This window comes from Collinsella sp. AF08-23 (assembly GCF_003479805.1).
Lineage (GTDB): Bacteria > Actinomycetota > Coriobacteriia > Coriobacteriales > Coriobacteriaceae > Collinsella.
The window spans coordinates 57672-173014 of sequence record NZ_QUHV01000001.1; the positions used below are offsets into that span (position 1 = coordinate 57672).

Below are 115343 nucleotides of genomic sequence, written 5' to 3' on the forward strand. Positions count from 1 at the left end.
GCGCTGTGTGATACGGTGGTCAACCGTGTGGCGGAGTGGTATCCCAAGCAGCCGCAGTATCACCAGGGCTGGCAGAACCGCTATAAGAAGGAGAAGGCCGCGTGCCTGGCGTACCTGGACCAGCATGATGCGGAGCAGAACGCGGGTAGCCAAGAGCAGGGCGGCGATGCGTCGAATGGTGACGGCGCCGCCCAACAGAGCCCCGGCGCCGGTGCGCCGAGCGAACCCAGCGTGGGCACTCCGGACAACCCCAGCGCGGGCGATCAGGGAACCTCCGACCCCTCCGGTGGGACGAGTGACAGTGGCTCCGATAACGGCGGTAGCACCGGCGGCGGTGCCAGCGACGGCAACAACGGTGGCTCCAGCACGGGCGGTGACGCCGGTGTTGGCGAAAGCGGTGACGCGTCGACTGGTGACACCTCGACCGGCGACGGTGTGGGCAACTCCGGTTCTGGCGACCAGGGCGACAACACCTCCAACGGCGGTACGACTTCCGAGGACGACAAGCCCCTCGACGACAACTCGCTCGACTCTACCGACGATGCCGGGGACGATTCGGATGAGACCACGCACACGCACACATTCGTTGAGGCTTGGAGCCATGACGGGAAGACCCATTGGCATGCGTGCGAGGACGAGACCTGCACCGAGCACGGTTCCGAGGAAGCGCACACGAGCGACACTTGGGTGACGAACAGCACCGACCACTGGAAGGTCTGCGAGGTCTGCGGTACGGCGTTCGACATCGCTCCCCACGATTTTGGGGAGTGGCGCATTACCAAGCAGGCTACCGAGGCCGAAAAGGGCGTTCGCGAGCGCACCTGCAATACCTGCGGCAAGATCGTTTCTGAGGAATACGAGGCCGCGTCTGCAAAGACAACGGGCGCGCAATCGACCTCGGGTGGCTCCTCCAAGGAGGGCTTGCCCGGCACGGGCGACATCATCTCGATGGTCGCCGTGGGCGCGACGGGTCTCGCCGTGGCCGGCGGCTCCTTCCTCTCGCTCGCAAAAAAAGAGCGCGACGAGGAGTAGCCTCAAGCGTCGCACAGTCTAGCTACTCAACCTTGCGATTCCATCCGTTCCGCGGTAGCCCTCCGGCCAAAGCGCGGGGCGGGTTCTTTCTGGTACCCTTAAGGCGGTAAAACACGTGCTTGGCACGCGTGCGCCCGCATTGGATCGGGTGTTGCATGCTATGGGAAGGGAGGCCTCATGGAGGCTTACAAGCAGGAGTTCATCGAGTTCATGGTTGAGTCCGATGTACTCAAGTTCGGCGACTTCACCCTCAAGAGCGGCCGCAAGTCTCCGTTCTTCATGAACGCTGGAGCTTACGTGACGGGCGAGCAGCTCATGCGCTTGGGCGAGTATTATGCGCGCGCCATCCATGACAACTTCGGCCTGGACTTCGACGTCGTATTCGGTCCTGCCTACAAGGGCATTCCGCTGTCCGTCGTCACCGCCATCGCCATGCACAAGCTGTATGGCAAGGAGGTCAAGTACTGCTCCGACCGTAAGGAGGTCAAGGACCACGGCGCCGACAAGGGCGGCATGCTGGGCTATGAACTCAAGGACGGCGACCGCGTGGTGATGGTCGAGGACGTGACCACCTCGGGCAAGTCCATCGACGAGACCTATCCTAAGCTCATGGACGCCGCGAACGTCGAGGTCAAGGGCCTCATTGTGAGCCTCAACCGCATGGAGGTCGGCAAGGGTGGCGTGACTACCGCGCAGAAGGAGATCGAGGCCAAGTACGGCTTCCCCGTGGCGAGCATCGTGTCCATGGCCGAGGTGACCGATCACTTGTATAACCGCGAAGTTGCCGGCCGCGTGGTGATTGACGACGAGCTCAAGGCCGCCATCGACGCCTACTACGAGCAGTACGGCGCCCGCGAATAGGATTTCCGTTTGCCGATTGGCGCTTGCCGCCCGGGCGGCGATTTGAGGGGCATCCCCTCAGGTGTTCGGAGGTCGGATACCATCAGGGTAATTTGATGGGTTGGCGTTCGAGTGCGTAAGAGAATGACTCGTCACCGGCATCGGGAGGAAGCGATGAAGAAGAAGTTCTGGGTCATGCCCTTGGCGGCAATCGCGGTTGTATGCACCGTGCTGCTGAGCGCGTGCGGCGGCCCCTCGGTCGAGGAGCTCATCCGTGAGGATGTCGAGAAGGCGTTTTCGGAGGTCTCCGCCGACAACGAGGACCTGATGGATGCCATGGTCGCGAGCTCCGACGGTGCGTTCGAGCAGCTCGGCCTCGACACCAAAGAATTCGCCGAGGCGTATCTGGACGGCTTTGGTCACGAGATCAAGGAGGTCGTGGTTGACGAGGAGGCCGGCACCGCCGACGCCAAGGTGATCGTCAAGATCAAGTCCCTTACCGCGATCATGGCCGATTTTGCCTCGCAGTTCCAGGAGTATGTGAACGGTCTTGACCCATCGACCGTGAGCAGCGAGGAGGAGCTGTACGCCCAAGCAGGCCAGATTCTGATGGATGCGGTCAAGAACGCCGAGCCCGCCGAGACCGAGTGCACGTTCTCGTATGAGAAGGACGACGAGGGCAGCTGGTCCGCAACGGAGGATACCGAGACCGAGATCCTCAACGCGATGCAGTAAATGCGGCGAGTAAGAACATGTGGCACAAAGAAAGGGGAGGAGCGAACCTCCCCTTTCTCATATGGCGTTTCGCTGCACCTGACCGGTCGCTACTCTTCGCGGTCGAACTCTTCGGTGGCGTCGAGCGTGCGTCCCGAGTAGTTGACGTGCCCCGTCACCGCCGCCATATCGCCCGTCCCGATGAACCGCGCGGCAGCTTGTTGGTAATCGTCGAGAGCGCGCTCGAACAGTGCCGGGAAGCTTTCCGTACGAACGGCTTGAGTGAAGGGGTCGGTCCATTCGTTGCGCGCCAAGTTTCCTGCACCCGCCGGCGGCTCGGCGGTCACGCGATGCGCCAGCGCCTGCAGCAGGGAGTAATCTTTGACGAGGCCTTCGAGGCGAGCTAGGGCGCACGTTCGTACAGAGCCAGCCGGCTCGATCACGCGGTAGGCGAGCTGCATGTCCGCCACGGCACCACCGTATTCATTCGCGCCTACGCTTATGCCGTACACGCTGTTCGCGACAAAGCTCGTGAGCGCGCCCGCCACCTTGTCGAGGCGGGCGCTTGTGACGAGCTCGCCGGCGGGCGGATAGTCCGCCACGGTCGCCCCATCGCGCTTGATTTGGAGCATGAGCACGTCGAGGTCGCTTTCGATCACTGCATGAACTTGGCTTCCCGCGCCCGTGAGGTCATCGTCCGCCTCTTGAATGCCCCATTGCTGCGCATACACAAAGGGATGGGCGTTGCGGTCCAGAATGTAGTGGGAGAGTAGGCCGAGCGTCCATGCGCGGCCAACGCCCGCATCGGCGGGCTGCAGGTGTGTCACGCCGTCGCGCAAGGCGGCAAGCTGCTTTGACATGCGGCTGCGGTGCATGACGCGCGCGAGTTCCATGCAAGTGCCCATGTGGGGCGTGCGGACCCGGAAGAAGAACGGGTCGGGGCCCTGGTTGGCGAGCAGGAAGGCGGCGCGCTCGTCATCTGAGGTTATGAGCCCTTCGGGAAGACGCTCGATGCTTTCCTCGCCGAACAGTCGATGGGTGATCAGTGCGGGCATGGGGACTCCTTTTTCAAAAAAGAAACGTCTGTCGCTCATTATTCCCAGCTGGGAGCAGTTATCTCATGCGATTTTGCGATGTGAGGGGGCGCTCTCGCAAGCGGGCTGCGAGGGATGTGCAAAATAGGGACGTATCCCCATTTTACACATCCCTCCGGCGCGGGTGGGCGTTCCGGCGTTGCCCCATCCGACTGCGCCAGAAACGGTATCGAAATGGTTTTGAAATCCATAATGTTGCGCGTAGCTGGGGAAATAAGGTATAACAGGCTCTTGTTTGCACGGAAATAAGGGGGGATCGCATGGCCAACATGATTGAGATACACGGCCTGAACAAGTACTTCGGCGACCTGCATGTCCTCAAGGACATCGACCTCACGGTCGCGGAGGGCGAGAAGGTCGTCATCATCGGACCGTCTGGGTCGGGCAAGTCGACGCTCATCCGCTGCGTCGATTACCTGGAGGAGCCCACCAGCGGTGAGGTCATCATCGATGGCACGCCGCTCACCAAGAAGAACCACCTGGAGATGGCCCGTACGTACAGCTCCATGGTGTTCCAACAGTTCAACCTGTATCCGAACATGACCGTGCTGGGCAACCTCACGCTCGCGCCCATCAAGCTGCAAAAGAAGTCCAAGGAGGAGGCGAACGCCGCCGCCATGGCGGCCCTCAAGCGCGTGGGCCTCGCCCACAAGGCAGGGGAGTACCCCCAGAACCTCTCCGGCGGCCAGCAGCAGCGCGTCGCCATCGCCCGCGCCCTGTGTACCAAGCAGCCCATCATCCTGTTCGATGAGCCCACCTCGGCACTTGACCCTGAGATGGTCCAGGAGGTGCTCGACGTCATGATCGAGCTCGCGCAGGAGAACATCACCATGATCTGCGTGACGCACGAGATGGGCTTCGCCCGCCAGGTCGCCGATCGCGTCATCTTCATGGATGACGGCCGCATCCTCGAGGAGGGCACGCCCGAGCACTTCTTCGACAATCCGACGAACCCGCGTTGCCGCGACTTCCTCGCGAAGATCCTGCACTAAAGGCGAGGGGATGTGTATGAAGGACATGATGACGTACGGGTGGCGCGACCGCCTGCCATTCGCCCCCGGCGCCGGCGATGGGCTCGTCGCCAATGGCCGCGGCGTCTCCTGCACGGGTACTCGATGCGGAACCGAGCCCAGCTTGAGCCGTCGTTCGCTTCTGCGCGGCGTCGCTGCCGCGGCAATGCTCGCCGGAGCCGGCGCGCTGACGGGCTGCGGTGCGGACGGAGCCAGCGCCGGCTCCTCGTCCGTCGCCACGCCCGGATCCAGGCTCTCCGCCATTAAGGCGCGCGGGCAGCTGAACGCCGGCGTTAAGAAGGACGTGCCAGGCTACGGTTACTACGACCCCGCCGCCCAGGCCTACGAGGGCATGGAGATCGACCTGTGCTACCAGGTCGCCGCCGCCATCTTTGGCGTGAGCTACGAGGAGGCGCGCGAGCGCGGGCTCGTGGCGTTCACCGACGTCACGCCCAAGACCCGTGGTCCGCTCATCGACAACGACCAGCTCGACGTGGTGTGCGCCACCTACACCATCACGCCCGAGCGTCGCGAGAGCTGGGACTTCTCCACCGCGTACCGCACCGACTACGTGGGCCTTATGGTCAAGAAGCGCAGCGGCTTCGCCCGCATCGCCGGCCTCGATGGAAAGATCATCGGCGTGAGCCAGGGCGCCACCACGCAGAGCCTCATCGAGCAGATGCTCGTGGACGAGGATATCGACGCGACTCCGGAGTTCCTGGCGTTTTCCGGTTACCCCATCATCAAGAGCTCGCTCGACGCGGGCAACATCGACTGCTTCGCCATGGACCGCTCCACGCTTGCCGGCTACATGAACGAGACGGTCGAGCTGCTCGAGCCCGAGGTGAAGTTTGGCGAGCAGCAGTACGGCATTGCCACGAAGAAGGGCAGCGACCTGTCCGCCGTGGTCGACCAGTGCGTGCAGGACTGCGCGGCGAGCGGCTGGCTCGACGAGGAGATCGAGAAGTGGGGGTTGGTGTAAATGCTCGAAGGACTACTTGATCCCCAGCGCTGGACGCTGACGTTCGCCAACATGGGACCGTTTTGGGAGGGCTTTGGCGTGACCTTGCGCGTCGTCGCCGCGGGCCTCGCCCTCGCCCTGCTGCTGGGCACACTGCTCGGCGTCCTGTCCACCACGCGCTCGCGCATCCTGCGCGGCATCTCCCGCGTATACGTTGAGTTCTACCAGAACACGCCCCTGCCCGTGCAGGTGCTGTTCATGTACATGGCCGGCCCGCAGTTCCTGCAGGCCATCACCGGCGCGGCGCAGCCCGTGCGCATCGCCCCGTTCGCGCTCGGTGCCCTCGGTGTGGGCCTGTACCACGCTGCCTACGTGGCTGAGGTCATCCGCACCGGCATCGAGGCCGTCCCGCGCGGCCAGATGGAGGCGGCGCAGAGTCAGGGCTTCTCCCGCGTCCAGACGTACGCGTACATCGTGCTGCCGCAGACGTTCAAGATCATCCTGCCGCCCCTGTGCAACCAAGCACTCAACCTGGTCAAGAACACCTCGGTGCTTGCGCTGGTCGCTGGCGGCGACCTCATGTACCGCTCTGACAACTTCGTGAGTCTCTACGGGTACCTGCAGGGATACATCGTCTGCTGCTTCATGTACTTCATCATCTGCTTTCCTTTGGCCATGCTCGGCCAGTGGCTCGAGCGCCGCAGCAAGCAGCGCCCGCGCGCCAAGGTCATCCCCGGCGTGACGGACGTCGCCGGCGCTACGGATGCCGCTGCCGTGCCCGCCCCGGCTACCGGAAAGGAGGCGTAGGCGATGGAGATCTTCAACGCGACCAATCTCATCTACATCTTGGGTGGCTTCGTCAAGACCGTCGAGATCTCGGTGCTGTCCATCATTTGCTCGGTCATCCTGGGCACGGTGCTCGCGCTCATCAAGAGCTACGCGCCCCGTCCGTTCCGTTGGCTGGTGAGCGCCTACATCGAGCTGTTCCGCTGTACGCCCAACCTGCTGTGGATCCTGTTCATCTACTTCACGGTGCAGGGCATTGACATCTTCATCTCGACGCTCGCGTTCACCCTGTTTACGAGCGCCGTCATGGCCGAGATCGTGCGCGCGGGCCTGAACGCCATCCCCGCCGGACAGTTCGAGGCGGCGCGCAGCCAGGGCTTTGGCTTCTTTGCCACCATGCGCTATATCATCCTGCCGCAAACGTTCCGGACCATCACGCCGGCGCTGTTCGGTCAGTGCACCACGGTGATTAAGGACAGTTCGTACCTCTCGGGCATCAACGTGGCGGAGTTCATGTACACCACCAATGTGGTCATGGCGCACGCGATCGCACTCGATCAGGTGCTCATGCTATACGGTTTCGTGTTCGCGCTGTATTTTGCGCTTAACTTTGGCATCTCGCTGCTGGTCCGCCGGTACCAGCGTAAGGCCATCGCGGCATAGTCGGCGCGCCCGGGCACCCCACCTTGGCGTTCAGTTGACCGTTTTCGCACGGGCCTGGCGCCTCGCAGCGGGCGAGCGTCTTTCCCTGCACGCCAATCTGGGGCGCCCGGATGCGCCTTGAGCTTTAATCGGTTCTCTCGTAAGGAGAAGGAATGGGTTACCTAAAGAATCGTTTCGAGCGTAGGCTCGCTGCCGAGCAGGAGGCGCGCGCCGATCAGCCCGTGGTCATCACCATTGCGCGCGACTACGGCGCGGAGGGCCACGAGATCGGCAAGATGCTTTCCGTCGAGTTGGGCATCCCGCTCTATGACAACGAGCTGCTCGTGCGCTCCGCCACGCGCGCGGGTGAGGCGCTCGACAAGGTTGCCGAGTACGACGAGCGCATGGCCGCGGAGTTCATGGCGTTTCTGCCCGACCGCGCAGATTCGCGCACGCTCTCGGACAAGCTCTTCAAGTCGATGAGCCAGGTGATCGTGGACTTGGCGGCTACGCGTAGCTGCATCATCGAGGGCCGCCTATCCGATTACCTGCTGCGCAACAACCCCAACCACATCGCGGTGCTGGTGACGGCGCCGTTCGATGCACGCGTTGAGATCGTGCGCGGCAAGCGCGGGCTGGACAAGCGCGCCGGCGCCAAGCTCGTGCGCGAGCGCCAGCATGCGCGCGAGGCGTTCTACAAGCGCTACTCTGCGGGCAAATGGAAGATGACCGATGGCAAGGATATCGTGGTTAACCGCGCCAAGCTTGGGCGCCAGGGATGCGTGGACGTGATCGCGGCTGCGTACCGCTCCAAGCTACGCGAGGCCGAACAGGCGAGCACGTCTACCGATTTGCGGCATTGAATTGAGAGGGGGCAGCGGACGGAGCGCCCGCGAACCCCACCGAAGCATCGAGAAAAGATATCTAAGTCAAGTACACTTAGATATGATGACAATATGACGCTTAAAAAACTTGTGCGTCTGTGAATAATAGGCGGCGATGCGGGCATAACCGGATTGTCAAACAAAGACGCGCGCCCCAAAGGGCACGCGCAAAGGCGCGAGACACCCCGCCCCGCGCGCATCACGAAGGAGTGATCGATTATGGCAATGGTTCCGTATCGTCAGGGTTATGGCGTCCTCCCCGTTTCCACCAACTCGCTGTTCGACATCTTCGACGACATGATGGACATCCCGCGCACGGCGCTTGCCGCGAAAGCGTTCCCCATCGACGTTGAGGACAAGGGCGACGCCTACGAGGTCAAGGCGTATCTCACCGGTGTCACCAAGGACGATCTGGACGTTGAGCTCAACGAGGGCCGTCTGTCCATCTCCGTCAACGTTGAGGAGAAGGAGGAGGACAAGGGCAAGAACTACCTCCAGCGCGAGTTCACTTCCTATAGCGCCACGCGCGGCGTTTATCTCAAGGACGCGGCGAGCGAGGGCCTGTCCGCCACGTTTGCCGACGGCGTCCTCACGGTTAACGTGCCCAAGTTCGTCGAGAAGAAGAACGTCACGAAGATCTCCATCGACTAACGTGGCAGCGCGTTAGAAGATTGATATCGGACGGTTTTGGCCGGCGCTTCGGATGCGGAGCGCCGGCTTTTCGCTGCCTCGGTCGAGTGTGGCGCTCGAGCCCAGCTCGTCGTCCAGCTGTGCCCCTACGGCTTCGGCCAGTGCGCGCACGGCGAGGCTCGGGCGGTTATTCTCCTGCGAGATGTGCATGGCGACCACGTGCTCGGTTCGGCTGGTGATCAGCTGCGGTAGCGCCTCGGCGGCTTGCGCGTTGGATAGGTGCCCGCGCTCGGAGATGATGCGGTCCTGCAGGTAGCGCGGGTAGGAGCCGGTGCGGAGCATCGGCACGTCGTGGTTGCTCTCAAGCGCGAGGATGCGCACATCGGCAAGCAGGCGCATGGCGCCAGGCGGCAGGGTGCCGGTATCGGTGGCATAGCCGATCGAGTCTCCATTGCAGGAGAATCTAAAACCCACCGGATTGACGACGTCGTGCGAGGTGGGGAAGGTCTCAACGCGCACTCCGGCGACTTCGAGGACCTCGCCCGGCATGAACGTCTCAAAAGGCAGGCAGGCGAGGTATTTGCGCGCTTCCGCCGTGCCCGAGCTCGCGAACAGAGGCCCGTCGAAGCGCTTGACCCACACGGACACGCCGCTCACATGGTCGCTGTGCTCGTGCGTGAGGATAAGCGCACGCACGTCGTCCTCGTTCAGGTCGAGGTCGTGCATGCGGGTGAGCACCTCCCGGCGGGAAAAGCCGTCATCGATCATGATGAGCCCTTGAGGCCCTTCGATGAGGGCGCAGTTGCCCTGCGACCCGCTTCCGAGGATGTGAAGGTGAAGGGGACGCGGGAACGGCGTTGCGACTGGTTGCTTCATGGCGTTACAGGCTCCTCGCAGATACAATGTGTACAGGTGGATATGGCAGAAGGGGTGGGACATGCCCACAGTTTCCCAACGGTATGGCACGCGACGCGCCACGGCGCCCGCCGCTCGGGCGCTCGAGCTGCGCGCCCCCGTTGTCCTCATGGTATCAGGCGGTGCGGACTCAACGGCGCTGTTGCTCCTAGCATGCACGGGAACGCTCGATATGGACGACGGTAGGGGCCGCACGCGCATCGCTCGCGAGCGCCTCCATGTGCTTCACGTGAATCATCATCTGCGGGGAGAGGCGTCCGATGGCGACGAGCAGTTCGTGCGCGCCCTCTGCGAACAGCTGGGGGTGCCGCTTTGCGTCGAGCACGCGAGCTTTGCCGATCTGGGCGGGCAAAACCTCGAGGGTGCCGCACGCGAGGTTCGCTATGCCGCAGCGCGCCGGTATGTAGGGGAGCTCTCGCGAAAAGCGGGAACCCCTCGCTCCGCCGCGCGGATTCTCACGGCTCACACCTCGAGCGATCGAGCCGAGACGTTTTTCATGAATGCCATCAAAGGCTCCGGCGCGGCTGGGCTCTCGAGCATCCCGCGCCGGCGAAACATCATCGTGCGCCCCCTGCTCGACCGAACGCATGAGGAGCTGGTGCGCTATTTGGAGGTCGCCGGCCAGCCGTGGCGCGAGGACGCGAGCAACCAAGACACGAGGTATCTACGCAGCTACGTGCGTCACCGCCTCATGCCCGTTGCGCAGGAACGCAATCCGAACGTGGAGCGCAGCGTGAGCGCGGCGTGCGACATCTTGGGCGACGAGGACGCGTTCATGTCTCAGCTCGCCGCGACTGCCCTGCGCGGTTGCGAGCGCCGTCGGGCTGCGGGGCTCATCGTGCTCGACGCCGCGCGTCTCGCGGCGGCGGAGGTTGCCATCGCGCGACGCATCGTGCGCCTGGCCGTACGCGAGCTCGATACCGAGGCGCGTTTGGAGATGCGCCATGTGGAGGCGGTCCTTGCCTGCGTGGCTCGCGCGGAGGGCTCCGTGACCCTTCCGGCGGGAATCGATGCGCGCATCGAGTTCGGCACGCTCGCCCTGCGAACGCCCGAGGAGCGCGAACGCGCCACTGCAGGCTGGCTTGCGATTCCCGGGCAGTTGCGCACGGCGGCAGGTGGCGTGGTCGAGGCGGAGTTGGTGGAGCTTCCCGCCGGCACCGACGGCGTCGCCTTGGCGCGGGAGGTGTCGTCCGCACGTGGGGACGCGCTCTCGGCGACAAGCGACGCGCCCGCATCGGTGCTGATCGACGCGGCGGCGCTCGGCTATGCGGCGCACGATCTCCCGCGCTTGGCGGAGGACCAGCGTTGGGGCGTTGCGGGCTCGTCCGTGCCGAGTCGAGACGGGCTGCGCCTGTGGGTGGATGTCCCGGCGCCGGGCGACATGCTCTGCCCCTTTGGCATGTGCGGGCGCAGCAAGAAGCTTTCGGATCTCCTTAATGAGGCGCAAATTCCACGTTCCGAGCGCGCGTACACGCCCGTGGTGCGGACTTCCCCCGGCGGTGCGATCGTGTGGGTGGCACCAGTTCGTTTGGACGATCGCTTTAAATGCACCGCCACCAGCAAAGTCTTGGTAAAATTGACATTTCGTCCCGTTGCGGACGTGCAGTAACTCCCAAACGGGTATGCTGCAATTATCTGCATACGCGCCATGAAAGGGTATCCATGGAAACGATTCATCCCGATGTTGAGAAGGTCCTGTTCTCGGAGGAGGACATCGCCGCCATGGTCAAGCGCCTGGGTGCGCAGATCTCCGAGGATTACCAGGGCAAGGACCTTGTGCTGATCGCCGTCCTGCGCGGCGCGGTCGTCTTCATGGGCGACCTCATGCGCGCCATCGACGCTCCGCTCTCCATCGACTTCATGGCCGTGTCGAGCTACGGCGACGGCGCCAAGTCCTCGGGCATCGTGCGCATCATCAAGGACCTCGACATCGACATCAAGGGTCGCGACGTTCTCATCGTCGAGGACATTCTCGATTCCGGCCTAACGCTCAAGTATCTCATGGCGAACCTCGCCAGCCGTGGTCCCGCTTCGCTCGAGGTCTGCACCTTCCTGTGGAAGGACGTCGAGGGCAAGCAGGCGGCCATCGATCCCAAGTACGTGGGCACGCACTGCCCCGATGCCTTTGTGGTGGGCTATGGCTTGGATTATGCCGAGCATTACCGCAATCTGCCTTATGTGGGCGTTCTCAAACCGGAGGTTTACGCATAGCATGACCGATCGCACAGACGATTACGCACGGGGACCCGTCGCCCTCCTTGCTGAGGGAGGCGGGTCCGGCAATGGAAATGGCGGGCCAACGCCCCCGCAGGGAGTGGGTCCTACGGACGATGGTGGTAACCGGGGCGGCAATGGCTTCGGGCCCTTTGGTGGACCCGAAGGGGCGGGAGGTCCCTCGCGCACGGGATGGATCTACTTTGCCTTCGCCTGCATTCTGCTTGGTTACACGTTTTGGAATCTCGGTGGCGGTCTTCGTCAGGGTGATAAGCCCACGGAGCTCGCTACCAGTGATTTTGTTGCCGCCGTGGAGGCAGGTCGCGTTGACGAGGCAACTTATACGGTGATCGACGGTACGGTGAGCGGCACGTATTGGCCCGAGGGCGAGAGCCGGTCCAAGAAGAACTTGGAAACGTTCACCTCCACCTATGTGGGCTCCGATTCGCTGGCCGAGCTCATGGCCGAGCATCCCAAGACCACGTACAAGGTGGATACCGAGGATCCCGATGCATTGATGAACCTGCTGCTGGCAATTCTGCCCACCGCCGTGATCATCATCGCGATGATGTACTTCATGCGCCAGATGATGGGCGCCAACAACAAGGCCATGCAGTTTGGCAAGACGAACGCCAAGACGACTCCGGCAACGCGTCCCAAGGTCAAGTTCAAGGACGTTGCGGGCATCGATGAGGCAGTAGAGGAGCTCGAGGAGGTCCGTGACTTCCTCGCCGACCCCGAGCGCTTCCGTAAATTGGGCGCCAAGATTCCGCGCGGCGTGCTATTGGTTGGTCCTCCCGGCACGGGTAAGACCCTGCTTGCCAAGGCAGTCGCAGGCGAGGCGGGCGTGCCGTTCTTCACCATCTCCGGCTCCGAGTTCGTCGAGATGTTCGTGGGTGTGGGTGCCTCGCGCGTGCGCGACCTCTTTAAGAACGCCAAAGAGCAGGCTCCGGCGATCATCTTCATCGATGAGATCGACGCCGTGGGTCGTCAGCGCGGCGCGGGCCTGGGCGGAGGTCACGACGAGCGCGAACAGACGCTCAACCAGTTGCTCGTCGAGATGGACGGTTTCGAGGAGAGCGAGAGCGTGATCCTCATCGCCGCTACCAACCGCCCCGATGTGCTCGATCCGGCGCTGCTGCGTCCGGGCCGCTTTGACCGCCAGATCACGGTCGACCGCCCCGACGTACGCGGCCGCGAGCAGATCCTGCGCGTGCACGCGGCGAACAAGCCGCTCGACACGGACGTGAGTTTTGAGAAGCTCGCGCAGCTCACGGTTGGATTTGCCGGTGCCGACTTGGCGAACCTGCTCAACGAGGCGGCTCTGCTCACCGCCCGCCGCAACCGCTCGCTCATCTCGATGGACGAGATCGAGGAGTCCATGGAACGCGTCATGGCGGGTCCGCAGCGTAAGAGCCGCGTGATGAGCGAGGCCGAACGTACGACCATCGCCTACCACGAGAGCGGTCACGCACTGGTGGGCCACGTTTTGGACAACGCCGACCCGGTGCACAAGATCTCGATCATCAGCCGCGGCCAAGCGCTCGGCTACACCATGCAGCTGCCGGCCGAGGACCATTTCCTTAAGACGCGTCGCGAGATGCTCGACGAGCTCGCCGTGTTCCTGGGCGGTCGCGTGGCAGAGGAGCTCATGTGCACGGACATCACGTCTGGCGCGAGCAACGACCTTGAGCGCGCCACCAAGCTGGCTCGCGAGATGGTCACGCGCTTGGGCATGAGCGAGGAGCTGGGCACGCAGGTGTTCGGCGAGGCCCAGCATCAGGTGTTCCTCGGCCGCGACTACGCCGACCATCAGGATTACTCCGAGGAGACGGCTCGTCGCATCGATACCGAGGTCCAGCGCATCATGCGTGAGGCGCATGAACGCGCAGCCGAGATCCTCTCTGCCCGCCGCGATCAACTTGACCTTATGGCCAAGGTTCTGCTTGAGCGCGAGACCGTTGAGGGCGAGGCCGTCGATGCCCTGCTCAACAACGAGTGGGATGCGTATCTGGAGCGCGAGGGCGATATCGCTGCCGCCAAGGAGGCGCGCAACGAGGCAGCCGCCAACGGTGCCGACCCCGCTGTTGTCGAGGCCGAGCGCGCCCGTCGCGCCAAGCCGCGCCAGAGCGACGAGGAGATCGCCGCCGAGGCGGCTGCGTTCGCGCAGGCAGCCGTTGCAGACGAGGGCGTCAGCAAGCCGTGTGCCCCCGACGGGGATGCTTCCGTTGGGGCCGACCCTTCAGCCAAGTAGCCCATGCCGCTCGCCGGGAAAATCAGACCGTTCACAAGAAAAAGAAGGCTCCATCAACTTGACGATGGGGCCTTCTGGTTTTTATACTCTCGCCTGCAAACAAGAAATGCGGAAGGTTACCTCGAACCACTCTTGGGCCTCACCAAACTCTTGGACTGCTCGCGGCCATGCCGGCAGTCTGTTTGGTGGGGTTATTTTTATGCCGCGACGCGGCGAAGGAGTGAGAACCATGGGTTTCCTTTCCAATCTCTTTGGCGGCAGGCAGGCCGCGGAAAAAACCGCTTCCCATAACGAGAACGCTGTCGCGGAGCAACCCTCCACCGAGGACGCGCCGGCAGCTGCAACTGGAATCTCGGCGCTGTGCCCGGTTCCCGGCACCGCCATGGATATCGCCGAGGTCGCCGACCCGGTATTCTCCAGCAAGGCCATGGGCGACGGCATTGGCATCAAGCCCGTCTCCGGCGAGCTCGTCGCGCCCTTCTCGGGCACGGTCGAGGCGCTGTTCCCCACGGGCCATGCGCTCGCCATCAAGAACGAGAGCGGCGTTGGTGTCATGCTGCATATCGGTATCGACACGGTCGACATGAAGGGCGAGGGCTTCACCGCCCACGTCGCCCAGGGCGACTACGTCGAGCAGGGCCAGCTGCTCGTGACGTTCGACCGCGACAAGATTGCCGCCGCGGGCTACGATGACACCACGATGGTGATCGCCGCCGAGGTTCCCGCCGGGCTTACCGTTGCTACGTGCGAGCCGGGCTCCGTCGCCTTCGGTGAGCGCGTGCTGAACTTCGCCTAGGCGTATCGCCAAGACGGGCACGGGATACACGCGGGAGCGGTTATGGTCATCAAGCGCATTTACAACAACAATGTAGCCATGGTCGAGGACGAGGGCGTCGAGCGCATCGCCATCGGCCGCGGCATCACGTTCGGCCGCTCGCGCGGCGACGAGCTTGACACATCCGCCGTTGAGAAGGTATTCACCCTCGACGATCCCGATTCGCTCAACCGCCTCGAGCGTCTCATCAAGGGCATTCCCAGCGAGTATCTCTCCGTTGCCGAGGATATTGTCGCCATGCTCCGCGCGGAGCTGGGAAGCGATGTCGACGACAATGTCCTCATCGCGCTGACCGACCATATCTCCATGGCCATCGAGCGTGAGCGCGCCGAGGTTCCCTGCGACAATCCCCTTCTTATGGAGACTCGCCGGTTCTATAAGAAGGAGTTCGCCCTAGCCCTCCGCGCGCAGGACATCATCGAGGACCGCCTGGGCATTCGCGTATCCGAGGGCGAGGTGGGCTTCATAACGCTTCACATCGTGAACGCCACCATGCAGCAGCGCGCCGACCACCTCATGCTTTCCATCAGCATGATCAATGAGATTTTGGGTATCGTGGCCGAGGCATTCGACCTCGTGTACGACGAGGAGTCCATCCAATACGAGCGCTTCCTGCGCCACTTGCAGTTCTTCGCCCAGCGCGTGCTCGACAAGAGCGTCGTGCAGTCGGAGGACACCTTCCTGTTCCATTTGGGTAAAGACCAGTATCCCGCCGCGTTCGAGTGCACCGAGCGCATTGGCGAGCACGTGGCGAGCACCTACGGGTGCGCGGTCGCGGATGCCGAGAAGGGTTACCTGGTGTACCACATCATGAATCTCGTCAATGCCGCACGCGCCGATGCGCCAGCGGCCCCATCCGCCGCCGAGTAGAGCGCGGGCAAGAAGAAAGGAGTTTTGGGTAATGGCAAATCTGAAGAGCGCGTTGGAGGTGTTTTCCAAGTCCATCGTGCAGCCGTTGATGTATCTTTCCGTGGCGGGTACCGTGCTGATCTTGGGCATCCTCCTCACCAACCAGACCATCGTGGCTGCCGTTCCGTTCCTGCAGCTTCCCGTGTTCGCCGTCAGCGGCAAGGTGATCTACAACAGTCTTATGTTCATCGTGAACAATCTGGCCGTGCTGTTCTGCGCGGGCATTGCGGGCGCCATGGCCAAGAAGGACAAGGGCCATGCCACTCTCATCGGCCTCATGTCGTTCTTCCTGTTCCTGAACGCCAACAACATCGTGCTCGAGGCGATGGGCATGCTCGCCGAGCCCACGCAACTCGGTCTCGTGGGCACCGGCCAGTCCTCCGTCCTCGGCATCCAGGTCCTCGACATGGGCGTGTTCGGCGGCATCGTGCTCGGTTGCCTTGCCGGCTGGGTGTTCAACAAGTTCGGTGGCAAGCAGTTCCCCGTGGCCCTGTCCATGTTCTCGGGCGTGCGTTTCCCCTTCCTCATCATGATCGTGATCTCCCTTGTTCTGGGTGCCGGTGCTTGCGTGGTGTGGCCGCCCGTTCAGGGCGCCATCGCGTCGCTCGCTGGCATGATCCAGGAGAGCGGCAGCATCGGCCTGTTCGTGTACGGCATGCTCAACAAGCTGCTTGTTCCTCTCGGCCTGCATCACCTCATCTACACCCCGTTCCAGTTCTCCGATGTGGGCGGCACCCTCGCCTTGGGTGAGACCGTCATCGCCGGTGCCTACCCCATACGCGTTGCCGAGATGGCCATGGAGGGCGTGCCCTTCTCTCCCAGCACCTACTTCAACAGCTACACCTTCAACAACCTGTGGCCGTACCTGGGCATCGGCGCCGCGTTCATCGTGACCGCCTATAAGCAGAACAAGGACAAGACCCGCGCCGTCATCATCCCGCTCATGATCACCGCGGTCCTCACCTGCATCACCGAGCCCATCGACTTCCTGTTCGTGTTCTCGGCTCCCGTCCTGTTCGTGGTCCACTCCATCCTGTCCGGCATCAGCCTCGTGCTTCTGCAGGTCCTCAACATCCCGGCTTCCACCGCGGGTGGCATCATCAACATCGTGGTGTCCAACCTGGTGCTGGGTGTCGAGAAGACCAACTGGCCCATGATGCTTGTGCTCGGCGTGGTCAATGCCGCCCTGTACTTCGTCATCTTCACCGTTCTCATCAAGAAGCTCAAGCTGCACACCCCGGGCCGCGAGGGCAATGAGGACGACGCCTCCGCCGTGGCCGCCCCCGACGCCGCAGCTCCGGCGGCCGCTGTCGACACCGCCGGCGACGATGCCATCCTCGACCTCATCAAGGGCCTGGGCGGCAAGGAAAACATCCAGTCCGTCGAGAACTGTTTCACCCGTCTGCGCGTGAGCGTCGCCGACGAGAGCCTCGTGAACGAGGACTTCATCAACCGCATGGAGAACAGCGGCATCGTGCGCAAGGGCAACGACGTTCAGATTATCTTCGGTATGAAGGTCGCCAGCGTGCGCGGCGCCGTCGAGGACGCGCTCGAGAAGATGTAATCGGCTCCCATACCGTCATGTTTCCCTAACGGCGGTGGGAAACCGGGGCCGGGCGCGCAAGCCCGCTCGGCCCCGCATGGGGGGTGCCATCCGGGCACCCATTTAGGCAAGCGAAGTTCGCACTCGTAATTCGTGTCACGAAAGGAAGCGTTACTTCAATGATCATTACTCTGGCTGGTGGCGGCTCCACCTTCACTCCCGGCATCGTCAAGTCTATCGCCCTGCGCAAGGACGAGCTCGAGGTCGACGAGATCCGTCTGTACGACATCAACGAGGAACGCCAGCGCAAAGTGGGCGTGCTCGTCGACTGGATTTTGCATGAGGACCTCAAACTCGACATCAAGCTCACGGTGACCACCGACAAGGCCGAGGCCTTCACCGACGCCGATTTCGTGTTCGCTCAGATGCGCGTGGGCGGTTACGCCATGCGCGAGCAGGACGAGAAGATCCCGCTGCGTCACGGCTGCGTGGGTCAGGAGACCTGCGGTTGCGGCGGCCTCGCTTACGGCATGCGCACCATCTTCCCCATGGTCGAGCTCATCGATGATGTGGAGAAGTACGCCAAGCCCACGTATTGGATCCTCAACTACTCCAACCCTGCTGCAATCGTGTCCGAAGCCTGCCGCAAGATGCGCCCCAATGCCCGCATCATCAACATCTGCGACATGCCCATCGCCATCATCGACCTCGTGTGCGCCGCGCTCGAAATCAACAAGAAGGACGTTGAGTACGACTACTTCGGCCTCAACCACTTCGGCTGGTTCACCAGCATCCGCCACAAGGGCGAGGAGGTGCTCCCGCAGCTGCGCGCCTACATCAAGGAGCATGAGATCCTGCTGCCGAGCAGCTACCTCAAGGGCATGAGCTCGCTTATGAAGTCCAACACCGACAACGAGGACGAGAGTAAGCAGAATCGTCATACGAAGGGTTCCTGGTACTACGTGTGGAAGGGCGTCTACGAGATCATGGAGCTCTTCCCGGAGTACCTGCCCAACACCTATCTCAACTACTACCTGCAGCAGAAGGAGTTTGTGGAGCACTCCAACCCCGAGCGCACCCGCGCCAACGAGGTGGAGGAGACCCGCGAGGCCAATCTGTTCGCCGGTATCGACCGGTACGAGAAGACGGGTGAGATCGACGAGAGCACCTTCTACGCCGGCAGCCACGGTGACTGGATTGCCGATCTGGCCGTCGCGTTGAAGAACGACACCAAGGCCCGCTTCCTGGTGATCTGCCAGAACAAGGGCGCCATTCCCAACATGCCCTATGACGCTATGGTCGAGCTGCCCGCCTATATCGGCAAGAACGGCCCCGAGGTCATTTCCCGCGACAACATTCCGCTGTTCCAGCAGGGTCTCATGATGCAGCAGCTCAACTCCGAGAAGCTCGTGGTCGAGGCCTGCATCGAGGGCTCCTACGAGAAGGCGCTCCAGGCCTTCACGCTCAACAAGACGGTGCCGTCCATGACGGTGGCCAAGGAGGTCCTCGACGACATGATCGAGGCCAACAAGGACTTCTGGCCCGATCTGAAGTAAAGCGGATTCGAACCATCGCATATCTGGGTAGTTTTCCATAATGCGCTGCCCATCCCAGAGCGGGTCTTCCTTGGCGAAGGCCCGCTTTTTCAATTCGGTTGCTATTTCGATATTCGTCTGCTTCATAGCGGACGAGAATGCGTAAAATGCGTCCAATTGTTACCACCTTGGTGTAAGCAACGTTTTGGCACTTAACACCTAGGCCGCCATGCTGTGCATCTCTCTCGCAAATTTCAGTTAATTCGAAGCAACGTGTCAGATTGCTTCGCCGTCGTGGGTATCATGGGGCAAAACCAACCGCACGGAAACGGGGCTGCTATGTTGAACGAGACCATGTACGCATACGGCGCGGCAAGTTCGAAGATTCGCGAGATCTTCGCGTACGGATGCGAGCGCAAGGCCCAGATTGGTCCCGAGAACGTGTTCGACTTCAGCCTTGGCAACCCGAGCATCCCCGCGCCCGATGCCGTGCGCGCTTCCATTGAACGCTCGCTTGCCGAGCTGAGCCCCGAGGAGCTGCACGGCTACACGCCCGCGCCCGGCCTGCCCGCTGCGCGTGCCGCGGTGGCGGCGTCGCTCAATCGTCGGTTCGATACGGCGTATGAGGCCTCCGATGTGTTCATGACCGTGGGCGCCGCCGCCTCCATCTCCTGCACGCTGCATGCCCTCACCAACCCCGGTGACGAGGTCGTCGTGGTGTCCCCGTATTTCCCCGAGTACAAGGTGTGGATCGAGTCGTGCGGTTGCACGTGTGTGGAGGCACCGGCGAAGCCCTACACGTTCCAGCTCTCGGTGGGTAGCATCATGCGTGCCATCACCCCGCGCACGGCGGCCATCATCGTGAACTCGCCCAACAATCCCACGGGCGCGGTCTACTCCCGCGATGTGCTGGAGCGCCTTGCAAACTGCCTGCTCGAGGTGAATCGCGACCGAGAGGCCCCCATCTTCATCATCTCGGATGAGCCCTATCGCGAGATCACGTACGGTGCGGAGGTCCCGTGGGTTCCGTCCATCTACGAGCATACGGTGGTGTGCTATTCCTACTCCAAGTCGCTGTCGCTGCCGGGCGAGCGCGTGGGCTGGGTGCTCGTGCCCCCCAGCTGTCATGAGAGCGCCCGCGTCATGGCGGCGGTGGCGGGCTCCGCTCGCGCTCTGGGGTTCGTGTGTGCGCCGTCGCTGTTCCAGCGCGTGGTGATCGACTGCGTTGACGAGCCCTGTGATGTCGAGGCCTACGACCGTAACCGCCGCGCGCTCATGCATTCCCTGGGGGAGATGGGGTACTCAATGGTCGAGCCGCAGGGTGCCTTCTACCTGTGGGTTCGTGCGCTTGAGCCGGATGCCGAGGCGTTTTGCGAGCGCGCCCGCCAGTTCGAGCTGCTGCCCGTGCCGTCCGATAGCTTTGGCACCCCGGGTTGGGTGCGCGTGGGCTACTGCGTGAGCTACGAGACCATCGAGCGCTCGCTGCCCGCTTGGCAAGCGCTCATGGATTCGTATCGCTAGAACCGGGCTCCTCCGGGCATTGCGTCGCGCTGCTCGTTCGTCGCCATCTGCCATGCGTCCGTGCCCCAGATGCACGGGTGCTTTCCGTGCGGGTATCATGTACGGAGTCCGCAATCGAGGAAGGCAGGCACCATGGCATACCGTATCTTGGGAGACGTCCACACGCACACGCTCTACTCGCGCCACGCGTATTCGACCATCCAGGAGAACGTGCGGGCGGCCTCTGCCGCCGGCCTCGAGATCTTGGGATCGACCGACCACTTGAGCAGCATGCTCTACCCCGAGCAGCATATTCGCAACTTCCAGTTCTTCCTCAACACGGTGATTTGGCCGCGAACCTGGGAGGGCGTCACCGTCTTGCACGGCTGCGAGGCGGACATCGAAGGGCTCGACGGGTCGCTGTTCGGCCAGGATATCCCCTGCCGCGAGAGCATCACCGGCGGCACGTATGCAAGCGAGCGCTCGCTGTTCGAGCGCGTGACCGAATCGGCGGATTACGTCATCGCGAGCGTCCACAACACGGATTTTGCCAAGGGCTGCTCGATCTCCGACATCACCGACATGTACGTCGCCGTGCTTGAACAACCGCGTGTCTTCATCCTCGGCCACACGGGCCGTTCGGGCCTGCCGTACGACCTCGACACGGTGCTCGCCTGCGCCAAGGAGCACCATAAGCTCATCGAGGTCAACGAGCACTCGCTGGAGGGCGGTAGCAAGCACGAGGGCGTGTGCCGCAAGATCGCCGAGCGTTGCGCCGAGATGGGCGTGGGTATCGCCGTGTCGAGCGACGCGCACATCGCCCCGCAGATTGGGCGGTTCTCCGCGGTCGAGCGCATGCTCGAGGAGATCCATTTCCCCGAGGAGCTCATCATGAACCGCGGTCGCGAGCCGTTCCTGCGCGAACTTGCCGCCTCGGGTGTATGCGATCTGTCTCAGGTGCTGGGAGAGCAATCATAGCTTCTTAAGAAACCCCCACCAAAATGTAAGGTTTTCGTCACACGCCGAGCGAGCGCGCCTGATATTCTGAAGCCCGATGCGAGGGAGGCGGCTCATGGCAAGACGATCGGGCAGAGTGCGCGCGGTGCTGCGCCGCGTTCCGCTGGCGTGCCTCTTGCTGCTGATCGCAGGGACGCTCACCGCTTCCGCTCGTCTGTATACGCGCCGCGTCCAGGAGTCTACGCGTGCGAACGTGACGGCTTCTTCCGCTCTGCCCGCGGCGTATGGCGAAGAGGCTCCGCTGCCCGCGCGTTTTAGCGCCGAGCTCACCTACACGAGCCTCGATGCTCCCGGCAGCGGGGAGGCGTCCACAAGCGTGACGTGGGATGATTCGTGGTTCACCGGAGACGAACATGTGTACAACCATGAGCTCGCGCGGGCGAGTTCCGTTTTGGCGGCCCTGGCGTATTCCGAGTCTGGTTATTACCAGTCGGGGAGCAACCAGCCCGCGTATATGGAAGAGGCTCTGGCGCAACTCGGCTTTGACGAGGTGTGCACCGATTCGTATCGGTTTCGCAGCGAGGTGCTGGACGAGGTCCTCAATCTGGTGACGGACGATGCCGACGGCGTGGCGTACACGATCGCCCGCAAACGTCTGGCATTATCGGGCGGTGACGGCCAAGAGGGCTCGCCCCGCGATGTGATCCTGGTGAGCATACGGGGAAGCTACGGGTCCGAATGGCTGAGCAACCTCGATCTCGCAACGGACGAGACGAGCGACCACGGCGGATATTGCCGTGCCGCGCGGGAGATCTGCGGTGAGGTGGCTGCATGGGCGGATGAGTCCGCTGGCGATGGCGCGGAGGTTTCGGTGCTGTTGGTGGGCCACAGCAGGGGCGGTGCAATCGCGAACCTCGCCGCCGCGGAAATCGACGACTGCCGGGCCGGGACCGTCACCTCATCTGTTGCGGGCGCCGATTCCCTCGCCGGCATTGACCGGGTGTACGCCTACACGTTCGCTTCTCCCGCCACCACGCTCAACGCCCAGGCGCACGATGCGCGATACGCCAATATCTTCAACATCGCGAATCCTTCCGACATCATGCCCTACCTGCCGTTGCGTACATGGGGATACGAGCGCTACGGCATCGACAAGGCACTCCCCGCGGTTGATGCAGAGGGATTCGATGAGCTCCGCACCGCGATGGAGCGCTTGTATGAGCAATCGGTTGGAGTGGCGTGCGGCGCCGACCCGTCCGACAAACACGTGGTCGATGCGGTGCTGACCGACGTCGCGCAGGGTATCGGGTCGGTTGAGGAGCTGGTGACCCCACGCGGTGCATGTGCGGTCTTTGCGTCCGTCGCCGCGCGCGTCGATCCGGTCCGCATGCTCTACAGCCATTATCCGAGTACGTACATCGCTTGGATGAACGCGATTGACGAGGATGACCTGACGGAGAGCGGTGCCGTTTAGATGTGCGCTCGCGTGAGGGTCGCAACCATCTCCGTATGGCTTGTGTGGGGGAAGAGGTCCACGGGCGTGAGGCGTTCAACGCGGTAACCGTTCTCGCCGAGAACCGCGAGGTCGCGCACATGCGTTACCGGGTTACAGCTGATGTAGACGATGCGCCGCGGGGCGAGCGCCGCTGCGGCTTCGATGAATTCCGGCGTCGACCCCGCCCGCGGAGGATCCATAACGACCACATCCACGTGCATGTGCGCGTCGGCGGCCTCTCTCATGTACTCGGTCGCGTCGCGGGCGATGAATTCCGCCGTGTCCGCCAGGCCGTTGATCTGTGCGTTCCGCACGGCGTCGCGCACCCCCTCCACATTGCGCTCCACGCCCACGAGGCGTATGCGAACGCCCTGTTTGCGGGCGTGAGCGGCCGCGGCGATGCCGATGGTGCCGCTGCCGCAGTACGCGTCGAGGACCACGGTGCCGTCTTGCAGGTCCATGCCCTCGATTGCCTGTAGGTAGAGCACTTCTGTCTGCTGCGGATTGACTTGGTAAAAGGAGACGGGGGAGATCTCGAATGTGCAGTCGAGCAGCTCGTCGCGCATGCGGGGCTCGCCGTGTAGGATGCGCGTTTCGCCACCCAGGATCGCGTTGGTAACGCGTGGATTGACGTTTTGGGCGATCGTCACCAGTTTGGGATGGGCTTGGGAGACGAGTTCGACAAGCTCCTCGAGGTGCGGCACCTCGCGCGTGCGAGTGACAAGGGTGAGCATCGCCTCCTTCGTGCGCCATCCGCAACGGAGCACGGCGTAACGAAGCTGGCCGCGGCGGAGGTCCTCGTCGTAAGCGGGGATGTTGAGTTCGGTTGCGAAACGCGCGACGTCGCCCAGGAGTTCACGCGCCCCGGGCGCTTCAACGGCGCAGGCGGGGCAGGGGACGATATCGTGCGTTCCCCGGGCGAAGAAACCGCTGCGTACTTCGCCACATGCGCCGGGGGCGAAGGGCGTGGCCGCTTTGTGGCGAAACGACCGCGGTGCCGGGAGTGGTGCATCCGCCACGGTGACGGGCCCCGTCTCGCGCGAGGGTCCTATGCCGAGTACGGGGTCGACATCGACACGCCATCCAAAGCGCTCGATGAGAGGCCGATACAGGTCGGACATGGCGAGCTGCTTGCGGGCGAGCTGCTTGCGGTAGGGGAGCCCCAGCCATTCGCATCCGCCGCATTGGCGCATGATCGGGCAGGGTGCCTTGCGATCCGCGGATGCCGGTTTGTTCTGCTTCGCCATGGGCAATCCATTCGCCAAAGAAGTTGGTACATTGAGGCCAGGCCCCATTGTACACATCTCATGAGGTGGCCCCGTAACAGAGCGGCAATCTCGATGGTGTTCCTTGCGCTTCGTCAAACTAAAGTGTTATTCTTCCAACCGTTGACCATCACACTTTAGTTAAGTAAAGTGCATACAGGGGAAAGGACACAGTATGAATAAGGACCAGAAGACCCTCGCCGTGACCGCCACCCGCTCCATGACGCGTCGCTCTCTTGTGGCGGGCGTCGCCTCCGCTGCCCTCTCGCTCACGCTGCTTGCCGGCTGCGGTGGCACGCCGGCCGCCACCAACGAGGGCTCTAGCGCCGGCTCTGCCACCAAGGCAGCGGCGGATACCTCCGCTGCGGCCACGGGCAAGCTGATTGTGGGCTTCGACCAGTCCTACCCGCCCTATGGCTATGTGGGTGATGATGGCGAGTACACCGGCTTCGACCTCGATCTTGCCCAGGCGGTCGCCGAGAAGGAGGGCTGGGAGATCAAGCTCGAGCCCATCGACTGGGACGCCAAGGACACGTTGCTCGACTCCGGTGCCATCAACTGCATCTGGAACGGGTTCACCATGGAGGGCCGTGAGAAGGACTACACCTTCTCCGATCCCTACATGCTCAACGCACAGGTCATCGTGGTTCGCGCCGACAGCGGCATCGCTTCGCAGGAAGACCTCGCCGGTAAGACCGTCGTGACCCAGGTTGACTCCGCCGCCGAGGATGTGCTCGAGGGCGATGCCGCCGACCTCGCCGCCACCTTCGCCTCGCTCGATACCATCGGCGAGTACAACACGGCGTTCATGCAGCTCGAGTCCGGCGCCGTCGACGCCGTCGCCTGCGACCTCTCCATCGCGCGGTATCAGATGGCCGCCAAGCCCGATGCCTATGTCATGCTCGACGAGTGCCTCTCCGAGGAGAACTACGCCGTCGGCTTCAAGAAGGGCGACACCAAGACCGCGAAGGCCGTGACTGAGGCGCTAAAGGCGCTGTACGAGGACGGTACAGTCGAGACGATCGCGGCCAAGTACGCTGATCAGGGGCTGAGCATGGACAACTGGCAGCTCAAGTAGCGGACTCCCCAGGCACCCCACCTCGGCGCGAACCCAAAGGCTTATGTGCGTTAGCACACCGCGCCTTTGCGTTCGCGCCGATCTGGGGCACCTGGGAAGCCCGCTGGTGATGGGCGCTCTTGCGTTCGGGCGAACCTGGGGCACCTGGAAAAGCCTTGCGCGTTGCTTGGGCCGTATCCGCACACCGCGCCTTTGCGTTCGCGCCGATCTGGGGCACCTGGAAAAGCCGTTCGCGTGGTTGGAGGCGCGATTGCCTGCTGCGGAGGGCGTTTGCATGGTAGAGTCGTTCAGGCGGTAGAAACAGACCGGGAGATATCTTGGAAATCACGACTATGGTTCAAATGCTGGGAGAGGGTTTCCTCACCAGCTTACAGATCTTCGCGTTTACGCTCATCGGTGCGCTTCCGCTTGGCGTTCCGGTGGCGTTGTTGCGCGTGAGCCGCTTCAAGGTCGTGCGCGGGATCACGCGCGCCTATATTTCGGTTATGCGTGGCACGCCGCTCATGCTGCAGATGTTCGCCATTTACTTCATGCCGTATTACGTGTTCGGCATTCAGCTCACCACAGACTCCAAGTGGCAGGCGGCCATCGTCGCGTTCATCATCAACTATGCCGCGTATTTCGCCGAGATTTATCGCAGCGGCCTGCAATCCATCCCCCGCGGCCAATATGAGGCCGCCGAGGTCTTGGGGTATTCCAAGGCGCAGACCTTCCTCTACATCGTGCTGCCGCAGGTGGTCAAGCGCATCATGCCGGCGATTGGCAACGAGGTCATCACGCTGGTGAAGGATACGTCCCTGGCATTTGCCATTGGCGTGGGCGAGATGTTCTCCACCGCCAAGGCCCTTGTTGCCTCGCAGGTGAGTATGGTGCCCTTCGCAATCGCCGCCGCGATCTACTGGGTCTTCAATTTCGCTGTCGAATTGGTGTTGGGCCGCATCGAGAAGATGCTCTCCTACTACCACGACTAGCTTTGACGCGCGCATCGTCTAAGGTCCGTGCGCCGCATCCGCCCTCGGCAATTTCAAAGGGGTTCATATGCCTGTCGTATCTATGAAAGACGCTCGCAAGGCATTCGGGGGTACCGAGGTGCTGCGCGGCATCTCGCTCGAGGTTGAGCGCGGCGAGGCCGTTGCCATTATCGGCCCATCCGGCGGCGGCAAGTCCACGTTGCTGCGCTGCATGACGCTGCTCGAGACGCTCGATGGCGGCGCCCTGTCCTATGGGGATCTTGCCGTTGCGACGGAAGGCGCCTCCGGTAGGTCGGTCTACGCCAAGGGGGAGGAGCTCAAGCAGGCGCGCGGCAGATTCGGCCTGGTGTTTCAAAACTACAACCTTTTCCCGCACTTCACGGTGATGCGCAACATCACCGATGCCCCGTTGCGCGTGCAGAAGCGCCCGGCGGGGGAGGTAGAGCAGCGCGCCCGGGAGCTCATTGCCAAGATGGGGCTCGAAGGGTGTGAGGACAAGGTCCCCTGCCAGCTCTCCGGTGGCCAGCAGCAACGCGTGAGCATCGCCCGCGCACTGGCCATGAACCCCGAGATCCTCTACTTCGATGAGCCCACAAGCGCGCTCGACCCCGAACTCACCGCTGAGGTCCTGCGCGTGATCAAGGGCCTTGCCGCCGAGCAGATGACCATGGTTGTGGTGACACACGAGATGAACTTTGCGCGTGAGGTCGCCGACCGCGTGGTGTTCATGGACGGCGGCGTGATTGTGGAAGAGGGCCCCGCCGAGCAGGTGATCGACGCCCCCCGCGAGGAGCGTACCCGTGCTTTCCTGACTCGCGTGGGCGAATAGACGACGCCTAGGATCTCCCGGACGGCGCGCGCTTCCGCTCGCGGGAGTGGCGGGCGGGCACCGCATGCTTTGATAGGATGGAGTGAGCAGTTACACCCGCCCGATCGTGCGGGAGAATGGGAGCGGTCGCCATGTCGGATAAGCTGTTCAAACTTCCCCTGTTTGCCAAGACCACGCAGCTCAGGGAGCTCCCCGGGCAGGAGCGGGGCCGCGTGTTCATGATCGTCGAATCGATCAGGCCCCAGCCCGAGAAGAGCATGGGCTACCTAGTCGAGCTGGTGGCATCACGTAAAGTCAAAATCCACGCCTGGCTTGCCCTCGGGGGCGCTGTCTACGAATGCGACGAGCCTCTATCCGAGCGCCCCTCGCGCGACGCCGATGCGGGGATGTCCAAGGACGACGAGGGCGACGTGTTCTTCTACGTTCGCCCCGAGGGTAGGCCGGTCAAGGTCGTACGATTCACCCAGCGCCCTCAGGACTATAAGCTCACGGTTGCCACATCGATGAACGATATGGGCGCATATGGCAAGGGGGCATACGACATCGATGAGATGGGCGCCGCGTGCTTTGTGCTGTACCACGTGTTGTCAAAGGAGCGGGGCGACGCCAGCTCGTTCTTGACCGTTGGCGACATCCTCGACGGCATGATCGGCTCCGCGTATCCCGATGCGCTCGATGAGATCGTGTATCGCGGCAGGCGCGAGGGCGCGAGTGATTTCGAGCGCTTCGCTTTCCGCACGTTGATGGATGCCGGTGCCGAGGGCGTGCGCCCAATCGCCGCCGCGCACGACATCGACCTGCGCCGGCTCGGCTCGACGGGCCTGTTTTGGACGGGCTGCGACAAGCGCGAGCTGACCCCACAGCAGGTGGACACCCTCCAGGCGGTGGAGGGCGCGCTCAATCGCCTTGTGTTCATGGAGCATTATCTGGGTGAGGAATCCTCGCCCATGGTGGGGGCCATCAGCGAGCATGAGTGCGAGCGGGCGGCCCTCCAGTCCCTGAGCTCCTTTGCCGAGGTGGCCCGCACCGCGATCCGCGCGAGCGACCGCAAGAGTGACTACAGCAGCCTGCTTGGTACAGATGCCGCGCGCGGCGGAGAGTGGGACGTGCGCACTCGTTTCGCCGCGGCGGCGGAGGGGCTGCGCGCGCCGTTTGGCTTCGACTACCTGTTCGGCTGCGATGCGTCGGCGGGCGTGTTCTCCATCGATGTCACGGTTCCCGTAGCGAGTGCCTTTCCGGCGTCTGGCACTGCGCTGACGTGCGATGACATGCAGGTGGCCTACCTGCTCCGCCTGAGCATGGCGCTCGCCGCCATCGCCTTCGGATCCAGCGTCGGCGTCATTCGCGCGGTGGTGACGACGCACGAGCGCGACATCGACGGAGCGGTGGTGTGCTCGGCCGAATTCAGCCGCCAGTTGTTCACCATGGAGACGGTGCCGGCAATCCAGACGGGTGCGATCCTCGAGGCGTCGCTGTCCGTCGAGGAGCTCATCAAGATGCTCTCGCTTCGCGCCATCAACATGGAGCGGGACGTGGACGGCTCGCTTGTGCCGGTCGAGCGCATCGATGCCGGCCTGCCCAACCGCGATATCAAGATGGCGAACGACAGGCGTTCGCTCCCTGCGCACCTGGTCGGCCCGCTGCGCGCCAAGACCGTCGCCGAGCTCGATATCTTCGACGTGGGCGACGATCCCCTGCGCGACAGGTACCGCGAGCTTTGCGACAGGGTGCACGAGCAGGCTGCGCAAGGCGATGCCGCCGCGGCATCGGCGACCGCGGAGGTCTCCGACATCATCGCCGCTTACGATGCCGCGGACGTACTGCAAGAGAGCGATGCGCGCCCGTTGTACTGCTCGAACATGATTGCACGCATCGCAGTTGGGCTGTTCGACGAGGATCCTTCGACGACGTATCGCAAGATTCCCGATACCGCGTTCGACGCGCGCTCCCTGCTATGCCGCCTATACCGTGACCAGGGAAACAACGAGGACGCGATTCGTTTGGGCGAGGAACTTGTCCGGTTGGCGCCCACGTCGTTCGCCTCATACCACACGCTTGCGCTGTCGTATCGCGAGGCCGGCCGTGACTCCGATGCGGCCCGCGTCATCCTCGACGGCATGCGCGTCGCGGTGGATCCCAACGATATCGCCTGCGGTTACTACCGCTTGGGCTTCCTCTTCTGGCAGGGTGGCGATCCGTCGCTCGGCCTTGCCTGCTATGCCATGGTGGCGCGCGACTCGTTCTTCTATGGCGAGACGCAGGCGGAGATGCGCGAGCTCATGCAAGAGGCGCACCTGGGCCGTCCTCCGGCGCGCGACGAGGCGGTGGCCCTGCTCCGCGCCGAGGGCGTACCGGTGGCGCCGGTCAGCCAGCTGCGGGATCAGGCGGCGATGGCGGCGATAGGCCTGGTTGACGCCGGTATCTTCAACGCGGCCACTGCGCTCGTGCACTTCCTGTCCACGTTTGATGTGGCTCCCAACAGTTTCGATGTCCTCGCATCGGTGCGCCGTTCGCTGATGCAGGGGTAGCTGCAGGCTCTCTCAGAATGCGATCTGTTTTACCCGGCGCTTGGCCTGTTTGCACCCGTACCGCTTCTCGATAGCTTGTATCGCGCGTCAAGCCCTTTACCGTGCCTGAGTGCACGCTGGTCGAAAGGCCAATATATCCGCGTGTAAAACTGGGTAGGCTCATGCCATACGGCTGTCGTGCGGGGATGCACAGGGCACCTCGCACGCATTTTCGGCGCGCTCGCAGCGCGCTGGGAAAGGGAGGTGTCCCATGGGTGCGCCCAAGACTGGCAATGTGAGGAACGTGGTGCTCGTAGGCCAAGGCGGGGTGGGCAAGACCTCGCTCGCGGAGGCCATGCTCCACCTTTCCGGCAAGACCGCTCGCCTGGGCGGTCACGGCGGCACCAAGCCCACGCTCGATTACGATGCCGAGGAGGTCAAGCGTGAGTTCTCAATCTCGACCTCCATTGCGCCGATCGACTGGAAGAACGCCCGCATCAACGTGCTCGACGCCCCGTGCTACCCCGACTTCATCGGCGACGCCTATGCGGCGATGAGCGTGTGCGAGACGGCCCTGTTCGTGGTCGACGCCGCCGAGGGCCCGCAGCCCACTACCGTCAAGCTCTGGTACGCGGCCGAGGACCTGCGCCTGGCCCGCGCCGTGTTCGTGAACCGCGTGGACAAGGAGAACGCCGATTTCGACATGTGCCTCGAGATGCTCCGCGAGCGCTTTGGCACACGCCTTGGTGCCGTCACGCTCCCCTGGGGCACCGGTGAGAACTTCAACGGCATCATCGACCTTGTGCGCATGAAGGCCCGCCATTGCGATGGCACCAAGCAGACCGAATCGGAGATTCCCGAGGAGCTCCGCGACAGCGCCGAGGCCGCCCACGAGACCCTGTGCGAGCTCGTGGCGGAGGCCGACGACGACCTCATGGAGAAGTACCTCGAGGGCGAGTCCCTCACTCAGGACGAGGTCGAGGGCCTGCTCGCCAAGGCGATCGCCAAGCGCCTGTTCGTCCCCGTGTTCGCCGGCTCCTGCATCAAGGAGCAGGGCGTCAACTCCCTCATGGACGATATCGCGACCTACTTCCCCGCGCCCACCGATTACGGCGAGATGCCGCTCATCGACGGCGACACCCTCAAGATTTCCAGCGAGGATGAGCGCCCCGTCGTCTTCGACTTCAAGACCCTGAACGATCCCCAGCAGGGCCGCCTGTCCTTCCTCAAGGTGCTCACCGGCACCATCGAGCCCGGCATGGAGCTCGTCAATGCCCGCACCCGCAAGGGCGAGCGCCTCACGCACCTCTACGTGATGTGCGGCCGCGAGATGACCGAGGTCGGCCACGCCTACGCGGGCGACATCATCGTGGTGCCCAAGCTGAGCGCTGAGACGGGCGACACCCTGTCCGTGACCGGTAAGGTCGAGGCGGCGGCGTTCGCGTTCCCCAACTCCCAGTACCGCATCGCCATCGAGGCGGAGAACCGCTCCGACGAGGACAAGCTCTTCACATTCATCGAGAAGGCGTGCGAGGCCGACCCGACCATGAGCATCGACCGCGATGAGGAGACCGCCCAGACGATTATCTCCGCGGTGGGCGAGGCTCAGGTGAGCGTCCTGCTCAACCGCTTGGAGGACCGCACCAAGGTCGCCGCGCACATCGTTCCGCTGCGTATCCCGTACCGCGAGACCATCCGCCGTGTGGCGAGCGCCCAGGGCCGCCACAAGAAGCAGACCGGCGGCGCCGGGCAGTTCGGCGACTGCTACCTGCGCGTGGAGCCGCTGCTCGACGGCACCGAGTACGAGTTCGTGGACGAGGTCGTGGGCGGTCGCATCCCGCGCGCGCTCATCCCCGCGGTGGACAAGGGCGTCCAGGAGACCATGAAGGACGGTGTGATCGCGGGCTATCCGCTCACCGGCATCCGCGTCGCCTGCTACGACGGTTCCTACCACCCGGTCGACTCCAACGAGATGGCGTTCCGCACCGCCGCGCGCATCGGCCTCAAGAAGGCGTGCGAGGATGCCGATCCCGTGGTGCTCGAGCCCATGGAGAACATCAAGGTGACGATCCCCGAGAGCTACGCCGGTGCGGTCATGGGCGATGTTTCCGCCAGCCGCGGTCGCGTGACCGGCATGGATTCCAGCGACCGTGGCGAGACTGTGGTCACCGCGACCGTGCCGTATGCGGAGCTCGTCGATTACGCCACGCGTCTGCGCTCGCTCACGCGCGGCACCGGTGACTTCACCATGGAGCCCGCCGGATACGAGCAGGTGCCCTACGACGTGCAGCAAAAGCTCGTGGAGATCTACGAGCACAACCGCGCCCAGGGCAGGTAGCTCGGGCGACACGCGTGGCAATGCATCCACGGTGTGATTGGTGAGAGGCGGGCGCATCCAGCGGTGCGCCCGCCTTGCCTCAATATGGGGACAGGCACTCATTTGAGGTCTCGCCCGAGGTCACCCGCCGTGAATAAAATCCTTACGTTCCTGAATTAGTCCTGACATTCTTTACCGTAACCTTTCCTTGAGCTGACGGCACGGCATGCAGCTAGCTAACAGATGTCTCCCATACTGAACGCGGCGGTCGCTACGGGGCCCTTTTGTTGCCGTTTTCGTCGATGGGAGTCGATGCATGCTGGAAAAGGAAATCAGTCGCAGGAATTTCGTTCGGTTCTCGGTGGTCGGGGCGGGTGCCACGGCTGTCGCGATGTCCGCCGATCCGTATGAGGCAGCGGCCGAGACGATCGAGGCTGGCACGGATTACCCCAACCAGATCAAGATCGTGCACCTTTCCGACGTGCACTACTTCTCCCAGAAGCTGTACGCGGATTGCGGTGACTTCACTATCGCCGAGAACTCCGACCGCAAGATGTTTCGCGAGTCAGGCGCCATCGTTGATAAGGCCCTCGCCGAGATCGTGGCGTATCAGCCCGATCTGGTGATCCTTTCCGGCGACCTCACGAAGGACGGCGAGCTCGTCTGCCATCAGGGCATGCACGAGAAGCTCGCGGCGGCCAAGAAGCAGCTGGCGAATGCCGGCAAGCAGGCCATGTTCTGCGTGATCAACGGCAACCATGACATCAATAACGACGACAACGGCCGTGATTTCTCGAGCGGCAAGGCGGAGCACACCGACCTCGTCGACCCGCTCGCGTTCAAGGGGCTGTACGCCGATTGCGGCTACGACGACGCGATCGCGAAGTTCGATGAGGGCGGCAGTCAGGGCGGCAGCCTCTCCTACGTGGTGCGCCCCGCCAAGGGCGTCACGCTCATCGTGGTCGACTCCGGCAAGTATTCCGCCGACCAGAATGGGCTCGGCCGCGATGAGCACGTCACGTCCGGTGTGGTGGGGGAGAAGCTGCTCGCGTGGGTGGAGAGCCAGGCCAAGCAGGCCCGCGCGGCCGGGGATATCGTGTTCGTGACCCAGCACCACGGTGTGATCCCGCACTTCTCCATGGAGCCCGAGCTCATGGGCGAGTACCTGGTCGATAACTACGAGGATTGCCAGCGCCGTTACGCCGATGCGGGAGTCTCGGCGGTCTTTACCGGCCACATGCACGCCAACGACATCGCGAGTATCACCACCGAGGCGGGCAACACCCTCTACGATATCGAGACCTGCGCGACCGTTACCTATCCGAGTGACATCCGCTTCGCCACGCTCTCTTGGAAGCGCGAGGAGGGGACGGCGAATGTCGAGGCGACCCTTGCCGTCGAGAACCACCCGCTCGGTTCGGTGGATTACGTCGATTTCGACACCAAGGCTACTACGAAGATCGCCGATATCACGGCGTATGGCGAGGAACGTCTCCTTACCGTCGACGTGATCAAGACCATGATCGCCGATGCCCTGGTGTCGCCGGCGATCGACGATATGGTTGCGAACGGGGGCGTCAAGCCCGCGCTGGCCGGGCTGCTGGGCGGCCTGAATGTGGGCGATGGCACCGCCGACGGCCTTGACCCGGCGCTGTTCAACATGCTGCTCACCATGCTGCCGCAGTCCCAGGACGAGGCGCTTGCCGTCGTGCTCGGAGACTTGAGCTTCCTTCTCAAGAGCTACGGAACGCTCGGCATCTGGTCGGACGCGGCCCAACAGCGAATCATTCTCGAGCAGCTGGATGGGGTTACGAGTTCCGCGCAGGTGCTCGCGCTGTCTCCCGACCCGTCGTTGGCCGCCGAAATCGAAGCCGTTGCTGCTTCGGTTCCCATGGCCGCTGCGGTATACTGGTCGTACTACATCGACGCTACCTCGTTTGCGAAGTTCATGGCAACGCTGTATGCCAATATCGATGCGCAGCTCTTGCAAGAGGGCAGGGGCGATACCTTGAACCTCCTGCGTTCTTTGATTGAGGTGCTGGTCAACGAGCAGGTTTCGGATGACGGCAAGACCCTGTTCGACCTCATCAAGTTCGCCTATGGCGATCATCTCTACGGTGACGAGACGTGTCCCAGCTGGGTCGAGGCAGCGACTGCGAACATGCGGCTGGCGGGTTCCGATTCCGAGGGGAATCCGACAGCGGACGGATCGCTCATCAGCTATTTGCGCGGTGCCATCAACAATGAGGAGAACTTGAAGGCACTCACCACCTTGCTCAAGAAGGTGAAGTTCCAGCTTGGCGACCTGTGCGTGAAAGACCAGGGCAACGGCCCCATTACCCTGATCGGTATCGTTGCTTCGAATGTGGGATCGGTCCTGGGCTTCCTGGGCGATAATCCCGCCGACATGATCCCGAACATCCCGCAGCTCGCCGAACTCGCCCATGGCGCGCTGTATTCGCTCACGCACGACGAGAGCGTGCTGACCGACCGTAAGCTCGAGCTCGCCTCCACTCTGACCGATCCCGACTGGAAGCCTGCAGGATCTGGTAGCACCGATGGCGGTAACGACGGTAGCGGCATCGCCGGCACGGGCACGGGCAACGGGACCTCAAACGGCAAGGGCACGGTCTCGAAGAAGAACCCCGGCGGTACGCTGCCCCAGATGGGCGACTCGATGTCGTTTGCGTCCTTTGCGCTGATGGGCCTGGGTGCCCTCGCGGCGGCCTTCAAGGTCGGCCGTGGCAAAGATGCCGACGAATGGGAGTCGTTCGACGAGTAGTTAATCTCGGCAGACACACGGCACTGAGTGCTGCGAGCGCAAAGAGGGCGGCGGGACATCTCCCATCGCCCTCTTTGCACGATACGCAAATGGGGATAGCCCCTTTTTGCACATCTCTCTACAGGTCGTCCACCAGCGCGGTGCTCTTGGCATATGCGGTGGACTTCGCCTCGAAGAAGTCGGTCTTTACCATGTTCGCGTTGGAGTACTGGCTCACCCACGCCATGTCCTCGGGCTCGGAGCGATAGCCCTCATACAGCTGGCCAAATCCCAGCGAGCTCCAGCGAAGGTTGCCGAGGTACTTGATGTAGCCCTCGACCATATCGCCCGTGAGCCCGGGAATCGCATCGCCCAGTACGTAACGGCCCCAGGCGATTTCCTGGCGCACGCCCTCCTCGAGCATTTCCCTCAGCATCGCCACGTTCTCATCGGAAAACAGCTGCGGCTCCTCCTTTTGCAACTCGAGGATGATGCTGCGGAACAGCCACAGGTGCGTGTTCTCGTCGCGGTTGATGTAGCGGATCTCCTGCGCGCTGCCGGGCATTTTGCCCAAGCGTGCGAGGTTGTAGAAGAACATGAATCCGGAATAGAAATACACGCCCTCCAAGATGAAGTTCGCCATGAGGACGCGCAGGAACGTGCGCGCGTCGCGGCGCTCTTGGAACTCGTTGTACAGGTCGCCGATGAACGTGTTGCGCGCGAGCAGGTGCTCGTCGGTCTTCCATTGGTACAGAATCTCATTGCGCTTGGCGGGGTCGCAGATGGTGTCGAGCATGTACGAATAGCTCTGCGAATGCACGCTCTCCTGGAACGCCTGGATCGAGAGGCAGAGATTCACCTCGTTGGCCGTGATGTACTCGGCGATGTTGGGAAGGTTCGCCGACTGCAGGGAGTCGAGGAACACGAGGAACGACAGGATTTTGTCATAGGCGGCGCGCTCGGCGGGGGAGAGGCGCGGGTAATCTTTAACGTCCTGGGTGAGGTTGATTTCCTCGGGGATCCAAAAGTTGTTCATCGCCTGGCGGTACCAGCTTGAGACCCAGGGGTACTTCATGTTGTTGAAGTCGTTGAGGTTGGTGGTGTTGCCGCCGATCATACGGCGGTCGCGCACATCGATGTCGCCATTGGGGTTGAACAACGGTTTCTTAACGAGTGCCTGGCGATCTTCGATGGTCATGGCGAATTCCTTCCTTCCCGTTGGGCGCACGTATGATCCTTAGTGGTTTTAGTATACGATACAAAAATAGAAACAGTTAGGCTATGCTTATATACCCGACATATTGATAGAACGTATCACTCAGATGTCTATATATAGTGTTTTCACCGAGAACGCAAGGAGATGCCATGGTGCACGCAGCGGACGTCATCAAAAAACGCGATGGGCGTATGGAGGCCTACGAGGGCCGCAAGATCGTCGAGGCGATGCGTCGTGCTTTCGAGGAGGTCGCGCTGGGGAAGGTAGCCGCGCCCGAGACGAGCGCCCCTGCGGGCGCCGCCTCTTCCCCTGCGGTTTCGGCCGACGAGCTGGCGGCGCTGCTGTCGCATGTGGAGTCGGCAATGGCGCGTGAACAGGTCACGACCGTCGAGGGGATTCAGGACCTTGTCGAACGCGCCCTCATGGAGCGGGGCCACTTCGACGTGGCGAAGAGCTACATCCTGTACCGTCACGAGCGTGCCGAGAGGCGTTCCGTCCGCTCCGATTTGGCAATCGCGGTCGCTGCGGGAGACGCCGACCTTGCCTCCGGATTGGACGAAGTCCTCTCCCGTATCCAGCGGGACTTCGATGACCCCGTCTACGACCTTGCCATGCTTGCCGCGCGCTACCGCGCCCTCATCGGTGCGGACGCCACGGCTTCGGACCGCATGGGCGCCCTGGTTCGTGGCGCGGTTGAGCTCACGAGCCAAGAGGCGCCTCGCTGGGAGTTCATCGCGGCACGCCTGCACGGGTTCGCGTTCAGCCGTGAGCTCATATCGACGCGCCGCGCGCTCGGCATCGACACGTTCGGCCAGCTTGTTCGTCATCTCACCGACCAGGGCCTGTATGGGGCGTATATCCTCACGGCCTATTCGGTCGCTGAGCTCGATCGGGCCGCGTCGTTTCTCGAGCCCGCGCGCGACGAGCTGTTCACCTACTCCGGCCTCGATTTGCTCATTCAGCGCTACGTGATCCACGCCCACGACCACACGCCGCTCGAGAGCCCGCAGGAGATGTTCCTTGGCATCGCCCTGCACCTTGCCATGAACGAGGATTCCCAGACGCGCCTCGAATGGGTTCGCCGTTTTTACGACATGCTCAGCAAGCTCGAGGTCACCATGGCCACGCCTACCATGAGCAACGCCCGCAAGCCCGATCACCAGCTCTCCAGCTGCTTTATCGACACCGTGCCCGACAGCCTGGTGGGCATCTACCGCAGCATCGACAACTTTGCCCAGGTGAGCAAGTACGGTGGCGGCATGGGCATGTATCTTGGCAAGGTCCGCGCCACGGGTGGATCCATCCGCGGCTTCGAGGGTGTTGCCGGCGGCGTCATCCGCTGGATTCGCGTGATCAACGACACCGCCGTTGCCGTCGACCAGCTCGGCATGCGTCAGGGCGCCGTGGCCGTCTACCTCGACGCCTGGCACCGCGACCTGCCCGAGTTCTTGAACCTGCGCACGAACAACGGCGACGACCGCATGAAAGCGCATGACGTTTTCCCCGCCGTATGCTATCCGGACCTGTTCTGGCGTATGGCGGAGGAGAGCCTCGATCAGGACTGGCATCTCATGTGCCCGCATGACATCTTGACGGTGAAGGGCTACGCGCTGGAGGACAGCTACGGCGAGGAGTGGGAGCGCCGGTACCGCGACTGCGTCGCCGACCCCCGCATCCCCAAACGAACCATTCTCATCAAGGATATGGTGCGCCTCATCCTCAAGAGTGCCGTCGAGACGGGTACCCCGTTCGCGTTTATGCGCGATGCGGTCAACCGGGCCAACCCCAATCCGCATGAGGGCATCATCTACTGCTCCAATCTCTGCACCGAGATCGCGCAGAACACAAGTGCAATCCAGGAGGTTTCCCGCGAGGTTGTCACGGAGGATGGCGACACGGTGGTGGTGACCACCACGCGTCCGGGCGACTTTGTGGTCTGCAACCTCGCGAGCCTTTCGCTCGGACGCCTGCCCGTGGAGGACGACGCCGTCATGGAGCGGGTGATCGAGACGGCCGTGCGCGCGCTCGACAACGTCATCGACCTCAACTTCTACGCGCTTCCCTACGCCCGGCTCACCAACCATCGCTACCGTTCGATCGGCTTGGGCGTATCGGGGTACCACCATATGCTCGCCAAACGCGGTGTGAGCTGGGAGAGCGATGAGCATCTGCGTTTTGTGGACGAGGTGTTCGAGCGCATCAACTACCACGCGATCAGCGCGAGCGAGCGTTTGGCGGAGGAGCGCGGCGCGAACGGGGTCTTTGAGGGTAGCGACTGGCAGAGCGGTGCATACTTCGAGAAGCGCGAGTACCTGGATGGAGAGCCGAGTCTGGGCGTTGGGCGCTGGCGCGAGCTCGCTGCGCGCGTACGCGAGCACGGCGTGCGCAACGCCTATCTGCTTGCCGTGGCCCCCACCAGCTCGACGTCGATCCTTTCGGGCACCACCCCGGGCATCGATCCCATCATGCGGAAGTTCTTCCTGGAAGAAAAGAAGGGCGCGATGTTGCCTCGTGTTGCCCCGGACCTTTCGCCTCGCACGTATTGGTACTACAAGCCGGCGCACTATATCGATCAGCAGTGGAGTGTGCGGGCGGCGGGTGTGCGCCAGCGTCATATCGACCAGGCCCAATCGATGAACCTGTACATCACGAACGATTACACGCTGCGCCAGGTGCTCAATTTGTACCTCGAGGCCTGGCGACGGGGCGTCAAGACCATCTATTACGTGCGGAGCAAGTCACTCGAGGTCGAGGAATGCGAATCCTGTTCCGCATAGAAGGTGGGGAGGGGCGTCCGCGAAGGTCTGCGGACTGTTCGTTTGGAAGTAACATATGTCTATAAACTCACAGATGTGCTCTCTCTGTGCGCTTCGACATATACCTGTTTTTTAAGTGGGCTTACGTATGAGGGCAATCTATACTGGCACGAATCCGATATACCCGATATGCCGATCAACGTAACAGAAACGAGCGACTCGAGAGGTGAACCCCGTGGTGGATCAAAAAACAGGACGAGTGTACAGTGCTAAGGTGCGCCGTCAGGCGGTCGCCGCGCTTTCGGAGGGTGCAGGTCATCGCGCCCTTGCCTCGAAGTTGGGGATACCCGATGCGACCGCACGTCAGTGGGCGCGCGCCTACGCGGTTGGCGGTAGGGCCGCAGTGCTCAACGCCGGTTCGCGCCATCGGGTGTATCCCTATGAGCTCAAGCTTTCTGCCGTGAAGGATCGCTTGGAGAACGGCATGACCGTGCGCGAGGTTATGATCAAGCATGGCATCCCGAGCGAGTCCTCCGTCAAGACGTGGTGCCGCCAGTATCGGGAGCATGGTGCCGAGGCTTTGGTGAATAAGCCCCGCGGCGTCAAGCCAAAGAACCGCTCCCTTGACTAATCGCTCCGCTGTTAGAGCGCGGCATGGGGTTATGTTCCCATGCCGCGCCCTCTTTTTGCGCACATGCTAGAATGCTGTCTCGAATCAGCGGCTGCAAACATGGCAGAAAGGGTTCAACATGCTGAATGCAATCGAGATCTCCCCTAAGGTCTGGTGGGTTGGCGGCATCGACTGGAACGAGCGACTGTTCCACGGCTATACCACCGAACGCGGTATCACGTATAACGCTTATCTCATCATGGATGAGAAGATCACCCTCATCGACACGTGCAAGGCAACGTTCGCGGACGAGCTCGTCCAGCGCATTTCCCAGGTGGTCGATCCCGCCAAGATCGACGTGGTCATCACCAACCATGTTGAGATGGATCACTCCGGCTCCCTGCCGGTGATTCACAAGATCGCCCCGAATGCGCAGATCTATGCCAGCGCTGGGGCGGGCGTCAACGAGGTCCGCGCGCATTTTGGCATCGAGGCGACTCCGGTCAAGAGCGGCGACACCCTGTGCATTGGCGAGCGCACGCTCACCTTTGTGACCACTCCCATGGTTCATTGGCCCGACAACATGGTTACGTATTCCGACGTCGACCAGATCCTGTTCTCCAACGATGCGTTTGGCCAGCACTACGCCACTACCAAGCGCTTCGACGACGAGAACGACCTCTGCGAGATCTTCAAGCAGGCCAAGAAGTACTACGCGAACATCGTGTGGCCCTACGGTATGCAGGCACACAAGGCCCTCGAGGCGGTCAAGGCCCTCGAGCTCAAGATGGTCGCCCCCAGCCACGGCTGCATCTGGCGTTCGCATATCCCCGAGATCCTCGAGCGCTACGAGGCTTGGACCACGTATCAGACCGAGGAGAAGGCCGTGGTGGTCTTCGATTCGATGTGGCATTCGACCGAGTCCATGGCGCGCGAGATCTGCGACGCGTTTATCGCAGAGGGTGTTTCCGCCCAGCTCATCGACCTCAAGAACACGCACATCTCCGACATCATGCTCTACATGTGCGATGCCAGGTACGTTGCGGTCGGTTCGCCCACCCTCAATTCCAACATGCTGCCCACCGTGGCGAGCTTCCTCACCTACATGCGCGGTCTTTCGCCCAAGAACGACCAGCGTATCGGCCTTGCCTTTGGCTCCTACGGTTGGGCTCCGCTCGGCCCCAAGCAGGTGTACGCCGAGCTCGAGAACGCGAAGTTCCAGCTGCCGGTGCCCGTGGTTGCCCAGCAGTGGATTCCGAGCGAGGAGAACCTCTCCGAGCTGCAGGACACGGTCCGCAAGATGATCGAGGCCGCCCGCGCGTAGCGCGCACGATTGGTCATGCGCGCACGATTATGCAATCGGGCGACATGTTCACCGTGATGGGGCGTCATAAAACAATATGTGTGGGGTTTATTCGGAACGACCGAGTAGACCCCCATTTTTTATCGCGCCTTGCGGGAGTCCCACGAATGACGGCGCCATGGGGCAATGACGGCACAATTGGCGATCTCACGCCGCTTGCCGATTGAAAGGACTAAACTTATACGTCTGACATAGTCTGCCGCAGTACACCTGCCGCTTTGCGTGTGAGCGACAGCCCAATGGAGGAGAGGGACCTATGGGACTGATTTGGTGTTTGATCGCGGTGCCGTTGATCACGGCCGCACTGTTGCTCGTCTTTAAGGGCGAGCGGGCGCGTCGACCCATCACGATTGGTGGAGCGGCGGTGACGGCGGCGATGTCGGTGCTCGTTGCCGCGCAGACGTTCACCGTTGAGGCGGGTGCCCTGCATGCCATTGCAAGCTTTGAGTTTTCGCAGTCGACGAGCTATGTGATCTCCTGGGTCATGACGGCAGTCGACATCGTGCTGTGCGCGGTGATCTTGTGGAGTGCCATTCGCTACAAGAATCGCATCGCGCTCGCGCTTGGCCTGATTCAGACGGTGGGCATCGTGCTCTTTGCCCAAATGACCTTGGGAGCCGGCCCGAGCCACATGCTTGCCGTGCCCGTATATGTGGATACGCTTTCACTTATCATGATCTTGATCGTGGGCCTGGTCGGTAGCGCCATCTGCGTGTACGCGCTGGGTTACATGCATGACTTCCAGCACCATCAGCCCGCCGATGCCCCCGATCGCCGCCATGTCTTCGCGGCGCTCATGTTCACCTTCTTGTCGGCCATGTTCGTGATCGTGGTTTCGGATAACCTGGAGTGGCTGTTCACCGGATGGGAAATTACCACGGTCTGCTCCTTCCTCATGATCGGCTACACCCGCACGCCCGAGGCGATTAAGAACTCGTTCACGCAGATCAACCTCAACATGGTGGGCGGTCTGGCGTTCCTCGCCGCGCTCATCCTCGTGCACGCGGCGGGGCTGCCCATGTCGCTCACGAGTCTGATTGCGGCGGGGAAGGGCACCCAGGCGGATCTGCTCATCGTGCCCCTCATGCTGCTCTCGGTTGCCGGCCTCACCAAGGCTGCGCAGATGCCGTTCCATCGCTGGCTGCTGGGAGCCATGGTCGCCCCCACTCCCACGAGCGCGCTGCTCCACTCCTCCACCATGGTCAAGGCGGGCGTGTTCCTGCTGGTCAAGCTTGCCCCCCTGTATCTGGTGTTCCCGGCGGCATCGACGATGGTGGTGCTCGTGGGTGGCATCACCTTCGTGCTGTGCAGCTTCATGGCCATCACGCAGAGCAACGCCAAGCGCGTACTCGCGTACTCGACCATCGCCAACCTGGGCCTCATGTCCGCATGCGCGGGTGTGGGCACCGCCGAGGCCGTTTGGGCCGCCATCTTCCTCATGATCTTCCATACGGTGTCCAAGTCCACCTTGTTCTTGTGCGTGGGCACGGTGGAGCACCGCATTGGCAGCCGCAACATCGAGGACATGGATGGCCTTTTCAGCCGCCTGCCCCATCTCACGCGCTTCATGATGCTCGGCATCATGGGCATGTTCGTGGCGCCCTTTGGCATGCTTGTCTCCAAGTGGGCGACGCTGGTGTCCTTCGCCGAGACGGGCAACGTGCTCTTTCTCATCATGTTGGCGTTCGGTTCCGCTGCTACCTTCTTCTATTGGGCCAAGTGGCTGGGCAAGCTCTCGGGTGTTTCCCAGAAGGCCGAGAACCAGGAGGCGGGTGTCCACAAGAGCGAGTGGGCGGCCATCGGTTTTATCTCCGCGCTGCTGCTCGTCTGCTGCGTGTGCCTGCCCTTGATCTCCCAGGGCGTGGTTGCCCCGTACCTCACCTTTGCGTTCGGCGACGCGCCGCAGCTCATCGACATGGACAATATGCTCATCATGGCCGTGATCGTGGTGTTCATCGCCATTGTGCTGCTCACGCCGTGGGGCCGCGCCACCAATAAGCGCCGTATGGCCGTTTATCTGGGCGGCACCTGCACCGATCCCGATAGCCGTCGCTACCACGGCTCGATGGGCCGCACCATGACGTCGTCCAAGCGCAACTGGTACATGGCCGACATCTTCCCCGAGGGTGCGCTGAGCACGATCGGCCTCATCCTGTGCACCGCCGTGATCCTTATGGGGTTCGCCGCTTGCTTCATCTTCGACCCCGCCGTACTCGCCGGCGGCAGCTTCCTGGTCGAGCGCACCGTGCGTCTGGTGGGTCCGGGGCTGGGCGGCATCGCCGTGGGTGTTGTGGTCTTTGGCGTGTGCGCACCTATTGCCGGTTGCCTGCTTGACGGCCTTGACCGCAAGGTGAGTGCCGGCATGCAGGGCCGTGTGGGTCCCCGCCTGCTGCAGCCCTACTACGATCTGCGCAAGCTCCTCGTCAAGGAGCAGGCGACGGTCAATGCGGTGGACGAGGCGTACGTCACGTGCGGACTGATTTTCGTGGTCCTCGCCGGTGGCCTGTTCATCTCCGGCTCCAACCTGCTCATGTGCGTGTTCCTGGTCACGCTCGGCACGCTCTTCGTGATCGTGGCGGCGTACTCGTCACGCTCCCCCTATTCCGATACGGGCGCCGACCGCGAGTGCCTGCAGGTCATGAGCTACGAGCCCATGCTGCTCATCATGACGGTGGGCTTCTTCACCGCCACGCAGTCCTTCGACATCGCATCGCTCACCACGCTCGAGAGCCCCATCATCTGCGTACTTGTGCCGATCTTCATCGGCCTGCTGTTCATCCTCACTATCAAGCTGCGTAAGTCCCCGTTCGACCTCTCCTACAGCCATCACGCGCACCAGGAGATCGTCAAGGGCATCACCACCGAGATGAGCGGCCGTACGCTCGCCATCGTGGACGTGATGCACTGGTGCGAGAGCGTGCTGTTCCTCATGTGGGTCGGCATGTTCTTCATTTGGGATAACCCCATCTCGTTCGCAGTCGCCGCCATCGTGATGGCGCTCGTGTGGTTCTTCGAGGTATGGATTGATAACAACTTCGCCCGCGTCAAGTGGCAGCTCTGCCTCAAGCTCGCGTGGCTCGTGGCGCTCGTGATGGGCGTCGTCAACCTGTTCTACGTGCTCATCACGCCGTTTATCTAAGGGAGCTATGAGATGGGATACTCTTCGAAATCGCCGTGGCTCATCCATTACGATGGGTCGAGCTGCAACGGCTGCGACATCGAGGTGCTCGACTCCATGATGCCGCTCTACGACATCGAGCGCTTTGGCATTATCAACACGGGCAACCCCAAGCACGCCGACATCTTCTTGGTGACCGGCTCTGTGAACGCGCAGAACATCGAGGTCGTGCGCCATATCTACGATCAGATGCTCGAACCCAAGGTCGTGGTGGCCTGCGGAATCTGCGCCTGCACCGGCGGCGTGTTCCGCGATTGCTACAACGTGATCGGCGGCGTGGACAAGGCCATTCCGGTCGACGTGTATGCGCCTGGTTGCGCCGTGCGTCCTGAAACGATCATCGACGCGGTGCTGCAGGCCGTGAAGATCTTGGACGAGAAGGCCAAACTGATGGCGGAGGGCAAGGATCCCGCCACCGCGCCGCGCGCGGGCATCCTGCCTCCCAAGGGTTGCGCCTGCGCTCAGGATGCCGATGGCTCCACCGCAAATTCCACCGCCGCGAAGACCGACGAAAAGAAGGAGGCGTAGATGTACACGACGTCCTTTGTGGACCTGCCGCTCGAGGAGCTGCTCACGCGTGTGCAAACGCTCAAGCACGAGGGCATACGCTTTGTGCAGATGTGCGCCGAGACCACTGAGCGGGGTATCGACCTGCTGTACACGTTCTATGACGAGACCACGCAAAACGCGCTCAACCTGTGCGTCTACGGTATTGACGAGTCGAGCCGCGTCCCCTCGATCCAAGGTCTCTACTTCGCCGCATTCTCGTATGAAAACGAGGCCCACGACCTGTATGGCGTGCGGTTCGTGAACATGAAGCTCGATTTTGGCGGCCATTTCTTCAATTTGGCCACCTCCGAGCCCATGACGATCATCACGCCCGAGATGAAGGCCGAGCGCGAGAAGCTCGCCAAGAAGAAGGCTGCCGCCGCGGCAAAGGCCGAGGCTGCGGCAAAGAAGGCCCGTGAAGCCGCCGAAGCCGCTCAGGCCGAGCGCGCTCTGGGCACGAGTGCCGCCGAGGCAGATTCCGCCGCCGTCGCCGCGGTGAACGCGGCTGCGCCTGCACCGACGCCCGCGCCTGCCGCCAAGCCCGCCATGACGGCAGAGGAGCGCGCCGCCAAGATGGAGGCCAAGCTCGCAAACATGGATCCCGAGAAGGCGGCGAAGATCCGCGCGGCGCTCGCCGCGAAGGCCGCGAAGGACGCCGCTGCAGGAAAGGACGGTGAGTAGGCATGGCGACTCGTTCCGTTATCCCGTTCGGTCCGCAGCACCCGGTGCTTCCCGAGCCCGTGCACCTCGATCTCGTCGTTGAAGACGAGCATGTCATCGAGGCCATTCCCCAGATTGGATTTGTGCACCGCGGCCTTGAGAAGCTCGTGGAAAAGCGCGACTACAACCAGTTCGTCTACATTGCCGAGCGCGTGTGCGGCATCTGCAGCTTTGGCCATGGTTATGGCTACGCCAGCGCCACGGAGAAGCTGCTGGGTATTGAGATCCCCCGCCGTGCCGACTACCTGCGCGCCATCCTCGAGGAGCTCTCCCGCATCCATTCGCACCTGCTGTGGCTCGGCCTGCTCGCCGATGCGTTTGGCTTTGAGAGCCTCTTCAACCACTGCTGGCGCCTGCGCGAGACGATCCTCGACATCTTCCAAGAGACGTGTGGCGGTCGCATCATCTTGTCGATCACCATCGTGGGCGGCATGGCTCACGACATCGACGACGCCATGCTGCGCCGTGTGTGTGAGAAGCTCGACGGCATCCAGCGCGACTATCGCGAGATCGTGGACACCATGTTGAACGATTCCTCGGTGCGCAGCCGCCTGGAAGGCGTGGGCACCATCAGCTTCGAGGATGCGCTCGAGCTCTCCATGGTCGGTCCGTTCGCGAAGGGCTCCGGCGTTGAGCATGACATGCGCACCACCGGCTTTGGCGCCTACGGCGACTTGGAGCACTTCGAGCCCATCATCGCCACCGAGGGCGACTGCTTCGCCCGTTGTAAGGTGCGTTGCGAGGAGGTGTTCCAGTCCATCGCGATCATCAAGGAGCTCGTGGCTAAGATTCCGCATGACGGCATTGGCTCGCGTCCGCTTCCCAAGGTGCTCCCGCCGGAGAACAGTCAGTCCCACGTGCTCATTGAGCAGCCCCGCGGCGAGGCCTTCTACTACGTGCGCGGTAACGGCACCAAGTACCTGGACCGCTTCCGCCTGCGCACGCCCACCTCGCAGAACCTTGCCGGCATGGTGCGCGCTATGCAGGGCGTGGACGTCGCGGACGTGCCCATGATCATCCTCACGATCGACCCGTGCATCTCCTGCACGGAAAGGTAGGCGCTCCATGGGTAGCTTCAAACTAGGCAAAATGACGCTGCGCTCGCTGTTTGGCAAGCCGGCGACGGTCCAATATCCCGCCGAGCAGGTGCCGGCCATGTCCTACGAGCACATGCGCGGTCATGTGGCGTGCGACATCGACGCGTGCATTCTATGCGGCATGTGCCAGCGCGCATGTCCCGTGGGTGCCATCGCGGTCGATCGCAAGGGCGGGACGTGGTCCATCGATCCGTACCGTTGCGTTCAGTGTGCATGCTGCACGCACGAATGCCCCAAGGACTGCCTGTCCATGGGTGCCGCGTGCGCGCCTGCCACCACGGAGCTGACGGTGACCACGCTGCATAAGCCTGTTGAGGAGAAGCCCGCCACGGGTGAAGGCGCGTCTGGTGCCGGGGCGGAGAAGCCCGCTCGCAAGAAGGTGCAGCTCACGCCCGAGCAGGAGGCGCGTGTCGCCGCGGCCCGCGCACGCAAGGCCGCCAAGGAAGCCGCGAAGGCGGATGTGTAAAAAGGGGCAGTCCCTCTTCTGCACATCGTTTACGCTGACAACGCTGTTTTATTGAAGGGTGGGTTGCGGCCCGCCCTTCGTTATACAATTTTGGACATACGTGATTTTTGCTAAGGAAACTGCGCAAGAAAGGTTTGTCCATGTGCGGATTCGTAGGTTTTACCGGCCATGTCGAGGACGACGAGCGCGTTCTCACGGCGATGATGGACCGCATTGTCCACCGCGGTCCCGACATGGGCGGAACCCATATCAAAGATGGCGTGGCGTTGGGTTTCCGCCGCCTGTCCATTCTCGACCTCACCGAGGCGGGAGCCCAGCCCATGGGCAACGAGGACGGCTCGGTCTTTGTGGTGTTCAACGGCGAGATCTACAACTTCCAAGAGCTCCGCGCCGAGCTCGAGGCCGCGGGTCACACGTTCCACTGCAACGCCGACACCGAGGTCCTCGTGCACGGCTATGAGGAGTGGGGTGAGGGCCTGGTCGAGCGCCTGCGCGGTATGTACGGCTTCGTGGTGCACGACATGCGCTCCGGCAAGCTCTTTGGCGCGCGCGACATCTTCGGCATCAAGCCGTTCTACTACTACCAGTCCGACGAGGGCGACTTGATGTTCGGCTCCGAGATCAAGAGCTTCCTCGAGCATCCGCATTTCAAGAAGGCCGTGAACAAGCAGGCGCTGCGTCCGTATCTCACCATGCAGTTCCCCGCGACCGACGAGACCTTCTTCGCCGGCGTCTTCAAGTTGCCGGCGGCGCACTGCTTCACCTACGACATCGCCGCGGCGCGCATGGACGTGCGCCGCTACTGGGATGCCGATTTCTCGGACGACAATTCCAAGACGTTCGACGAGTACGTGGAGGAATGCGACCAGGTGGTCCACGAGAGCGTCGCCGCGCACCGCATCGCCGACGTCAAGGTCGGCTCGTTCCTCTCTGGCGGCGTGGATTCCAGTTATATCGCCGCGTGCCTCATGCCCGACAAGACGTTCTCGGTGGGCTTTGACTACAAGGACTTCAACGAGACGAATTACGCCAAGGAGCTTTCCGACAAGCTTGGGATCGAAAACTACCGCAAGATGGTGACGGCGGACGAGTTCTTCGAGGTGCTCCCCCAGATCCAGTACCACATGGATGAGCCGCAGAGCAATCTGTCGAGCGTGCCGCTGTGGTTCCTCGCCCAGCTCGCGGCCGAGCAGGTCACGGTCGTGCTTTCCGGCGAGGGTGCCGACGAGCTGTTCGCGGGGTACGCCTACTACGAGGACGTGCCCTCGATCGCTCGCTTCAAGCGGATTATCCCCCGCGGCATCCGTCGCGCCCTGGGAAACTTCGTGGCCGATAAGCCGTACTTCAAGGGCAGGAACTTCCTGCTCAAGGCGGCGGAGATGCCCGAGAAGTGGTTCACGGGCCAGGCCTTCGTGTACCGCCCCGACGAGATCGACGACGTCGTGAGACCCGAGTACGCCGGCGGCCCCGACGCGTTCGAACTGTGCGCCCCCGTCTACAGCCGCGTCCAGAATTTCTGCGACCTGTCCAAGCGCCAGTACCTCGATATGAACATGTGGCTGCCCGGCGACATCCTGCTCAAGGCCGACAAGATGTGCATGGCCCATTCGCTCGAGCTCCGCGTCCCGTTCCTCGACAAGAAGGTCATGGAGTTCGCCGAGCATATCCCGGCGCGCTTCCGCGTGAACGAGAACGGCAACAAGCAGGTTGTCCGTCACGCCGCCAATCGTATCCTGCCCGACGAGTGGGCCACACGCCCCAAGAAGGGCTTCCCGGTCCCGCTCAAGTTCTGGCTGCGCGAGCAGAAGTACTACGACTACGTAAAGGAGTACTTCACCGCCCCGTGGGCCGAGGAGTTCTTCGACACCGGGAAGCTCATGGCGATGCTCGACGATCATTTCGAGGGCCGCGCGCTCAACCAGCGCAAGATCTATACCGCGCTCACGTTCCTCATCTGGTACAAGCGCTACTTCATCGACGAGGACGCGCCTGCCGCCGCCGCGTAGCGCCCATGCGGACTGTCATCCGCAAACGATTGAACTAAAGCTGCGGGCGGACGTTGCATCAACTCCGCCCGCATTCGCATAGTGAGGAGACACCATGCCTAAAGATTCCCTTGCTCCCTCGGACAAGTGCTCTACGGCGTTGCCCCTGTTGACGCTGGAACAGTTGGCGCTCGCCTTGGAGGCGCAGGACATCTCCGTGCGGATCGTGGGCGATCCTTCGCGCGTTGTCTCGGGCATGGCCATTGACTCCCGCATAGTTGAGCCGGGCAATCTGTTCGTGTGCAAAGGCGCTGCGTTTCGCCCTGCATTTCTCGGCGGTGCCATCGAGGACGGTGCCGCCGCATATATGTGCGAGGGCGTTGGCGCCGAACTCGGGGTCCCTTCGGAGTTGCTCGCCGTGTCTCCATTGACCCCTGCGCTCGTCGTGTCCGATGTTCGCCGTGCCATGGCGATCGTGGCGCCTACCGTGTATGGGAACCCCGAGAAGGGGCTGCATATCGTGGGCATTACGGGCACCAAGGGAAAATCCACGGTGGCGTATATGCTAAGGTCCATCTTCTCGGCAGCTGGAATCGACGCCTCTATCTTGGGTTCCATCGAAACGGACGACGGCTTTGTCCACGAGGAGAGCCACAACACCACGCCCGAGGCTCCGGATTTGTGGCGCCACCTGTATAACACTACGCGCGCCGGTCGAGATCACATGGTGATGGAGGTCTCGAGCCAGGGCCTCAAGTACGACCGCGTGCTGGGGCTTCCGCTTGAAATCGGTTGCTTCCTCAACATCGGCCGCGATCACATCTCTGGCGTGGAGCACCCCGATTTCGAAGATTACTTCACCTCGAAGCTGCGCATCTTCGATCAGTGCTCCATTGCGGTGGTGAACGCGCGAACCGAGCACGTCGACCGCGTGCTTGCCGCCGCCGCGCATGCCGACCAGGTGGTCACGTTTGCCGTGGAGCATGCGCAAGGGCAGCCCGACGATCGCCGTACAGTCGAGGTACAGTTCAGTGCAACCGACATTGCCCAGCTGCCCACGGGTGGTCTGGCGTTCACCGTGCGTGAGCGCGCCTCAAGTGGGCAGACGGCGTGCGCCGAGCGTGTCGAACTCGGCATGCCCGGTTTGTTCAACGTGGACAACGCGTTGGCAGCAGTGGTCATGGCGCGCCTGCTCGGCGTGGACTACGACTCCATCCGTGCGGGCCTTGCCCAGATTCGCGTTCCTGGGCGCATGGAGCTCGTGTCGTCTGCGGACGGCAAGGTGCTGGCAATCGTCGATTACGCACACAACGAGCTCTCTTTTGAGACCCTGTTCAAGTCCGTGAAGGCCGAGTATCCCGACCGTCGTGTGGTTGCCCTGTTCGGCGCTCCCGGCGGCAAGGCGCAGGAGCGCCGTGAGGCCCTGCCGCGCGTTGCCGGAGCCTATGCGGACCATATTGTGTATACCGAGGAAGACCCCGCGCACGAGCGCGTCGAGGATATCTGCGCCGAGTTGGCCTCCAATACGCCGGCAGGCGTTTCCCACGAGGTCATCCTCGACCGCGAGCAGGCTGTGAGGCAGGTGCTTGCGAGCGTGCTCGCCGCGGCGGAACGATCCGTGGTTCTGCTGCTTGCAAAGGGCGATGAGACACGACAGCATCGCGGCGACGAGTATCCCGAGGTAAAGAGCGATCTCGCGATTGCTCGTGAGGTGCTCGAAGGGTAGGCGTGGCGTCTGCACGCGCTACTAGACATGGCGTCCGTGCTGACGGGGGCTCTTGCAGTGCGTACGCGATACAAATACGCAAATGTTGAGGCATTTTCGCAAACTTGAAGTAGACCGGGTAGATCTGGTTGCAAAAGCCCTGCTAGATGAAGTGGCGTTTTTTCGAGTACTTCTCCTTCGGCGAAAAAGCCCAACATTTGCGTATTTGCAATCGCCTACGATGCTGCCGCGTCCCTTGGCGAGCTCAAAGAGGCTCGTTCGGCCATGACGTCCTCCAAATTGAGCGATTTTTTCCGATAGGACGGGAAAGAGGGGCCTAAAAGAAAAAAACAGCCATTTCTTTCCGATAGATGCAGCGCGACTGTGAGCGCAACGCGAGAACTCTCTTGCGTTGAAGCTAACTCAAGGTCGTAGAATCTTGAGCCAAAAGGTGTCCGTGAGCGAGAAAGAGGAACCATGAGCGCTGTGTCCGCTACTGCACCCGCCAAGGTCTATTACACCAACCTGCGCACGCATGGGCGCGAGAGCCAGCTCGACAAGCTCAAGCGTCTCATCCGTCGCGCGGGCATCGAGCAGATCGACTTCGAGAACAAGTTTGTTGCCATCAAGATTCACTTTGGCGAGCTGGGCAACCTCTCCTTCCTGCGCCCCAACTATGCCCGCGCCGTTGCCGACGTGGTTAAGGAGCTGGGCGGCATGCCCTTCCTCACCGACTGCAACACGCTGTACGTGGGCAGCCGCAAGAACGCGCTCGAGCATATCGACTGCGCGTACCAAAACGGCTTCACCCCGTATGCCACGGGCTGCCAGGTCATCATCGCCGACGGCCTCAAAGGTACGGACGAGACGCTCGTTCCAGTCAAGAACGGCGAGTACGTGCAGGAGGCCAAGATCGGCCACGCCCTCATGGACGCCGACATCGTCATCAGCCTCACGCACTTCAAGGGGCATGAGCAGGCCGGTTTCGGCGGCTGCATGAAGAATCTCGGGATGGGTGGCGGTAGCCGTGCCGGCAAGATGGAGCAGCACGCCGCCGGCAAGCCCAGCGTGCACGAGGGCGCGTGCATCGGGTGTCGCGCGTGCGAGCGCATCTGCGCCCACGGCGCGGTGAGCTTCCCCACCACGCGCGAGCGCACGCTCAAGAACGGCAAGGTGGTGGAGACGCCCGTCGCCCACATCGACCACGACCGATGCTTGGGCTGCGGCCGCTGCGTGGGCGCGTGCAACCAGGACGCCGTCAAGCCCGACTACGGCGCTGCGGTCGATGTGCTCAACTGCAAGATTGCCGAGTACACGCAAGCTGTCGTGCAGGATCGTCCGAGCTTCCACATTTCGCTCGCCATCGACGTCAGCCCCAACTGCGACTGTCATGCCGAGAACGATACGCCCATCGTGCCCGATATCGGTATGTTCGCGAGCTTCGATCCCGTGGCGATCGACCAGGCCTGCATCGATGCGGCGCTCAAGATGCCCGCCATGCCCAACACTGAGCTCACCGAGATGCGCGATAAGCTCGACGCCGCTGGTGGCGTGCCCGAGCACTGCGCGCACGACCACTTCAACATGACGCATCCCGACACCAACTGGCGCTCTATGATTGAGCACGGCGAGAAGATCGGCCTCGGTACGAGCAACTACGAGCTCATCGAGGTCAAGTAGGGGTAACAGCGCTTTCGTTTTCCATTGAGGGTAGGAATGTCGAAAATCGCCCTGCTTTCGAGCGGCTTTTTCGACAATCCTACCCTCTGAGAAGGGGATCCCAGTCGAGTTGCGCGCATAGCTCCGGCGCATGGGCTATTCACTTGATTCAGTTGAGGTCGGGTTAAGAAGTGTGCCCGGGTCCACCTGCGATATGCAGGGGGCCCGGGTTCTGCTATAGTTCTGAACAATGCACCGATTTTGGAGGCCGAACAGCCACATGCCGGACACCAGTGACAGTCTCACGCCGCGGCCAGACGTCGCGGCTGCCCCTGTTCCCATAGCGCGCGCCGACGCGGCATCGCGGGCGCAGCGCTTGCTCCATGCTGCCGAATCGGGCGCTAAGGGCGCCGCCGTTACCGTTGGAGCTCCCGTCAAGGCTGCGGCCCGTGCTGTCAGGCGTCGTCTACCTCCTCAATACACGTTGGGCGAGGAGATCGCCAATTCAATCACCCATGGCATCGGTGCCGCCTTGGGCGTCGCGGCGCTTGTCGTCATGATCGTCAAGGCCGCCGTTGCCGGCTCGCACCCCGCGTCGCTTGCGAGCGCGATCATCTTCGGCATCGCCCTCATCCTCGAGTATCTTGCATCCACGCTGTATCATGCCATTGCTCCGGCAGCCGCCAAGCGTGTGTTCCGCATCATCGATCACAGCTGCATTTACGTGCTCATCGCGGGTACCTACACGCCGTTTTGCCTCATCACCCTCGGCGAGGCGGGCGGCATACCGCTGTGCATCGCGGTATGGGCTCTTGCCATCGCGGGCGTGCTGTTCGAGGCGTTCATGCGCGAGCGACAGCCCCATTGGCTCACCGCCGTCATGTACGTGGCCATGGGCTGGCTCGTGCTGTTCCGCTTGCCGCAACTTATCGAGGCGCTCCATCCTACAGCGTTGTTCCTGCTCGCCGCCGGCGGTGTGTGCTACACCATCGGCGCGGTGTTCTATGTGCTCAAGAAGATCCGCTACATGCACACGGTGTTTCACGTGTGGGTGCTCGCCGGTAGTGTCCTTCAGTTCTTGGCGGTGGTCCTCTTCGTGATCTAGTCTCGCGTCCCGCCGTCGACGGGCGCGGGACCCCGCATGCCCGCCGACAATGACCTGCACACCTACCCAGGAGGTTCGAAACCGTCCCCATGGACATCACCATAAGCATCATCACAACCCTTGTCCTCACCGTCGTCAACGGGTACTTTTCCATGTCCGAGATGGCGCTCACCACGGCAAAGCGCGCCGTGCTCGACCACGAGGCGGAAGAAGGCGACCGCCGCGCCGCCCGCGCCGCCGAGCTTGCGTCGGACTCCGGCAACTTCCTCGCTACCATCCAGGTCGCCATCACGCTCGTCGGCTTCGCCTCGTCGGCCGTCGCCTCGACGAACCTGTCCGACCCGCTTGCCCAATGGCTCTCGAGCTTTGGCATCGCACCTCTCTCGGCGGTCGCACCGGGTCTCGCCCCGGTGATCATTACCCTGATCGTCTCCTACCTGTCCATCGTCGTTGGTGAGCTCGTGCCCAAACGCATCGCGCTGGCCGACGCGGAGGGTATGGCAAAGCGCGTGGCCCAGCCGCTCACCGTGTTCCAGAAGATCGCTCGCCCGCTCGTGTGGCTCACGCAAGCATCTGCGAACGGCCTCGCCGCGCTTATGCGCATCAAGAGCGCGGATGACCGCCAGAACGTCTCCGAGGAGGAGATCAAGTACATGATCAACGAGCAGGACACGCTGCTCGATGAGGAGAAGCGCATCATCCACGAGGTGTTCGACCTGGGCGACGCCTCCGCGCGCGAGGTCATGGTGCCCCGCGTCGATGTGACCATGGTCGAGGACGTCCAGACGGTCTCCGAGGTTATGGGGCTGCTTTGCCAGACGGGCTACTCGCGCGTACCGGTCTTTCACGAGGACCAGGACAGTGTGGTGGGCATCGCGCACATCAAGGACCTGATCGCACCCGCCATGGGCGAGGGCGCCGACCGCCCGGTGAGCGACTTCATGCGCGATGCAACGTTCATCCCCGATACGAAGGACATCCTGCCGCTGCTTTCCGAGATGCAAACCGCCCATGACCAGATCGTGGTCGTGGTTGACGAGTACGGCGGAACGGCAGGCATCATCACCATCGAGGATATCGTCGAGGAGATCGTCGGCGAGATCGAGGACGAGTTCGACCCCGACAACAAGTACCTCACGCGCCTCTCCAAGAGGGAATGGCTCGTGGACGGTCGCTTTCCCTGCGACGACGCCATCGAGCTCGGCTGGCCCATTGAGGAAAGCGACGAGTACGAGACCATCGCCGGCTGGATTCTGGACCTTTGCGATTCGCTCCCGGATATCGGTGAGGTTTTCGAGGCGGAGGGGTACAAGTTCAAGGTGCAGTCCATGCGTGGTCAGCGCATTTCGCTCGTGCGCGTTATCGCTCCGTCCGAGGAAGAGCTCGCCGCCGCGAACGAGGGCACCGACCGGCAGCCCGACACGTCGACCGACCAGGGCGAGTAGGCGAATAAGGCAAACGAAGAGCGCGACTGGAAACTGGAAAGGAGCGGCCATGGCCGATCTGTTCAACATTCTCAAGGTCACGATAGGCCCCAAAAAGCTCACCGCCCGCGTGCTGGTGAATCCCGGCATGCCGCTCATGACGTCCGAGGACGTCGAGGCCACAGCGCGCGTCTACTACCTGGCACCGGCAATCGCCGAGCATCTGTGCCTGGGTGATGCAGGTTCCAAGTTTCAGGATTGCATGGGACATACGGAGCTCGCCCACCTGCTTGAGCATCTCACGGTCGAGATTATGAATGAGACGGGCCTCGCGGGCACCATCTCGACGGGGCGTACGCGGAACGTGATGGGCGACGACCGCCTGTTCGACGTCGAGGTATCGTGCCCCGACGATGCCCTTGCCATCGGCGCCCTTTCCTCGGCGACGTTCATGATGAACTGGGCCTTCCTGCATCATGATCAGACGCCGCCGGATTTCCCGGGGACGGTTGCCGCCCTGACGAGCCTGGTGAGCAATTTGCGCGGCAACGCCGCCGAGCCCGACTCGCCCGAAGAGACGGAGGAAGAGCAGGCCTTTGGCGCAATCGACACCGAGGGCGCAGTTGTCGAACCGCATGATGCGGAGGGTGTCGTGTACGGCGGAGCCGCCGCTGAGTAATCGAGGCGTGTTACGTGACGATGGGCTCATGCCCATTGTCGCAAGCGCATGCGTATAATGGTTGAAGCAAATGATCTGGATGGACATCTGAGTCCAACAAAGGAGTAAACATGGGCAAGGGTATGAGTTTTGTCGCAGGCGCCGCGCTGGGCGCTGCAGCCGGCGTGGTTTTGGGCGTTCTGTACGCGCCCCGTTCCGGCTCCGAGACCCGCGCTATGGCGGCCGACATGGCCAACGACGCGTGGGACTCCGCGCGTGACATGTACGAGCAGGGCATCGATCAGGCCCGCGCCGCCATGGATGATTTCGGCCCCACCATGGACGCCGCCACGGATGAGCTGCGCGCCAAGGTCGATCTTGCCCGCGAGCGCATGGACCAGCTCCGCGAGCAGCTGAACGATGCCGTAAACGCCGGTACCGTCACCCCTGCTGCCGACGTCGTGGTCGAGACGGTCGCCCCCGAGGCCTCTGACGTCGCCGTTCAGGCGTAGCGTCTCGACATCCGAATGCTTGCCGGCGATTTCACGGGAATCAAGCTCTATAAGCTGCCCGCTCAAGACAAGAGGATTAAAAAAGACGGGACCCCGCGCGAACCAAAGAAGGTTGGCAAGATCCACTACCCGGTGTTCACCCCCGAGGGAACCCGGGTGGTGGGCTTTATGCTGCGCCTGCCGGATATCGCCGGGATGGTCAAGCAGCCCGATCGCTTTATCGCGTATGACGCCATAGGCGTGAGCGGCGACGTGATGGTCGCCAAGGATGACCGCGCGGCGTTCGACAATGCAGCGGCTAAGCGGTTGGGCATCAACCTCGATGCCTGCCTCATCTGGACGGGCATGGATGTTCGCACGGTCTCCGGCAGGCCGGTCGGCTTTTGCTCCGATGCCGATTTCAATCCCAAAACTGGCAACGTGACCTCGTTCATCCTCACCGAGGGCGGTGCCTCCAATGCGCTGGTCGGTCACCGGGAGATGCCGGCGTCAATGCTCAAGGGTTACCGCGACGGCGCGATGATCGTGAGCGATGCGGCACTCGACCTTGAGTTCTCGGGCGGTGCCGCCGCCAAGGCCGCCGAGGCGAGCGTGAAGGTCGCCGCCAAGGCGGGGGAGGTCGGTGCCAAGGCGAAAGTCCAGGCCAAGAAGGGCGCCGCCATCATCGACGACGCCGGTTCCAAGGCCCTCGACAAGGGTTCGAAGGCCTTGGGCAAACAGCTCGGCAAGACCAAGGGCATGTTCGGCTCGTTTATGAGCGAATATAAGAAGGCAGCCGGAACGCCGCCAAGAAAACAAAAGAAATAAGCGGGACGGGGGAATCATTGCCTAACTACACCACCTCCTACTCCTCAAAAACAAAACCGCGGTATCGCAAGAACACCGGGAATCAGCTTCCGGGCGGGCGCCGTCGTCAACAGCGCCGCAAGGGGGCGCAGTACCTGCGTAGATCGCAAGGGTTCGGCGGACGCAGACGCCCCGGTCACGGATACGGCGGCAACGATCGCAGGGTATACGCCCTGATCATGGTTGGCTGCGCCTTCTTGTTGTTCGTGGCGAGCATCGTGTGGTACGCCAACCGCAGCGTTGAGATCACACTCAACGGTGCCTCCGTAAAGGTTCGGATCAACTCGGATATCGAGCGCGTCATTTCCGACCAGGAACTCGAGCTCGAGCCCGGCGACCTGCTCGCCGTCGATGACGAGGTACTCGAGAAGGGCGGCGGGACCGCCTACACCGTCACACTTGGCGGAAAGAAGGTTTCGGGCAAGAAGCTCGCTTCCATCCAGCTCGAGGGCGGCGAGGAGGTGACCATCGAAGACGGCGAGGACGTCTATGAAGACCATGACGTCGCCGCGACCACGATTGAACCCACGTTGACCGTTGAGGGCACGGGCCCTGTGCGGTATGTGGAGACATGGGGCAAGGCGGGCCGATCCGAGGTCTGGACTGGGTCCAAGACGGGCAAGGTCGTGGACAAGGGCGTGGTCGAGGAGCCGGTGAACGCGCTGGTAAAGTGCGCGTCGGTGTTGCCGGGCAAAAAAGACGAGAAGTACGTTGCCCTTACGTTCGACGAGGGGCCGAGTAACCAGACCGAGGAAATCATCCGCATTCTCCAGGAGAAGGGCGTCAAGGCGACGTTTTTTGTCTCGGGTGATAAGGTCGCTTCGAATTCCGCTGCCGTGCGTGCGATTGCGGAGTCGGGTAACGAGATCGGTACCAATGCGTACTCGGATGTCGACCTGCGCGAGTTGGGAGCCTCGGACCTGCGCGATCAGATAACGAAGGGGTTCGAGGCGGTCTCGGACGCCGCTGGGACATCGACCGCGTTGCTGCGCCCGCCATTTGGCGAATTCTCCGAGGAGAATTGGGCTGCGGCGATGGATTTGGTGAGCGTTGTGGTTACCTGGAACGTCGATTCGGGCGACTGGCTCTTGCAGGGCGCCGATTCGGTCATCGAGACCGTGACGGGGTCGGTCAGCAACGGCGACATCGTGCTCTTCACCGACAACGACGCGACGGCATCGCAGACCGTGGAAGCGTTGCCCCAGCTCATTGATCGCCTGCTCGAAAGCGGCTACAAATTGGTGACGATATCGGAGCTGATCGCCACCGATGATGATTTGGCGGATGCGATAGACGTAAGCAGCGCCGGGCTGCCCAAAGGCGCTTCTCTTCCCAGCGTGACGCAAGATTCCAGTTCCGGGACGTCCGAATAGCGAGGCTTCGTGGAAATGAACAGTCAGGGTCGTTACTCAGCCAAGAAACGACGCGTTTCGACACCGCGCCCTGCTGTTGTGCCTCGACAGACGCCGGCGGCCCGTTCAGCCGTCGATACCGGATCTGCGCCGTTCCGGGTCGTGCTCCTCGTGTTCGCCGGCGCGCTTTTGCTGGCCGGCGTGGCCTATGGGTACGTTGCCTTTTGGCGGAGCGTCCCCGTTGTGGTTAACGGCGAGCACGTCGACGTGCGAATTCACGCGACCGTTGAGGATATGCTGGATGGCAACGACTTTTTTGGCGTCAAGCCCGGTCGCCTGCTTTCTGTAAGCGGCAACGTGATAGAGGAAGATGGAGGCGAGCGTTGCACCGTCGCGGTGGGCGAGGGCGACAACGCCCAGCCGCTTGCATCCGAGAAGTTCTCGCAGACCGAAGTTGCCGAAGGCGGCATCTTCACCGTATCCGATGGTGCAGATGTCACCGAGCCCCACGCGGAGACCGTCGAGCCCTTGGCCCCCGGCGTCCAAATGGAGGCGGGTGGAGCCATCCAGTACGTCAAGCAGTGGGGCAAGGCAGGTTCGCATACCGTGTGGAAGGGCGAGAAGTCCGGCGAGGTGGTGGACAAGGGCACGATCGAGGAGCCGCAGGACCTGATCATCGGCTCCAGGAACGCGCGGCCCGTCGGTTCCAAAAAGTACATCGCGCTCACGTTTGATGACGGCCCAAGTCGCTACACGCAGGCCATCCTCGATATCTTGGCCCAAAAAAGAGCTAGGGCGACGTTTTTCAATTTGGGCACGAGCGCGGCAGGCAATCCGGCTCTCGCCAAGGCGGTCGTTGATGGCGGTAATGAGCTGGCAAGCCACACGAATGCCCACAAGAACTTGCCCACCGAGGGCGCCGATGAGCTGCGCTCCGAGATCGTGACGGCGTTCGACACCCTGGAGGGCGCATCGGGCTTTCGCCCGCAGATGATTCGCGCCCCGTACGGTGCGTTCACCGCCACCGAGTGGGCCCGCTCCGCCGATTTGCTCAGTTGCAACGTGCTGTGGAATATCGACACACTTGATTGGAAGCGTCCCGGTGCGGATGCGATAACCAAGACGGTGCTCAATCAGGCGTTCAACGGCGCCATCGCCCTCATGCACGATGGTGGGGGCAACCGTGAGCAAGATATCGAAGCGCTGCCCGCGATCATCGACGGCCTGCGCGACGCCGGCTACACGCTCGTGACCGTCAGCGAGCTCATGGAGCTCGACGGTACGTTTCCCCAAGACGTCGTCCAGGGCACCGTCAAGATGCCCGAGGATGCTGACGCGCCGACGGTGGGATAGCGGTGGCGTATCCGGCGTGCCAAAGGGGCGCGTCCCCCAATGGTATGCCTAATGAGGAGTGATGAAGGGCTGTTGGAAGCCTTACAAGACCGTGCGTCCGTGCATGGTATAGTTACAACGGCTGTGCCTTGAGGGGACGGCCGCTTGTTTTGTTTTATGAGAGGGTCACGAGAAAGGCCTGAGGTGAAAGCTAAGCCCCGACCACACAGTCGATGACCCCAGCGGTGCCCCTGCGCTCATGCGCGGTGCGGGAATTCGCCGGGGTGAACCTGCACGTAAAGGAGCACGATGAACTACCTTTCCGAAATGCTGAAGCTGCCGGTGGTCGATGCCGCCGGTGAGAAAATCGGCATCGTCAACGACCTCGGCATTGCCACGGGCGAGGTCTTCCCCCGTGTCACGGCGCTCGCATTCCAGGGCCCGGGCAAAACGCCCTTCATGATCAGTTGGCGCAAGTACGTCGAGCGTTTCGACGACGACGGCGTGTATCTCAAGTACCCTGCCACCGACATTCGCTTCTCCTACCTGCAGCCCGATGAGGTGCTGCTGGCTCGCGACATCATGAACAAGCAGATCGTCGACACGCAGGGCATGAAGGTCGTGCGCGTGAACGACATCAAGCTGTCCACCACCGGCGAGAACCAGCTGCGCCTGCTTGGCGCCGAGGTGGGTGCGCGCGGTCTGCTGCGCGCCATTCATCCGCTGTTCGAGCGCGTGACCGTGAAGGTCGCCAAGATGCTCGGCAAGCCCCTGCCCGAGGACATCATCGCGTGGTCTTACATGGACCTGCTGGAGCGCTCCACCAAGCAGATCAAGCTTTCCGTCTCGCACAAGACGCTTTCCGAGCTGCACCCCGCCGATATCGCCGACATCATCGAGCAGCTCGATCCGCGTTTGCGCACGCAGGTGTTCGCCCAGCTTGACACCGAGCAGGCGGCCGAGGCCATTGCCGAGCTCGACGATGACGAGCTCATGACCGAGATGCTCGAGGGCTTGTCCGACCGCGAGGCCTCGACGATGCTCGCCACGATGGACCCCGACGACGCAGCCGCGCTCATCGAGGAACTCGATTACGAGAAGGCGGAAAAGCTCCTGCGCCTCATGGGCGTCAAAGAGGAGAAGGCCATTCGCGACCTCCTTGGGTACGAGGAGGACACCGCGGGTCGCATCATGACTAATCAGTTCGTGGCCCTGCCCGCCACGGCGACGGTTCAGGACGCCATCGATGCGCTGCGCGATCTGGACGAGGACTTCGAGAGCATCTACTACGTGTACACCACCGACGCCGAGGGCGCGCTCACGGGCGTGCTGTCCATGCGTTCGCTCGTGGTCGCCGATCACACCGACCGCCTGAAGGACCTCGCCTACCGCGACGTGGTGTGGGTCGCCCCCGATCTCGACCAAGAGCAGGTGGCCGACGAGATGACCAAGTACGACCTCGTCGCCATGCCCGTTTGTGATGAGAACCGCCATATCCTGGGTATCGTCACGGTTGACGACGCCCTGGACGTCATCGCCGAGGAGCATGCCGAGGACCTGCAGATCGCAGGTGTGTCGGTGGGCGAGAGCAACGCCGGCGAGTCCACGCACGCTTTTACGTGGTTCTCGCAGCGCCAGTACTGGGTTGTGGTGTGGGCCATCGCGGCGTGCGCCATCGCCGCCATCGTGGTGACACCGTTGGAGCGCCTCGACCTCAACGTCATGGGTATCGCGACGGCCCACCAGATGATCACCAGCCAGGGTCTAACGGCGCTCATGCCCATTTCGATCATGCCGGTCGTGCTCCTCGCCTCCATGCGCATGGTCTCCTTTGTGAAGAACAGCTACCTTGAGTACGACGAGCGCGACGACGAGCCCAAGCCCTACCTCGGGTTCTTCCTCAAGACGACGCTCATCGGCGTTATTCTGGCCGCCGTGGTCTTCCTCTGTGGCGAGCTCATGGCAACGACCCTCTTTGGCGAGGCGGACCCATGGGCAGCGATCGCGCTCCTCTCCTGCTTCAAGGGTGCCGCCGCCGTCATAGTGGGCACGTACGCGAGTGCCGTGATCTACTTCTACGTACTGTTCCGCAGCGACGAGAAGGACCAGAGCATTTCTGGCACCTCGCTTACGTTTGCGGCGGTGCTCCTCTCCGCGTTGGCCTACACCGTACTCGGCACGCTGCCGTTGCTGTAGGGTGTGGTGCACGGTATGGAGCAATCGACCAAGAAGAAACTGACCGTCGCCGCGGTGCTCGGTGCCATGGGGCCGGGGCTCTTGGCGGCGCTGTCCGGCAATGACGCCGGTGGCATCGCGACGTATTCGAGCGCGGGTGCCTCCTACGGCTATGCCACGCTGTGGATGCTGCCCGTGATGGCGCTGCTGCTCATCGTGGTGCAGGAGACCGCCGCCCGCTGCGGATGCGTGACGGGTAAGGGCTTCGCCTCGCTCATCCGCGAGAAGTTCGGCGTGCGCAAGACGGCACTCGCCATGATCGCCCTGCTCATCGCCAACACGGCCGTGACCATCTCCGAGTTTGCGGGCATCGCGAGCGGCCTTGCGCTGTTCGGCATTCCCAAGACGGTGTCCGTGCCGCTGATGGGTCTGCTCATTTGGCTGCTCACCATGAGCGGAAGCTTCCGCCGCATCGAGAAGATCCTCCTGCTCGTGAGCTGCGTGTTTGTGACGTATGTGGTGGCAGCCTTCCTGGCGGGCCCCAACTGGGGTGAGGTGGCGCTCTCCACCGTGACGCCGCACCTCATCCCCGAGCCGAGCTACGTGTCGCTGCTCGTGGCGACCATCGGCACCACCATCGCGCCCTGGATGATCTTCCTCGCCCAGAACAACGTCGTGGACAAGAACGCCGACGAGTCCGATATCGTCCTGCAGCGCATCGACACCACGACCGGATCCGTGATCGCCTGCGCCATCGCGTGGTTCATCATCATCACCACGGGCGCGGTGCTGTATCCGGCGGGCATACATGTTGCCGACGCGGCCGACGCCGCCCTGGCACTCGAGCCCATCGCCGGTGAGTTCGCCACGGTGCTGTTCGCCGCGGGCCTGGTGGCGGCGAGCTTCTTGGCGGCGTGCGTGCTGCCTGGCGTGACGTCGAGCGCGATTTGCGAGGCCTTTGGCTGGGAGCGCGGTGCCGACCGCAGCTGGAGCGAGGCGCCGGTCTACCGCGGCATCATCACGGTGATTATCGTGGCGTCGGCCGCACTCGTGATCATGCCGGGCGTCGATCTGTTCCAGATCATGATGAGCGCGCAGGTCATCAACGGCGTGCTGCTGCCCATTCTGCTCGTGTTCTTGGTGTTTATCGCCGGCGATAAACATATCATGGGTGGCTACAAAAACAGCCGTTTGTGGAACGTGCTTACCTGGGCCACCATTGTGCTCATCACCGTGCTCACCATTGTGATGTTCGTGTTGCAGGCACTGGGATACTAGCGGGCGCCCACGCACCGTGGTACCCGTACGCGCACTGGCAGGCGCCGAACGCGAGGATGACGACGGACTCCCGCACATGATGGCACTCGCGCACGGTGGTGCCCACATACCTTGGCGCCCGCGCGGAGTCATGAGGTTCACGGCCGCTTCGTCGACTAGTCGCGCGTGTAACGTCGAAAAAAATGCAATTAAAACGCTTCAAATTCGACATTTTACGCGAGACGTTCCAAAGAGGGGCGCTCCGATCGCGTTGAGGCCATTGTCTCGATAGCGCCGAGGTGCTTGCCGCGCGTTGAGACACCCCTCGCTCGCGTTGGCATGCTTGAGACATCCCATATTTGACCTAGCTGGCTTTTGCTGCGCCTATCTTCGATGTTCATAGGGGGCAACAAGGTCTGCATAGCATTCGAGCGGAGGCATCTCTTCGCACTTGGCGCACGTGGGCAAAGAGACCATCGCGTGGTCTACAAACATCCCGGAAGTATCCCGAGGAACGCCGTAGCTTTCGAGAAGTTGGGCAAAATAGGCTACATTACACACATCGTCAAACGAAAAACGTACGATGCGCGCTCCATTGATGCTGAGGCGCGATTCGCGTAGGCGCTCATCGCTGAGGATTCTTACCAGGTCCTTACCTTTTGTCATGGCTGGATCGACATATTTCTGCTTCCCATCGAGCTCGCCGATGATCACCGTTCCGTCTGAAAGAGTCCAGTAGAAGTCGACGCGAATCACCTTGCTTGGATTCATCGGATCATGGCATTCGATCTGGAGGTCGGGTACGGCAAATCCAAGCATGATCATCGTTGCGCGCGCAATGGACTCGCCGCCACTTTCACTGCGAGCGTCGGCGAGAGACAGGACATCAACCGCCCTTTGCAGATCATGTTGCCTAACGATCGCCGGATCGTTTTCGAGCAACTCGATGAGGCTGCTACTCGTTTTCCCAGTCACTCGCAGTGCGGAATCGGCTATGGGGAGGGCAGTTCGTAAATCTCCGGCTCGCAGGCACTGGTGAAGGGTTTGGGCAACCGTCGTCACGCGAATGCCATGGAGTATTTCGTGCGTAATATGCTTGCTGCTTCTCGCGATAATCGATTTTGACTGCACTTGGTACGGGGCGACGATGCTCAGTCTGTCAAGAAGGCTGTACGATACGTTCCATCCGCGAATTGCAGCCGCAGTATAACCGTCGAACACCCATTCCGGATGAATCTGCGAAAGCGCTTTTGCCATGTGTGTGACCTGCTCGGTGCGGGAGAGCCCATTCCAGTACGCCTGTCGAACGTAGATTCCGCGATACGGAGAATAGATCGGGTTCCGTTTCGCGTGGTTCGCGCGATAGGCGAGTGCCCGCATGAGATGTGCATTGTGAGGCCGGACGAGACATTGGCCATGCTCCTCCGCCGCGTTTAGGAGCAGCTCGATCTTGTTGTCGTTGGTAACAGTCATTTGCCCCTCCCATGTGTTCGGCCTGTCGGGAGACATGAGCGTAGCAGGGGGTTCTGGCTAGTTTTTAAGCAGTTGTCCTCGTGTTTCTGTCGGTATCCTGTCACCTGCGCGGGGTGTTTCGAACCTGCGCAGGTGGAGCGAGTGGCGGATTGTCGCTATGGGTGCATTTAGGCTGGAGGCGCCATCTAAAAATCGCAATAACAGCGTGTTAACGAGGGTGAGGCTAGATGTGCGAACGAGACGCCTTTGGCAGGGAGGCACTCGTATGCAGGCAAGCGTTTCATGGCGATGAATACACGGGTGAGACGCTATTGACGGAGCGGCGCGGTCGAGGTGTCTTTGACAGAAAGACGCGAGCGTAATGTCGAAAATGACGCGCTTCAATCGCGATTTTTTCGACATTACGCTCGCGTCGTCGTGCCGTCGGCAGTGACGTTCCGTCAGCATCGGCCCCTGCTCGCGCCGACGTCCCGTCGTGCCGCCGCTATTCCGTGTCACCTTCGATCTTCATATGCGCAAACTCGGCCCCAATTGACGTCTTGAGGCTGTCGAGCGCGTGCTGGGCAATCAACAGGCGCTCGTCATCTCCATCCTCGAGATGGATGGGCAGGTAGCGGGCCACCTGGTCGTCAATGAGCTGGAGATACTCGGTGACGCCTGTGTTCGAGAGGTGAATGCCGTCGCCATCGAACAGGTCGTTGCGGTCGGCGCTGTACGAATACCAATCGATGAGGATGACGTTTTTGTAGCGCGAGGCAGCATCGGCGAGAACTTGGTTATTCGGCTCGCACCACGGGCGCGCCGCGCGGTTGTTCACGAACACGACGATGCGGTTCGTTCCGGCAAGATTCATGAGTTCATCGACGTTCTCGCTCGAGAACGGCCCGTTCGTGCCGAGTGCGAAGACGCTAACGCGACCTGCGAGCCCTTGGTCCACAAGCGATTTGTAGATGTCGATGCCGGCGGTGAACTGCCGATTCATTGCCGCATCGATATAGCCGTGCGGGAACATCTGGTTGAACGAATCGACTGCGCGCAGCGAGACCGAGTCGCCCACCATCGTGATGTCGTAGGTGCCGTCCGCCGCCGAGGTGCCGCCTTGGGGCGAAGTGCCGTCCTGGTCGGGCGCTGCACTATCGGTGCCATTGGGGCTGCCATTTTCACTTGCGCCCTGAAGAAGTGCGGCGCCGTCCTCGCTCAGGGCAGAGGTGGCGGGGACGAACGCGATGCCTCCCGCCGCTACGAGGGCCGTGGCCCCTGCAATCGCCAGCGGGATGACGTTCGCGCGGGCCCATTTTGGCAACGTCTCGCGGTCGCGCAGCTGCGAGACGATGCGCTTGCCGGCTCCATGTCGAAATGGCGTCTCGATGCAACGATAGCTCAGCTCAGAAATGCCGATAACGATGCAGACCTGCAGGGCATATGCCCACCACGGCTTGGTAGTCACATCGCTGGCGGGGTTCATCAACAGGAGAAGCGGATAATGCCACAGGTAGATGCCGTAGGAGCGCTGTCCCAGCCATACGAGGGGCTTAATGCCGAAGAAACGTCCAAGGTGACTATGGGGTTGTGCGCACGCAGCAATGACCATGAGCGTGAAAAGCGAGGTAATGAGAATTCCCCCATAGTAGGGGAAGGCACTGTAGCCGTTCGTGAACGCCATGAGCATCAAGAGGCCCGCGAGCCCCAGAACTCCTAAGAGGTCGAGCGGGCTTGCACCGTGTTGCTTGAGATGCCGCTGGCTATTATTCGCCAATGCGGCGTGCAGGGCGTCGCGCAGGGCCCGAGGTAGGCGAATGTTGGTGACGAGTGCGAGCCAAGCTCCCAAAAGAAGGGAGAACGCGCGTGTGTCGGTGCCGTAGTAGATGCGACTGGGGTCGGTGGCGGGATCGTAGAGGATCGCCATCTCAAGTGCCGACACCGCTGCGAGCGCCAGGGCGGCGCGACGGATCCGCTTCTTGGGCTCACCGTGACGCAGCGCAAGCATGAGCGCCACGGGCCATACGAGGTAGAACTGCATTTCAATCGCAAGCGACCAGAAATGAGTGAGTGGCGACGGGTCCCCGATCGCATTGAAATAGGACTGCTGGTTGAAGATCTGCCACCAGTTGTTCACAAACAGGGCAGACGGGATGATATCTGGCCTCATCTTGGTGAGCATGACGTGGTTGAACAGGGTGCAGAGCGCCGCGGTCGCCACGATCACCGTGACGATAGCGGGAACGAGGCGGCGCAGGCGGCGCTGCCAAAACCCCTTGAGATCGATGCGCCCCGTGCCCTTGTGCTCACTGAGCAGCAAGCGTGTGATCAGGTAGCCCGACAAGACGAAGAACACGGTGACGCCTTGCATGCCGCCGGGAACGAGGCTGGGATTGAGGTGGTAGAGCACGACGGCAGCGACGGCGAGGGTGCGGATGCCGTCAAGCGCCGGGATGTAGGGTATGCGTCCCTTGCGAGTCGTTGCGTCAGGGGCGTGCAGGTCGGCGGGGGAGGAGGCCCCAAAATCGCCTTCGGGTGTCGTGGAGGCTATGGGATGTTGCGGTGAAGTGACCAAGGCGGAGTCTTTTCTATCAGGTGCGTTTACCGGTCTATCGCGATTCTAACGCGTATGCGTGCACGTCATTCGAACGCGTCATGACTGTTCTGTAAGCGTGGTGGCGGGGCATGGCAAGTGCCCTAAAACGCGGACGCCCCACAAGCGGTGGTGCTCGCGGGGCGTCCGATCGATTCGAAGGTATCTGCTAGAACTTGACCTGCGGAACCTCGCGCGTCGCTTCCGCGGCTTCAAAGCCGGTGCGCGGCTTGAACTGGAAGACGCCGGCGAAGATGTTGCCGGGGAAGGTCTGAATACCGTTGTTGTAATTCAGCACGCAATCGTTGTAGCTCTGGCGAGCGTAGGAGATCTTGTTCTCGGTGTCCTCGAGGGAGGTCTGGAGCTGGGTGAAGTTGGCGTTCGCCTTGAGGTCGGGGTAGGCCTCGGCAACCATGAGCAGCTGGCGCAGGGCACCGGTGAGAACGTTGTCGGCAGCCATCTTCTCCTCGGGGGTGGCGGCTGACCCGGCGGCGGCGCGCGCCTCGGTGACGGCGTCGAGGGTCTCCTTCTCATGTGCAGCATAGCCCTTGACGGTTTCGACCAGGTTGGGAACGAGGTCGTTGCGGCGCTGCAGCTGCGTGTCGATGTTCTGCCACGCGTTGTCAACGCGATTGCGCAGGGTGACCAGATTGTTGTAGATGCCGGCGACACCCATGGCGAGTGCGGCGACGACGATGATGACGATGATGAGCGTGAGATCCATGCGTGCTCCGTTTCTGCGGCGGCGTTTTCGCGCCGTGCTCGTGGTACTGGTCAGTATACCCATGCACGCGGGTCGATGTGCATGACAAGGGACTCGCAGACGAAGGTGCGCACCTGCCGCGCCCAGCGCCCGCCCGATCGTGGCCTCACGTGGTCACCTGTTGCCGATAATTCGTCAAGAGCCACCTGCCGCTTGCACATTTCCTATCAAGCGGTAGGATAAGAGACACCTATAAGATATCTATCTTAGTGCGCTCAAATGCGTTATAGCGTACGAGCGTATTGTTGGGAATGGGATCGAGATGGATCTGCGTATTCAAAAAACGTACCGTTCGTTGCTCGTGGCGTTCACCAAATTGCTCGAGACGCATCGCTACGAGGATGTGACGATCGCCATGCTCTGCGACGAGGCCATGATTCGCCGGACGACCTTCTACAAGCATTTCGCCGATAAATCCGAATTCTTCAGCTTTTTTGTCGATAGCCTGCGCATTGAGATCACCAAGTATGGAGAGGAGCAGTCCGCCGGCTCGCGATCTGCCGAGGCGGATGGGGGAGTGAATGCTGAGGAGGGCCTGGCGATCCTGCGAGCCCTCGTCGATTTCATGCTCGATCACGAGCGCATGATCGACAACATTTTCGAAAGTTCAATGAGCGGCATGATGGTTCTCATGATGGCCGATCGCGTGGCGGAAACGCTGCGAGAGCGGTACCGCGACAAATTCCAGAAGAGCGAGGCGGACGTGATCACGCTCGCGTCTGCATCGGAGTTCGCCGCCGGCGGAATCGTGCGCCTATTTGAGAAGTGGTGGGTGCGCGGACACAGCGTAGAGGGCAAGGTGGAGTTGATTACCGTTGCCGAAGCCATGGTGACACGCGTACTCAGGTCCTAACGATGGTATGATTACCCAGCGCGTGGAGAGATGGCAGAGCGGTTGAATGCGGCGGTCTTGAAAACCGTTGGGCACGCGAGTGTCCCGGGGGTTCGAATCCCCCTCTCTCCGCCAGTTTTTGTTTGATGGGCGAGTTCGAAAAACTTGCTTTGAGGTGGATTGGCAGATATTCGAACCCGCGAGGGGGCGGAGCTGAGAAAACGCGAAGACGTTTTCCAGCGTAGCCCGCAAGGCGCGAAGCGCCGCAGCGAGGCGAGGACGCCGAAGGGCGTCCGTCGAATCCCCCTCTCTCCGCCAGTTTTTGTGAGTTGAGCGAGCCCAACCGGCTCGCTTTTTTCATATGGTGGACGAGGGTGATTGCATGCGAGGCCAGTTTGCAGACGACGAGCGCTTCATGCGCGAGGCTCTGACAGAAGCCCGGGCGGCAGCAGCACTCGGCGAGGTACCCATCGGCGCCGTAGTGGTGCATGAGGGCCGCGTGATCGCCCGCGCCCATAACCGCCGTGAGCTCGACGAGGATCCCTCGGCACACGCCGAGTTTTCCGCCATGATGGAGGCATCGCGTGCTCTGGGACGCTGGCGCCTCACCGGATGCACGGTGTATGTGACGCTCGAGCCGTGCCTCATGTGCGCGGGCCTCATGGTCAACGCGCGTATCGACCGCTGCGTGTACGGCGCCGTCGATCCAAAGGGCGGTGCGGTTGGAACGCTGTACGACGTGAGCCGGGATCCTCGTCTCAACCACTCGTTCGAAGTCGGGGCGGGCGTCCTTGGAGATGAGTGCGCTGCCGTGTTGCGCGAGTTTTTCCGAGGGTTGAGGGCCAAGCGCAAGGGCGCGGCGGTTGGTACGGGTGCCATGGCCGTCGCGGACAGCTCCCCTGCGAGTTCCCTCGCGCAAGGTGCCTCCGCGCCCGCCCTGGTGCCTGCGCCTTCACGCCGCGTGATACTCGCCATCGACTCGTTCAAAGGATCGGCGACGAGCGCGCAGGTCGAGACATGGTTCGCTGAAGGGATGTCTGCCGCCGACCTCGGTTTGGATGTCATGTCCATCCCCGTTGCGGATGGAGGGGAAGGGACGATGGACGCCGTTCGGGCGATGCTCGGCGGCGAGGTCCGCGAGGTCGAGGTGACCTCTCCCGTTGGAACCGCCCGTACTGCCGGGACGTTCGTTGCCGGGGCGTCTGCGGATGCCGGGAGCGCGGATACGCCCGAGGCGTTTGCCGGCGAGGTTCACTGGGCTCCATATCTCCTGGTCGACGTTGATGGGGTGGGGCTCGACGGCGGACAAGCGGGCCTCATCGCCGTGATTGAGATGGCACACGCGGCCGGCATCTCCCGTTCCCCGCGCACGAACGAGGCTGCCCTCGCGGCAACAACCCGCGGCGTGGGCGAGCTCATGCTCGCCGCCGTCGCTGCGGGCGCGAAAACGCTGTATATCGGCCTTGGCGGCAGTGCCACGACGGACGGCGGTGCGGGCATGCTGCAGGCCCTCGGCGCACGGATTCTCGATGCAGCAGACGAGCCGGTGAGGCCGGGCCTCGCCGGTCTGCGCGACGTTGCCTTCGTCGATCTCGCGCCCGCTCGCGAGGCGCTGGCTGGCGTACGGATCAAGGTCCTTTCGGACGTGGGGTGCCCTCTTGTGGGGCCGCGCGGCTCCGTGCGCATGTTCGGGCAGCAGAAGGGGCTGGGCACGGGCCTCGATGACATTGCGCGAGACGAGATGCTTCGCGAGTGCGACCGCCATATGTCAGCGTATGGCGCGCGCCTCACCGCCGCTCGCGATGCCCTTGATGGAACACCTTGGCAAGTTGCCGTCCCTGGCGCTCGCCCCACGTCGCTTGCGGGTGTGCCGGGAGCCGGCGCCGCGGGCGGTTTGGGCGCCGCACTCCTCGCCCTAGGTGCGGAGCTCGCGTCTGGGGTGGACGCGCTGCTCGATCTGGCACAATTCGATAACCAGGTGTCCGGCGCGATCGCGGTGATCACGGGCGAGGGATCAATTGACGCTCAAACGGCGGAAGGTAAGGTTCCGGCGGGGGTGGCGCGTCGCGCCAAGCACGTTTGCAAAGATGTTCCCGTCTTTGCGGTGTGCGGCTCGCGCGCCGAGGACCTCGGAAGCGTGTATGCACTGGGGATCGATGCGGTCCTGCCCATCGAGCTTGGTCCCCAGCCTCTGGAGCGTGCCCTCAGCTCCGCGCAAACCCGCTCCAATCTCATCGCCTCTGGCGAGACCCTCGCTCGCCTGATTGCAATGCGGGAAGCGAGTCGCACTGCGGGGCACCGACCGTAACGCGAAGAACCGACCCGCAATGTGAGGAATCATGGGTTTGAAGCGAGGCCACTCTTTCAAACCCATGATTCCTCACAAAAAGGTGCCTGGTAATGTGATTTATCATAGGTTTGAAACAAACGCGCTCATTTCAAACTCACGTTTTCTCACATGGGCGATGCTCTGGACGAGTGGGCTCAAAGCCGCTACTATAACAAGACACGCCTTGCGCGTTCGATGGGTTCGGGTGACGATATGTTCCGAACCTGGTCAGGTCCGGAAGGAAGCAGCCATAAGGAGCCTCTGACGGGCACCCGTTCCCATCGAGCACACGGGGCGTTTTTTGTGTCGCGGCTGCCTGGGACGTGGTTGCAGGGGAGGTGTCGCGGCTGCCATGAGGCGCGAGCGACGTGCCGCGCTATTGTCCCGGGACGCACGCAGGGCACCTGCTCGTAAACAATCTGATGCATCGCTCGGCCTTTCGTGGCCGGCTGTATAATACGTGCCGATGCACCTAGGCGCGGCGGTGTTTTGCGAATTCGTCTGCGCAACGAGTCCATGAGGGTCATCTACATGATTGGATTGCTCAAACGGTTTGGCCGCCCTTTTCGCCGAGAGCTGACGCTTGGACCGGCAAGCAAGCTCATCGAGGTCATATTCGACCTGCTTACGCCCCTTGTTGTCGCTCTCATGATCGACCGCGGTGTGGGCGAGCGCAATGTCGGTGTACTGCTCGCTTATGGGGCATTGCTCGTGGGTATGGCGCTGGCGGGCTTCGCCTCCACGCTCATCTGCCAAAAAATGGCCGCCCGTGCCTCCCAAGGGCTCGGTACCAGCATGCGCGACGCGCTGTTCGCGCATATCAACTCGTTTTCGTATGTCGAGCTCGACCGTTTTGGCACACCGTCGCTCATTACGCGCATCACCAACGATATCAATCAGGTCCAGCTCGCCATCGCGCTCGCGATTCGCCAACTCACACGCTTTCCGCTTCTTGCAGTTGGCTCCATGGTGGCGGCCCTGCTCATCGATGCCAAGCTCGGTCTGATTTTCCTGATTTCAACGCCTCTCATTGGGGCGATCTTTTGGTTTGTGATGGCGCGTTGCATCCCGTATTTCAAGCGCATGCAACGGCAGCTCGACCAGATTGGCCTGGTTACGCGCGAGGGTCTGTCGGGGGCGCGCGTCATGCGCGCGTTTGTACGTGAGGACTACGAGCGAGAGCGCTTTTGCCACACCGCGGTTGACCAGGCGAACACCGCCATCGCCGTTGGACGTCTGTCCAACGTGCTCAACCCGGCGACATTTCTCGTGATGAACTTGGCTGTCTGTGCAATCCTATGGGTCGGCGGCATCCAGGTAAACGTGGGCGCGCTCACGCAGGGTCAGGTCATGGCGTTCGTGAACTACATGACGCAGACGCTGCTTGCCATTGTCTATGTGGCGAATTTGGTGGTCGTGTTCACCAAGGCGAGCGCGAGCGCCGGGCGTATCGAGGAAGTGCTCGCGTGTGAGCCGAGCATGTGCGATGCCGCCGAGCGGGCTGGCGGGGACGATACCGGATCGGGGTGCACGGCGGGAGCTGTTGGCGAGGCGGCCCCTGCTTGCGAGACGGCCCCCATTGGCACGGCGAGCCCTACCGGCACGACGAGCGATGTGCTCTCCGGAGGCTTTGATCCGAGCGTCCCGGCGATCAGACTTTCCGGCGTCTCTTTTGCCTATCCGGGCAGTGCGGAGGACGCGGTGCACGACGTGACGTTCGAGGTTCCGCGCGGCGGCACGCTCGGCGTGATCGGCGGTACGGGCTCCGGCAAGTCGACGCTGGTGAGCCTTTTTCCACGTCTGTACGATGTTGCGCGGGGTTCTGTTGAGGTGTTCGGCCGCGATGTTCGCGCGTGGCCGCTTGGGGAGCTGCGCCGCGCATTCGGTTTCGTTCCCCAAAAGGTCGAGCTGGTGAGTGGCACCATTCGGTCGAATCTTCTGTGGCGCGACCCGCTCGCCTCAGACGCTGATCTGTGGAGGGCTCTTAAGACCGCTCAGGCGGAGGACTTTGCGCGCGCTCTTCCCAAGGGCTTGGATGCGCCTGTCGAGGCGGGGGGAAAGAACTTCTCGGGCGGTCAGCGCCAGCGCTTGACCATTGCTCGTGCGCTTGTTGGCGCGCCACCGCTGCTCATCATGGACGATTCGACCTCGGCACTCGACTTTAAGACCGATGCCGCGCTTCGCAGGGCGATTCGCATGCTCAGTGGTGCTGATTCAAGCGTGACCACGGTGGTGGTGAGCCAGCGGGTGTCTTCGGTGCGCGGCGCCGACCTCATCTGCGTGATGCGCCATGGCCGTGCGGTCGGTGTGGGCACGCATGAAGAGCTTATGGCGACGTGCGAGGTGTATCGCGAGATCGCTGAGTCCCAGTTGTACTCGGATGCCGCTGCATCGGCGGCGGAGGAGGGGGGCGCACATGCCTAATCCGTATGCCTCCACGGCCGGAGCCTCCACCATCACGGCGACCGTATCGGGAAATGACAACCTGAATGATTTTCGCGATTCCCGCGGTGGCGGTAATTCCGACCGTGCGCAAAAGCCGATGGGGACGGCTCAAGTCGCTCGCCGCATCTTCGCCTACGTACGTCCGCATATCCTGCTGTTCGTGGCGTCGTTCGTGTGCTCTGCGCTTTCCGTCGTGCTGCAGCTTTTCGTGCCCATATTGATCGGGCGTGCGATCGACCTGATTGTGAGTGCGGGAAGGGTGGACATGGCGGCGCTTGTGCCGCTGCTCGCGAGGCTTGCGGCAACCGTTCTCGCCGCAGCTGCGTTGCAGTGGGTGCAGGGTGTGTGCGTGAATCGGCTCTCTTACATCACCGTGTGCGATCTGCGCATCGAGGCATATGACAAGCTCACGCGCATGCCTCTCTCGCTCATCGATCGCCATCCCCACGGTGACTATATCTCGCGTGTGGTGAACGATGTGGATCAGGTGGGCGACGGTCTGCTGCAAGGTTTGACACAGCTGTTCAACGGCGTGGTGACGGTTGTCGCCACCCTCGCCTTCATGCTCGCGACCTCGGCCCCCATGGCGATTGTCGTTGTGCTCGTCACGCCGTTTTCTGTGCTCGCGGCGGGTGCCATGGCGCGGTTTGCGGGGAAGAGCTTTACCGCCCAAATGAGCATTCAAGGCGAGCTCTCGGCATATGTCGAGGAGTATGTGGGGGCGCAGCGCTTGGTGGACGCCTTTGCGTATGGCGAGCGCGCGCAGGAGGGCTTTTCCTCCATTAACCGTAAGCTTTACGCGGCGGGTGAGCGCGCTCAGTTTCTCAGCTCGCTTGCCAATCCGGGGACGCGCTTTGTCAACAATTGCATGTATGCCGTTGTGGCGGTTGTGGGCTTTGTGGGTGTGGTGACTGGTTTCCCTGCGGTGCTCACCGTTGGCGACGTGCAGGTTTTCCTGTCGTACGCGAATCAGTACACCAAACCGTTCAATGAGATTTCGGGTGTCGTTACTCAGATTCAAGGCGCTTTTGCTTCGGCACGCCGGGTATTCGCCCTGCTCGATGCTCCCGAGGATGACATGGGGGAGAAGCCATTCGACCTTGATTCGAACGACGGGGCAGCGATGGATTCCGCGCGCAACTCTGTCGTTTTGCACGACGATTTGGCTGCCGCCCTTGGGGCCAGCCTTCAGGGTGGCCCCAAGGGCGACGTTGTCTTTGATCACGTCGACTTCTCCTATGAGCCCGACCACCCGCTACTCCAGGACATCTGCATGCACGCGCGCCCGGGTATGCGTATGGCACTTGTGGGCCCCACGGGTTGTGGCAAGACAACGCTCATCAATCTGTTGCTGCGTTTTTACGATACCGATTCGGGCGAGATTCTCGTTGACGATAGGCCCATTGCCTCGTATTCCAGGGCGGACCTGCGGCGCATGTTCGGCATGGTGTTGCAGGAGAGCTGGTTGTTCGAGGGTACCGTACGCGACATTATTTCGTACGGTCGGCCGGACGCCACACGCGAGCAGGTGGAGGAGGCCGCACGCCGCGCCCGCGCCGATGCGTTCATTCGAGCTCTGCCCGACGGCTACGACACGGTGCTGCCCGAGAACGGCGGGTCGCTATCGCAAGGTCAGCGCCAGCTGCTCTGCATCGCGCGCGTCATGCTCTCCGACCCCGCCATCCTCTTGCTCGATGAAGCCACCAGCAGCATCGACACCCGAACCGAAATGCAGGTCCAGGCGGCATTCGACGAGCTTATGCAGGAGCGTACGAGCTTCGTGGTGGCGCATCGCCTGAGCACCATCCGCAACGCCGATTGCATTCTCGTGATGCGCGATGGCCACATCGTGGAACGTGGCACGCACGACGAACTGCTCGTCGCCGGAGGTTTCTACGCCGAGCTCTACAGCAGTCAGTTTGCGCCTGCCGAGTAATATCGTTCGCGCCTTCGTCTAGCGCAAGGGCGCGAACGGCGGAAAAACTTCGGTGAGTGGCAATCTTGTTGGACAAGATTTCCATTTCTGTGGAACCGTACACGCCATTCCTTAAAGCCCCTTGGTATTTCGCAATCTCCCGTATCCTGCAACCAGCTGCAGCACGCGAAGAATCGCCTCTTCGCATATGGTCAGTTCCCATATAGATTTCGGGAGGGAATGGGATGAACCTCGACATTCAAGGTGCGATGAAGCGCTTCTCCGGCGCCATCATCAAGCCCGTCATGTTCCTCGCGGTCGCCGGTATCTTGCTGGCGGTGAGCGTTATCCTCAAGATGGAGGGCATGCCCGCGCCTGTGGTTATGCTCGGCCAGCTCATCTACACCTGTGTCAACTCCGGCGTGGTCGGCAACCTCGGCCTGATCTTCTGCATCGGCCTCACCTGCGCTCTCGCCAAGAAACGCGCCGGCGACGCGGCGGTCATCGCCGCCTCGACCTTCTTGGTCTTCCTGTATGCTAACAACGCCTGGCTCACCAACAACAACATGCTCATCGATCCCGCCGGCGGCCTGTATGGCACCGGTCAGGGCGTCGTCCTGGGTATCCAGGTCGTCGACATGGGCGTCTTCATCGGCATCATCCTCGGCTGCCTCAACGGCTGGGTGTTCAACAAGTTCTGCGACACCAAGTTCCCGGAAGTCTTCAGCACCTACGGTGGCACCAAGTTCGTCTTCCTCATCGCTATCTTCATCGCCGGCGTCCTCGGCGTCGTGATGTGCTACGTGTGGCCGGTTGTCAACGGCTGGATCAACGGCCTGCAGGATTTCATGTACGGTACCGGATACGCCGGCCAGTTCGTCTACGGCTTCCTGAACAAGCTCCTGATTCCCACCGGCATGCATCACCTGCTGTGGATGCCCTTCATGCACTCCGCCGTGGGCGGCACTGCGCAGATAGCCGGTGAGGCCTACGCGGGCTCCTACAACATCTTCATGGCCGAGCTCGGCAACGCCTCCGCAATTACCGCTATGGACCCGTCCATCCGCTTCAGCCTCCTCGGTTTCGGCAAGTGGTTCGGCACCGTCGGTACGGTCCTCGCCTTCATCTCGGTTGCCAAGCCCCAGCATCGTGCCCAGGTGCGTGCCATGCTCGTTCCCGCGGCGCTCGTCGCCATCCTCGCGGGCATCACCGAGCCCTTCGAGTTCATGTACCTCTGGGCGTCTCCGATCCTGTTCGTGGTCAACGCCGCCCTCGACGGCCTGTTCCAGTGCATCCTGTTCGCCTCGGGCTTCCACGCGCTTCTCACGGGCTTCATCGAGACCGTTCCCGGTCTCATCGCCCTTCCCGCCGAGCTGTCTCAGTGGTTCATGGTGATTCCCGTCGGTGCCGTGGCGATCGTCGCCTGGTTCCTCGTCTTCCGTTTCCTCATCCTCAAGCTCAATCTGGTTACCCCGGGTCGCGAGGACGATGACGAGCTTCTCGACGAGGCCGATGACCCTTCGAGTGCGGCCCTCGCCTCGGGCATCTCCCCTGAGAGCGTCCAGGTCATTATCGATGGCCTCGGCGGTGCGGCGAACATCAAGAGCGTCATGAATTGCTTCACCCGTCTGCGCGTCGACGTGGAGGACATGTCCCTCGTCGACGAGGACAAGATCAACGAGTACAAGAACTCCGGCATCGTCCACGGCGGTCCGAACAACATCCAGATCGTCATCGGTCTGAAGGTCCAGGACGTGACTGAGGCCGTGAAGGCCGCCCTCGGCATCAAGGACGAGTAGTCCCAATCGCCGAGTTTCCGGCCGGGTGCGCAGCCCTCTGCGCCCGCACCCGGCGCTCCACCCACGGTAATCATGGGGCGCGCGCCCGAATCTGAACGGACGCGTGATACAAGGGCGCGTGCCATCGCGCCCCGTCCCAAGGCATAGGTCAGAACTTACAAGGAGAAGAAAGACCATGAGCAAAGAGCAGTTTGTCGTCACCATCGTCGGCGGCGGTTCCCGTTACACCCCCGGCATCCTCAAGATGCTGGTCGCCGAGAAGGATCGCTTTCCGCTGTCCAAGGCCGTCCTGTACGATAACGAGTACGAGCGCAACGCCAAGATCGGCGAGTACGGCCGTATCTTGATGAGCGAGTACTACCCCGAATGCGAGGTCGTGGACACCACCGATCCCGAGACCGCCTTCACCGGCATCGATTTCGCCTTCATGCAGATCCGCGCCGGCCGCCTGAAGATGCGCGCCTCCGATGAGCACATCGCCCTCAAGCATGGTTGCATCGGCCAGGAGACCTGCGGAGCCGGCGGCTTCGCCTACGGCATGCGCTCCATCCCCGCCGTCTGCGACATCATCAAGGACATCCGCAAGTACTCGCCCGAGGCCTGGGTCCTCAACTACTCCAACCCCGCCGCGATCGTCGCCGAGGCCACCAAGCGAGTCTTCCCCGGAGACAAGCGCATCATCAACATCTGTGACATGCCGGTCGGCATCATGAACCAGTACGCGGATGAGCTCGGCGTCCCCCGCAACTCCATCGAGGCCCGCTACTTCGGTCTTAACCACTACGGCTGGTTCACCGCGATCCTCGACAAGAAGACTGGCGAGGATTACCTGCCTCGCCTGCGCGAGATCTTCTCCGAGGACCTGCCCGAGGACGCCTTCTCCGACATCGATCCCAGTTGGTCCGCCACCTTCCACTTCATGCGCAAGATGGTCCGAGAGTGCTCCGACGGCATGATGCCCAACACCTACCTGCAGTACTACCTGTACCGCGATCACATGCTCGCCCACGAGGACCCCAACCACACCCGTGCCGACGAGTGCATGGAGGGCCACGAGAAGCAGATCTTCGAGATGGTCGAGGAGGTCATCGCCAACGGCAAGCTCGAGGGCACCAAGCACGCCTTCACCATCGAGAGCCTCAAGGACGACGACCACGCCTCCTACATCGCCGACCTGGCCTACGCCATCTCGCACAACACGCATGACGTGTTCCTGTGCATGACCGAGAACACGGGCATCATCCCCAACTTCTCCGAGAGTGCCATGGTCGAGGTTCCCTGCATGATCGGCGCGAACGGCGTGGAGCCCCTTAACGTCGGCGAGATCCCGACCTTTCAGAAGGGCTTGCTCGAGAACCAGTTCGCCTACGAGAAGCTCACGGTGGACGCGTGTCTGGAGGGCAGCTACCGCAAGGCCCTCGACGCGTTGACCCTCAACCGCCTGGTGGGCGACACCGATCGCGCCCGAGCCCTTCTCGACGACTACATCGAGGCCAACAAGGGTTACTGGCCCGAGCTGAACTAGCTCATGAGGGCGCGGGGTCGCGTTCCCCTCGACACGGCACGGAGTCGATGGGGGCGGCCTCGCGCCTTTTTGTCCGGTGGGCGCCGTCCCAAAGAGGGGAATCTGCAATGAACAAGGTGCGCGACCTTTGGAACCAATACGAATGTCTGGCGCCCAGGCGCAAGGTGGGGATCGCCCTGGAGATCGCGGCAGGCATCTGGTACCCTCTCGCGGGCATCGTCCTGTGGCTGTTCTTCAAGATCCGCAAGTCCGCGCCCGTGTTCAGGGCAGCGCCGCTTTCCGGCGCCGTCCTCTCCCTCGCGCTCTTTACGGTACAGTTCTTCGTGGGTGCCGCACTTACCGCATAGTCATATGGGTAATTCGGGGCGCCGGGGGCACACCGCAGTCGAAGGGGCAGGGCACATGGTCGGGTTGACGCCGCTTGAGCGTGACATCATCCAATTGCTCACGCAGCATATCTCCTGCAACGAGGAGATTTCCCTCACCGAGCTCGCCGAGGAGTGTCATGTTGCGAAGAGCACCGTGGTCAAGGCGGTTCAAAAGCTGGGATACGGCGGATTCGGCGATCTGACGTACAACATCCGCCTGAACGCCCAGAGCGCAGGCGGCCTTCTTCCCCGCAGACCCGTCTCAGGTGATGTAGATGACCAGGTCGACCGGCTCTCCCGCCTGCTCTGGTCCTGCCGGGACAAGCACAGCATCCTGTTCTCCGGCGACCATCGCATCGGGGCGCCGCTCTCGTCGTACATGTGCCGCAAGCTCTCCATGTTCGGGATCTTCGCGAGTGCGTCCTATGACTACCTCATGGTCGAGCACCATGCCCTCGACCCGGGGACGGCGATATTCTTCTTCCACCGAGAGCTGCCGGGGCGAGCGAATTGGGGCCAGACCTCCGGGTACGGCGAGGGGATGCTGCGCGCCGCGCGCGATGCGGGATTCTCAATCGTGGCGTTTTCCGACGACCCGGAAAAGTCGACACGAGTGCAGGCTGATCTTTGCATCGCGATTGATAGTCGGGATGATGCGGGCGGGGATCTATACATGACGCGCGTTCTTATGGTGTTCGAGATGGCTCTCGCGCGCATTTCAAAGGGGCTGTAATGCTGCAGGATAACGAGCGGATCGTGTATGCGGCCGTGCGGGACTTTGCCAAGAGGGGAGAGCGACCGACCATCGCCGCTGTTGCGCGCATGACTGGCGTGCCGCGTTCGAGCGTCGCACACGTCGCTGATACGCTTGGCTATCATGGCTGGATTGATTTCACTACGCAACTCGTTAGGTACTTCTCCTCGTTTCAACGTGAGGATGCACTTTCCGATAGTGTTCAGCTTGTGGCATCGGTCCTATCCGTCAATCGGGATCGTCCCGTATTGATTGACGCGATTGGCGATGCGGAAGTATTCATCCAGATAGGCCTGTTACGGATGTGTGAAGTGGGTTTTCACGCAATGCCGTATGGACCCGGTGTGGTTGAGGCACTATCACCGTATCCGGAAAAGATGTCTAAGAGGTTTCTGGATAAGGATGATGCTGCGGCAGCACCGTCAATGCGCGTGCTGAAGGGTGGCACCGGGATTGTTGGTCCTGACATTGCGACGCAGCCTGCTGCCGCGGGCGTCCTCATCGTGGTCAACGAAAGCGGCATGTCCCTGCTGCCAACCTGCCTCAAGGCGGCGAGCGGCGGGTTCGACATCATCGCCATAACGGCGAGCCACGACACCCCCGTCTCCAAACTCGCAAAGGTCAACGTCGTGATTAAGAACAACAAGTCGACCCCCGAAGCCTACGAGCCCAACTACTTCGCCGCCGGCGTCCTGGCGTTCATGGAGCGAGTGTTCAGCAGGGTTTCGCAACGGCCTCTATGCTCTGAAAATTGCAGTATCTAGCTGGGCGATCTGCAAAATACGAAAATATTAACGGTCAAAACCTGCAAAATTCCGATATGTGTAGTCGCCGTACCCAGTTTGCTGGTCTGGACCGCTACGAGCTCTTTACCGGCACTTGGCGGAATCCTGACCTGAGCGACACGCGTGCTGCCGTATCATGCACTTATCTATGTGTTGAGACCCCGCGCGCAATCGTGGCGGGGGAAACGGGGAGTTACCGCCATGGCACTCAAATACACCAAGCTCGAGCGCAACTGGGTCATGTATGACGTGGGCAATTCGGCCCTTGTGTTGCTGAACACCTCGGTCGTGCCCATCTACTTCAACGCCATCAACACGGGCGCGCATCCAGCCGAGTTGGTGACTGCTTGGGCGAATGCGCAGACCATCGCCTCGCTTGTGGTTGCGCTGCTTATGCCCATTCTCGGCTCCCTTGCCGACTACGCGGGCAACAAGATCAAGTTCTTCACGGGCTTCTTCCTTACGGGTTTGGTGTTGTGCCTCGCCCAGGCCATCCCCATGAGCGCGGCGGTGTTCCTGGTGGTGTACGTGCTGTGCACCATCGGCCTCAACTCATCCATGACGTTCTACGACGCCATGCTCACCGACGTTACCACCGATGAGCGCATGGACTCCGTCTCGAGTTCCGGCTATGCGTGGGGCTATGTGGGCTCCACCGTCCCGTTTATCCTATGCATCGCCCTCATCTTTGGCGGGCCGAGCATCCTTGGCCTCGATACCCTCACCTGCACGCGTCTGACGTTCCTCATCACGGGTGCGTGGTGGCTTGCCTTCACCATTCCGCTGCTGCGTACATATAAGCAGCGTTTTGGCAAGGAGCGCGAGGGCGGCGCGGCGGGCGTTCTACACAATATCGCCCTCACCTTCAAGGGCCTGCTCACCACCATGCGCCGTATTGCGCACGATCGCGTGCTGCTCGTCTTCATGGTCGCGTTCTTCTTCTACATCGACGGCGTTCATACGGTCATCTCCATGGCCACCAGTTACGGAGCTGCGCTCGGCATCGATTCCACCCAGCTCGTGCTCGCGCTGCTCGTCACGCAATTCGTGGCATTTCCATCCGCCATCATCTACGGCAAGCTCGCCGGACGTGTGGGCACGTTGCAGATGATCATCGTCGCGGTCGCCGCTTACGTGGGCATCGTGTTGTTCGCCGCGTTCTTCCTCAAGACGGCCGTGGAATTTTGGATCCTCGCCATCTTGGTCGGCATGTTCCAGGGCGGCGTCCAGGCACTCTCGCGCAGCTATTTTGGAAAGATCATCCCCAAGGAGCGTTCCAACGAGTATTACGGCTTCTTTGATATCTTTGGTCGGTACGCTTCTGTTATGGGAACTCTGCTAGTATCTGTCGTGACCTCGCTCACGCATGATCCTTCTTTAGGAGTGCTTTCCATCGGGATCTTGCTGGTTGTGGGCTTGGTCATGCTAGTAAAGCTCTCCCGAATGCAGGCGGCGCGCGCATAAGACGTCCGGCCTGTATCCCGCGGCACGCATCTCACGCACCGGCCGCCCGGGCGAACACGTACCACCTTACGGAGGGTTTTGCTGGCGTCAGTAAAGCCCTCCGATTTTGTAGAAGGTGGAGAACATGGGCACAAAACAACAGGTTTCTAAAACGGCGGCCTCCGCACGGGAAAAGGTCGCGGGCGCGGGATGGTCGCGCGATCCGCATCATATTGCGCGCGTGGGGATGATCGCCGCCGCGTATGCAGCGTGCACGCTGATCACCATGATGTTCTTGGGGAGCCTCGCATGGGGTCCCGTGCAGTTCCGCGTGAGTGAGGCGCTGTGCGTGTTGGCGCTTTTTACCCCCGCGGCGGTTCCCGGGCTCACCCTGGGCTGCATCATCGCCAACGTTGCCAACATCGCGCTCTCGGGGACTGGCATGCTCGGCATGCTCGATGTGGTGTTCGGCTCACTTGCCACGTTCGCCGGTGCGCTGTTCACCTGGAAAATGCGTGAGCGCCCGCTCATTGCGCTTGTCGGCCCCGTGCTCGCGAATGCGCTGATAGTCCCCGCGTACCTGCCGTTGCTCCTGCAGGGAATCGGCTTCTATACTATTCCGTTCACGTCCATCTCGCTTGATGGCGCCTATCCGTTCATGTATGCCTTCGGGTTGGTGACCACCGGCTTGGGCGAAGCGGTTATCATGTACGTGTTGGGGTACCCGCTCTCGCGCTCTCTGGCAAAAACACCGTTCATCAAGCGCGAACTTGCTCAGGTGGGTACAACTAGGTAATAGATGCGGAAGAGGCGTCGCGTTCCCTCACCAACTGCGCGGTGCGCAGATGTCCTCCCGTGAGTTTCCGGGGAGGGGGCTGCATGAATCCGACAATCGTCATTCCGAGTTACTGGGCAGGCGGACCCGCCGAGCTCAAGTCGCCGGGGGCGTACGACCATTCGTCGGACCTGTCGGCCTCCCGCCCCGAACTTGATCGCTGCTTGGCTTCTCTCGAGCAGGTCCGTCATCTTCCGCGCGTCATCGTGCTGCTGGTATGTCCTCAGCAGGAGACCGAGCGCATCGCGCATCGCGTACGGGACATCATCGATGAGCACCCTACGGTCGACGTGACCCTCGTCACCAATCGCGAGGCATCGTTCATCATGGATCGAGTGAGCCGGATAGCCCCCAATGTGCGCGGAGAGACTGTCTCGCTGCGAGGGTACGGTGCCATACGCAACATGGGTCTTGCCTGCGCGGCCATTCTCGGCCACGACGTGGTGGTGTTCTTGGACGACGACGAAGTGGTTCTGGCGCCCGACTTTATGGACAAGGCCCTGTACGGGTTGGGGCACGAGACGCGTCAGCGTCTGCCCATCCTGGCCAAGAGCGGCTATTTTTACAACAAGGCTGGCTCTCCCCTGGCCGACACCGGCAAGAAAAACGGAATCACCTATCGGTGGTGGACCAAGCGTATCGAGTTCAACCGCTGGATGGAGCGCGCCCTTGCGGGGACGCGCATCTCGCGCTCCAACTACGTCTGCGGCGGTTGCTTTGCCATCCACGCGCGTGCGTTCAAACGCGTGGCGTTCGATCCCTATATCACGCGCGGCGAGGATTTGGACTATCTGTTCAACATGCGCTTGCTGGGAATGGATGTGTGGTTCGACAATGCTTGGGTGGTCAAGCACTTGCCGCCGAGCCAGGTGGAAGAATCCCCGCGCTTCATGCAAAACGTTTATCGCTGGTATTACGAGCGCGCCAAGCTCGCGAGCGCCTCGCGCCGTCCCGATATCAACTCGGTGACCGCCGCCTCGCTCATGCCGTATCCCGGTCCGTGGATTTCGGGAGGTCTAGATGAACGCGTGCGCAAAACCGCGCTCATCCGTTCTATTTTCACCTGCGAGCACCGGGGCTATTGGCACATCTATCGCCGTGGGATTGAGGATGCGCGCGAATACGCGGCTGCCCATGAGACCGATTACCTCAGATTCGTCAGTTTTTGGCCGAGTATTATGGGCGGGCTCGCGGGTGACGAGCGCCTGGTCGCCCTTTTGGAGCGTTGATGACCGAGAATACATCGCCGGAGCACGAGGGCTCCCGGTGCCCACAGAGCTTTGAGGGAATGACCCAGGGCAGCTATCGAGCGGGAATGCTCGACGCGAACGAGGCGCTCAGGCTGCTCGCCGCCCTCGTGGTGTTCAGCATGGTCGGGTTCTTTGGTTATGCAATCCTCAACGGTGTGGAGACGGTCACCACCGTTGCCGCGCTCGTCCTGCTCGTGTGCTTTACGCTTGCGTTCATCTATGTGTTCTTTAGCCCCGATACCCTGCGCTCGCAGTACACGGAGCAAACGCTCGCCGTTGCTTCGGGCATGCTCGAGGACATTACGGGCGGTCTTACGCGCGAGAGCGCCGAGGAGATATGCCGCCGTCTGTTACCCGAGACGCGCGCCATGACCATCGCGGTCACTGACCGAGAGAAGGTGCTTGCGTGCGTGGGCGAGCTCGCCGATGACTTCCCTGCGGGCTCCCCGATTCACACGCCCACGACGCGCTATGTCATCGAGCACGGCATCGTGCAGTCGTTCACGAGCGACATGGACGTCCGCGGCGAGCGCGGGAGCAGGCGCAGCATCCCCGCGGGTATCATCGCACCGCTCAAGATCCGCGGACGTGCCGTGGGAGCCCTCAAGTTCTATTACCGTTCGCCACGGCACGTCAATCGCACGCAGTACGCCCTCGCCTCTGGCTTCGCCGAGCTGCTCTCCACGCAGCTTACCGTATCTGAGCTTGAGCGCCAGGCAGAGCTCACCGCGCGCGCTGAGGTTCGCGCCCTCCAAGCCCAGATCAACCCGCACTTCCTGTTCAACACGCTCAACACCATCGCGTCGCTCACGCGCACCGAGCCGTTGCGGGCGCGCGAGTTGCTCCGCGAGTTCTCCCAGTTCTACCGCGCAACTCTCGAGAACTCCGGTCAGCTGATTGCGGTCAAACGCGAAATCGCTCAAACGCTGCGGTATCTCAAGTTTGAGAAGGCGCGATTTGGCGAGGACCGCGTTTTGGTCGAAGTCGATGTAGACGAGGACGCCGAGGATGTCCTCATCCCCGCATTCGTGATCCAGCCGCTGGTCGAGAACGCCGTGCGCCATGCCATGCCGGACGAGGGTCCCCTTACGATCCGCATCGCGGTCGAGCGGGCGGGGGAGAGTGCCGTGTCGATTCTCGTGTCCGACGACGGTGTGGGCATGGACGAGCAGACGGCCATGCGCTTGTTCGACCGATCCTTGTCGGCGCCGGACCCCAATGCACCACAGGGCGGTGGAGCCGGCGTGGCCATGCACAACATCTCCGAGCGCATCAAGCGTTTCTACGGTCCCAAATCGCGTACAAGCGTGGAGTCGACTCCGGGGGAGGGCACCACGATTTCCCTTCACCTCGATCTTGAGGGTAGTATGTATGACGAAGGGTAGAATAGGAGCGGACCGTACGGACGGCGCTTCTCGCCGGGTCTCACTCACAGTATGAAAGGTTATCGATAGGTATGCTACGTGCGATGATCGTTGACGATGAGGCACCCGCTCGTTCCGAGCTGCGGTTCTTGCTCGAGCAGACGGGCAAGATCGGCTCCATTATCGAGGCGTCGAGCGTCCGCTCCGCCATTGAGATGCTCATGGAGGCGCGTGTCGATGTGGTCTTCCTTGACATCTCCATGCCCGGGGCTTCGGGACTCCAGCTTGCCGAGGCGCTCTACAAGCTCAAGAACCCGCCGGCGATCGTGTTCGTGACCGCGTACAGCGATCATGCCGTCGAGGCGTTCGATGTGGATGCCGTCGACTATCTCATGAAGCCCGTGGAGGAGGCCCGCCTCGATCGTGCGATCGAGAAGGTCATTGCCCGTGCCAAGCCCGTCGCCACTGCGGAGCCCACTTCCGCCAAGCCCACCAATATCGAGCGCATCCCGGTGGAAAAGGGCGGCCGCAAGGTGCTCATTCCGGTCGACCAGATCCGTTTCATCATGGCGAAGGACGACTACTCCTGCATTTTCACCGAAGACGACCGTTATCTGTCCACGACATCGCTCGCACAGTTCGAGTCCAAGCTCGGGGAGTTCGGATTCTTCCGCGTCCATCGTCGCTACATCGTCAACCTCGCCAATGTCGAGGACGTCGAGACGGTGCCCTCGGGCGCCATCCAGCTCGGCGTGAACGGCGTTGACGAGCGCATTCCGGTGAGCCGCCGGCGCGTGGTGCCGCTCAAGAAGGCGTTGAACCTGTAATGGAGCGGCGTGTCGACATCATCTCCGATACCCATGGCTACCTCGCTCCGGAGCTGCTGCGCGCCATCGAGGGATGCGACTTGCTTATCCACGCCGGCGATATCACATCCGAGAGCAACTACGCGGAGCTCGAGGTGAGCGTTCCCGTTCTGCGCGCGGTTTTGGGCAACAACGATGGTTACTACAACTACGGCCCCGATGTGCCGCGTGTGAACGAGTTCACGTACGAGGGGGTTCGGTTTTCGGTGGCGCACTACGCCGAGGACCTGCCGTTGGCGAGCTCGAACGTTGCGGTGTGCGGTCATACGCATCGGCCGCGCATCGACCGGGTGCATGGGTGTCTGGTGATCAATCCCGGGTCGGCATCGCTGCCGCGTGGCAGACGGGAGGCCTCCATCGCACGGCTTATGGTCGAGGACGGCCGCGTGCTATCTGCCGAGATCATCGACTTATAACTTTTTTTGAAAAAAGTTCTTGCGTGTGAAGTTGAAGTCTGTGTATACTAATCCCCGCAGCAAGGAGCACACGCGAATTGCCGCCTGGGGAGTTAGCTCAGTTTGGTTAGAGCGCCGGCCTGTCACGTCGGAGGTCGCGGGTTCGAGCCCCGTACTTCCCGCCATCGCAATCAAAGCCTCGTCGCAAGACGGGGCTTTTTGCGTTTGTGGTAGAGTTGTGAAGCGATGAATCTGCGCGAGGAGGGGCAGTACAGACCTTTCTCCAAATGCATCAAACACGCTATATTAGTACAATGTCAGTATCGGTGCCGAATGGCGCACTATGCTCGACCACGAGTTTATTTGCCAACCACGCATAACGTCTCGAATAGATTTCGTTTACTCGCAAGGAGAAGAGATGGACATCTCCCGCAAGACCGACTATGCCCTGCGCATGCTTTCCATGTTGGCGGAAGGCGAGGATAGCCTTCTGTCCGTGCGTACGGCCGCCGAGACGGTGGATGTGCCGTATTCTTTTGCCCGCTCCATTCAGCACGGTCTGGTGCAGGCGGGGATTATCGAGAGCCTGCGCGGTGTCCGCGGCGGCATGCGGCTTAAAGTCGACCCCAAAGATGTGACGATTCGTCAGATCGTCGAGGCGGTCCAGGGCCCGCTCGTCATGAACGATTGCACGGCGGAGGACGGGATATGCCCTCGCATGGATGAATGCTGCTATCATCCCCTGTGGATAGGAGCCCAGGAGCTGCTTCGCAATTATCTGGACTCCGTTACGCTCGATGACGTCGTCAATCGACGGCAGCATCCCGCGGTCGACCCCAAGTTCGCCGATCGCTCGCGTTTTCCCGAGTACGCCGGGTGCTCCAGGGGGTGCTCGTGCGTGTAGCCGCATGATCCTCTAAGGAGCTCAAGATGAACATGGACCCCTTCCGCACGCTGGTTCGCACGGAAGGGGTTCGTTTGTATCGAGACCTTCCGTGGCGTCGCACGCGCGACCCGTATAAGGTCTGGCTTTCGGAGGTCATGCTTCAGCAGACGCAGGTCTCCCGCGTGGAGACGCGGTGGGCGGAATGGCTCGATGCGTTCCCGAGCGTCTTCGCGCTGGCAGAGGCCGGTACTGCTGAGGTTCTCGCGGCTTGGCAGGGTATGGGGTACAATCGTCGCGCTCTGGCGCTCAAGGCGGCTGCTGAGGAGATCGTTCGCGGGTACGATGGGGTGTTTCCCGCGGGTACGAAGGAGCTCATCGCCTTGCCGGGGATCGGCCCGGCGACTGCGCAGGGCATCCGATCCTTTGCGTTTGACTTGCCAGGGGTCTACCTGGAGACGAATGTGCGCACCGTTCTTCTACACCACCTGTTCCCCGATGTGCCGGGCGTGCCCGATAGGGAACTTGTGCCGCTGGCGGAGGCGACATGTCCCGCAGCTCCCGCATCGTGCGGGGCGGAAGCGGATTGCTTCGCTGGCCAGAAACCGGGCGCCTTGATGGCTGCCGACGCGAGGTCCGCGGACCCCTTCGCTATGCCCCAGGATCCCGATGACACGCCGCGCACCTGGTACTATGCCATGCTCGACTATGGTGCGTATCTCAAGAAGACCGTTCCCAACCCCTCGCGTCGTGCCAAGGCATATACGCGCCAATCGCGATTTGAAGGCTCACGCCGTCAGAAGCGGGCGGAAATCGTGCGCCAGTTGTTGGATGCCCAGGCGCGTGGCGAGCGGGCGAGCACCGCTTCGCTGCATGCCGCCCTCAACGACGTCGAGCGCACTGCCGGACGTCCGCCCGTTGAGGGGGAGCTCGTCGAATCCATATTGACCGATCTCGCCCGCGAGGGATTTTGCCGGGAGTGTGAAGGGGCGTGGGTGATCGTCTAGGGCGATCGAGCGAGCTTTTGCAAGAGCGGGCGCGAGTGGGGTACAAGAGATTTACGGGCGTCTTTGCAGGCGGTCCCGTTGGGGTTCCGCTCGATGTGGCGCATCGACGGCGCCTTTCGATTCCTACGCCACCTAGGAGGTATTCATGGATTTCGAGAATTCCCAGACCAAGAAGAACCTCGAGGCCGCTTTTGCGGGCGAGTCTCAGGCCCACACCAAGTACCGCTACTACGCTTCCAGGGCCAAGAAGGACGGCTTCGTTCAGATCTCCAACATCTTCATGGAGACCGCTCTGAATGAGTCCGAGCATGCCAAGCTCTGGTTCAAGGAGCTGCATGGAGGCGAAGTCCCCGGCACCCTCGATAACCTGCGCGATGCTGCTGCCGGTGAGAATTACGAGTGGACGACCATGTACGACGAGTTTGCCAAGACCGCCGACGAGGAGGGCTTCACCGCTATCGCCGCCAAGTTCCGCGGTGTCGGTGCCGTCGAGAAGGCTCACGAGGAGCGCTACAACAAGCTTGCCGAGCGCGTTGAGAAGGGCGAGGTCTTCACCCGCGAGGGCGTGAAGGTGTGGAAGTGCCTCAACTGCGGTCACCTGCACGTGGGCCCCACCGCCCCCGAGATGTGCCCCGTCTGCGCTCATCCGCAGTCCTACTTCGAGGAGCAGGTCGTTAACTACTAGACCGCAGCGCATATACGCGTGGTTTGGCGGTGCGCCGGAGAGGAGATCTTCGGCGCACCGCCTTATCTTTTGCTTAAGAAATGTGTCGGCTCAAGGGGCATTCCCTCAAGCGTGATTATTCGGTACGATGGACTGGCACTTCAAACGTACTACATCTCATAGGGAGCCCATTGTGACCAACCCCGCTCGCTACGAGGACATGGGTCTTGTTGACTCACGTGTCCGAGCCGCACTCAACCCCGTTGGCCGCTCCACCAAGACGGTGCTCATGGCTGCGATGATCGCGACCGCAACGGTTTCAACCGCTGGTATCGCTGTCCCCTCAATTGCCCATGCGGCTCCCCAGGGTGGTGCCATTCAAACGCTCGAATCGTACGATGCGCAGATTCGCTCGCTTGTCGAAAAACAGGACCTTGTCGCCCGTGCTGCTGCCGGAACGCTCGACGAGGCCTCGGAGCGCCTGATTCTTCAGCGAGAGCTGGTGCGTCGTGCCGGATATGAGCAGCTGAGCGAATTACGGGCCTCTTCAACCGATGCAAGCGAGTTCCTCGATTGGTTCATGGGTGACCTCGCGGCGCTGCGCTATTACGTCACGGGCGGCGAGGTGTGGACCAACGCCAAGAACAACGTAGCGACCCACGCCGACTACATCAAGTCGCTCGGCATCTTCATGCGCCTGCGCAAGACGAACGCCGCCGACCTTACGGCACCGGGTGCCGATGCGGATGTGTACCTGCGCATGATGGTTGCGGCATCCCTCGATGTCTCTGGTCGTGCGCGCCTGTGGACGGGCGATCCGGGGTTTGTGTCCGACCCGCTCGTGCGCTACTACACCATCAAGACATTTCGCTCCGATGAGCGCTATCGCTTTAAGAAGGACCTGTTCGACGCGTTGCCGGTCGAGAGCATGCGCCTGGTCTTCGAAAACCAGATCACCGATGCGGAGCTGCCCTGGTTGGCGAATTACTCGCTCGCCAAGTTCTCCGCCACTGACGACAAAACTGAGGATAGTCGCCTGAACGCGTACTCCTACATCTGGTATGACGGTGGTTATGCGAGCAACGGCGGGTACAGCAACGTGCGTTTTTACAACGATGCCGAGTTCAACGGCCCTGTTGAGGAGATGAAGTCCTCCAACGGTGCGCCCGGCAAGCCCCTCAAAGTCTGGCAGGGCGGCTGGAAGGAGAAGTACCAGCTTTCCTACACGGACGCGCACTTCCCGAATGCCGAGGCGAACGACCTCTATCACATCGGTTGCGGCGACGTTTCTTCCGTTCCGGGTGCCACACAGGATAAGACCAAGTACCACCGTCTCTGGATGGTGTTTGAGAAGGGTGGCGTGTGCGGAGCCCTCGCCAAGACCTTCGCCAACCTCAACGGTATGGTCGGCGTGCCCTCGTTCGTGGTGGGCCAGCCCGGCCACGCCGCCACGCTCACCTATGAGCTGCGCGCCGATGCGAACGGCACGATGGTGCCGACGTATCGCATCCAAAACGACGTATCGGGATGGGGCAAGAGCAAGAGCCCGTCTGCAGCCCACTGGCTCAACGGGTGGGGGCGCGGCATTACGGGCGAGTTCGCAGGTATGTACACGCTCTATGCCACGGAGGCCCTCTCCGATTGGGTGGGGTACGTCCGCAGTTACGAGACGCGCCTGATCGCCGCGAGCCTCGATGAGGGTTCCACCGTTCGCGAGCAGGCGATTGATGCCGCCCGCGGGGCGCAGCCCATCAACTTCGATGCACTTTGGGCAAAGATCGAGCTCCTCGGCGCGCGCGATGCCGCCGCCGCTGAATGGGAGGCACTGGCCAAGGAGATCGCCGAGCAGCTCAAGTTCTACCCGCTGCCCATGCATGACCTCATCAAAAACATCAACAAGCGCACCGACGGCTCGCAGTTCGCCGCCTTGGAGGCCATCAGGCTCGATGCGCTCCAGCGCGCGTCCAAGGTCGACAAGAGCCAGACGGTCAATCACGATGCCTGTGCGCGCGTGGCCAAGATGCTCATGGGCGAGGCCGATGGTGTGGTGGCGACCTTCTCGTTCGATGGCGATCAGGCGGGTGTGATCGCGCTGGGTGAGCACCTTCGCGGCGGAGGCGTGCCGTGGAGGTTCAGCCTCGACGGCGGCAAGACATGGTCCGACCAGACGGATGGTCAGGTCGAGGTCGTCTTAACCGCCGATCAGATCGCCTCCATCAACGCCGAGACGGATATCCAGATCCAGCTCATCGGCGCGAGCGTCATCAACTGCATCGATATCGTGGCGGGTCAGGCTCCCTCGCTCAAGTGCGAGGCGAACGACCGCGCGAACCGCATCTATTTCTTTGACGGCAAGGTTCCCAATGGACTCGAGATGCGCGTGGACGGCGGTTCGTGGGAGCCGCTGGATGTTGAGCGGACGTACAAGGGGAATCGCACGGTCGAGCTGCGCGTGCCCGCGCGGGGAACCACCACTGCCTCCAACCCGGCCGTGTTCACGTTCACCGCGGGCGACCGCGATGCAAATTTCGTTCCGTATGAGGAGATGGTGGTCAACTCCTATTCTTCCTCTCGCGATGGCGCGGCGATGGCCCAGCGCGTGATCGATGGCTACTACGGACCGGGCAACGAGTTCTGGATCACGAGCCGCGAGAAGACAAGCGATGCCTGGATCGTGCTCGACCTTGGACATGAGCGTGCCGTCACGGATGTCGATTACTGGCGTCCCAAGAACCTGGGCACCAATGGCGTTCCCCGGTGGGATCGCATGGCGGTGACGGTGTCGGTTGCGCCCGATACGGGCCTTGCTGCCGGGGTTCCGGTGGATGCCTCGGCCTTTAAGGAAGTCGAGCGCTTTGGTAAGGGTGGCACGAAGGTGCCCGGGTGGCAGGAGAGCACGCTGAGCACCCGTTTGACGCTGAGCGACGGTCCAGTGATGGCTCGCTACGTCAAGTTGCACCTGAACGACATCTACTTCAGCGCGACGCTCATCGATGTGTGGGAGGCCCACGAGCCCGGCTTGGAAGCCGATGAGGTGGTCTTTGATTCGATGCGCGAGGGTGAGGCGACTCCCGTCCCCATCGCTCTCGAGTTGAAGAACACAAGCAAGGTCGATGTGCAGATCGAGGGCGTGACGCTCGATTCCGACGCGTTTGAGCTGCGCGGTTCCGGCTCGACTACGATCCCCGCCGGCGGCACGGACGCATCCTGGCAGGTGGTGCCGAAAGCCGGGCTTGCGGTGGGGTCGCACCGGGCGGCTGCCAAGGTTGCCTATCGGGCTGTGGGAACCGAGGCTACCGCGCGCACGCTCAGCATTCCGGTGATGATCGAGGTCTCCCCGGCGGACGTCAGCGTTTCCGTAGATGTTGAGAAGCTCGGGCAGGATTCGGTTCGCCTGAACGCCCGCGTTGAGGGCGCAGAGGGCTTGGGAGCCCGCGTGGAGTACGCCCTGTGCGATACGAACCAAGCGCCTGACGCGGTGACGGTCGCCGACGCTACTGAGGGACCGCAGGTGCAGGGAAATCCCCTCAACACCTGGACGAGCGATCCGGTGTTCAGCGGCTTGACGCCCGGCGAGACGTATTATGCCTTCGTGCGCGTGACGGGTGTGCCCGGTTTAGGTGCGGTGACTTCCGGCGAGGGAGCGCCCGTTGAGATCGCGCCCGATGTCGTTGACCCCGATGGCGGCGACGGCAACGGCGGCGATACCGGCGGCAACAACGGCGACAACCAGGGTGGCGACCAAGGTGACGGTAACGATAACGGAGACGCCGGGAACAACGGCGACAGCCAGGGCGACGGCGGCAACGATGGCTCCGGCGGCCAGGAGACTCCCGATGAAGACGGGAACCAGGACGATAATGACGGCGCCAAGGATGAGAGTGGCGACGAGACACCTCAGAATTCCCTCGGCAGTAAGCCCGAAACCCTTCCCGGAACGGGCGACGCGTCGGCTCATGGCGTGATGGCGTCCGCTGCGGGCGTCGCGTCCATGGCGGCAGCCGCTTTCAGCCGTTTGAGGTCGCGCCGCGAAGACCGGTAGGGCAGGCCACAACGGGAGATGCGCGTTTGGCGCATGTGACCATCCCGCGTCAAGCCTCAACTCGATCCGGGCTTGACGCGGGAACTTTTTAGTGCAATTCTGGAGAAGTCGGTTCCATGCATGCCTCCATAAGGAGGGCTTTTGCATGGACCTTTTTCTTAAACACGCGCCGTGCACGCAGGTGCCGGCATCCGCATCCGGTGGAGGAAACGCCCCGTGCACAAAGGGACGGCGCGCCGCGCGAAAGGAACGCTTCCCGCAGGTAGACGTTGGAGAGTTCGAGCGCGCAGCTTCCGGGGGCGAGGGCGTGCAACGCCTTGCGGCTGCGGAGGCATACGCTGCCGAGAGGGCATACGACGTCAAGAGGATGCGTCGCGGGGCACTTTTGGGGGTCTTGCGGGCGGTGTTGTTGGCTTTGGCGGTACCCGTTCTCGTTGCTGCGGTCTTCGTCGCTTCATATGCGTTGACGTGCATTTTGGATGGTGCAACTCCCGAGGAACTCATGGACGCTCTCGCTGCCTTATTTGATAGGATCTGCTCGATCGCGTAGTGCGGGGGCTCGCCTTGGCTTTGGTGCGATACGAATGGCCACTGCTAAGATGAGGTTATTCGAAAGCGGATAAGGGGTTGAGGGAATGGGAATCGAGCTTATAACGATGGTCGCATCGGTCATGGCGGCAGTGCTTGCTGCCTGGTCGACCGTCGCGTGCGTCCGCCTGCGCCGCGCACACATGGAGCATCGGGAAGAAAGAGAGCGCTCGATTGCCGAGCGAGAGCAGATGCATGAGACCCTTACCGCCGCAGGCAGCGCTCTGTCTCAAGTTTCCGCTGCCGTGAATGCCGCGCTTGATAGGTTGTCGAGCCTGTCGATAATCGAGCAGCAACATTTCGAGGCGCAATCGCGCGCGTTCGATCAGATGGGCGTTAGGGTGGACGATGTTCGCCGCGAGACAACTCAGTATTTGGAAAAGACGCGCGAGACGGTTGATGCGCAGCTCGGTGCGATGCGCAGTGATAACGAGCGCAAGCTCGAGGCCATCCGTGTCACGGTGGACGAGAAGCTCGCCACGACCCTCAATGACCGCCTGGGCGCCTCTTTTAAACAGGTGAGCGATCAACTCGAGGCGGTGTACCGCGGATTGGGGGACATGCAGTCTATCGCGACGGGCGTGGGCGACCTCAAACGGGTGCTCTCCAACGTCAAGACGCGCGGCATGCTGGGAGAGGTTCAGTTGGCGGCGATTCTGTCCGAGATTCTCGCGCCCGACCAATATGCCGAGAATGTCGCCACCAAACCGGGCAGTGCAGATCGCGTCGAGTTCGCCGTCAAACTACCGGTTGAGGAGGGCGAGCCGATTTGGCTGCCCATTGACTCAAAGTTCCCCGGCGACACCTACGAGCACCTGCGCGATGCGATGGATGCGGGCGATGCCGAGGGAATCGCCGCCGCCCGTCGCACGCTCGAGCAGGTCATCAAGCTTGAGGCGAAGGACATTTCCGCCAAATACCTGAGCGTTCCCGAGACGACGAACTTCGGCATCATGTTCCTGCCGTTCGAAGGCCTGTATGCCGAGGTTGTCGACCGGCCGGGGCTTATCGAGTGCCTACAGCGCGACTACCAGGTGAACGTGGCAGGGCCCTCGACCATGGCGGTGATCCTCAATAGCCTGCAATTGAGCTATCAGACGTTCGCGTTCCAACGCCGCGCCGACGAGATCCAAAAGGTGCTAAGCGCCGTCAAGGCGGAGTTCCCCAAGTATCAAGCGGAGTTGCGCCGCGCGCTCAAGCAGATCGAGACTGCCGGGAAGACGGTGGACGGAATCATCAACACGCGCACGAACGTAATTGAGCGTAAGCTCAGGAGCGTGACCGCTTTGGAAGACGATATGCTTGCTGCCGAACTGCTCGGAATCGAGGCCGTGGACGCGGACGAGTTGTGACGCGCCGGCGGGCGTGCCAACGTGCCCTTGGGGGCGTGCCCCCTTTGGCACGCGTGTGAAGCTCGTGGTAAACCCCTTTCGCATGCTCCGCAATCGGTATATCATGCTGAGCGTGTGTTTATATGGGCTTGAGGCGCGTAGTCATGTGTCGAGAGCGGGTAAATAGAAGGAGCATCACATGTCCGGACACTCTAAATGGGCCACAACCAAGCACCGCAAGGGTGCGCAGGACGCCAAGCGTTCCGCCCTGTTCTCCAAGTTGAGCCGTAACATCACCGTCGCGGCCCGTCTGGGCAACGATCCCAACCCGGACAACAACGCCTCCCTTGCCGCTGCCGTCGCCAAGGCAAAGGCTCAGTCCATGCCCAAGGACAAGATCAAGGCCGCTATCGACAAGGCCTTCGGTTCCGGTGCCGACGCCGCCGTGTACGAGAACATCGTGTACGAGGGCTACGGTCCCGCGGGCGTCGCCGTGTATGTCGAGTGCCTGACCGATAACCGCAATCGCACCGCCGCCGATGTCCGCTCCGCGTTCTCCCACGCGGGTGGTAACCTGGGCACTTCCGGCTCCGTGTCGTTCCAGTTCGAGCGCAAGGGCCAGGTCGTCGTTGCCAAGCAGATCGTCGACCCCAACGATAAGAAGGAGAACCTCATGGCCAACGGCGCTGCTGGCGATGAGGAGGAGTTCATGATGGCCGTTGCCGAGGCCGGTGGCGACGATTACGAGGATGCCGGCGAGGAGTGGGTTGTGTGGACCGCCGCCGGTGACCTCATGGCCGTCTCGAAGGGCATTGAGTCCCAGGGCATCGAGGTTAAGGGTGCCGAGCTCACCATGGTTCCCACCACCCCGACGTCCGTCTCTGGCACTGATGCCAAGAAGGTCCAGCGTCTCATTGACCGCCTCGAGGAGCTTGACGACGTTCAGGACGTCTACTCCACCATGGATATGACCGACGAGGTCATCGCTGCCCTCGAGGAGGAGTAGGTTCGGGGTTCCCGAGGCGCCGCATCGTGACGTGCAAGTCGTCGCTTGTTTGAGCCGGGTTCGCTATGTGGCGGGCCCGGCTTTTCCCTAGAGCGGCGTGTTCGCCGTATAATCGAGAAGCGTGCCATGATGCTTTACGGGCTATCGGGGTACAAAAGGTGAAATGTGTGCGGGCGCCGTGGTGCCCGCGATGTGTAAGAGAGAGGAGGAGCCATGCGGCGAATACGCAGAATCGGGCTGGTTTTGTATCTCATCGCCGGTGTATTGGTGGTCGGCGCATGCGCGGGCTCCCTCTTTGGTCCCTATACGGAGCGGTTCGCCTCGATGCTCGCATCGGGGTCCGGCCGCGTGACTATGGCCATCTGCCTGGTCATTGTCGCCCTGAATCTAATCGCCGTCCTGATGTACCTGCTCGTTGATCGCCCTGAGCCCACGTGCATGCGGTTGGCGGGCAACGCGGATATCGAGGTTTCGACTGAGGCTTTGGCTTCCATTGCGCGATCTGCTGCCGCGGAGCGCGATGTGATGGTCGAAGATGTTCGCGCACGTGTTGTGGGCCGCGATAAATCCGCTGTGGACATTCGCATCGAGGCGATTGCGCTCACGCAGCACAATGCGGAGGGCCTTGCGCATCGTGTGCAGCAACGTGTCCAAGACGCCTGTCACAAGATGCTCGGAGTGGCCGGTGCGCGTGTGCACGTACGTTTTCTCCCGAGTAAAACCGTGACCGTGACGAAGGAGGTCTCCGGTGAGCGATAATTCCCATGCGCCCAAGGTGCCAAAAGCGATAGTCGAGCAACTCGAGGTCCATGTTGAGGGCGTTGGGGAGCGGGGGACAGGTGATACCCCCGGTCCTTCGGATCGAGATGCGGCCGAGGCCTCTGCTCAGAAGGGCTCCTCGCACATGGGTGGGGATGGCGCGCAAGGCGGTGCGCATACCTCTCGTCGTGATTTCCAACGCGCGACCATCGGCTTGTTTGAAGGGCTCGGTCGTACGGCATGGGCGTATGCCAATGCTCATCCGCATGCCACGCTGTACGGCATCATCGGCTTTGTGCTGGCGGTGCTCATCTTGGTGATTGGCCTGTGGGACACGATCGTCATCGCGGTGTTCGTGTTTGTGGGTACGGTCATTGGCCAAATGGTCGATGGCGACAATGCGGCGGTCAACTTTATTCGCCGCGTGCTCGATGGGCGTAAATAGGCGCACGGTCGGTTCGTGTGAGTTTGGGATTTGCGGATAGGAGCGAATCATGGCAGACAGTAAAGAGTTTTTGGATAACAAGGACGCTGACGCGGTGGAGACGGTCGAACGGGCGTCGTCCGACGACGCGGCTGAGGCGACTGACGCCATCGAGGACGTCGAGATCGGTGAGGTCCTTGCCGAGTCTGAAGAAGACGACGACTCCGAGGACTCTCTCACCTACTCCAACGGTGTGATTGAGAAGATCGTCGCCATGGCCACGCGCGAGGTCCCGCATGTGTTGGGCATGAAGGGCAACCTCATGCACCTCGTCCAGGAGACCTTCGGCGCGGAGAACCTTTCCAAGGGCGTTACCATCGAGGTGACCGACGACAACCGCGTGGTGGTCAACATCTCCGTCATCATCGAGTACGGGTGCTATGCCCCCGCCATCTTCGAGGACGTCAAGGAGCGCGTGACCGAGCGCCTCACTGCCATGACCGGCCTTGAGGTCGCGGGCATCAACCTGCGCATTGAGGACGTTGTCACGCGCGAGGAGTACGAGGCGAGCCGTCGCCGTCACGCCGAGGACGCCGAGTAGGGACGGCCGCGTCTCATGGGGCCCGCGCCCTCGCCGTTTCGAGGTAAGGGGCGGACTCGGGCAGATGCGTTGCTTTCGATTAAAGGGGCCCTTCGGGGTCCCTTTTGTTACATGGTAGTTTCCCAGCTTGCCCGATATAAGGTACCCTGTTACTCTCATCCCCATGATTACGTTTGTTGGACATAGCGCGAACATGATGATGGTCATGGAGATGCCCTCGCCCGGGCACTTTGTCATGCCGCGCGATTTCCGCGTGCTGATAGAGACCGGGCGCCTCCACTAGGTTGTCTCCGGCGGGAGATGGCCACAGGTCCCATTCCATCTTCAAGCGGAGTTTTCCTCGTGATCAGCATCAAGCATGTGTACAAAACGTATGACGGGGGCGCCGAGGCGCTCTCTGACATCAATCTCGAGATCGCCGACGGCGACATCTTCGGCATCATCGGTATGAGCGGTGCCGGCAAGTCGACGCTCGTTCGCACCATCAACCTGCTGGAGCGTCCCACGACGGGCGTCATCGAGGTCGATGGCCGTGACGTCACCGCGCTTTCTGGCGAGGAGCTTCGCGCGTATCGCCGTCGCGTGGCGATGATCTTCCAGAACTTTGGCCTGCTGGCGCAAAAGACCGTGCTGGACAACGTCTGCTTCCCGTTCCTCGCCGCCACCGGCAAGGTGACGGAGGCAAACCGCGCCCGTGCTCTCGAGCTGCTCGACCGCGTTGGTCTTGCGGAGAAGGCGCAGAGCTATCCCAGCCAGCTCTCCGGCGGGCAGAAGCAGCGCGTTGCCATCGCCCGCGCGCTCGCCTGCGAGCCCGAGGTGATCCTCTGCGACGAGGCGACCTCCGCGCTCGATCCCAGCAGCACGAACACCATCCTCAAGCTGCTGCGCGACATCAACCGCGAGACCGGCGTGACCCTGGTGGTAATCACCCACTCCATGGACGTGGTCGAGAAGATCTGCAACAACGTCGCGGTGCTCGAGCGCGGCCGCGTGGTGGAGCAGGGGAGCGTGGCGGAGGTCTTCGCCGCGCCTCGTGCCGAGGCCACGCGCGTATTGCTTGGAAAGGTGGATTGGGATGCTTAACAATTTCCTCGCGGAGTTCGCTCCGCTGCTCATTCAGGGCACCGTCGACACGCTTGTCATGGTGTTCGCATCCACGGCGGTGGCCTATGTCATCGGCACCGTCCTCGGCGTGATCTTGCACCTCACGGCCCCCGGCGGTCTGCGCCCCGTTCCCGCGCTCAACGCGGTTTTGGGCTGGGTGGTCAACATCGGACGCTCTCTACCGTTCATCATTTTGCTCATCGCCCTCATGCCCGCCACGCAGGCACTCGTGGGCACCTCCACCGGCGTAGTGGGCGTCATTCCGCCCCTGGTGGTCGCTACCGCCCCGTTCGTGGCGCGCATGGTCGAGCAGTCGCTCGCCGAGGTGAGCCGCGACGCCGTTGAGGCCGCTGAGGCCTGCGGCGCGTCCGTCCCGCGTATCGTGTTCTCCGCGCTTCTGCCCGAGGCACTGCCGAGCATCGTGCGCGGCGTCGCCGTGACGCTCATCGCCGTACTGGGCTACACCGCCATCGCCGGTGCCGTGGGTGCGGGCGGTCTGGGCGACATTGCCATCCGTTACGGTTACTACCGCTATGAGGATGAGGCCATGATCGTCACGGTCGTCCTGCTCGTTGTCCTCGTCCAGCTCATCCAGTCCGTCTGCAACGCCATTGCTCGCAAAGTGGACCACCGCTAGAGGTTGGTTTGCTGCTAAGGGCTTTGGCTCGTCGATTTCGAGGCGTTGCCCTCGTGTATCTGGCACCGCCTGCCCGCGCCCTCTACGATGTGGGCACGAGGTTGGGTCCTCGTGCCGGCGCGCATGGGTCTCGTGCCGCCGCGTATTGCTCGGCACAAGACGCGAAAGTGCACTCTCGCGGCGCTTTCGAGTCGTTTTGGCCCCAGTCCTTCCGCGAGAGTTAACTCTCGCGTCACTTTAGGGGCGATTCATCCGCAAATCCTCCGCGAAAGGTAACTTTCGCGGAAGGTGAGGGATGGGGGGGTGAACCAACGGCCCTCGATTCCCTCCCGCCAACTGTGTTTTCCATCTGAAAGGATTCCATCATGAAGAACTTCAACACCTCCATTTCCCGCCGCTCCCTTGTTGCTTCCGCTTTCGCGGGCCTTGGCGTTGTCGCTTTGGGCGGTCTGACTGCCTGCGGCGGGTCTGGCACCGCTGCCGAGGGCTCCGCTGCCGCCGGCTCGACCACGCTCACCGTGGCTGCAAGCCCCGCTCCCCATGCCGAGATCCTCAACGACTTCGCCGCGCCGCTGCTTGCCAAGGAGGGTATCGAGCTTAAGGTGAAGGAGTACACCGATTACATCCAGCCCAACAAGGACACCACGTCGGGCGCGGTGGACGCCAACTACTTCCAGCACATCACCTACCTGGAGAACTACAACGCCGAGAACGGTACCGACCTCGTCTCCGCGGGGCTGATTCACTACGAGCCCTTCGCCGTGTACGCCGGCACCTCCAACGACCTCGACGCCATCGCCGACGGTGCCACCATCGCCGTGCCTAACGATCCCACCAACGAGGGCCGTGCGCTGCTCCTGCTGCAGGACCTGGGCCTCATTGCCCTCAGCGATCCCGAGAACCTCGAGGCCACGCCGAAGGACATTAAGGACAACCCGCACAACCTCAAGTTCCAGGAGCTCGAGGCCGCTGCGCTTCCGCGTGCCCTCTCTTCGGTGGATTTTGCGGTCATCAACGGCAATTACGCCATCGAGGCGGGCTACCACGTGGCCGACGCTCTGGCTCACGAGTCCTCCGATTCCCTTGCCGTCGAGAAGTACGCCAATATCATCTGCGTTGCGAAGAACAACGAGGATTCCAAGGCCGTCAAGGCGCTCGTCAAGGTCCTGACCTCGGATGACTTTAAGGCGTATCTTGAGGAGAACTACGGCGAGGATGTTCTTCCGGCGTTCTAAAGCTTGCTCGACCGCCCAGTTGCGCATCCGCGCAAGACGGGCTCTCGTGTACTTCTTCGGGCTGTCCCGCGCGCACGGGACGGCCCGTTTTCTTGAGTGCGCTTGGTTTCCGCTTGCGTCGTCGCGCCGGCGCGTTACCATCAGGGCGCTATGGTTTCGGCGGACGATGGAGCGCGCGGTGGAAGAGCACGATAGCGGCAGGCAGGGCACCTTCGCGGCGGAGGGAACGGACGGTTGCCTCGCCACAGGGCATACGCCGCCTGTGGAGCCTTTGGAGCACTTGGTTTCCGAGGAGGATATCCGTCGCGGTGAGCGGGCTGGCGCCAAGCGTAGCAAGGACCCGGGCTTTCTTCATTTCTTCGCCGTCCTCAACGGCGGCCTCATCTTAACGGCACTCGCCATCGTCTTGTTTAAGACGCCCAATCACTTTGCCTTTGGCGGTACGTCTGGCGTGTCGGTTATCCTATCCACGCTGTTCCCGTCGCTGCCCGTTGGTGCGTTCATGTGGATCATCAACATCGCGCTCGTGGTGCTCGGTTTCATATTCCTTGAGCGCAAGGCAATCCTCTGGAGCGTGTTTGCGTCCTTTGCGCTTTCGGGGTATGTCTCGTTGTTCGAAATGCTGTTCCCGGGAGTCTCGACTACATCGATCACGGGCGATATGTGGCTCGATTTGTGCTTTGCCGTGATCTTGCCGGCGATTGGCAGTGCCATGGTGTTCGACATCGGCGCTTCAACGGGCGGCACGGACATCCTTGCCATGATTCTCAAGCGTCACAGTACGCTTGAGATCGGTCGCGCGCTGCTGCTGGTGGACATCGGAATCGTGTGTATCGCCGCGGTTCTGTACGGTCCGCGCGTGGGTCTTTACTGCGTGCTTGGCCTGTTTGCCAAGACGCTCGTGGTCGATAAGGCAATCGAGAGCATTCACCTGCGCAAAGTATGTACCATCATCTGCAAGGAACCTCTCAAGGTCGAGACCTATATCGTTAAGGAGCTCAACCGCACCGCCACGATCAGCCGTGGGTACGGTGCTTTCTCCGGCCAGCTCGTCACCGTGATCATGTGTGTGCTCAGTCGTCGCGAGGCGGTGAAGCTGCGTCGCTATGCGCGCGAGGTCGATCCGGGCTGTTTTATCACAATTGTGGACAGCTCTGAGATTGTTGGCAAGGGCTTTAGAGGTGTTAATTAATAAGACGTGCGGGGTTTATTGAAGATGCCCGCGTAGATGGCCTTGCCAATGGTGCGCGAGCCGCCGTTTTGCATGTGAAAAAAAGATGGCTACTCGATGGCGCTAGGCTTCGTTGAGGGCGTCCGAATCCGCGGCCCCATCGTTTTCGTTGTCGAGGCAGAAATCGACGATGGCCTGCTTGAGGCGATCGATGCCCAAGCCAGATTCACTGCTTGTGACGATGAGCCGATCGGCGGGGATGCCGAGCTGCTTGCGGATGGAGGCCGCTTGCTTGCCCTGCTGCGACTTGGAGAGTTTGTCCGCCTTGGTGAGGCAGACAATGAAGTTGAAGCCGTTCTCACGCAGGAAGTTGATCATCTCAAAGTCGAGCTTGCTCGGGTCGTGGCGGATGTCAACGAGGGAGACAACCAGATTGAAGCTGCGTTCGGAGTCGAAGAAGTCGCCGACGAGACGAGCCCAGCGGTCGCGCTCGGCCTTGCTTCGCTGTGCGAAGCCGTAGCCGGGTAGGTCGACGAAGTGCACGCCATCGGCTTCGAAGAAGTTGACATTGGCCGTCTTGCCGGGGGTGGAGGAAACCTTTACCAGGCTTCGACGGTTGAACAGCTTGTTCATGATTGAGGACTTGCCCACGTTGGAACGGCCCACAAAGCTGACTTCGGGGCAGGTTGACGGTGGAATCTGCGACGCCTTGCCATAACTGGCGACGAAGTGGACTTTGTTGTAGTTGATGGCTTCGGCCATAGGGCAGCCTTTCGTGCTAGTCGCGGGGCTCGACACCCAGCTTAACCGCTAGGCGACGGACGATGGACAGGACGAGGGAACTTGCGCTTGCGGCATATTCCTCGAGGTCGAACTCGCGGGAGGACAAGGCATCGTAGCTCTCATCGCAGTTGTCTGAAATCGCGCGCAACACCAGGCAGTCAATCCCGTTCTTGGCGGCGATGTGCGCGATGGCGGCACCCTCCATCTCGACGCAGTCGCCCTGCGTGGCGGCGATGGCGGCGGCCTTTGCTTCGCATCCGCTCACGAAGCGGTCGCCCGTGGCGATGGTGCCGCGCAGGTACTGCTGCGGCTCGGTGCCTGCGTTGTTGCGACGGAACAACGTGGCATCGGCATCGGCTCGCGCGGCGGCAAGGGTCTCGGGGCCGGCGGCCGCATTGCCAGTGAGGGAGGCGTCGATGTAGCCGTGGGCGCGTAGCGTTTCTTCGGCGAGGTCGATGAGGAAATCGGTGCTGGTAAATTCCTCGAGTTCGGGAGCGGATTCGGCGATGAGGGCCGTGTCGGTGTCGAGGTAACGCAGGTGCTCGCCGATGACGACGTCGCCGATATGCAGCTGGGGGTTGAGGCCGCCAGCGATACCGGAAAAGATGATGGCATTGGCATGGTAGGCGCTGATGAGATGTTGCGCCGCTGCGGCGGCGTTGACCGTACCCATGCCGGCGGTGGTGGCAACCACTGTGAAGCCGTGATACTCGCCGCCCACGATATGCAGACCAGCTTCGTCGACGACGGTGCCCTTCTCTACGGCGGCATAAATCTGGCGCACTTCCTTTTCCAGCGCGCCGATGATGGCGATGGTGGGTGTCATGCGTCTCCAATCGGGTAAGCGAGTGTGTATCGCGGCCTATTCTAGCAGCGCAAAGGTGAACGCCAGCGATTTTGCGGCAAACGAACAGACCCCGAACGGTCGCCCGGGGTCTGCAGAACGCGAACGAGCTGGACGGCTACTTCAGATTTTGCAGGTGGTCGTATACAAAACTTGCGATAGCGGCAGAGTCGTTGATGTCGAGGAAAGGCGGCAGCGTGACGTCGGATTCGTTGAAAGCGCGCCCCTCCTCCCCGGCGGCGGTGCGGGCGGCCTTTGCTGCTCGTGTGCGGAAGTCGCGTGCCACCACATCGTTGCAGGCCACGGCAAGCGTGTTCTCGTCGATGAGCTCAAACGAGTCGCGTCCACGCATGCGGTCGATGCCGCTGCGCGCCACGGCTATGCTCGGCAACCCCGCCGTCTTGTAGCCCTCCACGATCACGATGTCCACATCGGTGTAGTGCGCAATCAGGTCGCGCACGGGAACCTCGCCGTCGATCCGCGCGTATTCGGCGTAGGCGCCGGGCGAGACAAGGCCCACATGGCGGCTGCCCGCCTGAGCGTGACGCCACGAATCCTTGCCGGGCTGGTCGATGTCGAAGCCCTTGTGGCCGTGGTGTTTGATGGATCCCACGCGCAGGCCGCGCTGGGTGAGTCGGCTAATGACCTTCTCGACGAGCGTCGTCTTTCCGGCGTTTTGGTAGCCCACAAAGGCGATGGCCGGCGCCGCCGCCCCTGTGCGCGGTCCGCCGGGCAGCGGCGAGGGATCGAGGTCCTCGGGTGCGGGGGAGATGGGGTGGAGGGCCGCGTTTGCGGCATGGGTGGAGTCGGCGATGGCCGTAGCGTCATCGGTGCCTGCCATGTCTTCCGCACCGTCGCGTTCCCACAGGCCGGAACGCCCGCCCTCTTTGTGGAGCAGGCGTACGTCGACGATTTCCATGCCGCGGTCGACGGCCTTGCACATGTCGTAGATGGTGAGGCAGGCGGCCGAGGCGGCGGTAAGGGCCTCCATTTCGATGCCCGTGACGCCCGTCACGCCGCAGGTCGCGCGCACGCGAAAGCCCACGCGACCGTCCTCGCGCTCTGGTGCCCAGCCGCTCGCGAGCTTTGTGCCCGGCGCGGTGATGGGCGCTATCTCGACCTTCGCCTTGGTGAGGTTGAGCGGGTGACACATGGGGATGATGTCACTCGTGCGCTTGCTCGCCATGATGCCGGCGATGCGCGCGCAGGCGAGGACGTCGCCCTTCTTGGCGCGGTCCTCGAGGACCATCGCCTGCGTCTCGGGGTGCATGAGGATGGAGCCCTCTGCGATGGCGAGGCGCTGGGTGACCGCCTTTTCGCCCACGTCGACCATGCGCACATCCCCGTGCTCGTCCACGTGTGTGAGCTCATCGCGGTAGGCATCGCGCGGCTCAACCACGGCGGCGGGGTACTTCTCGTGTACGGCTCTGCCCAAGGTCTTTGGGCGCTCGGGCTTATCGGGGGTTCGGGCGGTCACGGAGATCAGCCTCCAATCTGCGACATGAAGCGCTGGGTTCCATCAATGTGGTCATGTTGCTGGGGTTTATGGGCAATCGCGGTGCGATACAGGGCAACAACCGCTTCGTCGTCGCCGGTGCGTAGGGCGTCACGTACGTTGTACTCGGCGTCGGAGAAGAGGCAGGGCCTTAGCTGACCGTCGGCGGTAAGGCGCAGGCGGTTGCAGGCGCTGCAGAAGTGGTTGGACATGGCGGAGATGAAGCCCACGGTGCCCGCGGCGTTGGGGAAGGCCCAGTATCGTGCGGGACCGGCTCCGTACGGTGCGCTTTCGTCCACGGGAGCGAGGGCTCCGATACCCATCGCACGCGCCTGGCTCGAGATGAGCTCGCGCAGCTCATCTGAGGGCACGACGTCGCTTGCGTCCCACAGTTCGGGGTTGAGGGTGCTCCCGGAGCAGCCCGAAGTCCCGGCCCCGCAGTGGGGCGAGGTAGCTGAACTCGACCACATTGGCTCCTCAGGTGCCTCGGATTGCCCCGAACGAGGAGGGAGCACGCCTTGGGTGCGGCGACCGACGATTGAGGGGCAAGGCGAGGTGGCTGAGGAGCCAATGGGCATGTACTCGATGAAGCGCACGTGCACGGGGCGCTCGAGCGACAGCTTAGCGAGCTCGAGCACATCCTGGTCCATACGCCTGACCACGACGGTGTTGACCTTGACCGGATCGAAGCCGTATTCGAGGGCGGCATCGATGCCGGCGAGCGCCTGTTCGACGCGGCCCAGGCGCGTGATCTGGGTGAAGCGGTCAGCGTTCAGGGTGTCGAGCGAGATGTTCACGCGGTCAAGCCCGGCTTCGCGAAGTGCCGGCGCAAGACGAGGGAGCAGGGCGCCGTTGGTGGTGAGGGAGATGTCCTCGATGCCATCGATGGCGCGAATTTCCTCGATGAGGGGCACGATGCGGTGCGAGACGAGCGGTTCGCCCCCGGTGAGCCGCACGCGCGTGATGCCCTCGGGAGCGACGAGCCGCACGAAATGAGCGATCTCCTCGGCGGAGAGCAGCTCATCGTGCGCGCGCATCGCGACGCCCTCCTCGGGCATGCAGTACACGCAGCGGAAGTTGCACTTGTCCGTGACGGAGATGCGCAGGTAGTTGATGCCTCGGCCGAAGCCGTCGTGAAGTTCGCGGGGCACGCGGGCGCCTTTCGGGATGGTCCGGCGGCATGCCGGTGAAGGGTAGATGATTTCATGGTACCCCACGTCACCGAGGGGAACCACGATGGTTCGCATGCGTTTCGGGAGGGGGCCGGTAAGCCGGTTGGGGTACTTTGCTACACTGGAGTGCTAAAGCACGGGAGATGGGAAGATATGGGAAAGGGACATTTCTCCGGCCTTTGCGACCGGTTTACCTATTCAACGCCGGAGCTCACGCAGCAGGTTCGTCGGTTCATCTGGGCGCGTCTGTTGCTCTATCTCGGCGCGATGTCGAGCTATTTCATCGGCGTGATGGGAACCCTCACGTTCGCTATGGGTGCGGGCGTGGGGGACAACGCCATCGCGGTCGGCTTGCTCAACTTATGCATCGTGTTCGGCCAGATTCGCGGAGGTGGTTTGTTGGACCGCATGGGACCGCACTTCTACCTGCGCATCGCCGTGGCAGGACTCGTCGCGAGCGGCCTGCTCTACCAAGTGGTGGGTACGAGCGTCGTGGGCGTCTACATCGGGGCCGCTGTGTTCGGGTTCGCATGGGGCATGGCCGAGACCATCCCGCGCTCGTACCCCGCCTATCTCACGGATGACCTGGATGAGCTCAAGCGCATCAACGCGCTCGTGACCCTTACGGGCAACATCGCCATCGTGGTGGGGCCGCTTGTGGGTGGGGCGATCTCGCTCGTGGCTCCCACGCAGGCGGTATTTTTGTTCATGGTGGCCTGCTCGGCGCTTGCGCTCATCCCCGGATGGGGGATCGAGGCTTTGAGACAGCCTGGTGAGCTCGATGGGGGCGCCGACGACATGGGGGAGGCGGCCTTCTCGTCGACGGAGGGGGCGCCAGCGGGTGATTCCGCTCCCCGGGGGAATATCTCCGCGGGCTTCTCCGTCATCTTTGGCAGCAGCGTACTCACCTTGCTGTTCTGGGCAACGCTTCTTTCCTTCATGGGATACGGAGCATTCGACCCGCTCGAGTCCCTGTTTTACCGTGATGTGCTCAACGTGGGTGCCGAGTGGATGGGCTGGCTGTCCGCTCTGTCGGGCGTGGGCGGTCTTATAGGTGCCGCGCTTGCGGGCGTTATGCCCCCGCGCCTCATCAACGTGCGGGCCCTGCTCGTGGTTCTGTGCATCACGGGGCTCGGTAGCCTGCTGTACGTTGCCACGCCCTTCGTACTTATCGCGTGCGTTGGGCAATTCATACTCGGTATCGCGTTCTCGGCATTCGGCCCCATTAAGGACACCCTTGTGCAGGTGCATACGCCGCTCGACCGCATTGGCCGCGTCAATGCCGCTATGGGCGCCGGGTACAACATGGCGGGCGCGATTCCGCTGCTGTGCGCCCCGAGCCTCGCGCACATGTTCGGCGTGCAGGGGACGCTCATAGCTGCGGGCATGCTGGTCGCTGTGGTTCCACTCGCGATTCTGGTGGTGCGCCGCCGGGAGCTTGCCCAACTGGTGAAGAGCGAGCGCGTGGCAGAGGAGGAGCTCGCGGAAGGATAGCCGCCCACTTATGAAGGTGCTTTTGGAGACGGCGTGAACGAGCAACGACGCCCCGCGTGCTCGGCTTGCCGCCGCCGTAATCCTCAGCTAGGCTGGATATGCACGAGATCACTTGGGAGACGTGATATCCATGCCGCGCAAGAATACGCAGCACCAGAACGTGACAACGATCAATAGCGAAGACGCCACGACGGAGGGTGACAGTCCGAGCGTGCGCATCGCCGGCTTGAGCCCACGTGAATTCGCCAAGAGGGTGCTCGTCATCTTGCTCGGGTCCGCCATCGTGAGTTTTGGCGTGCACAACATCCATAATGTCACGGGTATCACCGAGGGCGGTATCATCGGCCTCGTCCTGTGCTTCGACCATTGGTTTGGCATCCCGCCCTCGGTCGTTACGCCGGTGCTTGACGGCCTGTCGTACCTAGTGGCGTTCAAGGTTCTGGGTGGTGGCTTTTTGGGCTGGTCCGCCGTGGCGACGGTTTCGGTCGCCGGATTCTACAAGCTCTGGGAGAGCCTTCCCCACATGCTGCCCGATCTTTCGAATCAGCCGCTTGCCGCTGCAGTGCTTGGCGCCCTGTTCGTGGGCGTGGGCGTGGGGCTCGTGATTCGTCAAGGCGCTTCGGCTGGCGGCGACGATGCGCTGGCGCTCTCCATCTCCAAGGTCACCGGTTGGCGTGTGGGCCGTTGCTACCTGTTCACCGACCTCACGGTGCTCGCGCTCTCGCTTACGTACATCCCGGTTGTCAAGATCGCGTTTTCGCTCATCACGGTTACGATTTCCTCTGCGGTGATTGATGTAGTGAAGGATGCCTCGTGGGACCACGTGGAGGAGCTGGGCGAGTGGTTGCGCGAGCGCCGCATGTCCGTTCGTCGGTGAAAACTCGCTCATGAAATTGTAAAATAGCAGGTAGATACTATCGCAGGCGATTGAGCATCACGCTGGCGTATTCGCTGGGGCTGAGCTCGGTGCCGCGGAGGGCGGGAAGGGCCGTTGCGGGAAGTGCCCGTTCCAGGAATTCGAAGCTCGCGCCGTAGTCCTGCGCGAAGAGGCAGCAAAAAAGCGAGTCGAGCACATATTGCACGGCAATATGGCTGGCGAACTGGGTGATGCGGTTCTGCAGGCTCTCCTTGTCGCTCACGTGTAGGTACACGTTGAGGCCCGGGTTGAGTTGCCCCCCGCGCCGCGTTCCGACGAAGACCGTGGGGACTCCGCGTTCCTGCAGGATCGGCAGGATCGTGGCGAGATTGGGCCCTAACCCCGAATATGAGATGACGAGCGCCACGTGCGTCGGGTCCGCGGCGAGGGCGACCCGCGTCTGAGACTCGATGCTCTCGAAACAGGTGGCGGTGCGCCCGATGGAGAGCAGGCGGTCGCAGAACATATGGGCTGGGTAGAGGTTATGCGACTGCGTGAAGATGTCGATCGACGCCGCGCGCTCGAGAAGGCCCGCGGCCCGATCGAGCTCGACGCCGTCGAGCACCTCGCGCGTGTCGGCGAGGGTCGTCTCGTAGACCTGCGCCATGCTCGTGAGGACCGCATCGGCGCTCTCGCCTGCATTGAAGGGGAAGTTGATGTCGACGTCGCCCGAGTGCCTCTGCTGCTCCTCGGCACGCGCCACCTCGACTTTGAGTTCCTTGAACCCCTCGAGTCCGAGTTTTTTGCAGAAGCGATGCACGCTGGGAATCGAGACATGCGCCGCGCGGGCGAGCTCCTTGATGGTGAGGCCGTGCAGCCTGCCGCCGAGCGCCAGCACGGTGCCGGCGAGCTGCTGCTCGGCGGGCGTGAAGCCCTCCGCCAGCTCCATGCGTCGCTTGATGTCCATGACGCCCCCCTGTGCGGAGATGGTTGGATGGTATCAAATGAGGATATCAAAACGTGTCAATGATATGTTCCGCCGTCGGCGGAGCCACGATATCGATCTGCAGGTGTCGGTTGAGGATCTGGAACAGGTGCCGACGCGTGTTCAACCTGACCGTTTACGGAATACTCGACACTGCCCCCAGCATTTTGCGGTATCTATACATATAGCAAAACATTTAGCAAAACATTTGTTTAGTTGTTTAGGAGCGATTCATGGCCAAGGTCAGCGTTCGAGAGATCAGCCGTGCGACGGGGTTCTCCCCGGCGACGGTTTCCAACGCGCTCAACGGAAAGCGCAGCGTGAGCGAGGAGACCGCCCGCATCATCCGCGAGGCCGCCCAGAATATGGGCTATCAGCAGAGTGCGCAGCTCGACGCCATCACGTTCGTGCTTGCGCGGAAGAGCGGCAAGATTGTCGATGAGAGCACGTTCCACCCGTCGGTGATCGAGGGCGTCGAGCGCCAGGCGCGCCGTCACGGCATGAGCACCTCCTTCGTCTCCGTCGACTTCTCCGATTTGGATGCGGCACGGCCCCAGGTCGAGTCGATTGCGGGCGACCCTTCCGCCGCCATCGTGCTTTTGGGCACGGAGCTCGGGGAGGAGGATTTCCGCCTGTTCCGTGACTGCGCGGCGCACATCATCGTGCTCGACAGCTGGAGCGACCAATACGATTTCGATGCCGTGGTGATGTCCAACGAGGATTCGACCCTGCGCGCGGTCAACTATCTGATCGAGCACGGTCATCGCAAGATCGGCTATCTCGCCGGTGATTTCCGCATTCAGAATTTCAAGGCGCGCGAGCGCGGGTTCGAGCGCGCCCTTTCCGAGGCGGGTATCGAGGTGGAGCCCGCCTGGCGCGTGTCGCTCGGCACCACGCTCGAGACGGCATATGAAGATATGGCCGCATGGCTCGCTAGCACGCCGCGCGAGCGGCTGCCGACGGCCTTCTTCGCCGATAATGACGTGCTCGCCGTCGGCGCCCTGCGAGCCCTGTCTGAGGCGGGTATCGAGGTCCCGCGCGACGTGTCGATCATCGGTTTCGATGACCTCTCCGTCGGCGCCTTCTCGAATCCCCCGCTCACGACGGTGCACGTGCTCAAGCACGAGGTGGGGGAGATCGCGGTGAGGCGTTTGGTCGGTAACATCCGAAGCCCCAAAGTTTATACATGCCGAACAATGGTATCGACGTATTTCGTAGAGCGTCGCAGTGTGAAATCAACGAATGGGACACCTAGGCCGATTCGCGCTTAATCAGGGAGACTCCAACTCCAATGCTGATAGGGTGGTGCTCGCTTTCATCTATGACCTCGATGATGCGCCCGGCGGCAAGGGAGCCCATATACCGCGATGGGACATTCAACGTGGTGAGTCGCGGCTGCACGTAGGTGCCGCCTACGTGGTTGTCAAAGCCGATGATACGCACATCGTCGGGCACGCGATAACCGCGCTCCATTAGCGCCTTCATGGCACCTATGGCAATATCATCAAAAACGGCGGCGTAGCTTTGGGCAAGGGGCTCGCCCGCATCGATGATGCCGAGCATGTTTGCGTATGCGTCGTCTGGAGCGACGGCGAGCTCGTGGATGATGCCACACTTTTCCGACCCGGCTAGCTGACTGACGGCGTGCTCGTAGGCAAAGCGTCGCTCGGCGAAGTTGCCCAAGGTAATGGGTGTCGCTAACAGCCCCGGGACAGATCCATACTTCGAATACAGGTACTGTACGGCAAGCGCCATACTGGCGGCGTTGTCGATCTTGACCGTATCGACCCCAACGTTCATGCATGAATCCAGCAGCAACAGAGGGCAGTCCAGCGACGCGAACGGCATAAAATCCGACTCGAACATCTCTGTCGCAAGGATGATGACGCCGTCGTATTGCGCCTCGGCGATGTTGGCAATCTGCTCCTGTATGTTCTCGTATGGCGAGTAGTTCACCAGTGAAAATGAGAACCCCGCGTGCCTCAGGGCGCCTTCGACTCCGGCAAGCATGTCGGAAAAGAAAGGGCTCGAGAAGATGCGGCGTCGATTAAAGGCAACCAGTGCGACGGTTCCGCTCTTTTGGCGCTCAAACTTAATCTTGCTAAAGTCGTAACCTAGGGCCTCGGCGGTGCTGAGTACTAACTGGCGAGTCTTTTCGCTTACGCCGCGTCGGTTGTTAAGTGCGAGGGAGACGGCCGCTGCCGAGATTCCCAGCTGGTCGGCGATTTGTTTTGCAGTGACGGCCATGGTGATTCCTAACGATTGACAACTAAAAGTGAGCTTAACACTCAGCTGTTCATTAAGCTAAATATTTAGTAACTCAACTTAGGAATCGATAGAAGTTAAGTTGCGTCCCCAGTAGAGTTTGTCTCAACAAACGCAACGACAAGGGGGACGAAGATGATCAGCGGTATTTTTGAAATGCCCATTACGGATCAGAGCTATCCGTTTTCGAGCGCCGAACGCTACTGTCATCTGAGCACAAAGGATTACGTCGAGCGCGAGTATCGCGTTGACGGTACCGCCAACGTGTATCGCACCGCCGACGAAGACGGCGGCGTGGAGGTCATGACTGCCGACGCCCCTTATTCCAATCGGATCGTTGTTCGTGCTCCGAAAGATCCGGCGCAAGCGAGTGGCAATGTGGTCGTTGAGATCATCAATCCCACATCGTTTATGGAAATCGAGCGCATGTGGATTTTGGGCCACGGCGAGTTTGTGCGCTCTGGCGATATCTATGTGGGCATTACCAGCAAGCCCAATACCATCGCCAAGCTCAAGGAATTCAATCCCAATCGCTATGCCTTCATGAGCTGGGCAAACCCAACTCCCGAGTGGCCCTTTGACTTTGATCCGGAACAGCTCGTACGCGACGGCGCGCTTCCCGACATGGACATCTCTTACGAGACTGGCCTGTTTTGGGACATGCTGACCGATCTTGCGTGGCTCTTGCGCGGAGACTCCGACCTTAACCCGATCCGCGACTATCCTCGCCAGGCAATTTGCCTTACAGGATGGTCTCAGTCCGGCGCCTACCTGTTCCGCTACCTTAACAGTTTTGCCTATCGCGAGGATGTGCGCCGTGACGGCCGCGTGTTTGACGGATACCTGTCTGGCGGTGGCATCCATTCGATGTGCATTCCCGTCAACCAGTATGAATGCAGCCGGGAATACGCACACCATCTACTGCGTGTGGAGCACGTCGAGGAGCCGTTTATCGCCCTTCAGACCGAAAGCGAGAACGGTCGCTTTGAGAGTTGGCGCACGCTTATGCCCGATAGCGACGATCCCGATTTTAAGTACCGGCTGTACGAGGTGACGGGTGCTTCCCACGATACGCAGTGGAGTTACGTCGACTATTACCAAGACGACGAGGATCTTAAGCGTATCGACCATCTGCCGGTGTATGTCGGTAAGCATGCCGAAGCAAACGCCTATCCGTCGCAGTATCTGTTCCATGCTGCATTCCGTAACCTGTTCCGCTGGGTCCGTACGGGTGCAGCTCCGGCAATCTGTCCACGCATTGAGCTGGACGCGAACGGCGAGAACGTAAAGGATGCCCTGGGAAATACCAAGGGCGGACTTCGCACCTGCCTGCTCGAGCATCCGTTTGCCCGCTACTCCAACACGAGCTTGGTGGAGCCGGGGCAGGGCACGGTCGATAAGACGAGCGATAAGGACGGGCTGTTTGGCCACATGGAGTCGTTCTCGGCATCGATGCTCAAAGAGCTGTACGGGTCGCTCGAAAACTATCGCGCTCTATGTGAGCGCGATACAGCGATCGGGGTGTCACAAGGCTTTATTTGTGCCGAGGATGCCCAGGCGATCGTTGATTTTGCCATGGCATCCGCCCGTGAGCGAGGACTGAACTAGCAAGACTAAGACCGGAGAGGGGTCTGCAATGGATATGACGTTGAATCAAGATGCCGTTGCCGAGATTTGGCGACCGGTTGTTCTGACGTTTGAGAGCGCCTGTTCGTTCGATAACCCGTTTTTAGACGTTGAGATTTGGGCGGAGTTCACCGGCTCGAGTGGCAGGGTAATTCGCCGCGAGGCCTACTGGGATGGTGGGCGTACCTACTGCGTGTCGTTTGCCCCGACCGAGCTGGGTGTCTGGAACTATGTTATCGAGGCTCCCGAGCAGACCGGTCTTAATGGCTGCATGGGCAACGTCGAGGCCGTGCCGTACGAGGGCGAGCTCGATCTGTACCGCCACGGTTTTATCCGCGTTGCAGACGATTCGCGCATGTTTGCCTATTCAGATGGTACGCCGTTCTTTTGGCTGGGCGATACCCATTGGGAGTTTGCCTACCGCGAGAGCTGGGATGCGTCGAACCACCCCGGCATGACGAGCCAATTTCGCGGCATGGTCGACCTGCGTGCCGAGCAGGGCTTTACCGTCTATCAGACCAACCTGCGCTCTGACATGGGCGCAGGAGATCGCTATTGGATTGACGGTGGCATGGCCAAGGGCGTGGAAGATGTGCCTAATGTGGCCTTCTACCAGCGGGAGCTCGACCGCCGCATGGCCTATATCGCCGATGCGGGCTTAGTGAATGCGCTTGGGCAAGCGTGGGCGTTTGCCATTCTCGGCGAGCATGCCGTGGAACACCAAAAGCACCTCGCCCGCTACCTGGTGGCGCGCTACGGTGCATATCCGATGGTGTGGACGCTTGCCGGCGAGGTTGCCGGATACCGCAAAGAAGGTCGAGCCGCCATGCTTGACGGCTGGCGTGAGGTCGCCTTGGAGATTGAGGCACGCGACGGCTATGGTCATCTGGCGACGGCGCACTATACCAACGAGCGCCCCTTTGCCGATTACTACCAGGATGAACCCTGGATGGACTTTACGCTCAACCAGGCCGGTCACGGCGATTACCTCATCAAGACAAGCGACTACTTTGACTATCTGGCAGCTCATGACGACAAGCCCTTCGTTGAGGGCGAGGCGCTCTACGAGTTTTGCTCGACGCTCGAGGAGATGGGTACGCGCCTGTGCACCGCAGACATGCTGCGCCGCGTGGCGTATATCTGCATGCAGGCCGGCGGCGCCGGCTATACCTACGGAGCCCAGGGAATCTGGGACAACGTGTGGGAAAGCCCTGAGGAGCTCGACCCCTTTATGGCGATCTTCAACCGCTTTGGCATTACTTGGGCCCAGGCGGTAGACGGAGAAGGTGCGGTGCAGATGGGCTACATGCGTTCCTTCTACGAAGACAATCACTTCTGGGAGCTCGCTCCCTACGAAACGACCGATGCGGGCAACCTGTTTGCCAACAAGGCTCCGCTGGCAACCGCCAACCAGGACCTTTCGCGCATCGTCGCGTACTTTGGCGATACCGTGCGCCAAAAGCTTGCTATCGAGGGTGTGCCGACGGGCGCTGCCTATGCAAGCCGATGGTTTAACCCTCGCACGGGCGCATACCGTGACGGCGAGGACGCCCTTGCCGTCACGGGCAGCATCATTCTGCCTGACAAACCCGGGGTTGGGGATTGGCTCCTCGTCCTCGAGCTCAAGGCGTAACCATATTTCCATTGGTCATAGGCGGGAAAGAGTCGGCCGCAATTTCCCGTTTGACAGCTAGATGAATCGTTTAGAGAGGATCAGTGAACACAAAATGAGCGTTCTCGATTCGATGCAGGGCTTCCTCGAGAAGCACGTGGGCCCCATTGCCCACAAAGTGAGTAGCTTTAAGGTCGTAAAGGGCCTTATGTCCGGCATGATGGCGACCATGCCCGTTACGCTGGGCGTGGCGCTGCTCTCCATTATCAACGGGCTGCCGATCCCGCCGCTGCAGGCGTTCCTTGCCAGCACCGGCATGTCGGCGACGATTACCGACGTACTGGTCGTTACCATGAACCTCGGCGCCATCTACATGTGCGCCTCGGTCTCGTACTCCTACGGCAAGGTGCTCGGGAACAAAGGCCTTACGTCGACGGTTGCGGCTATTGGCGTTTTGCTCCTGCTGATTCCTCTTGGCCATGCCGAGGACGGCTCGACGTTTATCGTGACCCGTTATCTGGGCAGCTCGGGTCTGTTCGTTGCGCTGCTCGTGGCGTTGATCGTGCCGAAGGCGCTTAACTTCCTTATGAAGCATATCGCCAT

General features: G+C 61.9%; 93 protein-coding genes, 2 tRNA genes and 1 other RNA gene (2 of these 96 cut by a window edge). 83 read left to right on the plus strand and 13 right to left on the minus strand.

Annotation, left to right across the window (positions count from 1 at the left end; translation table 11 throughout):
• The 3 genes from DWV48_RS00190 to DWV48_RS00200 form a co-directional block, all read left to right on the plus strand.
• Positions 1-1032 carry the 3' portion of a hypothetical protein gene (locus DWV48_RS00190; protein WP_118652236.1) on the plus strand. The gene continues 771 nt to the left of window position 1, outside the view, so 1032 of the gene's 1803 nt are visible here — the last part of the coding sequence; its start codon lies off the left edge, out of view; the stop codon is at positions 1030-1032.
• Positions 1033-1209: 177 nt separating this feature from the next.
• Positions 1210-1893 (plus strand): orotate phosphoribosyltransferase, encoded by a 684-nt coding sequence (gene pyrE, locus DWV48_RS00195; RefSeq protein WP_118652239.1) that lies wholly within the window; start codon positions 1210-1212, stop codon positions 1891-1893.
• A 153-nt stretch (positions 1894-2046) separates the two neighbouring features.
• Complete coding sequence (locus DWV48_RS00200; RefSeq protein WP_118652242.1) at positions 2047-2607, plus strand: hypothetical protein; 561 nt, start codon at positions 2047-2049, stop codon at positions 2605-2607.
• Between the two features lie 89 nt (positions 2608-2696).
• Here DWV48_RS00200 and DWV48_RS00205 read toward each other — a convergent pair whose 3' ends face one another.
• The gene (locus tag DWV48_RS00205; RefSeq protein WP_118652245.1) at positions 2697-3641 is read right to left on the minus strand and encodes a zinc dependent phospholipase C family protein; all 945 of its coding nucleotides are present in this window, start codon (positions 3639-3641) and stop codon (positions 2697-2699) included.
• Positions 3642-3940: 299 nt separating this feature from the next.
• On the opposite strand from DWV48_RS00205, the gene DWV48_RS00210 reads away from it, so the two are divergent.
• From DWV48_RS00210 to DWV48_RS00235, 6 genes are all read left to right on the plus strand, one after another.
• On the plus strand, positions 3941-4672 hold the full coding sequence (locus DWV48_RS00210; RefSeq protein WP_118652248.1) for an amino acid ABC transporter ATP-binding protein: 732 nt from the start codon (positions 3941-3943) through the stop codon (positions 4670-4672).
• Between the two features lie 16 nt (positions 4673-4688).
• Positions 4689-5672, plus strand: a complete 984-nt coding sequence (locus DWV48_RS00215) for a transporter substrate-binding domain-containing protein (protein WP_233545980.1) — start codon at positions 4689-4691, stop codon at positions 5670-5672.
• Positions 5673-6458: an amino acid ABC transporter permease gene (locus DWV48_RS00220; RefSeq protein ID WP_118652251.1), complete on the plus strand. Its 786-nt coding sequence runs from the start codon at positions 5673-5675 to the stop codon at positions 6456-6458.
• 3 nt (positions 6459-6461) lie between these two features.
• A complete protein-coding gene (locus DWV48_RS00225; RefSeq protein ID WP_118652254.1) occupies positions 6462-7100 on the plus strand; it encodes an amino acid ABC transporter permease in 639 nt (212 codons plus the stop codon).
• A 152-nt stretch (positions 7101-7252) separates the two neighbouring features.
• The gene (locus DWV48_RS00230; protein ID WP_118652257.1) at positions 7253-7942 is read left to right on the plus strand and encodes an AAA family ATPase; all 690 of its coding nucleotides are present in this window, start codon (positions 7253-7255) and stop codon (positions 7940-7942) included.
• Between the two features lie 240 nt (positions 7943-8182).
• Positions 8183-8614 carry an Hsp20/alpha crystallin family protein gene (locus tag DWV48_RS00235; protein ID WP_118652260.1) on the plus strand — a complete coding sequence of 144 codons (432 nt, stop codon included), beginning with the start codon at positions 8183-8185 and terminating at the stop codon, positions 8612-8614.
• 12 nt (positions 8615-8626) lie between these two features.
• Here DWV48_RS00235 and DWV48_RS00240 read toward each other — a convergent pair whose 3' ends face one another.
• On the minus strand, positions 8627-9469 hold the full coding sequence (locus tag DWV48_RS00240) for an MBL fold metallo-hydrolase (protein WP_118652263.1): 843 nt from the start codon (positions 9467-9469) through the stop codon (positions 8627-8629).
• Positions 9470-9530: 61 nt separating this feature from the next.
• Here DWV48_RS00240 and tilS point away from each other — a divergent pair, with 61 nt between their 5' ends.
• The 10 genes from tilS (at position 9531) to DWV48_RS00290 (ending at position 22729) form a co-directional block, all read left to right on the plus strand.
• Complete coding sequence (tilS, locus tag DWV48_RS00245) at positions 9531-11117, plus strand: tRNA lysidine(34) synthetase TilS (protein WP_118652266.1); 1587 nt, start codon at positions 9531-9533, stop codon at positions 11115-11117.
• 53 nt (positions 11118-11170) lie between these two features.
• Positions 11171-11719 carry a hypoxanthine phosphoribosyltransferase gene (gene hpt / locus DWV48_RS00250; RefSeq protein ID WP_118652269.1) on the plus strand — a complete coding sequence of 183 codons (549 nt, stop codon included), beginning with the start codon at positions 11171-11173 and terminating at the stop codon, positions 11717-11719.
• A 1-nt stretch (position 11720) separates the two neighbouring features.
• A complete protein-coding gene (gene ftsH, locus DWV48_RS00255; RefSeq protein ID WP_118652272.1) occupies positions 11721-13976 on the plus strand; it encodes an ATP-dependent zinc metalloprotease FtsH in 2256 nt (751 codons plus the stop codon).
• A gap of 229 nt (positions 13977-14205) precedes the next feature.
• Positions 14206-14772: a PTS glucose transporter subunit IIA gene (locus DWV48_RS00260; RefSeq protein ID WP_158574779.1), complete on the plus strand. Its 567-nt coding sequence runs from the start codon at positions 14206-14208 to the stop codon at positions 14770-14772.
• Positions 14773-14814: 42 nt separating this feature from the next.
• A complete protein-coding gene (locus DWV48_RS00265) occupies positions 14815-15681 on the plus strand; it encodes a PRD domain-containing protein (protein ID WP_118652278.1) in 867 nt (288 codons plus the stop codon).
• Between the two features lie 31 nt (positions 15682-15712).
• Complete coding sequence (locus DWV48_RS00270) at positions 15713-17284, plus strand: PTS transporter subunit EIIC (RefSeq protein WP_118652281.1); 1572 nt, start codon at positions 15713-15715, stop codon at positions 17282-17284.
• Positions 17285-17442: 158 nt separating this feature from the next.
• Entirely contained in the window at positions 17443-18819 is a 1377-nt protein-coding gene (locus DWV48_RS00275) for a 6-phospho-alpha-glucosidase (protein ID WP_118652284.1), read from the plus strand.
• Between the two features lie 318 nt (positions 18820-19137).
• Positions 19138-20319: a pyridoxal phosphate-dependent aminotransferase gene (locus DWV48_RS00280; protein ID WP_118652287.1), complete on the plus strand. Its 1182-nt coding sequence runs from the start codon at positions 19138-19140 to the stop codon at positions 20317-20319.
• A 132-nt stretch (positions 20320-20451) separates the two neighbouring features.
• The gene (locus DWV48_RS00285; protein ID WP_118652290.1) at positions 20452-21276 is read left to right on the plus strand and encodes a phosphatase; all 825 of its coding nucleotides are present in this window, start codon (positions 20452-20454) and stop codon (positions 21274-21276) included.
• Positions 21277-21370: 94 nt separating this feature from the next.
• Entirely contained in the window at positions 21371-22729 is a 1359-nt protein-coding gene (locus DWV48_RS00290; protein ID WP_233545981.1) for a hypothetical protein, read from the plus strand.
• Here DWV48_RS00290 and rlmD read toward each other — a convergent pair.
• Positions 22726-23997 (minus strand): 23S rRNA (uracil(1939)-C(5))-methyltransferase RlmD, encoded by a 1272-nt coding sequence (rlmD, locus tag DWV48_RS00295; RefSeq protein WP_118652296.1) that lies wholly within the window; start codon positions 23995-23997, stop codon positions 22726-22728. The two genes, DWV48_RS00290 and rlmD, sit on opposite strands and share 4 nt — an antisense overlap.
• A gap of 193 nt (positions 23998-24190) precedes the next feature.
• Here rlmD and DWV48_RS00300 point away from each other — a divergent pair, with 193 nt between their 5' ends.
• From DWV48_RS00300 to DWV48_RS00325, 6 genes are all read left to right on the plus strand, one after another.
• Entirely contained in the window at positions 24191-25093 is a 903-nt protein-coding gene (locus DWV48_RS00300) for an amino acid ABC transporter substrate-binding protein (RefSeq protein WP_233545983.1), read from the plus strand.
• Between the two features lie 332 nt (positions 25094-25425).
• On the plus strand, positions 25426-26064 hold the full coding sequence (locus tag DWV48_RS00305) for an amino acid ABC transporter permease (RefSeq protein ID WP_199588818.1): 639 nt from the start codon (positions 25426-25428) through the stop codon (positions 26062-26064).
• A gap of 67 nt (positions 26065-26131) precedes the next feature.
• Positions 26132-26893, plus strand: a complete 762-nt coding sequence (locus DWV48_RS00310) for an amino acid ABC transporter ATP-binding protein (protein ID WP_118652302.1) — start codon at positions 26132-26134, stop codon at positions 26891-26893.
• A 131-nt stretch (positions 26894-27024) separates the two neighbouring features.
• Positions 27025-29421: a lipopolysaccharide assembly protein LapB gene (locus DWV48_RS00315; protein ID WP_147352828.1), complete on the plus strand. Its 2397-nt coding sequence runs from the start codon at positions 27025-27027 to the stop codon at positions 29419-29421.
• A 250-nt stretch (positions 29422-29671) separates the two neighbouring features.
• Positions 29672-31738, plus strand: a complete 2067-nt coding sequence (locus DWV48_RS00320; protein ID WP_118652307.1) for a translation factor GTPase family protein — start codon at positions 29672-29674, stop codon at positions 31736-31738.
• Between the two features lie 295 nt (positions 31739-32033).
• On the plus strand, positions 32034-34499 hold the full coding sequence (locus tag DWV48_RS00325; RefSeq protein WP_118652309.1) for a metallophosphoesterase: 2466 nt from the start codon (positions 32034-32036) through the stop codon (positions 34497-34499).
• 118 nt (positions 34500-34617) lie between these two features.
• On the opposite strand, the gene DWV48_RS00330 is transcribed toward DWV48_RS00325, so the two are convergent.
• A complete protein-coding gene (locus DWV48_RS00330; protein ID WP_118652311.1) occupies positions 34618-35676 on the minus strand; it encodes a ribonucleotide-diphosphate reductase subunit beta in 1059 nt (352 codons plus the stop codon).
• Positions 35677-35843: 167 nt separating this feature from the next.
• Here DWV48_RS00330 and DWV48_RS00335 point away from each other — a divergent pair, with 167 nt between their 5' ends.
• The 20 genes from DWV48_RS00335 to DWV48_RS00430 all read left to right on the plus strand — a co-directional run bounded on the left by DWV48_RS00335 (position 35844) and on the right by DWV48_RS00430 (position 62464).
• Entirely contained in the window at positions 35844-38471 is a 2628-nt protein-coding gene (locus DWV48_RS00335; RefSeq protein ID WP_118652313.1) for a ribonucleoside-diphosphate reductase subunit alpha, read from the plus strand.
• A gap of 214 nt (positions 38472-38685) precedes the next feature.
• The gene (locus DWV48_RS00340; protein WP_158574780.1) at positions 38686-39081 is read left to right on the plus strand and encodes a helix-turn-helix domain-containing protein; all 396 of its coding nucleotides are present in this window, start codon (positions 38686-38688) and stop codon (positions 39079-39081) included.
• Positions 39082-39199: 118 nt separating this feature from the next.
• The gene (locus tag DWV48_RS00345) at positions 39200-40384 is read left to right on the plus strand and encodes an FprA family A-type flavoprotein (protein WP_118652317.1); all 1185 of its coding nucleotides are present in this window, start codon (positions 39200-39202) and stop codon (positions 40382-40384) included.
• Positions 40385-40679: 295 nt separating this feature from the next.
• The gene (locus DWV48_RS00350; protein ID WP_118652319.1) at positions 40680-43562 is read left to right on the plus strand and encodes a proton-conducting transporter membrane subunit; all 2883 of its coding nucleotides are present in this window, start codon (positions 40680-40682) and stop codon (positions 43560-43562) included.
• Positions 43563-43574: 12 nt separating this feature from the next.
• Positions 43575-44129 carry an NADH-quinone oxidoreductase subunit B family protein gene (locus tag DWV48_RS00355; protein WP_233545986.1) on the plus strand — a complete coding sequence of 185 codons (555 nt, stop codon included), beginning with the start codon at positions 43575-43577 and terminating at the stop codon, positions 44127-44129.
• Positions 44130-44831: an NADH-quinone oxidoreductase subunit C gene (locus DWV48_RS00360; RefSeq protein WP_118652321.1), complete on the plus strand. Its 702-nt coding sequence runs from the start codon at positions 44130-44132 to the stop codon at positions 44829-44831.
• Between the two features lie 2 nt (positions 44832-44833).
• Positions 44834-45928 carry a nickel-dependent hydrogenase large subunit gene (locus DWV48_RS00365; RefSeq protein WP_118652323.1) on the plus strand — a complete coding sequence of 365 codons (1095 nt, stop codon included), beginning with the start codon at positions 44834-44836 and terminating at the stop codon, positions 45926-45928.
• A gap of 7 nt (positions 45929-45935) precedes the next feature.
• Positions 45936-46433, plus strand: a complete 498-nt coding sequence (locus DWV48_RS00370) for a 4Fe-4S dicluster domain-containing protein (protein WP_118652325.1) — start codon at positions 45936-45938, stop codon at positions 46431-46433.
• Between the two features lie 140 nt (positions 46434-46573).
• Positions 46574-48439, plus strand: a complete 1866-nt coding sequence (gene asnB, locus DWV48_RS00375; RefSeq protein ID WP_118652327.1) for an asparagine synthase (glutamine-hydrolyzing) — start codon at positions 46574-46576, stop codon at positions 48437-48439.
• Positions 48440-48533: 94 nt separating this feature from the next.
• Positions 48534-50144, plus strand: a complete 1611-nt coding sequence (locus DWV48_RS00380; protein ID WP_118652329.1) for a Mur ligase family protein — start codon at positions 48534-48536, stop codon at positions 50142-50144.
• A gap of 456 nt (positions 50145-50600) precedes the next feature.
• Positions 50601-51803 carry a DUF362 domain-containing protein gene (locus DWV48_RS00385; RefSeq protein WP_118652331.1) on the plus strand — a complete coding sequence of 401 codons (1203 nt, stop codon included), beginning with the start codon at positions 50601-50603 and terminating at the stop codon, positions 51801-51803.
• A 259-nt stretch (positions 51804-52062) separates the two neighbouring features.
• A complete protein-coding gene (locus tag DWV48_RS00390; protein WP_233545988.1) occupies positions 52063-52887 on the plus strand; it encodes a hemolysin III family protein in 825 nt (274 codons plus the stop codon).
• Between the two features lie 89 nt (positions 52888-52976).
• Positions 52977-54332 carry a hemolysin family protein gene (locus DWV48_RS00395; RefSeq protein WP_233545990.1) on the plus strand — a complete coding sequence of 452 codons (1356 nt, stop codon included), beginning with the start codon at positions 52977-52979 and terminating at the stop codon, positions 54330-54332.
• A gap of 49 nt (positions 54333-54381) precedes the next feature.
• Positions 54382-54990: a hypothetical protein gene (locus tag DWV48_RS00400; protein WP_118652333.1), complete on the plus strand. Its 609-nt coding sequence runs from the start codon at positions 54382-54384 to the stop codon at positions 54988-54990.
• Between the two features lie 110 nt (positions 54991-55100).
• A complete protein-coding gene (locus tag DWV48_RS00405; RefSeq protein WP_118652335.1) occupies positions 55101-55481 on the plus strand; it encodes a YtxH domain-containing protein in 381 nt (126 codons plus the stop codon).
• A gap of 15 nt (positions 55482-55496) precedes the next feature.
• Positions 55497-56288: a PRC-barrel domain containing protein gene (locus DWV48_RS00410; protein WP_118652337.1), complete on the plus strand. Its 792-nt coding sequence runs from the start codon at positions 55497-55499 to the stop codon at positions 56286-56288.
• Between the two features lie 17 nt (positions 56289-56305).
• Positions 56306-57700, plus strand: coding sequence for a polysaccharide deacetylase family protein (locus DWV48_RS00415; protein WP_118652339.1), 1395 nt, complete (start codon positions 56306-56308; stop codon positions 57698-57700).
• A 78-nt stretch (positions 57701-57778) separates the two neighbouring features.
• Positions 57779-59032 (plus strand): polysaccharide deacetylase family protein, encoded by a 1254-nt coding sequence (locus DWV48_RS00420; RefSeq protein WP_158574781.1) that lies wholly within the window; start codon positions 57779-57781, stop codon positions 59030-59032.
• 288 nt (positions 59033-59320) lie between these two features.
• Positions 59321-61207, plus strand: coding sequence for a magnesium transporter (locus tag DWV48_RS00425; RefSeq protein WP_118652343.1), 1887 nt, complete (start codon positions 59321-59323; stop codon positions 61205-61207).
• Between the two features lie 15 nt (positions 61208-61222).
• Positions 61223-62464, plus strand: coding sequence for an Nramp family divalent metal transporter (locus DWV48_RS00430; RefSeq protein WP_118652345.1), 1242 nt, complete (start codon positions 61223-61225; stop codon positions 62462-62464).
• A 363-nt stretch (positions 62465-62827) separates the two neighbouring features.
• On the opposite strand, the gene DWV48_RS00435 is transcribed toward DWV48_RS00430, so the two are convergent.
• The 3 genes from DWV48_RS00435 to DWV48_RS00445 all read right to left on the minus strand — a co-directional run bounded on the left by DWV48_RS00435 (position 62828) and on the right by DWV48_RS00445 (position 67212).
• Positions 62828-63916: a hypothetical protein gene (locus DWV48_RS00435; RefSeq protein ID WP_118652347.1), complete on the minus strand. Its 1089-nt coding sequence runs from the start codon at positions 63914-63916 to the stop codon at positions 62828-62830.
• A 484-nt stretch (positions 63917-64400) separates the two neighbouring features.
• Positions 64401-66470: an acyltransferase family protein gene (locus tag DWV48_RS00440; RefSeq protein ID WP_118652349.1), complete on the minus strand. Its 2070-nt coding sequence runs from the start codon at positions 66468-66470 to the stop codon at positions 64401-64403.
• Between the two features lie 187 nt (positions 66471-66657).
• Entirely contained in the window at positions 66658-67212 is a 555-nt protein-coding gene (locus tag DWV48_RS00445) for a LemA family protein (RefSeq protein ID WP_118652351.1), read from the minus strand.
• A gap of 301 nt (positions 67213-67513) precedes the next feature.
• Here DWV48_RS00445 and DWV48_RS00450 point away from each other — a divergent pair, with 301 nt between their 5' ends.
• The 32 genes from DWV48_RS00450 (at position 67514) to DWV48_RS00605 (ending at position 101629) form a co-directional block, all read left to right on the plus strand.
• Entirely contained in the window at positions 67514-68104 is a 591-nt protein-coding gene (locus DWV48_RS00450; protein ID WP_118652353.1) for a TetR/AcrR family transcriptional regulator, read from the plus strand.
• A 24-nt stretch (positions 68105-68128) separates the two neighbouring features.
• Positions 68129-68218: transfer RNA gene (locus DWV48_RS00455), tRNA-Ser, on the plus strand.
• A 247-nt stretch (positions 68219-68465) separates the two neighbouring features.
• On the plus strand, positions 68466-70391 hold the full coding sequence (tadA, locus tag DWV48_RS00460; protein ID WP_118652649.1) for a tRNA adenosine(34) deaminase TadA: 1926 nt from the start codon (positions 68466-68468) through the stop codon (positions 70389-70391).
• A gap of 213 nt (positions 70392-70604) precedes the next feature.
• An RNA gene (gene ffs / locus DWV48_RS00465) (signal recognition particle sRNA small type) lies at positions 70605-70700 on the plus strand.
• Positions 70701-70943: 243 nt separating this feature from the next.
• Positions 70944-72836: an ABC transporter ATP-binding protein gene (locus DWV48_RS00470; protein WP_118652651.1), complete on the plus strand. Its 1893-nt coding sequence runs from the start codon at positions 70944-70946 to the stop codon at positions 72834-72836.
• A complete protein-coding gene (locus DWV48_RS00475; protein WP_118652355.1) occupies positions 72829-74793 on the plus strand; it encodes an ABC transporter ATP-binding protein in 1965 nt (654 codons plus the stop codon). The genes DWV48_RS00470 and DWV48_RS00475 overlap by 8 nt, the downstream gene beginning before the upstream one ends.
• A gap of 224 nt (positions 74794-75017) precedes the next feature.
• Positions 75018-76571, plus strand: coding sequence for a PTS transporter subunit EIIC (locus tag DWV48_RS00480; RefSeq protein ID WP_118652357.1), 1554 nt, complete (start codon positions 75018-75020; stop codon positions 76569-76571).
• Between the two features lie 175 nt (positions 76572-76746).
• A complete protein-coding gene (locus DWV48_RS00485; protein WP_118652359.1) occupies positions 76747-78096 on the plus strand; it encodes a 6-phospho-alpha-glucosidase in 1350 nt (449 codons plus the stop codon).
• A 107-nt stretch (positions 78097-78203) separates the two neighbouring features.
• The gene (locus DWV48_RS00490; RefSeq protein ID WP_118652361.1) at positions 78204-78443 is read left to right on the plus strand and encodes a hypothetical protein; all 240 of its coding nucleotides are present in this window, start codon (positions 78204-78206) and stop codon (positions 78441-78443) included.
• Between the two features lie 55 nt (positions 78444-78498).
• Positions 78499-79197, plus strand: a complete 699-nt coding sequence (locus DWV48_RS00495; protein WP_158574782.1) for a MurR/RpiR family transcriptional regulator — start codon at positions 78499-78501, stop codon at positions 79195-79197.
• Positions 79197-79982, plus strand: coding sequence for a helix-turn-helix domain-containing protein (locus DWV48_RS00500; protein WP_118652365.1), 786 nt, complete (start codon positions 79197-79199; stop codon positions 79980-79982). The genes DWV48_RS00495 and DWV48_RS00500 overlap by 1 nt, the downstream gene beginning before the upstream one ends.
• A 222-nt stretch (positions 79983-80204) precedes the next feature.
• Positions 80205-81467, plus strand: a complete 1263-nt coding sequence (locus DWV48_RS00505; protein ID WP_118652367.1) for an MFS transporter — start codon at positions 80205-80207, stop codon at positions 81465-81467.
• 124 nt (positions 81468-81591) lie between these two features.
• Complete coding sequence (locus DWV48_RS00510) at positions 81592-82242, plus strand: QueT transporter family protein (RefSeq protein ID WP_255413654.1); 651 nt, start codon at positions 81592-81594, stop codon at positions 82240-82242.
• A gap of 83 nt (positions 82243-82325) precedes the next feature.
• Positions 82326-83510, plus strand: a complete 1185-nt coding sequence (locus DWV48_RS00515) for a glycosyltransferase (protein WP_118652369.1) — start codon at positions 82326-82328, stop codon at positions 83508-83510.
• Positions 83510-84916: a histidine kinase gene (locus DWV48_RS00520; RefSeq protein WP_199588803.1), complete on the plus strand. Its 1407-nt coding sequence runs from the start codon at positions 83510-83512 to the stop codon at positions 84914-84916. Before DWV48_RS00515 ends, DWV48_RS00520 begins: the two co-directional genes overlap by 1 nt.
• 71 nt (positions 84917-84987) lie before the next feature.
• A complete protein-coding gene (locus tag DWV48_RS00525; protein ID WP_118652371.1) occupies positions 84988-85722 on the plus strand; it encodes a LytTR family DNA-binding domain-containing protein in 735 nt (244 codons plus the stop codon).
• Positions 85722-86177, plus strand: coding sequence for a YfcE family phosphodiesterase (locus DWV48_RS00530; RefSeq protein ID WP_118652373.1), 456 nt, complete (start codon positions 85722-85724; stop codon positions 86175-86177). The genes DWV48_RS00525 and DWV48_RS00530 overlap by 1 nt, the downstream gene beginning before the upstream one ends.
• 86 nt (positions 86178-86263) lie before the next feature.
• Positions 86264-86341: transfer RNA gene (locus DWV48_RS00535), tRNA-Asp, on the plus strand.
• Between the two features lie 233 nt (positions 86342-86574).
• Positions 86575-87060, plus strand: coding sequence for an Rrf2 family transcriptional regulator (locus tag DWV48_RS00540; protein ID WP_118652375.1), 486 nt, complete (start codon positions 86575-86577; stop codon positions 87058-87060).
• Positions 87061-87086: 26 nt separating this feature from the next.
• Complete coding sequence (locus DWV48_RS00545; protein WP_118652377.1) at positions 87087-88046, plus strand: adenine glycosylase; 960 nt, start codon at positions 87087-87089, stop codon at positions 88044-88046.
• Positions 88047-88191: 145 nt separating this feature from the next.
• The gene (rbr, locus tag DWV48_RS00550) at positions 88192-88731 is read left to right on the plus strand and encodes a rubrerythrin (RefSeq protein ID WP_118652379.1); all 540 of its coding nucleotides are present in this window, start codon (positions 88192-88194) and stop codon (positions 88729-88731) included.
• A 172-nt stretch (positions 88732-88903) separates the two neighbouring features.
• A complete protein-coding gene (locus DWV48_RS00555; protein ID WP_233545992.1) occupies positions 88904-92752 on the plus strand; it encodes a discoidin domain-containing protein in 3849 nt (1282 codons plus the stop codon).
• A 145-nt stretch (positions 92753-92897) separates the two neighbouring features.
• Positions 92898-93302 (plus strand): hypothetical protein, encoded by a 405-nt coding sequence (locus DWV48_RS09120; protein ID WP_118652381.1) that lies wholly within the window; start codon positions 92898-92900, stop codon positions 93300-93302.
• Between the two features lie 85 nt (positions 93303-93387).
• Positions 93388-94692, plus strand: coding sequence for a DNA recombination protein RmuC (locus tag DWV48_RS00565; RefSeq protein WP_118652383.1), 1305 nt, complete (start codon positions 93388-93390; stop codon positions 94690-94692).
• A gap of 178 nt (positions 94693-94870) precedes the next feature.
• Positions 94871-95677 (plus strand): YebC/PmpR family DNA-binding transcriptional regulator, encoded by an 807-nt coding sequence (locus DWV48_RS00570; protein ID WP_118652385.1) that lies wholly within the window; start codon positions 94871-94873, stop codon positions 95675-95677.
• A gap of 213 nt (positions 95678-95890) precedes the next feature.
• On the plus strand, positions 95891-96436 hold the full coding sequence (gene amaP / locus DWV48_RS00575; protein WP_118652387.1) for an alkaline shock response membrane anchor protein AmaP: 546 nt from the start codon (positions 95891-95893) through the stop codon (positions 96434-96436).
• Positions 96426-96881 carry a DUF2273 domain-containing protein gene (locus DWV48_RS00580; RefSeq protein ID WP_233545994.1) on the plus strand — a complete coding sequence of 152 codons (456 nt, stop codon included), beginning with the start codon at positions 96426-96428 and terminating at the stop codon, positions 96879-96881. Before amaP ends, DWV48_RS00580 begins: the two co-directional genes overlap by 11 nt.
• Positions 96882-96930: 49 nt before the next feature.
• Positions 96931-97461 (plus strand): Asp23/Gls24 family envelope stress response protein, encoded by a 531-nt coding sequence (locus DWV48_RS00585; RefSeq protein ID WP_118652389.1) that lies wholly within the window; start codon positions 96931-96933, stop codon positions 97459-97461.
• A gap of 342 nt (positions 97462-97803) precedes the next feature.
• On the plus strand, positions 97804-98544 hold the full coding sequence (locus DWV48_RS00590; protein ID WP_118652391.1) for a methionine ABC transporter ATP-binding protein: 741 nt from the start codon (positions 97804-97806) through the stop codon (positions 98542-98544).
• Positions 98537-99202: a methionine ABC transporter permease gene (locus tag DWV48_RS00595; RefSeq protein WP_118652393.1), complete on the plus strand. Its 666-nt coding sequence runs from the start codon at positions 98537-98539 to the stop codon at positions 99200-99202. The genes DWV48_RS00590 and DWV48_RS00595 overlap by 8 nt, the downstream gene beginning before the upstream one ends.
• A 365-nt stretch (positions 99203-99567) precedes the next feature.
• The gene (locus DWV48_RS00600; RefSeq protein WP_118652395.1) at positions 99568-100437 is read left to right on the plus strand and encodes a MetQ/NlpA family ABC transporter substrate-binding protein; all 870 of its coding nucleotides are present in this window, start codon (positions 99568-99570) and stop codon (positions 100435-100437) included.
• 166 nt (positions 100438-100603) lie between these two features.
• Positions 100604-101629, plus strand: coding sequence for a YitT family protein (locus tag DWV48_RS00605; protein ID WP_118652397.1), 1026 nt, complete (start codon positions 100604-100606; stop codon positions 101627-101629).
• A 102-nt stretch (positions 101630-101731) separates the two neighbouring features.
• Here the strand turns inward: DWV48_RS00605 and yihA are convergent, their stop codons facing one another.
• The 4 genes from yihA to DWV48_RS00625 all read right to left on the minus strand — a co-directional run bounded on the left by yihA (position 101732) and on the right by DWV48_RS00625 (position 105881).
• Positions 101732-102370, minus strand: a complete 639-nt coding sequence (gene yihA, locus DWV48_RS00610) for a ribosome biogenesis GTP-binding protein YihA/YsxC (protein WP_118652399.1) — start codon at positions 102368-102370, stop codon at positions 101732-101734.
• 16 nt (positions 102371-102386) lie between these two features.
• On the minus strand, positions 102387-103217 hold the full coding sequence (locus DWV48_RS00615) for a 5'-methylthioadenosine/S-adenosylhomocysteine nucleosidase (RefSeq protein ID WP_118652401.1): 831 nt from the start codon (positions 103215-103217) through the stop codon (positions 102387-102389).
• 136 nt (positions 103218-103353) lie between these two features.
• Positions 103354-104712, minus strand: a complete 1359-nt coding sequence (gene moaC, locus DWV48_RS00620) for a cyclic pyranopterin monophosphate synthase MoaC (RefSeq protein ID WP_118652403.1) — start codon at positions 104710-104712, stop codon at positions 103354-103356.
• A gap of 5 nt (positions 104713-104717) precedes the next feature.
• Entirely contained in the window at positions 104718-105881 is a 1164-nt protein-coding gene (locus tag DWV48_RS00625) for a GTP 3',8-cyclase MoaA (protein ID WP_118652405.1), read from the minus strand.
• A gap of 174 nt (positions 105882-106055) precedes the next feature.
• Between DWV48_RS00625 and DWV48_RS00630 the strand changes: the two genes are divergently transcribed.
• Positions 106056-107396: an MFS transporter gene (locus DWV48_RS00630; protein WP_118652407.1), complete on the plus strand. Its 1341-nt coding sequence runs from the start codon at positions 106056-106058 to the stop codon at positions 107394-107396.
• Between the two features lie 130 nt (positions 107397-107526).
• Positions 107527-108273 carry a YitT family protein gene (locus tag DWV48_RS00635; protein WP_118652661.1) on the plus strand — a complete coding sequence of 249 codons (747 nt, stop codon included), beginning with the start codon at positions 107527-107529 and terminating at the stop codon, positions 108271-108273.
• Positions 108274-108310: 37 nt separating this feature from the next.
• On the opposite strand, the gene DWV48_RS00640 is transcribed toward DWV48_RS00635, so the two are convergent.
• Positions 108311-109219, minus strand: a complete 909-nt coding sequence (locus DWV48_RS00640; protein ID WP_118652409.1) for a MurR/RpiR family transcriptional regulator — start codon at positions 109217-109219, stop codon at positions 108311-108313.
• A gap of 251 nt (positions 109220-109470) precedes the next feature.
• On the opposite strand from DWV48_RS00640, the gene DWV48_RS00645 reads away from it, so the two are divergent.
• Positions 109471-110508: a LacI family DNA-binding transcriptional regulator gene (locus DWV48_RS00645; protein ID WP_118652411.1), complete on the plus strand. Its 1038-nt coding sequence runs from the start codon at positions 109471-109473 to the stop codon at positions 110506-110508.
• Here DWV48_RS00645 and DWV48_RS00650 read toward each other — a convergent pair.
• The gene (locus DWV48_RS00650; RefSeq protein ID WP_118652413.1) at positions 110489-111484 is read right to left on the minus strand and encodes a LacI family DNA-binding transcriptional regulator; all 996 of its coding nucleotides are present in this window, start codon (positions 111482-111484) and stop codon (positions 110489-110491) included. The genes DWV48_RS00645 and DWV48_RS00650 overlap by 20 nt on opposite strands.
• 153 nt (positions 111485-111637) lie before the next feature.
• On the opposite strand from DWV48_RS00650, the gene DWV48_RS00655 reads away from it, so the two are divergent.
• From DWV48_RS00655 to DWV48_RS00665, 3 genes are all read left to right on the plus strand, one after another.
• A complete protein-coding gene (locus DWV48_RS00655) occupies positions 111638-113110 on the plus strand; it encodes an alpha/beta hydrolase domain-containing protein (protein WP_118652415.1) in 1473 nt (490 codons plus the stop codon).
• 28 nt (positions 113111-113138) lie between these two features.
• The gene (locus tag DWV48_RS00660) at positions 113139-114761 is read left to right on the plus strand and encodes a DUF4038 domain-containing protein (RefSeq protein WP_233545996.1); all 1623 of its coding nucleotides are present in this window, start codon (positions 113139-113141) and stop codon (positions 114759-114761) included.
• A gap of 94 nt (positions 114762-114855) precedes the next feature.
• Positions 114856-115343, plus strand: the 5' end (the start) of a protein-coding gene (locus DWV48_RS00665; RefSeq protein ID WP_158574783.1) for a PTS sugar transporter subunit IIC. Its footprint extends 784 nt past the window's final position; only the first 488 of its 1272 coding nucleotides appear in the window; it begins with the start codon at positions 114856-114858; its stop codon lies beyond the right edge, outside the window.

What these genes read in the sequence shown, in the direction of transcription:
- pyrE (WP_118652239.1), top strand. Translation starts at nt 1,210, where the DNA reads ATGGAGGCTTACAAGCAGGAGTTCATCGAGTTCATGGTTGAGTCCGAT.
- DWV48_RS00200 (WP_118652242.1), top strand. Translation starts at nt 2,047, where the DNA reads ATGAAGAAGAAGTTCTGGGTCATGCCCTTGGCGGCAATCGCGGTTGTA.
- DWV48_RS00205 (WP_118652245.1), bottom strand. Translation starts at nt 3,641, where the DNA reads ATGCCCGCACTGATCACCCATCGACTGTTCGGCGAGGAAAGCATCGAG.
- DWV48_RS00210 (WP_118652248.1), top strand. Translation starts at nt 3,941, where the DNA reads ATGGCCAACATGATTGAGATACACGGCCTGAACAAGTACTTCGGCGAC.
- DWV48_RS00215 (WP_233545980.1), top strand. Translation starts at nt 4,689, where the DNA reads ATGAAGGACATGATGACGTACGGGTGGCGCGACCGCCTGCCATTCGCC.
- DWV48_RS00220 (WP_118652251.1), top strand. Translation starts at nt 5,673, where the DNA reads ATGCTCGAAGGACTACTTGATCCCCAGCGCTGGACGCTGACGTTCGCC.
- DWV48_RS00225 (WP_118652254.1), top strand. Translation starts at nt 6,462, where the DNA reads ATGGAGATCTTCAACGCGACCAATCTCATCTACATCTTGGGTGGCTTC.
- DWV48_RS00230 (WP_118652257.1), top strand. Translation starts at nt 7,253, where the DNA reads ATGGGTTACCTAAAGAATCGTTTCGAGCGTAGGCTCGCTGCCGAGCAG.
- DWV48_RS00235 (WP_118652260.1), top strand. Translation starts at nt 8,183, where the DNA reads ATGGCAATGGTTCCGTATCGTCAGGGTTATGGCGTCCTCCCCGTTTCC.
- DWV48_RS00240 (WP_118652263.1), bottom strand. Translation starts at nt 9,469, where the DNA reads ATGAAGCAACCAGTCGCAACGCCGTTCCCGCGTCCCCTTCACCTTCAC.
- tilS (WP_118652266.1), top strand. Translation starts at nt 9,531, where the DNA reads ATGCCCACAGTTTCCCAACGGTATGGCACGCGACGCGCCACGGCGCCC.
- hpt (WP_118652269.1), top strand. Translation starts at nt 11,171, where the DNA reads ATGGAAACGATTCATCCCGATGTTGAGAAGGTCCTGTTCTCGGAGGAG.
- ftsH (WP_118652272.1), top strand. Translation starts at nt 11,721, where the DNA reads ATGACCGATCGCACAGACGATTACGCACGGGGACCCGTCGCCCTCCTT.
- DWV48_RS00260 (WP_158574779.1), top strand. Translation starts at nt 14,206, where the DNA reads ATGGGTTTCCTTTCCAATCTCTTTGGCGGCAGGCAGGCCGCGGAAAAA.
- DWV48_RS00265 (WP_118652278.1), top strand. Translation starts at nt 14,815, where the DNA reads ATGGTCATCAAGCGCATTTACAACAACAATGTAGCCATGGTCGAGGAC.
- DWV48_RS00270 (WP_118652281.1), top strand. Translation starts at nt 15,713, where the DNA reads ATGGCAAATCTGAAGAGCGCGTTGGAGGTGTTTTCCAAGTCCATCGTG.
- DWV48_RS00275 (WP_118652284.1), top strand. Translation starts at nt 17,443, where the DNA reads ATGATCATTACTCTGGCTGGTGGCGGCTCCACCTTCACTCCCGGCATC.
- DWV48_RS00280 (WP_118652287.1), top strand. Translation starts at nt 19,138, where the DNA reads ATGTTGAACGAGACCATGTACGCATACGGCGCGGCAAGTTCGAAGATT.
- DWV48_RS00285 (WP_118652290.1), top strand. Translation starts at nt 20,452, where the DNA reads ATGGCATACCGTATCTTGGGAGACGTCCACACGCACACGCTCTACTCG.
- DWV48_RS00290 (WP_233545981.1), top strand. Translation starts at nt 21,371, where the DNA reads ATGGCAAGACGATCGGGCAGAGTGCGCGCGGTGCTGCGCCGCGTTCCG.
- rlmD (WP_118652296.1), bottom strand. Translation starts at nt 23,997, where the DNA reads ATGGCGAAGCAGAACAAACCGGCATCCGCGGATCGCAAGGCACCCTGC.
- DWV48_RS00300 (WP_233545983.1), top strand. Translation starts at nt 24,191, where the DNA reads ATGAATAAGGACCAGAAGACCCTCGCCGTGACCGCCACCCGCTCCATG.
- DWV48_RS00305 (WP_199588818.1), top strand. Translation starts at nt 25,426, where the DNA reads ATGGTTCAAATGCTGGGAGAGGGTTTCCTCACCAGCTTACAGATCTTC.
- DWV48_RS00310 (WP_118652302.1), top strand. Translation starts at nt 26,132, where the DNA reads ATGCCTGTCGTATCTATGAAAGACGCTCGCAAGGCATTCGGGGGTACC.
- DWV48_RS00315 (WP_147352828.1), top strand. Translation starts at nt 27,025, where the DNA reads ATGTCGGATAAGCTGTTCAAACTTCCCCTGTTTGCCAAGACCACGCAG.
- DWV48_RS00320 (WP_118652307.1), top strand. Translation starts at nt 29,672, where the DNA reads ATGGGTGCGCCCAAGACTGGCAATGTGAGGAACGTGGTGCTCGTAGGC.
- DWV48_RS00325 (WP_118652309.1), top strand. Translation starts at nt 32,034, where the DNA reads ATGCTGGAAAAGGAAATCAGTCGCAGGAATTTCGTTCGGTTCTCGGTG.
- DWV48_RS00330 (WP_118652311.1), bottom strand. Translation starts at nt 35,676, where the DNA reads ATGACCATCGAAGATCGCCAGGCACTCGTTAAGAAACCGTTGTTCAAC.
- DWV48_RS00335 (WP_118652313.1), top strand. Translation starts at nt 35,844, where the DNA reads ATGGTGCACGCAGCGGACGTCATCAAAAAACGCGATGGGCGTATGGAG.
- DWV48_RS00345 (WP_118652317.1), top strand. Translation starts at nt 39,200, where the DNA reads ATGCTGAATGCAATCGAGATCTCCCCTAAGGTCTGGTGGGTTGGCGGC.
- DWV48_RS00350 (WP_118652319.1), top strand. Translation starts at nt 40,680, where the DNA reads ATGGGACTGATTTGGTGTTTGATCGCGGTGCCGTTGATCACGGCCGCA.
- DWV48_RS00355 (WP_233545986.1), top strand. Translation starts at nt 43,575, where the DNA reads ATGGGATACTCTTCGAAATCGCCGTGGCTCATCCATTACGATGGGTCG.
- DWV48_RS00360 (WP_118652321.1), top strand. Translation starts at nt 44,130, where the DNA reads ATGTACACGACGTCCTTTGTGGACCTGCCGCTCGAGGAGCTGCTCACG.
- DWV48_RS00365 (WP_118652323.1), top strand. Translation starts at nt 44,834, where the DNA reads ATGGCGACTCGTTCCGTTATCCCGTTCGGTCCGCAGCACCCGGTGCTT.
- DWV48_RS00370 (WP_118652325.1), top strand. Translation starts at nt 45,936, where the DNA reads ATGGGTAGCTTCAAACTAGGCAAAATGACGCTGCGCTCGCTGTTTGGC.
- asnB (WP_118652327.1), top strand. Translation starts at nt 46,574, where the DNA reads ATGTGCGGATTCGTAGGTTTTACCGGCCATGTCGAGGACGACGAGCGC.
- DWV48_RS00380 (WP_118652329.1), top strand. Translation starts at nt 48,534, where the DNA reads ATGCCTAAAGATTCCCTTGCTCCCTCGGACAAGTGCTCTACGGCGTTG.
- DWV48_RS00385 (WP_118652331.1), top strand. Translation starts at nt 50,601, where the DNA reads ATGAGCGCTGTGTCCGCTACTGCACCCGCCAAGGTCTATTACACCAAC.
- DWV48_RS00390 (WP_233545988.1), top strand. Translation starts at nt 52,063, where the DNA reads ATGCCGGACACCAGTGACAGTCTCACGCCGCGGCCAGACGTCGCGGCT.
- DWV48_RS00395 (WP_233545990.1), top strand. Translation starts at nt 52,977, where the DNA reads ATGGACATCACCATAAGCATCATCACAACCCTTGTCCTCACCGTCGTC.
- DWV48_RS00400 (WP_118652333.1), top strand. Translation starts at nt 54,382, where the DNA reads ATGGCCGATCTGTTCAACATTCTCAAGGTCACGATAGGCCCCAAAAAG.
- DWV48_RS00405 (WP_118652335.1), top strand. Translation starts at nt 55,101, where the DNA reads ATGGGCAAGGGTATGAGTTTTGTCGCAGGCGCCGCGCTGGGCGCTGCA.
- DWV48_RS00410 (WP_118652337.1), top strand. Translation starts at nt 55,497, where the DNA reads ATGCTTGCCGGCGATTTCACGGGAATCAAGCTCTATAAGCTGCCCGCT.
- DWV48_RS00425 (WP_118652343.1), top strand. Translation starts at nt 59,321, where the DNA reads ATGAACTACCTTTCCGAAATGCTGAAGCTGCCGGTGGTCGATGCCGCC.
- DWV48_RS00430 (WP_118652345.1), top strand. Translation starts at nt 61,223, where the DNA reads ATGGAGCAATCGACCAAGAAGAAACTGACCGTCGCCGCGGTGCTCGGT.
- DWV48_RS00435 (WP_118652347.1), bottom strand. Translation starts at nt 63,916, where the DNA reads ATGACTGTTACCAACGACAACAAGATCGAGCTGCTCCTAAACGCGGCG.
- DWV48_RS00445 (WP_118652351.1), bottom strand. Translation starts at nt 67,212, where the DNA reads ATGGATCTCACGCTCATCATCGTCATCATCGTCGTCGCCGCACTCGCC.
- DWV48_RS00450 (WP_118652353.1), top strand. Translation starts at nt 67,514, where the DNA reads ATGGATCTGCGTATTCAAAAAACGTACCGTTCGTTGCTCGTGGCGTTC.
- tadA (WP_118652649.1), top strand. Translation starts at nt 68,466, where the DNA reads ATGCGAGGCCAGTTTGCAGACGACGAGCGCTTCATGCGCGAGGCTCTG.
- DWV48_RS00470 (WP_118652651.1), top strand. Translation starts at nt 70,944, where the DNA reads ATGATTGGATTGCTCAAACGGTTTGGCCGCCCTTTTCGCCGAGAGCTG.
- DWV48_RS00475 (WP_118652355.1), top strand. Translation starts at nt 72,829, where the DNA reads ATGCCTAATCCGTATGCCTCCACGGCCGGAGCCTCCACCATCACGGCG.
- DWV48_RS00480 (WP_118652357.1), top strand. Translation starts at nt 75,018, where the DNA reads ATGAACCTCGACATTCAAGGTGCGATGAAGCGCTTCTCCGGCGCCATC.
- DWV48_RS00485 (WP_118652359.1), top strand. Translation starts at nt 76,747, where the DNA reads ATGAGCAAAGAGCAGTTTGTCGTCACCATCGTCGGCGGCGGTTCCCGT.
- DWV48_RS00490 (WP_118652361.1), top strand. Translation starts at nt 78,204, where the DNA reads ATGAACAAGGTGCGCGACCTTTGGAACCAATACGAATGTCTGGCGCCC.
- DWV48_RS00495 (WP_158574782.1), top strand. Translation starts at nt 78,499, where the DNA reads ATGGTCGGGTTGACGCCGCTTGAGCGTGACATCATCCAATTGCTCACG.
- DWV48_RS00500 (WP_118652365.1), top strand. Translation starts at nt 79,197, where the DNA reads ATGCTGCAGGATAACGAGCGGATCGTGTATGCGGCCGTGCGGGACTTT.
- DWV48_RS00505 (WP_118652367.1), top strand. Translation starts at nt 80,205, where the DNA reads ATGGCACTCAAATACACCAAGCTCGAGCGCAACTGGGTCATGTATGAC.
- DWV48_RS00510 (WP_255413654.1), top strand. Translation starts at nt 81,592, where the DNA reads ATGGGCACAAAACAACAGGTTTCTAAAACGGCGGCCTCCGCACGGGAA.
- DWV48_RS00515 (WP_118652369.1), top strand. Translation starts at nt 82,326, where the DNA reads ATGAATCCGACAATCGTCATTCCGAGTTACTGGGCAGGCGGACCCGCC.
- DWV48_RS00520 (WP_199588803.1), top strand. Translation starts at nt 83,510, where the DNA reads ATGACCGAGAATACATCGCCGGAGCACGAGGGCTCCCGGTGCCCACAG.
- DWV48_RS00525 (WP_118652371.1), top strand. Translation starts at nt 84,988, where the DNA reads ATGCTACGTGCGATGATCGTTGACGATGAGGCACCCGCTCGTTCCGAG.
- DWV48_RS00530 (WP_118652373.1), top strand. Translation starts at nt 85,722, where the DNA reads ATGGAGCGGCGTGTCGACATCATCTCCGATACCCATGGCTACCTCGCT.
- DWV48_RS00540 (WP_118652375.1), top strand. Translation starts at nt 86,575, where the DNA reads ATGGACATCTCCCGCAAGACCGACTATGCCCTGCGCATGCTTTCCATG.
- DWV48_RS00545 (WP_118652377.1), top strand. Translation starts at nt 87,087, where the DNA reads ATGAACATGGACCCCTTCCGCACGCTGGTTCGCACGGAAGGGGTTCGT.
- rbr (WP_118652379.1), top strand. Translation starts at nt 88,192, where the DNA reads ATGGATTTCGAGAATTCCCAGACCAAGAAGAACCTCGAGGCCGCTTTT.
- DWV48_RS09120 (WP_118652381.1), top strand. Translation starts at nt 92,898, where the DNA reads ATGGACCTTTTTCTTAAACACGCGCCGTGCACGCAGGTGCCGGCATCC.
- DWV48_RS00565 (WP_118652383.1), top strand. Translation starts at nt 93,388, where the DNA reads ATGGGAATCGAGCTTATAACGATGGTCGCATCGGTCATGGCGGCAGTG.
- DWV48_RS00570 (WP_118652385.1), top strand. Translation starts at nt 94,871, where the DNA reads ATGTCCGGACACTCTAAATGGGCCACAACCAAGCACCGCAAGGGTGCG.
- amaP (WP_118652387.1), top strand. Translation starts at nt 95,891, where the DNA reads ATGCGGCGAATACGCAGAATCGGGCTGGTTTTGTATCTCATCGCCGGT.
- DWV48_RS00585 (WP_118652389.1), top strand. Translation starts at nt 96,931, where the DNA reads ATGGCAGACAGTAAAGAGTTTTTGGATAACAAGGACGCTGACGCGGTG.
- DWV48_RS00595 (WP_118652393.1), top strand. Translation starts at nt 98,537, where the DNA reads ATGCTTAACAATTTCCTCGCGGAGTTCGCTCCGCTGCTCATTCAGGGC.
- DWV48_RS00600 (WP_118652395.1), top strand. Translation starts at nt 99,568, where the DNA reads ATGAAGAACTTCAACACCTCCATTTCCCGCCGCTCCCTTGTTGCTTCC.
- DWV48_RS00605 (WP_118652397.1), top strand. Translation starts at nt 100,604, where the DNA reads ATGGAGCGCGCGGTGGAAGAGCACGATAGCGGCAGGCAGGGCACCTTC.
- yihA (WP_118652399.1), bottom strand. Translation starts at nt 102,370, where the DNA reads ATGGCCGAAGCCATCAACTACAACAAAGTCCACTTCGTCGCCAGTTAT.
- DWV48_RS00615 (WP_118652401.1), bottom strand. Translation starts at nt 103,217, where the DNA reads ATGACACCCACCATCGCCATCATCGGCGCGCTGGAAAAGGAAGTGCGC.
- DWV48_RS00630 (WP_118652407.1), top strand. Translation starts at nt 106,056, where the DNA reads ATGGGAAAGGGACATTTCTCCGGCCTTTGCGACCGGTTTACCTATTCA.
- DWV48_RS00635 (WP_118652661.1), top strand. Translation starts at nt 107,527, where the DNA reads ATGCCGCGCAAGAATACGCAGCACCAGAACGTGACAACGATCAATAGC.
- DWV48_RS00640 (WP_118652409.1), bottom strand. Translation starts at nt 109,219, where the DNA reads ATGGACATCAAGCGACGCATGGAGCTGGCGGAGGGCTTCACGCCCGCC.
- DWV48_RS00645 (WP_118652411.1), top strand. Translation starts at nt 109,471, where the DNA reads ATGGCCAAGGTCAGCGTTCGAGAGATCAGCCGTGCGACGGGGTTCTCC.
- DWV48_RS00650 (WP_118652413.1), bottom strand. Translation starts at nt 111,484, where the DNA reads ATGGCCGTCACTGCAAAACAAATCGCCGACCAGCTGGGAATCTCGGCA.
- DWV48_RS00655 (WP_118652415.1), top strand. Translation starts at nt 111,638, where the DNA reads ATGATCAGCGGTATTTTTGAAATGCCCATTACGGATCAGAGCTATCCG.
- DWV48_RS00660 (WP_233545996.1), top strand. Translation starts at nt 113,139, where the DNA reads ATGGATATGACGTTGAATCAAGATGCCGTTGCCGAGATTTGGCGACCG.